This is a genomic window from Rhizobium sp. EC-SD404 (assembly GCF_902498825.1).
GTDB lineage: Bacteria > Pseudomonadota > Alphaproteobacteria > Rhizobiales > Rhizobiaceae > Georhizobium.
Map to the genome: position 1 here is coordinate 1,833,755 of NZ_LR701459.1, position 111,813 is coordinate 1,945,567.

The window sequence follows — 111,813 nt, forward strand, 5'->3', positions numbered from 1 at the left end:
GCATTTCCGGAGCGACTGGCCCGCCGAGCAGCAGGCGTTCGAGAGGCGCAGCGCGCTGAAACTCGCTGACGCCGAAACCATGATCGCGGATATTATCTGAAGGACCGAAGCATGACCGACCGACCCTACAGGCCCGAATTGCCTGATCTCTTGATCGAGGATGCGGTTCGCGCCGCCCTACAGGAGGATCTCGGCCGCGCCGGCGACCTGACCACAGCGGCGACTATTGCGCCTGACATGGAGGCCACCGCCACCTTCAATGCCCGGGATGGCGGTGTGATCTGCGGCCTGCCCATGGCGAAAGCCGCATTTCGACTGATGGACCCGGACGTCTCGTTTGAACAGCTTGCCCATGATGGTGATCGTGTCGCGCCGGGCACCGCGGTCGCCCGCGTCTCGGGAAGGGCGCGCGCCATCCTTTCGGCCGAACGCACGGCTCTCAACTATCTCATGCACCTCTCGGGCATCGCGACGGCAACATCGGTCTATGTCGATGCGGTCGAGGGCTCTGCTGCGCGGGTCTGCTGCACGCGCAAGACCGTCCCGGGCCTTCGTGCCTTTCAGAAATATGCCGTGCGCTGCGGCGGCGGGGCCAACCACCGCTTCGGGCTGGATGACGCCGTCCTCATAAAGGACAACCACATCGCCGTCGCCGGCGGTCTGACGGCCGCGATCGAGCGCGCCCGCGCCTATGTGGGGCATCTGGTCTGCATCGAGATCGAAGTGGACACGCTCGACCAGCTTGCCGAAGCACTGAACGCCGGTGCGGATGTGATTCTGCTCGACAACATGGGCCCGCAAACCCTTGAAAAGGCTGTGCGGATGAGGAACGAGATACGCTCTTCGACCCGCCTCGAAGCATCCGGCGGGATCAGCATCGAGACGATCGCCGCGATCGCCGCCACTGGCGTTGACCTCATCTCCACGTCGAAGATCACCATGGCCGCGGCACCGCTCGATATCGGCCTCGATATCCAGATCGGCGTCTGACTTTTCAGAAGACCGGTGATGAAGCCGTCAACACATCCATAAAAAAGCCGCCGGCGATGAGCCGGCGGCAAGTTGACCCGTCCACTGGGAGGCTTTGGGTATTACATGGCTTCCGGCAGGACCGTCAGGTCGCGCAGATCGCCATCGACGCCGGTAATTTCGCCGGCTTCCGTTGCCGCGCCCGTTTCCAGATCGACCGTGTAGAGCATGCCGCCGGTGGCAAGCCACGCGGTGTTAGTGCCGTCTTCTGTGGTCTGGACGTCGAAGGCAAACATGTCTCCGGCGTTCTCGATGCCGAGCTTGCCGATGGCTGCAAGCGTTCCGTCGTTCGGCGACGTCTGCTGGATCAGGCCGCCGATCGTGGCGTCGATGTCGTACATAGCGGTCTCTTCGGCCGTGCCGAACGAGTTGATGTAGGCAGCGGCTACGATATTCGGCGCTTCGCCGGCATGCATGTCGCTGTCTTCGAAGGCCAGTTCGCCGTCGACCGTCACTTCACCCGTGTCGATGTTGACGCGGTAATTGGTGGTGCCAGTCATGTAACGCAGACGGTCGGCCATCGGGTTGAAGTCGACGACGACCGGTGCATCACCGATTTCGAGTGGCGTGTTCATCGTGGAAAGCTCGGTTGCTTCGCCGGTTTCCAGATCGATGGTCACGACAACGCTCTCAGGCGTGACGCCGACGATCGTGCTGTTGGCGGGGCGGTAGTCGATGCCGACCAGCGAATCGACGCCGGTGACGTCCATCGTCTCGGAGACTTCCAGCGTTTCGCTATCGAAGAGGACCAGAGTCTTGTCGCCGGTCAGGCCGAGCACAGGGGCTGCGAAGCCGGTTGCGCCGGTGAGAAGAAGGACTGTCGAAGCTGCAAGTGCTGTCTTGAAACCCTGCATGATCGTAAACTCCCGTTGTTGGTTGCGAAGAGGCGGGGACGCCCCGTTCATGGTCAAGACACGGGGTCGGACCGTTTGGATGCACCCTGAGACGAATTATTTTTTGCATCCGTTTGTCGCACCCACGGGTATCGGGAGGGCACACTGCTTTACGAGAGGCATTTCGATGTGGCACTTGATGGTTGCGCCGGACAGCGCGAATGGGGTCGGATTGGGAAGAGACCGTGCAGGTAGCATCGTGACATTGAACCATGCCGACGCCTTGGCAGGCTGTGCGCGCGGAGATCGCCAGGCTCTGAAGAGCCTGTTCGACACCGAAGCAGGGCGGCTTGTGGCCGTTGCGCAGCGCATCGTCCGCCGGCGTGATCTCGCCGAAGAGATCGTGCAGGAGGCTTTTATTCAAATTTGGCGCAAGGCCCACCAGTACTCGCCCGATCGCGGATCAGCCCGGGGGTGGATCTATGCGGTCGTGCGCAACCGCGCGCTCAATGTATTGCGCGATGGCGGCCGCGAGGATTTGGCGGAAGAAACCGATCTCGACGCGCTGCGCGAAACCGCGACCTTCCATGCGGCCGACGACGTGCTTTCCCGGCTTGACCAGGAAAGCCGCCTGCGCCAATGCCTCGAGGCACTGGATGAGCCAAAGCGGCGCAGCATCCTCATGGCTTACATTTCTGGATACACGCACGGCGAGATCGCAGGCCGGCTCGGAGTTCCGCTCGGAACGGCCAAGGCATGGGTACGCCGCGGCCTCACGACCCTGCGGGGGTGCATGGAATGACCACAACCCCCGTGAGCCATAGCGAGGTAGACAGGGCCGAAGACTATGTGCTCGGTCTGCTCGATGCGCGCGAAGAAGCCGCACTTGAGGACGAAATCGAGCGCGATCCGGCTTTGCGTGCCGCCGTTGCGCGCGCACGTGATCGTTTCCACGAACTCGACCTCACGGTTCAGCCCGTCGCCATGACGCCTGGGCTGTGGCAGCGCATCGAGGCTGCGCTTCCGTCGGCGGACACGACCAAGACGGCCAGTGTTATCACGCCACCGCGCGCGGCAAACGACAACCCTGTGCGGCGCTGGCGGATCGCGGCCCTCTCGGGCATGGCTGCTGCCGGCATTCTCGCTGCCGCCCTTCTCGTGACACCGCCGCAGCAGCCACAGGCACAGGTCGTTGCTGTTCTTGTCGATAATGCGGGCGAGCCGCTTGCCATCGTCGAGGACTATGGCGATCGCTCCAGCCGGGTAACGCCTTTGGCGAATATCGACGTTCCCGCAGACAGTACGATGCAGGTCTGGACATTGCCGAACGAAGATCTCGGCCCTGTGTCGCTGGGCCTTCTCGACCAGTCGGAAACGACTTTGCTGGATAACGGTCCGTCATTGCCGCTGCCGCAGCCCGAACAGCTCTACGAGATCACGATCGAGCAGGAGGGTGGCTCGCCGACGGGACGGCCAACCGGACCGATCGTCGGCAAAGGCTTCGCCAAGCGGCCCCTTTAGAGCGTTTCCAAATGCATGATCAACCGCGGCCGCCGAGCTTGAGGCCGGGCGCTGGCCGTTCGTCCAGGATCTTGCGCCGGAAACGGTAGAGCGCGGCGGGACGGCCCCCGGTGCGTGCGCTCGTTTCACCCGTTGGTTCGACGAGCTCAGCACCTTCGACCAGTCTACGAAAATTCTGCTTGTGAAGATGCCGCCCTGCGATGGATTCCACCGTCGCCTGCAACTCCGTCAGCGTGAAGCGCTCCGGCATCAGCTCAAAGACGACTGGCCGATACTTGATCTTGCTGCGCAGCCGCGATCCCGCCGTTGCAAGCACACGGCGGTGGTCGAAACGCATCGGTACACCGAGCGGTTGATCGAGACCCGTCGTTGCGACGCGGCCGTCGGTCACCGCCTCTTCCAGGAGCCCAGCCTCGTACAGCAGCTCGTAGCGCTCGAGCACGCGCTCCTCGTCCCAAGGGAAATCATCGAGGCCGAAGGCTAGGCGCAGGCGGGAATGCTTTCCCGGCAGGCGAGCGGATCGGCTTTCGGCCTGCGGCGCACCGGCCCAATCGATGAGCCGCGGCAGGATGAGCGCGTCCAGAACCTTCGGCCGGCCATGACGCCAGTCTTCCCAGGGCAGGAAGCGATAGATGCCCTGCCAGCCTTCGCCGGCATCGCCTGTATCGTCATCGGCGGAACGGGTCAGGGCGAGATATCCGACGGACACGATGTGCGGACCGGTATCCGCCTCCTGCTTGTGCCGGCCGCGATCGCCGAACGTGTAGAGCTGCTCGACATAGCCGAGCGACAGGCCGGTCTGCGCGCTGACATAGGCGCGAAGGCCCATTTCCAGCGTCCGGTGCTGGCGCGGATCGAAGGGGCCAAGCGGCAGGGAGGCGAGGGCCGCCTGGTCGGAGACGCTGAGAACGCGCGGTTCGGATCCGGCGACGGTGATGATGGCCGCCGTCAATCCGATCTCGATCGCCGTCAGCCCGGCATCGTCACCGTTCATGCCGGCGATCTGCGTTCAGGTTGCAGCGGAAAGACGAAGGGAATGCCCTGCGATGTGTCGGCGCCGCGCCCGATCGATTTGACCGCCCGCACAAGGGCGCCGTTTCGGTGGAGAAGCGCGTCGCCGATCTCGATCAGCCTCGGGTTTGGCGTCGCAAACGGTGCCGCCCGCCGCAGCGCTTGCGCCAGTTCATCATCATCGAGACAAGGGTCGAGCGACAGCGCCGCGATCAACGCAGCGGCTGGTGAGCGCGACACACCCATCCAGCAATGGATCAGGAGAGGCTGCGTTCGATCCCATGCGCGCACGAAGTCGACGAGTTGTCGAACATGACTTTCCTGCGCAAGCACCAGTCCGTCAACGGCAACGGCAATGTCATTCAGACCGAGCTGCAGATGGTGTTCAGCTGCGATCAGCCCTGGGCGGTGCAACATCTGGTGCTCCGCCAGAAGGCTGACCAGCGCGCCGGCTCGGTGCCTAACCGCAGTTTCGGCAACCCTATTCAGCGGACAAACGACCAGAAACGGCATCTCAGTCGGCCTCTGCTCGACGGGCGGCTTCGACCGCCGCAAACCGTTCGAGAAAGAGCGTCTGCGCATCTTCCGTCGCCAGCGGCTCTATCGACAGCGCGTCGGGCGAAACCCCGCGCGGCGTGCCGAAATAAAGGCGGGCTTCGCTTTCGCTGAAGCCGGCTAGGCGTGTCGCCTCGAAATAGGCAGCGATGGTGTCGGCGCGCTTGATCATGGCCTTGATTGCCGATGGCGCCACCGGTGGAAGCGAGAAGCGCAGGTGAATCGCGCTCTGAAGGCGCGCCTCTATCTCCTTGTAATGACCGCCAAGAACGGCTTTGAACGGGGAAATCATATCGCCGATCACGTATTCCGGCGCGTCGTGGAGAAGCACCATCATCTGCGTGGCCGGATCGAGCGTGAGATTGACGCGCGTGGCGATCTCCTCGACCAGCACCGCGTGCTGCGCCACCGAAAAGGCGTGCCGCCCGATCGTCTGACCGTTCCACCGCGCCACCCGCGCAAGACCATGGGCGATGTCGGAAATTTCGATATCGAGCGGGGACGGATCGATCAGATCCAGCCGTCGGCCGGAGAGCATGCGTTGCCAGGCCCGGCCATCGCGGCGCGCGTTCACGGGCGTCAGGCCTCGCTGGCCTGCAGATCGGTCGGGAAGCTGAGGCCGGTCCAGTCTGCCAGACGAACTTTTACCGACTGGTCGCCTGCGCGAATGGTCTTGCCTGCGGCGATCGCGGCCCCGGCCTTGTCGATGCGCACGATCGCAAGCCCCTCGGCGCCGGAACGGCTGCCAAGCGTGCCGATCGAACGGTCATCGACGGTGATTTCGGTGTCGCCGGTCGGCAGTTCCTGTGACCCGCACACCCGCACCAGCCGTCGACGCGCCGTGGCACGATGCTGCATGCGCGACACGACCTCCTGGCCGACGAAGCAGCCCTTCTTGAAGGAAACCCCGCCATTGCGGTCCATCAGAACGTCGTGGGGGAAGGCATCGGAAGGCGGGTAGTCGGCGCCGAGTTCCGCGACGGAATTCGCGATTCGAAGCTTTGTATAGTCCTCCGCCGACCCGGTCGCCCGCTCGTGCAGCGGTCCGTAAAGGCGATAAACAGTCTCGGTGCCCCGAAACCGCGTGTCGCGCAGCGCGCCTTGCGGTGGCTCTTCCTGCCAGATCGCCGCGACATGCAGATCGTCAGCGCGCGCCATCTCCAGTTTGGCACGCAGCCGGTAGAGCGTCATGCGACGCACGAAATCATCGGCATGGGCAGCATCGATGTCGATCAGGAAGCCCGTATCCGCATCACGCGCGATGACGAAGTCGAACATGATCTTGCCCTGGGGCGTCAAAAGCGCGCCTCCAACGGCATCGCTTGCGGCGAGACCATCGAGATCAGGGGTCAGGACATCCTGAAGAAGCCGCTCGGCATCGGATCCGGCAAAGCGAAGAACGGCGCGATCTTTCAACGTGACGATCGGCATGAGGGCAGAGCTCCCGTAAAATCTCCTGGCGCTCGGCACAGGTAGCGTTGGGCGAGGAGCCCCGCAAGGGCGACAAACTTTTGGTCGGAGAGGCCTTGGTTCTACTGCAGGGCGCGATCGGGCGAAAACTCGCCGGCCAGCAGTCGCTCCTTGAGGTCCGCGAGCAGTTCGTCCGCACCTTCTTCGCCGTAGAGGCGAACGGTTTCGCGCATCGCTGTCGCCAAAGCCGCATCGACGAGGATTTCAGGTTCGATCCCATCGGCCACACCATCGGCCCAGGCATCGTTCTGGTGCTCGAGCGCGACCTGCATCTTTTCATGCACGATCATCTCGTCAATCTCGTTGAGGCGATGTTCGGTGGCGATGGCCATGGGCGAGAATCCATATTTCCGTTTCGTTAAGCTCTAGCACGCCACTTCCCAAAACGGGACGCCTGAGCGCCAAAAGAGGTTAACAAGGCCCTAATTCCCGAACCTTGCGATAATTTCAGATGCCAGTGTTGCGCCTTCGCTACGATATCTGGCGCGTGCCGCTTCAGCCAATGGTGTGCAGCGGGTGTAGACCGAAGCAAAACTGCGGTAGCCGCGATTGAACGCTGCCGTCAGCCGCGCGCTTCTGGCTGCTTCCGGAGCCTCCGCGGCGATCAGCTGTTCCATGAGGGCGCGCCAGTCGGACTCGTCGCTCGACGAGACAGCCTCCTGGCCCTCCTCGGCGTCGCTCGCAGGCTCCGGCCGGCACAGCGCCTGCAGGTAGTGCACCGACCCGACGATTTCCGAAAGCCGGATCAGGCGGTCGTCATAAGGCACTTCCGGAGGAGGTGGGGCCGTCGGTGCTGGTACGGTCGTCTCGTCGCCGGGACTTTCCGTCGCCTCTGGAGCCGCGGGCTCTTGCGCTGCGCCGGGCAGAACGATCGGCAACGAAAGCAAAGCTCCGAGCAGGAGGGCAGCAAAAGCGGCGGCGATCGGAGAGTGCGGCAAGCGAATCGTCTTTCCTGTCCCTGTCAGCGGCATTTGTTTGAGCGTTATCAGCTTTCCGTGTCGAGGCTAAGGCGGATCAGTCCGAGTTCCACCAGACATTCGCGCACGCTCGGCGGCATCGGCAATGCTCTGGCGTCCTCGGCCTCGAACCAGTCTGCTTCCAAGGCATCGTCGCTGGCGATCGGCTGTGACGGACCCATCGGATCGAGTGTGGCCTTGAAGACCGTGAGACTGAACCAGCTGGTGACACGCCCGTCCTCATCGACCTCCTTCAGGTCGTAGCTCTTGAACGGCAGAGGCGCCGTGCCGATCAGGCCTGTCTCTTCGCGCAGTTCACGCAGGGCCGCATCTTCCAGGGCCTCCCCGTCGTCGACGCGGCCGCCTGGAAACGCGTAGAGGTCCTGCGCCGGCGGATTGGCGCGCTTCACCAGAAGCACGCGCGAGCCATCGACAAGGATCGTCGAGACAGCATCGCGTGGTTCGGCGATCGATGCATGTTTGGAATCGCGTGTCATTGGGCCTTTTTAAATTTCAGAGTTTGAGGCGCGAAGCATAGGACAAGAACTCGCCGAGGCCACCAGCCATTCGCGGGCGAAAGCCAGGTTCAAACGTCGCTTGACCGGCGGCAGCGCCGGTGTCATCGCTCGATGATGTGTGGTCGTTTTGCGCTCTCTGCGATGCCGGAAGAGGTGCGGGAATTCTTCAGCCTCATGGAGCTGGAGGACTTTCCGCCCCGCTACAACATCGCGCCGACCCAGCCGATCGTGATCGTGCAGGCGACGGAGCCGGCCAATGAAGGCTCCAACCGCCCGGACAGGAAAGCGCTTTTGGTTCGATGGGGGCTTCTGCCGCGCTGGGTGAAGGACACCAAGGCATTTCCGCTGCTGATCAATGCGCGTTCCGAGACGGCTTCCGAGAAGGCGGCGTTCAAGGCTGCCATGCGCCATCGCCGCGTTCTGGTGCCCGCTTCGGGCTTTTACGAATGGCGCCGTGGCGAGGGCCGCAAGGCGCGCTCCCAGCCTTTCTGGATACGGCCCCGAGGCGGCGGCGTGATCGCCTTTGCCGGCCTGATGGAAACCTATGCGGATGCAGCGGGCGGCGAGATCGACACGGCCGCCATCCTCACGACCGCTGCGAATTCCGCGTTGTCGTCCATCCACGACCGGATGCCCGTCGTGATCGAGCCGGGAGACTTTGCACGCTGGCTCGATTGCCGAACCCAGGAGCCACGCGACGTGGCGGAGCTGTTACGGCCGGTGTCGGACGATTTCTTCGAGGCGATCCCCGTCTCCGAAGCGGTCAACGCGGTGGCCAATGACAACTCGGCGCTGCAGGTGAAGATCGAGCCCATCACCGAACCGCCGGGATCCGCAGCGGACGAGGCGGCCTCGGAAAAGCCGGGCGGCGCGCAACTCAGCCTCTTCTGACTGGTCTTCCCATGAACCCCATTCTTCTACCGGCGCTTTCCGGCTTCCTGTTGGGCGGCAGCCTGATCGTCGCGATCGGCGCGCAGAACGCCTTCATCCTGCGTCAGGGTCTGCTGCGCCAGCACGTCTTCATCCTCTGCCTCGTCTGCGCGCTGTCGGATGCGCTGCTGATCGCTGCAGGCGTTGCCGGTCTTGGCACGCTCATCAGCAATGCACCGAGCCTGATCCTCGCCGTCACCATCGGCGGCGCTCTGTTTCTGATCACCTACGGGTTTCTGGCGTTTCGGCGCGCCATGCGGCCGGAGGCGATGCGCCTGAACGGCGAAGGGGGAACGAGCTTGAAACAGGCGCTCGGCACATGTCTCGCCTTCACCTTCCTCAATCCCCACGTCTACCTGGACACGGTGCTCCTCATCGGTTCGCTTTCGGCGCGCTATGAGGATGGGGCACGGATCGCCTTCGGCGCCGGGGCCATGACGGCGTCCTTCGTTTGGTTCTTTGCTCTCGGCTATGGCGCGCGGTTGCTGGCGCCGCTCTTTGCCAGACCCGCAGCCTGGCGGGTGCTCGATGTCATCATCGGTTGCGTCATGTGGCTGATCGCAGCCGGACTGATCGCGCGCCTCTGACGCGCTATCGCCGGATCAATCGTGGTCGCGGACAGCCTTCGGCCGGAACCGATCCTGTGCATTTGTCGGCTTCTTGCTTGAAACCATTGTCGCGGCCTTCACCGCGGCACAGCCGATCGAGCCGTAGCGCTTTTCGAGCGAGACGCGTTCGGGCTCTTGTTGCGCATTTCCATTGTCCGCTTGGCGCGGGTTATTGCCGTTCATTGTTTTTCCTCCGTAGGCCGATGCTTACATGCAAGTGATTCTTACTAATCACGACATTTTGCGGGAAATGCGGACAGCTCGGAAAGAAAGACCCGGTGCGGTTTTTGCGACACACACCGGGTCAGTGACCGGCCCAGTGATTGGGGCACTTTGACGGGCCGGGACGATGAACTGGCAAGCTTCGACAAAGCGCTGGCACCGGCGCGCTGTCCATCCCCTGAACGGGTGACCCTCGCCACTTTTTGACGAGATCTACGAAGGCTTGACCGTACCGCGGCAAGGCGCGATAAGCTTGGCCCCATGCAACAGCGTCATGGCGCCTTCGCCACCTGCATTTGCCGGATCATTATTTGCTAGCGACATCGCTGGCCCGGCTCGTTTCGTCCTAAGCACTATCGAAAGACGACAAACGCCCCGGCCAGCAGGCACGGGAGATTGTCACCGATGGGCGAGAGGCCTGAACTCAAGCTCTACAACACCCTGACGCGGACGAAGGAGGCTTTCGCCCCCATCGATCCCGACAATGTGCGCATGTATGTCTGCGGGCCGACGGTCTACGACTATGCCCATATCGGCAATGCCCGCCCCGTCATCGTCTTCGACGTGCTCTTCCGGCTTCTGCGCCATGTCTATGGCGAGGATCACGTCACCTATGTCCGCAACATCACCGATGTGGACGACAAGATCAACGCGAGGGCCCTGCGCGACTATCCGAACCTGCCGCTGAACGAGGCGATCCGCGCCGTCACCGAAAAGACCGAGGCGCAGTTCCAGGCCGACGCGAAGGCGCTCGGTTGCCTGGCGCCGACGGTCCAGCCCCGCGCGACCGATTTCGTATTGCCACGACCGGACGGCAAGACGGACATGGTGAGCCTGATTCAATCTCTCATCAGCCGCGGCCATGCCTATGACGCGGCAGGCGAAATCCTGTTCGACGTCTCTTCGATGGGCGACTACGGCAAGCTCTCCAACCGTAGGCTCGAAGACCAGCAGGCTGGCGCCCGTGTTGCGGTCGAGCGCCACAAGAAGAACCCCGGCGACTTCGTGCTGTGGAAGGAATCCTCCGCCGACGAGCCCGGCTGGGACGCGCATTTCCATATGTCCGATTCCCGCAGCCTCGCCATCCGCGGCCGTCCCGGCTGGCACATCGAATGCTCCGCCATGTCGGCCGCCTATCTGGGCCAGACCTTCGATATCCATGGCGGCGGCCTGGACCTCATCTTCCCTCACCACGAAAACGAGATCGCCCAGTCGCGTTGCGCCCACGGCACGGACGTCATGGCCAACATCTGGATGCACAACGGCTTCCTCCAGGTGGAAGGCCGCAAGATGTCGAAGAGCGAGGGCAATTTCGTCACCATCAACGAATTGTTGGAAACCGAAAAGTTCGGCGGCCGAAAGTGGCCGGGCGAGGTGCTGCGCCTCGCCATGCTGATGACGCATTACCGCGAGCCGATAGATTTCAGCGTGAGGCGGCTGGAGGAGGCCGAGGCGCTGCTTCGAGGATGGGCCGAGGATGTCGACGAAGCACAGGCAGATTTGGATGCTCAGCCCGACGAACTATTTATGTCCTATCTGCGTGATGACCTGAATCTCTATCCAGCAGTCAATCGCGTATCAGAGCTTGTGAGTGGATCGGGCCGAGGTACGCCTGCGGGCCTCATCGCATTGGCAATTCTAGGTTTATCTCCCATCCGCTACCACGAGCAGATGGAGGCTCTGACATTCTCTGCCGAGTTTGGCGCAGCGGATGTTGAAGCGATAATTTCGCAGCGCCTTGTCTTCATCGCGAACAAGAACTGGTCCGAAGCCGACCGCATTCGCGACGAGCTTCTGGCGCAAGGCGTTCAGCTGAAGGACGGAAAGGATCCCGCCACCGGCGAGCGCGTGACCACATGGGAGGTCAAGCGATGACCCTTTCCTCCACGCCCGAATTTTCCGGCGGGTGCCAATGTGGGGCGGTGCGGTTTCACGTGCGCGGCGCGCTCGGCAAGGCGTCGATCTGCCATTGCCGCATGTGCCAGAAGGCGTATGGCAATTTCTTTGCGCCGCTGGTTTCGGTGGAGGCGGAAAGCCTCGTCTGGAGCCGTGGCGAGCCGGCGCGGTATCGTTCTTCGAACCATGTGGAGCGGGGCTTCTGCGCCGCGTGCGGCACGCCACTGACCTATGAGGCGCCGGACGGCCCGGCATTGTCCATCGGGGCCTTCGACGATCCGAGCGCGATTGCGCCTGAGATCGTCTTCGGGGTGGAAGGCAAGCTGCCTTATGTGGACGGGCTGAACGCGCTTCCGGTACGCACGACCGCCGACGACGAGGCCGAGAACCCCTTCCTCCAATCGATCCGGTCCTACCAGCATCCGGATCACGACACCGATCGCTGGCGTTTGGAAGGCGATGACCGATGAGTGCACTGCGCGGGTTCTATCCCGAAATCGAGCCCTATGAGACCGGCACGCTCGATGTGGGCGACGGCCATGTGATCTATTACGAGCGCGTCGGGACGAAAGGCGCGAAACCCGCCGTCTTCCTTCATGGCGGGCCAGGTGGCGGCATCTCGCCGAAGCAGCGCAGGGTGTTTGATCCCGCGCGCTACGACGTGCTGCTGTTCGATCAGCGTGGCTGCGGCCGGTCCACGCCGCACGCGGAACTGGAAGCCAACACCACCTGGCATCTGGTCGGCGACATCGAGCGTCTGCGCGCCATGGTCGGCGTCGACAAATGGCTCGTCTTCGGCGGATCCTGGGGATCGACTCTCGCTCTTGCCTACGCCGAGACCCATCCAGAGCACGTCTCGGAACTGGTGCTCCGGGGCATTTACACGCTGACGAAGGCGGAGATGGACTGGTATTATCGCTTCGGCGTCTCGGAGATGTTTCCCGACAAGTGGGAGCGCTTCGTCGAGCCCATTCCCGAAGCCGAACGTGGCGACATGCTAAACGCCTATCGCAAGCGCCTGACGAGCGATGATGCCGCAACGCGCCTTGCCGCCGCCAAGGCCTGGAGCGTCTGGGAAGGAGAGACGATCACGCTGTTGCCGGAGCCGGAAACCAGCACCGTGTTCGGCCAGAACGAATTCGCGCTCGCCTTCGCGCGCATCGAGAATCATTTCTTCGTCCATGCCGGTTGGCTGGAGGATGGCCAACTCATTCGCGACGCGCACAAGATCCGGCGGATTCCGGGTGTCATCGTTCATGGCCGCTATGATATGCCGTGCCCTCTGCGTTTCGCGTGGGCGCTGCACAAGGCCTGGCCGGAAGCCGAATTCCACATCGTCGAGGGTGCGGGCCACGCCTTCACCGAGCCGGGAATCCTCGATCAGCTGATCCGCGCGACGGACAGATTTGCAGGGTGCGCATCATGACACGCGAACGCCTCTACCTTTTCGATACGACGTTGCGGGATGGGCAACAGACGCCCGCACGCCCGCAGAAGCGCAGCGCACGAGGACGTGCAAACGAGGATCGGGCGTCGGCCCGCCTGCTGGAGCGCCGGCAATGACCCGCGAACGCCTCTACCTTTTCGATACGACGTTGCGGGATGGGCAGCAGACGCCCGGTATCGATTTCTCGGTCAAAGACAAGACGTTGATCGCGTCGATGCTCGACACGTTCGGGCTGGATTACGTCGAAGGCGGATATCCCGGCGCCAACCCGACCGACACGGCGTTTTTTGAAAAGAAGCGGACGAAAAAGGCCGCCTTCGTCGCCTTCGGCATGACGAAGCGGGCAGGGGTCTCGGCGTCCAATGATCCGGGGCTTGCGGCGCTCATTCAGGCGGCGGGCGACGCGGTGTGTTTCGTGGCGAAGAGCTGGGACTACCATGTCGACGTCGCGCTCGGCATCTCCAACGACGAAAATCTTGAATGCATCAAGGCTTCGGTCGAGGCGACCGTTGCTGCCGGCAAGGAAGCGCTGGTCGATTGCGAGCACTTCTTCGATGGCTACAAGGCCAACCCGGCCTACGCGACGGCATGCGCGAAGACCGCCTATGAGGCAGGCGCCCGCTGGGTGGTTCTCTGCGATACCAATGGCGGCACGCTGCCCGGCGAAGTGGCGCGGATCGTGAGGGATTTGATCGAGACGGGTATCCCAGGCGGCAATCTCGGTATCCATGCGCACAACGATACGGGCCAGGCAGTCGCCAACTCGCTGGCGGCGGTGGAGGCGGGCGTGCGCCAGATCCAGGGCACGCTGAACGGCATCGGCGAGCGCTGCGGCAACGCCAATCTCGTGACGCTGATCCCGACGCTGATGCTCAAGCCGCTTTATGCCGAGCGTTTCGAACTCGGCATCGACAGCGACAAGCTGACCGATCTGACGCGGCTTTCGCGCACCTTCGATGAGCTGTTGAACCGCAACCCGGAACATCAGGCGCCCTATGTCGGGCAGTCTGCCTTTGCGACGAAAGCAGGCATCCACGCCTCCGCACTGCTGAAGGATCCGAAGACCTACGAGCATGTCGACCCGGAAAGCGTCGGCAATCAGCGCCGCGTCATGGTGTCCGACCAGGGCGGCAAGTCGAACTTCCTCAACGCGCTGAAGCGGCGCGGCATCGAGGTCGCCAAGGACGATCCGAAGCTCGACAGGTTGATCTCGCTGGTCAAGGAACGCGAGGCGTCTGGCTATGCCTATGAGGCGGCCGATGCGAGCTTCGAGCTTCTGGCCCGCCGCACACTCGGCCGCGTGCCTGATTTCTTCGAGGTGCAGAGCTTCCGGGTCATGGTGGAGCGCCGGTTCGATGCGCTCGGCAATCTGAAGACCGTGTCGGAAGCCGTCGTGCGCGTCATCGTCGATGGCGAGGAGATCCTGTCGGTGGCTGAGGGGCAGGGCCCGGTCAACGCGCTCGACATCGCGCTGCGCAAGGATCTTGGCAAATTCCAGGCCGATATCGCCGATCTGGAGCTGGTGGACTATAAGGTCCGTATCCTCAATGGCGGCACCGAAGCGATTACCCGTGTCCTCATCGAATCGAGCGACGCGACGACGGATCGTTGGTGGACCGTGGGTGTTTCCGACAACATCATCGATGCCTCCTTCCAGGCGCTGATGGACAGTGTCATCTACAAGCTTCTCAAGAATCGCGAACAGGCCGGCCGCGTCGCCGCCGAGTAGGCAGTACTTCGAATGAAACGCTCAGAAGATTGCGGTGCGCCGGGCCCGGCTGCAGCCGGCGCAAACACGCCGATAGCAACCGGAGATACGGCGCAGGGTTTCGTCACGGCCGGTGCCGCCTACCTGCTGTGGGGTCTCGTCCTGCCGTTCTTCATGAAAGCGCTCGCCCACATCAACCCGGTCGAGATCGTCGCCCACCGCATTCTCTGGGCGGTACCGGCGGGCGCCGTGATCCTCATTTGGCTCGGCCGCACCGCAGACCTGATGACCGCGTTCAGATCGCCAAAGGTCGTCGCCATGGCGGCGGTGACTGCCATCATCATCTCGATCAACTGGGGCGTCTATGTCTATGCGATCGCCTCGAACCAGGCGCTTGAAGCCTCGCTCGGCTATTACATCAATCCGCTGATCAGCGTGCTGATGGGCGTCTTCCTGCTCGGCGAAAAACCGAGCCGGCTGCAGTGGGTGGCGATCGCGCTTGCGGGTCTCGCCGTCATCATTCTCACGGTCTTTGCCGGAAAGCTGCCCTGGATATCGCTGGTCCTGGCGTTTTCCTTCGCGACCTACGGCTATCTGCGCAAGACGCTGCCGATCGGCCCGAGCCAGGGATTCCTGCTGGAAGTCATTATCCTGACGCCGATCGCACTCGTCCTGATCGGCTGGTTCATCGCGCAGGGCGAAAGCCATTTCCTCGCAGGCAGCACCTTCGACACATGGATGCTGATTGCGGCAGGGCCCGTCACGGCGATCCCGCTCGTGCTGTTCGCTTTCGGCGCTAAGGGTCTCCGCCTCGCGACCATCGGCCTGATGCAGTACAGCGTGCCGACGCTCGTGCTGCTGATCGCGGTGTTCTTCTTCGGTGAGCCGTTCGCCGGGCCGCAGATTGCGGCTTTCGCCCTGATCTGGATCGCGCTGGCAATCTATACATCGACGCTTTTGAGGCGCCCGAAAACGGCTTGAGAACCGGAAAGGTGCTCAGTCGAGCCCCATGCAGTTGGCGTAGAAGGTCGTCGTCGCCGGCCAGTCGGAAAAGACGCCCATGACGCCGACGTCGGTGGCGAGCACGTCGAGGACTTCCAGCACGTCACCATCGCGGTTGATGGCATCTGCGACGGACTGGAAGTAATAGCCGCCACCTCCGGCAAGCGGGCCGGAGCGTTCCAGCGACCAGGCGATGATCTCGAGGCCGGCGTCCTTGGCTGCGGTCGCATAAGCCGACGGCACGATCGTGCCATTCTCGTCGGTCGTCACCAGCATCCAGATTGGCGGCGCGATGATCTTCAGGCCGCGCTCGGCCAGTTCCGCCATGGACGGATCGAGCGTGGCGAGATCCATGGGGTCGAAGCTGTCGTCGCTGTCGCGACCATCGAGATAGACCACGCGATCGGCGAAATCGGGATGATTTTCGATCCAGTACCAGACGTCGTTCAGATCGAACGACTGAGGATAGACATTCGCCGGTGCGACGCCCGCGTCGCGGTAGTCCTGCAGCATCTGGGCCGCGTAATCTTCCTGCGTGTAGCTGCCCTCATGGGGCATGGCGACCTCAGGGGATTTCAATTCCGGCGTCATCTTCACGCCGAACTCGGCAAAGAGCGCGATGGATTCGGCATGCGTCATCAGTGTGCCGTTCTGCGCGTAGAGATCCGTCCGCCAGGCCGCCGTGCCGCCGAGATAGGCTTCGGCAGTCTCGGCGCCGGCATCGAAGCTGTCCATCTTGCCCCGCAACGTCTGAAACTCCGCTAGCGTCAGATCGGACGTGCAGCATTGCGCTGAGGCTTCGCGGCCGGTCTGCGGATCCGCCGGTGTGAAGGGTACGCTGCATTTGCCGGCAAGACCGGTGGCCAGAATGTTCGTCGTGGTGTGAAGATCGCACTGGCTGTGCCGGCACACGAGTTCGCGATCCTTGGTGAAAGCCACGTCGCATTCAAGGATGCCGGCGCCCATGCGGGCAGCAGCCACGTAGGATTCTCGCGTGTGCTCGGGAAACTGCAGCGGCGCGCCGCGGTGCCCGATCGAAAATTCGCTGCGGTAGAACGGGCCCGCCTCGCAGGCCTGAAGCGCGGATTTCAGGTCGCCATCTTCCAGATCGCCGACGAGATAGAAGGGACGCGGACCGAGATCGGCCGGAATTGGCTCCTGGGCAAAGCCGACCGTGGCAGCAAGAGCGAGCGGCACCTGCCAAAGAATTGTGAGAAGAATCGTTCGGATCGACATCGGCAAGTTCCCACGCTGCTATGAGCATAGGAACAAATCAGGTTCCGCTGACAGTCATGTGACGGTCTCGATCAGCCGCCGTCGCTCCAGCGCACGCGATAGAGATCGAAGCGGCGATCGCGCAGGTTGCGCACCGCTCCTTGGGCGCGCGCCCACTGGATGGTGCCGATGTTCAGGTCGGCGACCGTGACCATCTCCACATTGACGCTTGCTTCCGCCGCGATGCCGTCACGCGCGAACGGCATGTCGCAAGGCGTGAGGATCGCGGACTGGGCGTAGTTGATGTCGAGATTGTCGACATTGGAGAGATTGCCCGTGATGCCCGAGGTGACGACGTAGCACTGGTTTTCGATCGCGCGCGCGGCCGCGCAATAGCGCACGCGCAAATGGCCATGCCGCGTGTCGGTGCAGTAGGGCACGAACAGGATGCGTGCGCCCTGGTCGGCGAGGCGCCGCGCCACTTCCGGGAATTCCGAATCGTAGCAGATCATCACGCCGATCGGCCCGCAGTCGGTATCGATGACATCCGTCACGTCGCCACCGACGATGCCCCAATATTCCCGCTCGTCGGGCGTGGGATGAAGCTTCTCCTGCGCATGGATCGTGCCGTCGCGCAGGAACACATAGGACACGTTCTGTATATCGCCGTCCTCGGCGATCGTCGGATGCGATCCGCCGATGATGTTGATGTTGCAGCCGAGCGCCATCGCCTGCATGCGCTCGACGAATTCCGGCGTATAGGCGCTGAGCCGCTTGATCGCCTCCGATGGCGGCCGTTCCGGCTCGCTGGAGAGAAGGATCAGCGTGAAGAGCTCCGGAAAGACGACGAAGTCCGAGCCGTAATCGGCCGCGACTTCGACGAAATAGCGCACATGGTCGAAGAACTCGTCATGGGTCGCGACCTTGCGCGCGGCAATCTGCACCGTCGTGACGCGAACGGTATCGCGTCCGCGATGCGAAAGCGGCTGCGTTGCGGCGTTCGGATCGAAATAGGGGTTGTTCCAGACCATCAGCGCCGCGTGGCCGCCCGCCGGCTTGTCTTCCGGATGGTAGCGTCGCAGGACACGGGCCGGCTCGAAACCGAGCCGCATCTGGAACGAAATCACCGGATCTTCGACGTCGCGTGCCTTCACCGCTTCGAGATAATCGTCTGGTTTCGGATAGGCCTTCTTCGACCGCTTGTAGCCGGCGAGCCGACCGCCAAAGGCTATGCCCTTGAGTTCCAGCTGTTCGCACAGCCGCTGACGGACTTCGTAGAGCCGCTTGCCGATCTTGGCGCGGCGCCGGCCGGGGTCGACGCAGATTTCCACGCCGTAGAGCCAGTCGCCCTTACCATTGTGCCGGCTGGCATAGCCGCCGCCGGTGATGTCGTCCCAGGTGTGCTGGCGGAAGATCTGGCGCTCCGCCAGTTGCAGCGTGGCGGCATATCCGACGATCTCGCCATCGAAAACGGCGACGAACTGGCCTTCCGGAAACGCATTGATCTGTCCCCGGATGATGCCCGGCTGATAGGGCGTTTCTTCCGGATAGACGCGCGAGGTCAGTGCGATGATCGCCTTGACGTCTCCCGCAACGGCGTTGCGAACTTCAAGACGAGGCTTCTCGGACAATGTGGCCATGGGTCGGGGGATACTCTCAGCGGGAGGACGATGGTGCGGCAACCCACAACATAGTCACTCGCGCCAAGACGAAAAGCTTTTGATGTCGAACCGGCTCTACATCCGGTCGATGATGTCGGCTTCGCCGGATTTGCCGTTGAGTTGGGTGCCGGCCGCGATGATGGCCGGGACGATGTCGTCGATCTTGTCGATGACGAGGGGCTGTACGAGATGCGCCGTATGCAGGAAACCCTCGGCGGCCATGTGGTCCATCAGGGCGATCAGCGGGTCCCAGAACCCGTCGATATTGGCGAGCACCATCGGCTTCTTGTGCCGACCAAGCTGCGCCCAGGTCATGATTTCGATGATTTCCTCAAGCGTGCCGATCCCGCCGGGCAGGGTGACGAATGCGTCGGCCCGTTCGAACATGGTGTGCTTGCGCTTGTGCATGTCCTCGGTGACGATCAGTTCGTCCAGCTGGCCGAGCGCCTGCTTGGTGGCTTCTTTCTCCATGAGAAATTCGGGGATGATCCCCGTCACCGCGCCGCCGCCGCTTAGAACGCCATCGGCGACTGCGCCCATGACGCCGCGCGTTCCGCCGCCATAGACGAGGCGAAGCCCGTGCGAGGCAATGGAGCGGCCAAGCGCCCGTCCGGCTTCGGTGTAGACGCCGTTACGACCGGGCTGGGAGCCGCAGTAAACGCAGACGGCGCGAATCTCTTTCATCGATTGTGTCATGCCGGGGAGGAAGCCTTTCAAAGGCGCGTGCGTCAAGCGTTGCCGAGCCGCGTTATTCGTTGAATTCGATGCGCATTTGAAGCAATTGGCACGATACTTGTTACGTGTCTCCAAAATCGCTAGCGTGTATTAAAATTGAACGGGTTCGGGCCCCGTTTGGAGAAAATCGATGAATAAGGGGAATGGCGGGCTTCTGGCGCTGTGTGGACTGCTGGGGGTTATCGCTTTCGGCGTGCTCTTCGTGGCACCGCGCTTTTTGGAACCGGCAGCAGAACAGGCGGCATTGGAGGAGACGGCAGCGGCGCCAGAAACGGCACCGGCTGCCACGACATCCGAGCCGAGCGGCGATCAGACAGCCGAGGGTCGGCAGGATCGCACCGTGGCCGATGAGGAAGCTGCGTCGGAAGCGCCAGCCGGCGTTGATCAGCAAACCGCTCCTGTCGATGAGGCTGCCACTGCCCAAGCACCGACCGATGAAATGACTGAGGCAGCAACCGCTGACGAGACTGCCGGTGCGGCGGATGCTGTGGCTCCGGATGCAGCACTGGAAACCGCAGCCGATCCGAGCTCTGACCCTTCGGAGCCCGGCTTCGACCTGCTGCGCGTCGAGCCTGACGGCTCCACCGTCATCGCCGGCCGCGCCGAGCCCGGTACGCGCGTGGACGTGATGAACGGTGAAGACGTGGTCGCTTCGGCGGATGTGGGCCCGAGCGGCGACTTCGCAGCCGTGTTCGACGAGCCTCTAGAACCGGGTGACTATCAGCTTACGCTGCGCGTGACTGACGACGACGAACCGCAGGTGTTTTCCGAAGAGATCGCGACGATCAGCATTCCGCGCGATGGCGGCAGCGAATTGCTCGCCATGGTCACGCGCCCCGGAGAGGCCAGTCGCATCGTCAACGCGCCGAGCGCGACCGGCGAAGCTATGCCGCAGCCATCGGGCGACGTCGCCGCTTCGACGACGACCATTGCACCCGACGTTTCGAATACGCCAGAACCATCCACGCCGACGGCTGATGCCGTAAGCGACATGGCGCAGCAGGAAGAGGGCGCAGCCCGCACCGCGGAGACACCTGTCGATACGGCTGACGCCGCTCCCACTGCGGCCGAAGATCAAGCGGATGTGGCGGCACTCGCCCCTGAGCCGCAACAGGACGCGGCGCAAACGCCCGAGGCTACGACGGCACAGGTCCGCATCGATGCCGTCGAAGTCGAAGACGAGCGGCTCTTCGTCGCCGGTTCGTCGCCGCGCGGCACGGAAGTCCGTGTCTATGCCGACGATCAACTCGTCGGCGACGACCGCGCCAACAGCGAAGGGCGCTTCCTCGTCGAGGGCCAGATGGCCCTGAGCGTCGGAGAGCACACCATCCGCGCCGACCTCATCGATCCGTCCGGAACGGTCGTCGCGCGCGCTCTGGTCCCGTTCGATCGGCCCGAAGGCGGCATGGCCGCAGCAATTGCCGCAGCGGAATCCCCGTCGCTGGAAGACGACATCGCGGTCGTCACCGATCCTTCGCCAACCGCCATCGAAGCTGCCGAAGATCGTCTCGAAGCATCCGCGCCCGATGCCCTTGCCAGTGGAGGCGAAACGACGGCGCCAGGCCGGACCGATCGTCTCGCCGCAACCGAGCCCGATACTTCTGCGCCCGACACATCCGCGCCCCAGCCACAGGACGATGCGCCGTCGGGCGAAGCCTCGACCGCATCCGGCGGCTCGTCACCAGCCTTCAGCCCGGCGGGTGAAGCCGATACCGCATCGAGCGACGCGCAAGCACCCGCGGAAACCGAGACGGCCGCTGCCCAACCGGCAGGCGAGCCCGTGACGGTGACACAGGAGGCTCTGACGCCGTCTCCCGCTTCGGTCATCATCCGACGCGGCGATACGCTGTGGCAGATTTCCCGCCGGGTCTATGGCCAGGGCGTACGGTACACGACGATCTATCTTGCGAACCAGCAGCAGATCGCCAATCCCGACCGCATCCTGCCAGGGCAGATCTTCAACGTTCCCGACGAAGCGCTGGAGAATTCCGAGCAACTCCATCGCGATCGTCTCCGGGCAGACTGAAGCCGGCCAGCGTGCCTCGCTCTAGGCGTCCGGCGAATGTCGGCCGGGCGTCGATAAGCTTGCATACGATCTGGACACCGTCGCGTTCATCGTATATCGCCGATCAACGATGAAGAGCTACTGTAGACCATTGTCGGAAGCGGGGGCAGGTGACGCGGCGATGGCCGAGCGCCTGCAAGCGCTTGCCCATCCGGTGCGCCTGAAGATCCTGCGCATGCTGGCCCATCGCGATGCGTGCTGCTGCAAGGACGTCGTCTTGGAAATCGGTCTTGCCCAGTCGACCGTGTCGCAGCATCTGCGCACGCTCGTGCAGGCCGGTCTCGTCGTCTACCAGCCGGATCGCCAGGCCTCTCGGTACAGTCTCGACGAGCAGGCGGTGTCGCATCTGGCGGCCGACCTTGGCGGATTGCTTGAAAGTTGCTGCGTCGCGCCGAAGAAGGCGCGGTGTGATGAGCCGGTCGGTGCCGGCGGAAGGTAAATACCCATGGCCTCGAAAACTGTGTCGGCGGATTCCGGCAATCCGCTCCAGACGTTGCGCAACCTCTGGCCCTATATGTGGCCGTCCGCTCGGCCGGATCTGAAGCGCCGCGTCGTCTGGGCGACGCTGTTCCTCGTCCTGTCGAAGATGGTTCTGATCGTCGTACCCTATTTCTTCAAATGGGCGACGGATTCACTGAACGGCGAGCTGCAGATGCCGGATTTCGTGCCGCAGCTCATGCTCGGCGGCGTCATGCTGGTCATCGCCTACAACGCTGCCCGCATCGTGCAGTGGGGCCTGAACCAGCTGCGAGACGCGCTCTTTGCCAGCGTCGGGCAATATGCCGTGCGTCGCCTGGCCTACCAGACCTTCGTGCACATGCACCAATTGTCGCTGCGCTTTCACCTCGAGCGCCGCACCGGCGGCCTGTCGCGCATCATCGAGCGCGGCACCAAAGGCATCGAAACAATTGTCCGCTTCACGATCCTGAACACCGTGCCTACGCTCCTGGAATTCGCGATGGTCGCGGCGATCTTCGCCTTCGCGTTCGGCTTTTCCTATTTCGCCATCACGGCTTTAACCGTGTTTTTCTATAGCTGGTTCACGATCCGCGCATCCGATTGGCGCATCGGCATCCGCCGCGCCATGAACAACTCCGACACGGAAGCGAACACCAAGGCGATCGACTCGCTCCTCAATTTCGAGACGGTCAAATATTTCGGCAACGAGACGATGGAAGCGAACCGCTTCGATCAGTCCATGGAGCGATACGAGAAGTCGGCGACCCAGGTTTGGACCTCGCTCGGCTGGCTCAATATGGGGCAGGGCGTCATCTTCGGTATCGGAATGACACTGATGATGGTGCTCTCGGCCATGGCCGTCCAGCGCGGCGAGCAGACGATCGGCGATTTCGTCTTCGTCAACGCGATGCTGATGCAGCTGTCCGTGCCGCTGAACTTCATCGGCTTCGTCTACCGCGAGATCCGCCAGGGCCTGACCGACATCGAGCAGATGTTCGATCTCCTGGAGGTCGATCCGGAAATCACCGATAAAGCCGGAGCTGCCGCGCTCGTCGTCGGCACCGGCGCGATCCGCTTCGACAATGTGCATTTCGCCTACGATGCCGCACGGCCCATCCTGAAAGGCATTTCTTTCGAAGTGCCGGCTGGTCATACGGTGGCGATCGTCGGACCTTCGGGTGCAGGCAAGTCGACCATCTCGCGGCTGCTCTATCGCTTCTATGACGTGCAGCAGGGCAGCGTGACGATCGACGGGCAGGATGTGCGCGATGTGACCCAGAAATCCTTGCGCGCCGTCATCGGCATGGTTCCGCAGGATACGGTGCTCTTCAACGACACGCTGGAATACAACATCCGTTACGGCCGTGTCGATGCGACCGAGGCGGAGGTTCGGCAAGCCGCCGATCTCGCGCAGGTCGGGCGATTCATCTCGTCGCTGCCGGATGGGTACCGCACGATGGTCGGCGAGCGTGGCCTCAAGCTTTCCGGCGGAGAAAAGCAGCGTGTCGCCATCGCGCGAACGATCCTGAAGGCCCCGCCGATCCTCATCCTGGACGAGGCCACGTCGGCGCTGGATACCGCCACCGAGCAGGAAATCCAGACATCGCTCGATTTCGTCTCCAGGGGCCGCACCACGCTCGTGATCGCCCACCGCCTGTCGACCGTCATCGGCGCCGATGAGATCATCGTGCTGCAGGATGGGAAGATCGCCGAGCGCGGTCCCCACGCCCGCCTGATTGCACAGGGTGGTCTCTACACGGCCATGTGGGACAGGCAGCGCGAAGCGATCGAAGCGGAAGAGAAGCTCAAGAAGGTGCAGGAAGAAGACGAGTTGGGCGTGGTCGTTCGTCGCAGAACGCCCGAGCGCGACCCTGCCTGATCCCTTCGACCCGCATTCGAGGAACCCATCCACAGTCCGACCGTTGCCGCTGAGGTGCTAACGAGTTAGAGCCCTCGCATCGCAATCGGGGCGAAGGCCCGCATGCATCGTTAGCGGAGAGTGAGAAGACATGGACGTCTGGCACAGTATCAGAAACGTGCTCGTCCCCGTGCGGCGGGAGGGCTACCCCTTTATCGCCGTATTTCTGGTGGCGGCGATCCTTCTCGGCTTCGTCGCAGATTGGCTGTTCTGGATCGGACTGATCCTCACGGCCTGGTGCGTCTATTTCTTCCGCGACCCGGAACGGGTAACGCCGATCGACGAGGATCTGGTGATCAGCCCGGCGGATGGCAGGGTGTCGGCCGTCACCCGCGTCGTCCCGCCCGCCGAGCTTGAGCTGGGCGCCGCGCCGATGCTTCGGATCTCGGTCTTCATGAATGTGTTCGATTGCCATGTGAACCGCGCGCCGCTTGCCGGCTCGATCGATCGGATCGTCTATTCCAAGGGCTCGTTCCTCAACGCCGAACTGGACAAGGCGAGCACCGAAAACGAGCGTAACGGCATGGTAATCACGACCACCCGCGGTGAAATCGGCGTTGTCCAAATCGCCGGCCTCGTCGCCCGCCGCATTCTCTGCTTTGCCGAGGAGGGCGATCGCCTGGAAACGGGTGGACGGTTCGGCCTGATCCGCTTCGGTTCGCGGCTCGATGTCTTCCTGCCGGAAGGCGCTCGTCCGCGCGTTGCCATTGGCCAGACGGCGATCGCCGGCGAGACGGTCATCGCGGAATTCAACTCGCCCAAAGGCCCGGTGGTCACCCGCCGCGACTGATCTGCTCGGCAAAGGAAGGCCGAAAAACATCGAGGACCACGGATGACAGAGCGACCACGCGACGACGCCGAGACCGACGATTTTCTAGATCAGCCCTTCAGCTCGTTCGATCCCGACCACGATGAGAGCGATCCCGACAGCGGCATGGGTCCGCGCCTGCGCGAAATCTCCTTCCGCATGATGATCCCGACGATCATCACGGTTCTCGCCATCTGCGCCGGCCTGACGGGCATCCGCCTCGCTTTCGAAGGTCGCGTGGAAATGGCGGTGATCATGGTCCTCGTCGCGGCGTTTCTGGACGGCGTCGATGGCCGCGTCGCGCGCCTGATGAAATCCTCATCCCGATTCGGCGCTCAGATGGATTCGCTCGCCGACATCGTGAATTTCGGCGTCGCTCCCGCACTGGTTCTCTATGCCTATCTCCTGAACCAGGCAGAGTCGTTCGGCTGGATCGCAGCGCTGATCTACGTGCTTGCAGCGGCTCTGCGTCTCGCACGCTTCAACGTGATGGACGAACGGCCGAAGGCAAAATGGCAGTCGAACTATTTCGTCGGTGTGCCGGCACCCTTCGGCGCCATGCTGGTGCTGCTGCCGGTCTATCTCGGCCATCTCGGCTTCGAACCAGGACCCGTCTTTGCCGGTGCCGCGATTATCTATACGGCGCTCATCGCGTTCCTGCTGGTCTCGCGACTGCCGGTCTACTCCGGCAAGGCCGTGGGTCGCATCCGCCGCGATCTGGTTTTGCCGGTGCTGATCGCCATTGCGATCTACGTCGCGCTTCTGATGAGCTATATCTGGGCCACGCTCGCGGTCACCGCTTTGATCTATCTGGCGACGCTGCCAATGGGCTACCGCGCCTGGCGCCGCACCTATGGCCGGCCGAAGGAAGCAGCAGCGGTCTCGACGGAAGAGCAGGACCGTTTGTGACCCGGATTATTCCGGATCGCGATAGGCGAGGAAGCGGTCCTGCCGCACGTCGAAGAGCATGCCGTTCTCGGCCAATGCCGGATCCGCAAGCTTGACGATTTTCGCGGCGACGTCGCGCGGGTCGGGCAGGGTCGACGGGTTCTCGCCCGGGACCGCCTGAGCGCGCATTGCAGTGCGCGTCGCACCCGGGTTCACATTGTTGATCCGTACGCCGAAATTGACCAACTCGTTCGCCCAGACCCGCGCCATGGTTTCGATCGCAGCCTTGGAGGCCGCATAAGCGCCCCAGAACGGCCGGCATGAATGGGCAACGCCTGACGACAGGAAAATGCCGCGGCCAGCGTCGGACGCCTTGATCAGCGGTTCGACCGTGCGCATCAACCGCCATGTGGCGTTGACGTTGATAGTCATCACCTTCTCGAAATCCTTCGCCTTCGTGTGCCCGATCGGCGCGATTGTGCCGAGAAGCCCAGCATTGGCAACGAGAACGTCAAGCTTGCCCCAGCGTTCGTGGATCGAGCCGCCGAGCGCATCGATCGCCTTCATGTCGGCGAGGTCGAGCGGCACGAGCGTGGCGGTTCCGCCAACCGCTTTGATCTCGTCGTCGAGCTCTTCCAATCCACCGACGGTCCGGGCAACGGCGATCACATGCGCGCCGGATTTCGCCAGCTCGAGCGCGGTGAAATAGCCGATACCGCGCGACGCGCCGGTGACGAGCGCGATGCGCCCCTTGAGGTCGAGCATGGGGGTCACTTATCCGTTGTTGGCAAGAAGCGAGAGCGTGCGCACATTGTCGACGCCATCATGGTCGGTGAGCGCAGTCGGGTAATCGCCGGTAAAGCAGGCATCGCAGAACTGCGGCTGCTCGTTGTTGCGCGACGGTTCGTTGACGGCTCTGTAGAGCCCGTCGATCGAAAGGAAAGCGAGGCTGTCGACTCGGATGAAGTCCGCCATTTCCTCGATCGACATGCGCGAGGCGAGGAGCTTCGCCTTCTCCGGCGTATCGACGCCGTAGAAGCAGGACGACATGGTCGGCGGCGAGGCGATGCGCATGTGCACTTCGCGTGCGCCCGCTTCGCGCACCATCTGGACGATCTTCTGCGAGGTCGTACCGCGCACGATCGAATCGTCGACAAGCACCACGCGCTTGCCTTCCAGCATGCGCTTGTTGGCGTTGTGCTTGAGCTTCACACCCATGTGCCGGATGGCGGCTGTGGGCTGGATGAAGGTGCGCCCGACATAATGATTGCGGATGATGCCGAGCTCGAAGGGGATGCCCGAACCTTGCGCAAAGCCGATGGCTGCGGGTACGCCCGAATCCGGTACTGGCACGACGAGATCGGCCTCGACCGGGCTTTCGATGGCGAGCTCGGTACCGATCTTCTTGCGGGCTTCGTAGACGTTGCGGCCTTCGATGATGGAATCGGGCCGCGCGAAGTACACGTATTCGAAGATGCAGAAGCGCGGCTTCGTCTTTTCGAACGGAAAGCGGCTTTCGACGCCCTTGTCCGTGACGATGACCATTTCACCCGGCTTGATGTCGCGCACGTAGCGCGCGCCGATGATGTCGAGCGCACAGGTCTCGGAAGCAAGGATGTAGGCGCCGTCGAGGTCGCCCAGCACCAGCGGGCGGATGCCGAGCGGGTCGCGCGCGCCGATCATCTTCTTTTCCGAAAGCCCAACCAGCGAGAAAGCGCCTTCGAGCTGGGTAATCGCGTCGATGAATTTGTCGACCAGTTGCGTGCCGCTCGAGACGGCGATCAGATGCAGGATCGTCTCGGTGTCGGAGGTCGACGAGAAGATCGCGCCCCGCTTCTGAAGCTGCTTTTGCAGCGTCATCGCATTGGTGATGTTGCCGTTATGGGCAACGGCGAACCCGCCGCCGGCGAATTCCGCGAAGAAGGGCTGCACGTTGCGCAGGCCCTCGCCACCGGTCGTCGAATAGCGGGTATGGCCGATCGCTCGGCTTCCCTGCAGCCGGTCGATGACCGATTGCTTGGTGAACGTGTCGCCGATCAGGCCGATGTGCCGCTCCACGAAGAACTGCTTGCCATCGTAGGACACGATGCCGGCCGCTTCCTGGCCGCGATGCTGCAGGGCATGAAGCCCGAGCGTGACGACGGCTGCAGCATCCTGCCTGCCATAAATCCCGAAAACCCCGCACTCGTCGCGGAAGGCATCGCCTTCGTCTTCGAGTGTGTCTGTGGTCTGACTCGTTTGAAGCGTCATGGTTCGGACCTTTGCTCCTGGCCGATCGGCCAACGATCGGCGGGGATGCCAAAATCAGCCGTCATGCAGGCATCGCTGCCTGCTTCAGATAAGCACTTTGTCAGTTTGCGCCAGTGTCGGGTGCTGGAGGTGCCGCACCCGTGGCGTCGACTTCCACCTCGCCACCGCGCAGACGATCGAGGATCGTCGCATCGGCATCTTCCGGCAGGATGTTGACGAGGCGCTCGCCCAGCTGATCGAGAAGAGGCTTGGATTTCGCCTGGGTCACCCATGGCGGCTGGCGCGGCTCGTCGATCAGCCAGTTGAGGAACAGCATGCCCACAACGACAAGCAGCACACCGCGCGCGGCCCCGAAGACGAAGCCGAGCGTGCGATCGAGCGCGCCGATGCGGCTGTCGATGATGAAATCGGCGATCCGCATGGTGATGAAGGACACGATGATCAGCGCGATCAGAAAGATGATCGCGGCCGATCCGATCGTGGCAACCGTATTGCTCGTCGTGTAGTCGGCCGCATAGGGCAAAAGCAGCGGGTAGAAATAGAAGGCTGCGAATGCGGCTGCGATCCAGGATGCGACGGACAGCACTTCGCGTGAGAAGCCGCGTACCATGGCAAGCACCGCCGAGAAGAGCGTGATCCCGATCAGGATACCGTCCAGGATTGTGATGGGCATTGTCGGTCTTAAACTCCAGGAAGCGCGCCACGGGCCTCGTGACGATCGCCGCTATTTGGTCCCTTGAGAGATACGCTCAGAGCGTTGCGTCTCCGCTATCGTCGTTTGGCCGCTTCTTCGAGCCGGCAATTTTGACCACCAGATCCGCAAGCGCCTCGATCTCGGTCAATCCGGCCTGGCGAGAGGCGGGTATTTCGGCCGATGCGCTGGGCAGTACCGCCCGTTGGAATCCCAGTTTCTCGGCCTCCTTGAGGCGTTGCGCCGTATGCGCCACAGGCCTCACGGCTCCCGACAGGCTGATCTCGCCGAAATAGACGCAATCGGCCGGGAGAGCAAGGCCGGCAAGCGAGGAAACGAGCGCCGCGGCGACCGCCATATCGGCCGCCGGCTCGCTGACCCGGTAGCCGCCGGCGACGTTCAGATAGACGTCATGCTGGGCCAGCCGAACGCCGCAATGGGCTTCCAGAACCGCGAGGATCATGGACAATCGCGCCGAATCCCAGCCGACGACGGCGCGCCGGGGCGTGCCGAGCGGCGAGGGCGCGACGAGCGCCTGGATCTCGACGAGGATCGGCCGCGTGCCCTCCATGCCGGCGAAGACTGCAGCGCCCGGCGCCTTGGCGTTCCGCTCCCCAAGGAAGAGCTCGGACGGATTGGAAACCTCGCGCAGACCCTTGTCGGACATTTCGAACACGCCGATTTCGTCGGTCGGCCCGAAGCGGTTCTTGACGGTGCGCAGGATACGATAGTGATGGCCGCGATCGCCTTCGAAATAAAGCACGGCATCGACCATGTGCTCGACCACGCGCGGACCGGCGATCTGGCCGTCCTTGGTCACGTGGCCGACGAGCACCACGGTCGCGCCGGTCTGCTTGGCAAAGCGGATCATGGCTTGGACACCGACTCGCACCTGCGTCACCGTACCAGGTGCGCTTTCGGCGAGATCGCTCCACAGCGTCTGAATGGAATCGATGATGACGAGATCGGGCCGCTTGCCTTCAGACAGCGTCGCGAGAATGTCCTCGACATTCGTTTCCGCGGCCAGCAGCACGTTCGTGTCGGCCGCATGCAGGCGCTGTGCGCGCAGGCGAACCTGCGCAACCGCTTCTTCGCCGGACACGTAGATGACACGGCTGCCCAGCCGCGACAGGGCGGCCGCCGCCTGCATGAGCAGGGTGGATTTGCCGATGCCGGGATCACCGCCGATCAAAAGGGCCGATCCGCGTACGAACCCGCCGCCCGTGGCGCGGTCGAGCTCGGCAATGCCGGTTGGAATGCGCGGTGCTTCCTCGATTTCGCCGGAGAGCGCCGTCAACGCAACTGGTCGGCCTTTCTTGGGCGTGCGGCCCGGCCCGCCACCGATGCCCGCGGTCGGATCGTCCTCGACGATCGTGTTCCACTCGCCGCAGCCTTCGCATTTGCCGACCCAGCGCGTGTGAATGGTGCCGCAGTTCTGACAGACGAATTGCGTGCGGGCTTTGGCCATGCGGACTGGGACACTTTCGGCTGGTGCGTGGATCGGCCCGATGCACTAGCATGGACGGTGTGAGGCGCGAACCCCGCGCGACCCCATGAAGCGTAGGAGGCCTGCCTTGGTCACAGCATTTTCACGCCGCGCATTTCTGAATGCCTGGGTCGCCGCACCGATGTCCTTGGCGTTGGCCGGCGGCGCTTCGGCACAGGGCGCACCCTTGCCGTCGACGCCGGCCTGCGGCCCTGACGACGATGTGACGCCCGCCCAGACCGAAGGGCCGTTCTACACACCAGAGACACCGGAAAGGCGGGACTTTCGAAGCGACGGAGCAGGGACGCCGGTGACCGTCTTTGGCTTCGTCGTCGATCCAGCCTGCCGGCCACGGGCGAACATGATCGTCGACGTGTGGCACGCCGACGACGCCGGCACCTACGACAATTCGGGCTATGCCTTTCGCGGCTATCAGGTGACCGACGGCAATGGCCGCTTTATCTTCGAAACGATCGTGCCTGGCCGCTATCCAGGCCGCACACGGCATTATCACGTGAGGATCGCATCGAGCGCCGGCGTTCACCTGACGACGCAGCTCTATTTTCCTGGCGAACCGGACAACGACCGCGACGGCATCTACGATCCGAGGCTCCTGATGGACTTGAGCGAAGCGAGTGATGGCCTGCTCGGCCGGTTCGATTTCGTTCTGGCTTAGCTGTCGGTCGATGCAAAATCTTCTGGACCGATGTCGCGAGCGCCGTGGAGAATGCGTACGATCAGCACTTCTGTCGGCTCGACCAGAAAATAGATAGCATATCGGCCGTGGATGGATGCACGCAGAGCCGGTGCCAACCAGTCGCGCGGCACACCGCTCGATCGCGACGAGGCGATAGCATCCAACTTAGCACCAAGTTGATCGATGAATCGGTCAGCAGCAGCAGGGCTGTCTTCGGCAATGTAGCGATGGATTGAGACGAGATCAGCCCGAGCCGTCGGCGATACGACAAGTTTGCGGCTGGACCTCAAGCCTTGCGTCTCGACTGCGCTTTGATGTCATCAGCCAGATCTTGCCCCGAGGGATAAGAAAGTCCGTGTCCGTCCTTCAGCTCAGCGATCCCAAAAGCGATCGCCGCCCTCAGCTCGGCAAGCTTGGCCTCCTCCGTCTCGAGAAGGCGCAGACCTGCACGGACGACTTCGCTGGCATTGTTGAACCGCCCGGATGCGATCTGGGACTCGATGAACCCGTCGAAATATTCGCCGATGACTATCGAGCGCTTATGCGTGGACATCGGTGCTCACTCCTGTGCTTTGCTCAAAACGTACCACAGAGTAGCAACAGTTCCTACCATCAGCGTTCCATGCGTTTATTAGGACGCTTTGACTTTCGCTGCACCAGCCGTCTTGCCGTTCTCGTAATAATAATTGGCGCGTTTGCCGAGCACGAGGGCGCGGATGGATTTGCGCAGCCGCTCGGACTTGCGCAGCGGCTCGACGGCTAGCGCTCCCATCTGAACGGCGAGGATCTTCGCCTCGTCCCAGACGCGATGAACACCAGGGGCAGGCTGGGCGAAGCCGCGGCGGCGCAGAAGGGAGTTGGCGAGATAGAGGCTGTTGCGGCGCTTCACGGCGCGGCTTTTCCAGGTGATCGCCAGCGAGATCGAATAGCTCTCCTTGGTCTGCACGTAGTGCGGCCAGAGATAGGGCACGAACAGGCCTTCGCCCGGCTTGAGCGCATTGTGCATGCCGCGATTTTCGAAGGCGGGATCGAAGGTCATGTTGCGATGACGCGTCAGCGAATGTTCGATCAGATCTTCCGAGAGGATGGCGCGGTCTTCGTTATCATAGACGTTGAACTGCTTGTCGCCATGGATCTGCACGAAGAAATTGTCTTCGCCGTCCAAGTGAAACGGCGTCGTTGAATTGGGCGAGGAAACGAAGAGAAAGCCCTGGATGTCGGAGAAGCCGGCATCGGAAACGCTTTTGTGGCCGCGGGCCTTGGCGACCGACGTCAACGCGTCTTCGAGCAGGTCCCGGTAGGCAGGCTCGACTTCGATCCGCTTCAGCACCATCCAGGCCCCGGCCGTCTCGATGCGGGCGATGACTTCGTCGGGTGTCAGGTCGACCAGCGGGGTGGTCGACGGATCCTGGGAGATGCCCACCTTGCCCGAATTATACTCGATACGATCGCCCGGCAGCTTGCCGACGAGATCTAGAATGGCAGGAAGCGTCAGGCGCGGATCGCCGGCGAGATCGTGCGAAATGCGGAAGGGCCGCAGCGGGAAATGGCTCTGGAATTCCTGATTCTGAACATGAAGAAGGGAAGACATCAACTTGGTTTCCTTCTGGTCCGCATGGAGGTGATGAGCGATTTGGCAAGCGATCTTGCGCGGTAGCGCGCATCGAAGGCGGCGATGCAGAGATTGACGGCCGGTCCCTTGCGGGTCGGGATGAGGAAATCGCAGACGGCGATCCGTTCGCGCCAGACATGGTCGATCATGGGGTGATCGGCCACGGCCACGGAATCGGCGCGATCGATTGTCGGGTCGTCGAAGAGGTGTCGCGTCAGATCGACGGTCAGCTGAACTCCTGGCGAATAGCGATCGAACGCTTCGTCATAGGCGGTCTTGAAGAAGAATGCGGAGCGACCGCTGCGCAGCACGAGGCCCGATGCGATGACGGCTTGATCGACCAGCAATTCGCAGATTTCGATCTGTCCGCGACCTGCAAGCGCGCGGCATGCGCCGCTGATATAGGCGGCATCGTTGGCGTCGCTTGCAAAGGCAGTGCCGCGACGCCCTTTCCATCCACCGGCCTCCAACGCCAGGAACCGCGAGAGCGCAGCCTGGACCGCATCGGACGACCGGGCGACGCGGAATTCCACCGGCCCCATATCTTCGAGGCGGTGGCGTTGACGGCGCAGTTCCTTGAGCTTCTTGGCGCCCATACCGCCGCGCAGATAGGTTTCTGCGTCACCTTCGGCGGATAATCCGGCACGCTCATGGGCATTCCGGATGAACGGCTTCAATCCGCGTTCGGCGAGCGCGGCGGTGAAAGCCTGCGCGACAGGGCCATCCTGCGTCATGGCGCCGAGACCGATCAGAGCCGCACCCGTTCCGTTGGCGGCATCGATGAGATTTCCGGCTGCGCGCACGGGATCACTTGTTCCGAGCAGCGGCGTGCCGAGCGGAAGATAGGGTTGTGCAAGCACCAGCGCCGGGACGGGCAGGCGGAGCACATGCCAGGCATGGGTGAGGGGCAGCAGTCCGTTGATGCCGAGAGGCCCGCGCGAGACCAGCATCCGGCTCAGGCGTGCCTGTCGTGTGTTTAGCGTCAACGACAGATAGTGGCCGGGCGAGAGGAAGCCGTTGGCTTCCAGAGCCGTCTCGGCCAGCGCCTGCCAGCTTTCAGGATCGACCTCTGCCGGCCGCATGGTCGTCCCGCGCGCGCGGCTTTTGCCATCGCGCTTCAGATCGGCGATCGGTTCGAAGTCGACCACGGAATGCATGAATGCCAACTTCCCATTCCAAGCATCCGCTCATCGAATGCATGCAATGGAAATAGACCGACAGGATCAATCCAACAAACGGAAAGACAATAAATGGTAAATGCGACAAACTGTCTAAAAATCTACATAAATTATAGTGACGGATGTCGATAGTTTCTGGTGTAGCGCGAGCCGAGCGACGTCAGGATTTCGTATCCGATGGTCCCGGCGGAACGTGCCAGATCGTCGAGCGCATGGGACTTTCCGAACAGTTCCACGAAGTCGCCGCAGCGTACGTCCTGTCCGACGACGTCCGTGACGTCGAACATCGTAAGGTCCATGGTCACCCGTCCCAGAACGGGAATTGCCTGGCCGTGCAGTGAGGCGGAAGGGGCCGGGGCATCGGTGTCGCGCAGCGGAACGCCGGAACCGGAGATGCTGCGCAAATAGCCGTCCGCATAGCCGACGGCGCAGACCGCGATCGTGGTGTCGCGGGGCAGCCGAACGGTCGCGCCGTAGCTGACCGTGCTTCCGGCCGGAGCGCGTCGAATCTGCAGAATGCGCGCCTTGGCCGTCGCGACAATCTGCATCGGGTTTTCAGCCCGGTTCACGGCCTCGCCGCCATAAAGGGCGATCCCCGGGCGGGTGAGGTCGCAGAGATAGGCGCCGCCCAGGAAAATTCCGGCGGAATTGCTGAGACTTGATTCAATGCCTCGGAAAGCGCGTCTAACCGCCTGAAAGGATTCCAGTTGTCGCGCGTTTTCCGGACGATCCGGATCGTCCGCACAGGCGAGGTGGCTCATGATCAACGCCGGCCGGTCGGTGTCTTCCCGTTCGGCAAGAGCCAGGGCCTCCGGCATCGTCACGCCGAGCCGGTTCATGCCCGTGTCCACATGCAGCGCATAGCCAAGCCGGCCATCGCGCGCGCACGCTTCGTCCCAAAGCCGAACTTGGTCCATCGAGCACAGGATTGGCGTGAGACGATGCTTGCGGAAACAGTGCTCGGTGCCGGGATAAATTCCGTTCAGCACAAGGATACGGGCATCGGGAGCAAGGCGTCGGGCCGTGATGGCCTCGTCGATCGTCGCCGTGAAGAAATCGCGGCACCCGGCCTCGCTCAAAGTCCGGACAACCGGTTCGATGCCAAGGCCATAGCCATTCGCCTTGACGACCGCACTTGCACGCGCGGGCCCCGAACGCGCCGCCATGGCGCGCCAATTGGCCGCCAGCGCAGCCAGATCGATGTCGAGCGTGAGCGCCGGTGGCAGCGTGTCGTCTTGAACCGTCACTCGTGGCTATCGTGCGAATACTGCAGATAGGACGTGTCGGCGAGATCGGAGAAGCGCGTGAATTCTGCCTGGAACGCCAGTGTCACGGTGCCTGTGGGGCCGTGGCGCTGCTTGGCGATGATGACGTCGGCCATGCCGCGGGCCCGGTTCATCTTTTCTTCCCAGGCGAGATACGCTTCGTCCTTGAAATCGCTCGCGATCTGGTCGGGCGAACGGCGCGGCTCGGAGTTCTGCACATAATACTCGTCGCGATAGACGAAGATCACCACGTCGGCGTCCTGCTCGATCGAGCCCGATTCACGAAGATCGGAGAGCTGCGGGCGCTTGTCCTCGCGGTTTTCGACCTGACGCGAGAGCTGCGAAAGCGCAATGATAGGAACCTGCAATTCCTTGGCGAGTGCCTTCAGGCCCGTCGTGATCTCGGTGATTTCCTGAACGCGGTTCTCGCCGGCCTTCTTGGAACCGGTCATCAGCTGAACGTAGTCGACGACAAGCACGTCGAGACCGCGTTGGCGCTTGAGCCTCCGTGCGCGTGCCGACATCTGGGCGATGGAGATGCCGCCGGTCTGGTCGATATAGAGCGGGATCTTCTGCATCATCTGCGAGCAGGCGACGAGCTTCTCGAAATCGGTCTCCGTGATCGAGCCGCGGCGGATCTTTGAGGACGAGATTTCCGTCTGCTCCGAAATGATACGGGTGGCGAGCTGCTCGCCCGACATTTCCAGCGAGTAGAAGCCGACGACCCCGCCATTGGCGGTCTTCTGCGATCCGTCCGGCATCACTTCGCCCGGCTGATAGGCCTGGGCGATGTTGAAGGCGATGTTGGTGGCAAGCGACGTCTTGCCCATGCCGGGACGTCCGGCAAGGATGATCAAGTCCGAATGCTGCAGGCCGCCCATCTTCTGGTCGAGCGTCTGGATGCCGGTGGAAATGCCCGAAAGTCCGCCATCGCGCTGGTAGGCAGCGCCCGCCATGTCGATCGCGGCCGCGACCGCATCGTTGAAGGACTGGAAACCACCGTCATAGCGGCCGGTCTCGGCCAATTCGAACAGGCGGCGCTCGGCGTCCTCGATTTGTCCCTGCGGAGGCATGTCCACAGGCGCATCATAGGCGATGTTGACCATGTCCTCGCCGATGGTGATCAGCGCGCGGCGCAGCGCGAGATCGTAGATTGCGCGGCCGTAATCCTCGGCATTGATGATGGTGACAGCTTCTGCGGCCAGGCGCGCCAGATACTGCGCCATGGTCATGTCGCCGATCTTCTCGTCCGACGGCAGGAACGTCTTGATGGTGACGGGGTTTGCCGTCTTGCCCATGCGAATGATGTCGCCCGCGACCTCGTAGATCTTGCGGTGAAGGGGTTCGTGCAGATGGACGGGCTTCAGGAAGTCCGAAACGCGGTAGAAGGCGTCGTTGTTGACGAGGATCGCGCCCAGCAATGCCTGCTCGGCCTCGATGTTGCTCGGCGCCTCGCGATAGTGCTGGTTGGCTGCTCCGACCTCTGCGAGCTTGCGCACGGCTTCATTCATGATTTTTCCCGACGATCCCTGTCCTGTTCCCCGCACGAGTGCCTAGACCTCCGGGTCCGGCGGGGCGAGGGGCGCACTTCAGCAATCGACACCCGGCCGCGAACTGTGAGTCATATCCACACTCGTCCACAGCCCACCCAAGCCAATCTACCAGTCGAGAGCGGGAAACGATTGACCTGCCGGAAGCTAGCACGATTCGGCTGTTTTCATCCCGTCCGTCTTGGCTGGATGCGCGCGGTGACATGGCGTTCCGCGTCGGTGATATAATCGCGCGTCAACGGCACCGCCTCGATGTCGTGGGCGAGCTGAATCTGAAAAACGATGAGATTCTGCCAGCGAAAGGCCGACTCGGATGCCGCGAGGTAGAACTCCCACATCCGGCAGAACGCCTCGTCGTAGAGCGCCTTCGCTTCGTCGCGGCGTGCCATGAAGCGGCCCCGCCAATCCCGCAGCGTATCCGCATAGTGAAGGCGCAGGATTTCCATGTCGGTGATCTTCAGGCCCGAGCGTTCGATCGGGGGAACGACTTCTGAGAGCGACGGAATGTAGCCGCCGGGAAAAATGTATTTGGCGATGAACGGATTGGTCCAGGAAGGCACATCCAGGCGACCGATCGCGTGGAGCACCATCACGCCGTCTTTCTTCAGCAATTTGGCGCACTGGGTGAAATAAGTGTCGAAGGCGGCCTTGCCCACATGCTCGAACATGCCGACCGAGACGATCCGGTCGAACCGATCGTCCAGCTTGCGGAAGTCCTTGAGGAGAAACCGGACCCGGTGCTTCTCGCGCGGCAGGATCCTCTGATTGGCGTGGGCAAGCTGCTCGTTCGAGAGCGTGATGCCGGTCACGTCGGCATCGAAGTTGCGCAAGAGATAGAGGCCGAGCCCGCCCCAGCCCGATCCGATGTCAAGAACCGACAGGCCCGGCCGATCGAGAAGCAGCTTGGCGGCGATATGCTGCTTCTTGGCCTCTTGCGCCGCATCGAGGTTCATTCCGGGCTCGCGATAATAGGCGCAGGAGTACTGGCGGTCCTCGTCGAGGAACAGGTCGTAGAGCCTGCCGGACAGATCGTAATGGTGCTGCACGTTGCGCCGTGCGCGGCTGATGCCAATGCGCAGGCTGTGCCGGCTCAATGCCAATCGAACGCGGTTCAGAACCCGCAACCAGGGCGCCGTGGCGGTGGCGTAGGGCCCGGAATTGGTGAAGAGCAGTTCGAGGAGGGCGTAGATATCGCCCTCGACCATGTCGATCTCGCCCTGCATGTAATATTCGCCGAGCTTCAGCGCCGGATCGAGTGCGACGGCTCTTTCCGCGCGGGCGGTGTTGAAGCGCAAATGGACGAGGTTTCCTGAACCGTCGCCATAGTGGCGGACCTGGCCGGTATGGTCGGTCACGGTCAGATGTCCCCTGGAGACGATCTGGCCGGCAAGAGAGTTGATCAAAGGGTTCATTCGTCCCTCCTCAACACGCAGTTCTGTTGAGAATGATCCTAGATTATCGCCATTTGATCAATAAAAAACGGCGCCACGTCAAACGTGGCGCCGTCTGTAGCTTATCTAGGATCCCGATCGAGGATCTGAAATTAGTCCTTGGCTTCTTCTTCGTCGTCTTCGGCGTCTGCCGGTGCGCGACGATCGTCGTCTTCATCGTTGAATTCTGCGTCCGGATCAAAGAAGCCATCGGCCGGCAGCGAGTCGTCGACGCCGTAGATGGCGTCTGCCGAGGTGAGGGTTTCGCCGGCTGCCTGGCGCTCTGCTTCTTCGGCCGAACGGGCGACGTTCAGCTCGATGTCGGCGTTGACTTCGCCGTGCAGGACGAGCGTCACCTTGTGCATGCCGATGGTCTTGATCGGAAGGTTGAGGTCGACCTGGTTGCGGCCGACCGAGAAGCCTTCGTCGGACAGAAGCGCGGAAATGTCGCGAGCGGCGACTGAACCGTAGAGCTGGCCGGTTTCACCAGCCGAACGAACGACGGTGAAAGTCTTGCCGTCGAGCTGGTCGGCGATCTTCTGGGCTTCCGACTTGCGCTCTTCGTTGCGGGCTTCGAGCGTGGAACGCTCGGCTTCGAAGCGCTTCTTGTTGGCTTCGTTGGCGCGCAGAGCCTTGCCTTCCGGCAGTAGGAAGTTGCGGGCATAACCGTCCTTGACCTTGACGGTGTCGCCCATCTGGCCGAGGCGGCCGATGCGTTCGAGCAGAATGACGTCCATTATAAAAGTTCCTTCTATCTGAATGGGTGTTCAGTCGTTGTCATTGGCATTGTCTGGACCATTGGGTGGTCCCGTCCGGCTGACCGGAACCGCACGCGCGGTTTCGATCATGCCGGTAAGCAGGAAGAAGACGAGCGGCAGCGTGAAGAGCACGACTGCGAGGTAGGCGCCCCAGAGCACGAAGGGCCGCCAGGACTTGCCGCGCGTGCGATGGTGCATCACGGCGAAGCCGGCAAGCGTGAAGCCGGCGGCGAACGCTCCTGCGATGACCGCGCCGACCAGCGCGATGCCGCCGCCGAAGAAGCTCAGGATGAGCCCTAGCGCGAAGAGGTAGAGGCTCATGCGGGACATGCGCAGGCTCGCCGGCACGTCGTCCTTCGGGCGGCGCTGGCGGCCTGACATGCGCACGATCGCATGGGCGAGATAGAACGATCCGAACAGGATCATCACCCACAGCGCGCCCTGAACGATCGGCAGCGCCGTCAAAAAGAACGAAGCATAGGCCTGGCGCTCGGCATCATCCGGCTGAAAGTCCGGGCTCTGCTCGACCATGATGTCGAGGAACTGGTCGACGATGCCGCCGACCATGGCTGGCCCGTAGCCCATCGAATAGCCGACGACGACGAGACCCGCGACGACGAGCAGGCAGAGCTGCAGCAGGATGTCGGAAAGCGGATACCAGGCAAGGGCGTTCTTCGGTCCGCCGATCTCTTCGGCCGGGCGAGACAGATTGGCCAGATGCCCGATCCAGGCGGCGGGCGCGAGCGTCGTCGCTGTGAAGACAAGGCCGGCGGAAGGCGACAGCATCACCGACACGATGCCGCCTGCAACGGCTGCGGCGACGAAGCCGGCCGTATTCGTCCAGCCGAGGCTGGCGATCAGGATGGGGAGTGTGGCGGCTGCGAAAAGTACGATGGACAGTGCCGTAGGCTCGCCCGCGCTGATCGACAGCAGGGCGGCGGCGGCACCGGCGAGGACGCCGATCATCAGGGATGATGATGTGAAGTTCATCAGGTCTCGCTGTCCTGCTTCATGGAGCAGTTAGGGAAGATCGCCGCACTTGCAGGCGCTGGTTCCCAACTCGGGTTTTCTAGAGCGTTTCCAGGTGAAGTGGACACCGGTTCACCGTCCGGAAACGCGATAAGGCAAATTCTCACTTCCCCGCGCCCATCGCGGCGAAGCAACCGGACGGCGACAGGCGCCGTCCGGTCAGATGTCAGGTCCTACTTGAGGACGTAGGGCAGAAGGCCCAGGAAGCGTGCGCGCTTGATGGCCTTGGCGAGTTCACGCTGCTTCTTCTGCGAAACGGCGGTGATGCGCGAAGGAACGATCTTGCCGCGCTCCGAAATGTAGCGCTGCAGCAGGCGAACGTCCTTGTAGTCGATCTTCGGCGCATTGGCGCCCGAGAACGGGCAGGTCTTGCGGCGGCGATGGAACGGGCGGCGCGTCGGGATCTGGTTGATATCGACCATTGTTATGTCTCCTTATCGGTCGTCGCGACGCGGGCGGTCGTCGCGGTCATCGCGGCGCGGGCGGTCGTCATCGCGGCGCGGGCCACGGTCACGGTCACCATCGCGGCGCGGGCCACGGTCGCGGTCGCCATCGCGGCGCGGACGATCGTCGCGGTCGCGCTTCTGCATCATGGCCGACGGACCGTCTTCGTGCGCTTCGACGCGAACGGTCATGTAACGAAGAATGTCTTCGTTGATGCGCATCTGGCGTTCCATCTCGTTGATGGCTGCTGCCGGTGCTTCGATGTCCATCAGCGCGTAATGCGCCTTGCGGTTCTTGGCGATGCGGTAGGTGAGGGACTTCAGGCCCCAGTTTTCAACACGGCCGACTTTGCCGCCGTGTTCCTCGATGATCCCTTTGTACTGTTCAACGAGACCTTCGACCTGCTGGGCCGACACATCCTGTCGGGCTAGAAATACATGTTCGTAGAGCGCCATGATTGGCTTGCCTTTCTTCATTGTCATGGCCCGGTATCGGCGGCTAAGCCTCAACGACTTTGTCTGGATCGGCAGGCGATCCGGGAAAGGCGTCCGAACGGTCGAGAGCGGAGACACGGGAGGCGGGAAGGGTTTGTCCTTCCAGACAGTCCTCGCTTTTCAGGGCGCGGCCTGTCCCTCCGTTCAGCCACCAGCCAGATGACCGGGCATGTGGAACGTCGCGCTTATACGGATTTCCAGCGCCAAAGCAAGCGCGAGGCCGTGCAAAATCGCCCTTTCGCAGGATCGCGCGCTTGACACTGGGGCGCCTGGGGGATGACTAAGACCCCGAAAAGCCTGAGCGGCGACAAGAAAATATAAGGATGGAAGCGCCATGAGCACAGCCTTCACATTTCCCGGCCAGGGCAGCCAGGTCGTCGGCATGGGCAAGGAACTGGACGATGCCTATCCCGAGGCACGCGCGGTCTTCGAGGAAGTCGACCAGGCGCTCGGACAGAAGCTTTCAGCGCTGATGTTCAATGGTCCGGAAGACGAACTGACGCTGACCTCCAATGCCCAGCCGGCCCTGATGGCCGTGTCCATGGCCGTCATTCGCGTACTCGACAAGGGTGGCTTCTCGATCCACGACCGCATTGCCTATGTGGCGGGCCATTCGCTCGGCGAATATTCTGCACTCTGCGCGGCCGGCACGTTCTCGCTGACCGACACGGCGCGGCTTCTGCGCATCCGGGGCGACGCCATGCAGGCAGCCGTGCCTGTGGGCGAAGGCGCCATGGCGGCGATCATCGGCCTTGAGCACGACGACGTCGAAAACGCCTGCCGTGATGCCGCGGTGGATGGCGTCTGCCAGATCGCCAACGACAATGGCGGCGGTCAGATCGTTATTTCGGGCGCGGCCGCAGCCGTGCGGACAGCCATGAAGTTCGCGACCGATCGCGGTGCCAAGCGCGCGTTGCCACTGCCCGTATCGGCACCATTCCATTCGGCGCTGATGGAGCCTGCCGCCGATCGTATGCGCGAGGCGCTTGCCAATGTCGACATGAAGGAGCCCGTCGTGCCGCTGATCGCCAATGTGCGCGCGGCACCCGTGAGCGACCCGATGATCATCGCCGATCTTCTGGTCGAGCAGGTCACCGGCCAGGTGCGCTGGCGCGAGACGGTCGAATGGTTTGCCAAGAACAATGTCACGACGCTTTACGAAGTCGGAGCCGGCAAGGTGTTGTCGGGTCTGGCGCGCCGCATAGACAAGAGCGTGGAAACGCGCACCATCGGTTCGCCCGCCGAGATCGACGCGTTCCTGGCCGATCCGCCACCCTTGCCGACGGCGCTGAGCTCGGCGCCGCCGCTTGAGCCGCTCGAATAACGCGGCCTCCCCACATTGATCGTTTGAGAATCGAAGGACTTGAAGATGTTCGACCTTACGGGAAGAAAAGCCCTTGTGACCGGCGCGTCCGGCGGGATCGGGGAGGCGATCGCCCGCATTCTCCATGCACAGGGCGCGACCGTCGGCCTGCACGGCACCCGCCAGGAGAAGTTGGAGACGCTGGCCGGCGAGCTCGGCGAACGCACGATGATCTTTCCGGCCAATCTGTCCGACCGTGACGCCGTAAAAGCGCTTGGTGAAAAGGCGGAAAAGGATCTCGAAGGCGTCGACATCCTCGTCAACAATGCCGGCATCACCAAGGACGGCTTGTTCGTGCGTATGGCGGACGCCGATTGGGACAGCGTGCTCGAGGTGAACCTCACGTCCGTCTTCCGCCTGACGCGCGAACTGACGCACCCGATGATGCGTCGCCGCTACGGCCGCATCATCAACATCACTTCGGTAGTCGGCGTCACCGGCAATCCGGGGCAGGCGAACTACTGCGCCTCCAAGGCCGGCATGATCGGCTTTTCCAAGTCGTTGGCCCAGGAAATCGCGACGCGCAACGTCACGGTCAACTGCGTGGCACCCGGCTTCATCGAATCGGCGATGACCGACAAGCTCAACGACAAGCAGAAGGACGCCATCCTGTCGGCGATTCCGTCCCGCCGCATGGGCACGGGCGCCGAAGTGGCTTCCGCCGTGGCCTATCTCGCATCGAACGAGGCCGCTTACGTCACCGGGCAGACGATCCACGTCAATGGCGGCATGGCCATGATCTGAAAAAGCCTTGCATCCACCGGAACCAACGCCTTCCACAGGCGCTATGGGACTTCCGAGTGGATGGAAAGCGTGTTAAGGGCCGCTTCCAACTGGGGACGTGAAAGGCAACATGGCCAGCGCGGCCCGAATTGACCGGCGGTAGCCGTTAATGCCGATCGAATGTGGTTCACCAGGCGCATCCGTGGCAATTCATTGCCAAGTACAACTTGATTAGCACTGTTGCTGGCTTTAACGAGGCAGCACCGAACATAAAGAAGGTCGAGGAAACCGACATGAGTGATATCGCAGATCGCGTGAAGAAGATTGTTGTCGAGCATCTTGGTGTTGAAGCCGATAAGGTCACCGAAGGTGCCAGCTTCATCGACGATCTTGGCGCAGACAGCCTCGACACCGTCGAACTCGTCATGGCGTTCGAAGAAGAATTCAGCGTTGAAATCCCTGACGATGCCGCCGACACGATCCTGACGGTTGGCGACGCCATCAAGTACATCGAGAAGCAGCAGGCCTGATCCTGGCTCTCGCGGATTCCGCCGCGCGCTTGTCGCGGCGGATCCGGACATCACGGCGGCGCGTTCTTGCCGTCGTGCCCAACGATAAACGCTGGACATGACGGATCGACAGGCGATGAGACGCGTGGTTGTCACTGGAACCGGTATGGTGTCGCCCCACGGCGCGGATACCGAGACCACCTGGAAGCGCATTCTGGACGGCAAGAGTGCCGCTCGTCGCATCGAAGAATTCGAGGTCGATGACCTCGCAGCAAAGATTGCGTGCCGCATTCCGCTCGGCGACGGTTCGAACGGGACGTTCAATCCGGACGATTGGATGGACCCCAAGGAACAGCGCAAGGTCGACCCCTTCATCATCTACGCCGTCGCAGCAGCCGAACAGGCTCTGAAGAATGCCAATTGGCATCCCGAATCCGACGAAGACCAGATTGCCACCGGCGTTCTGATCGGTTCGGGAATCGGCGGCATCGAGGGCATCGTGGAAGCCGGCTACACGCTGCGCGATCGCGGTCCTCGCCGTATTTCCCCATTCTTCATCCCCGGCCGCCTGATCAACCTGGCCTCGGGGCAGGTTTCGATTCGCCACAAGCTGCGTGGTCCGAATCACTCCGTCGTCACGGCTTGCTCGACCGGTGCTCACGCCATCGGCGACGCTGCGCGCCTGATCGCGCTCGGCGATGCGGACGTCATGGTGGCAGGCGGCGCAGAATCGCCCGTCAGCCGCATTTCGATTGCGGGCTTTGCCGCCTGCAAGGCGCTGTCCACCCAGTACAACGATGAGCCCGAGCGCGCTTCGCGCCCTTACGACAAGGACCGCGACGGCTTTGTCATGGGCGAAGGCGCGGGAATCGTGGTTCTGGAAGAGCTGGAGCACGCCAAGGCCCGTGGCGCCAACATTCTCGCCGAAGTGGTCGGATACGGCCTCTCAGGCGATGCCTACCATATCACTGCTCCCGCCGAGAACGGCGATGGCGCGTATCGCTGCATGATGTCTGCACTGAAGCGAGCCGGTCTCGATCCATCCGACATCGACTACATCAATGCGCACGGCACCTCCACGATGGCCGACACGATCGAACTCGGCGCCGTCGAGCGCCTCCTGGGCGATTCTGCCGGCAAGGTCGCCATGTCGTCCACCAAGTCGGCGATCGGCCATCTGCTGGGTGCTGCCGGTGCGGTAGAAGCGATCTTCTGTGTGCTCGCCATCCGCGACAACATGGTGCCGCCGACGCTCAATCTCGACAATCCGACCCGCGAAAGCGCGATCGATCTCGTTCCGCACAAGGCCAAGGCCAAGCAGGTGGATGTCGCGCTCTCCAATTCGTTCGGTTTCGGTGGAACGAATGCGTCTTTGGTGATGCGTCGCTATCAGGCCTGATCCGGAACCTCGGTTCCCTGTCGATATCCCGCTTTTGACACAATGCTCTCGTTTAGAGCAGGCGTGGAATCGGCTAGAAGTGGCACCTCCGAAGCGATGGTGAGCCATCGCCATTCTTTGAGATTGAATCAGTTGCTGGTGTCGCTGGCCCTTTCCCCAGGCGGGAAATCAGCGACCGGGCATGAACACAAGCGACCAGGACCACGACGTCATGACAAGCCAAGACACGACGCCGGGCGAGAAGGGGCCGATCATCCCCAAATCTGCCAATGAGGCACTGAAGCCTGAAAAGGCTGCGCCGCCGCCGAAGCGATCCCGCCGCGCCCGCAGCCAGCCTGTCATCTTCATGAACTTCGTGCTCTCGCTCATCGTCGTCATGGTGCTCGGTGCCGGCGCCGTCCTCTATTTCGGCAAAGTCGAGTTCGAATCGCCCGGTCCGCTGGCGCAGGCAACCACCTTCGAAGTGCGCGAAGGCGCGGGCGTCATCGAGATCGCCAATGGACTTGAGCGCCGCAACATCATTTCCGATGCGCGCGTCTTTCGCTATGGGACCGAAGCGACGATCGGAAACGATACGCTGAAGCACGGCGAATACGAGATAGAGGCCAATGCCTCCATGCGCGAGATCATGGATCTTCTGCGCTCTGGCGAAGGCATTCAGTATGCCGTCGCCGTGCCGGAAGGCCTGACCGTCTACCAGGTGTTCCAACGGCTTGCGGAGCATGAAATGCTCGAGGGCGACCTGCCGGAAACCCTGCCGCCGGAAGGCTCGCTGATGCCGGACACCTACAATTTCGGTCGTGGCACCACTCGCCAGAGCATCGTCGATCAGATGGTCGCATCCCAAGCGGCCCTCGTCGACCAGATTTGGGAGCGCCGCGATCCCGATCTTCCGATCGAAACCAAGGAAGAATTCGTGACGCTGGCGTCGATCGTGGAAAAGGAAACCGGTCGTGCCGATGAGCGCTCGCGCGTTGCCGGCGTCTTCATCAACCGCCTGCGCGAAGGCATGCGCCTTCAGTCGGATCCGACGATCCTCTACGGGATCTTCGGTGGCGAAGGCCGTCCGGCCGACCGTCCGATCTACAGGTCCGACATCGATACACCGACCGAGTACAACACCTATACGATCAACGGCCTGCCGCCTGGGCCGATCGCCAATCCGGGCCGCGCTTCGCTGGAGGCCGTGGCCAATCCGTCGACCACCGAAGATCTTTACTTCGTCGCCGATGGCACCGGTGGTCACGCATTTGCCCGCACGCTCGACGAGCACAACGAAAACGTCGCGCGTTGGCGCCGTATCCGGGCCGAACAGGAAGCGTCCGCCACTGCCAACCCGGAAGATCCGGCCGACGAGATCGCGCCGATGGATGACGGTGAAGGCGACTATGAAGGCGAAATCGCCGAGTGACGGACAAGACCGGGCCGTCGGACACACTTCCAGAAGCGACGAACGGGGCGCCAAGGTGATGCCACTTCAATCGATGACCGGTTTCGCGCGAAGCGAGGCCGTTTCGGGTCGTCTGCGCTTCGTGTGGGAGATGCGGTCGGTCAACGGCAAGGGTCTCGATCTGCGGCTGCGTCTGCCGCCTGGCTTCGATCGTTTGGAAACCGAAATCCGCGCCCGGCTCGCCGAGCGTTTCAATCGCGGCAATGTCCAGTTGAGCCTGAGTGTCAGCGGCGAACGGGCCGCAGCGGTGCCGGTGGTCAACGCCGAAGCGCTGGCGATCGTCCTGAGCTTCGCCGAAGTCCTGAAAACCAAGATCGACGCGACGCCGCCATCGATCGACGGGCTTCTGGCCATCAAGGGCGTGGTGGATCTCAAGGAGCCGGAAGACAGCGAAGAAGATCAGGCTGCCTTTGCAAGCGCCGCGATGGCCGCGCTCGATCGCGGCATTGCCGATCTCGTCGAGGCCCGGGCATCCGAGGGCGCCGCTCTGCGCAGCATTCTCGAGGGGCATCTTTCCACCATCGAGACGCTTGCAAACACCATCGATGCCGATCCGTCGCGTAGCCCCGCAAACATCCGTCAAAGGCTGGAAGCGCAAGTCGCGCAATTGACGTCGGCCGGCAATCTCGACCCGGAACGCCTGCACATGGAAGCGGTGCTTCTCGCCGCCAAGGCCGATCTGCGCGAAGAGCTCGACCGCCTTCAAGCGCATGTGGCTGCCGGGCGTGAGCTGCTGTCGAAGGGCGGGCCGATCGGTCGTCGCCTCGATTTTCTTGCGCAAGAATTTAACCGCGAAGCGAATACGATCTGCTCCAAGTCCAACGCCGCCTCCGTGACGGCAAACGGCATGGAATTGAAAGTGGTGATCGACCAGCTGCGCGAGCAGGTTCAGAATATCGAATAGAGTGGGGCAGGGCATGGCGGAGTATCAGCTACCATCGGCGGCGATCGCGAGGAGAGGGCTTATGCTTGTCCTGTCGTCGCCCTCCGGCGCCGGCAAATCGACCATCGCGCGTAACCTGCTCGAAACCGATCCCGGGCTCTCCATCTCCGTCAGCGTGACGACGCGGAAGCGTCGCGGCAATGAGATCGAGGGTGTGCACTACCACTTCATCTCCCAGCGCGAATTCGAGCGCCTGCGTGATTCCGGCGCTTTGCTCGAATGGGCCCAGGTCCATGGAAATTTCTACGGCACGCCCCGCGAGCCGGTCGAAGAAGCGATGGCCGAAGGCCGCGACATGCTGTTCGACATCGACTGGCAGGGCGCGCAGCAATTGCAGGAGAACATGCGCGCCGACGTCGTCTCGGTCTTCATCTTGCCGCCGACAATGGCGGAACTTCGCTCCAGGCTGCACCGTCGGGCGGAAGACGCCGAGGATGTGATCGCGACGCGCCTGACCAATGCGCGCGACGAGATCGGCCATTGGCGCGAATACGATTATGTCGTGATCAACGACGACCTCGACCGCGCGTTCCCGGCCGTGCAGGCCATCGTGAAGGCGGAACGCCTGCGCCGCGACCGGCGCCCGGGACTTTTCGATTTCGTGCAGGAACTGCTGGGCCAGGACGGTCAGTAGACGCGCGTTCGCACGTTACAGCAATCGAGCCAACCGGCAGAATTCCTCGACGCTCAGCGTCTCGGCGCGACGCGTTGGCTCGATGTCGGCCCTGGCGAGTAGTGCTTCACCGCCAAGCGGCTTCAGGCTCTGGCGGAGCATCTTGCGGCGCTGGCCGAAGGCTGCGTGGGTAACGCGTGCCAGCGCGTCGCCGTCGCATGGGATCGGCTGCGGGCGCGGAACGAGATGCACCACGGAGGACGTGACCTTCGGAGGCGGCGTGAAAGCCTGCGGCGGGATGTCGAAGGCGATGCGCGCATCGGTGCGCCAGCCGGCCAGGACGCCGAGGCGTCCATAGGCATCGCCATCTGGTTCCGCCACTATCCTGAGCGCCACTTCGCGCTGAAACATCAGCGTCAGCGATTCGTAGAAGGGCGGCCAGTTGGGGCCTGTCAGCCAGTTGACCAGCAATTGCGTGCCGACATTGTATGGCAGGTTCGCCACGATGCGGAGTGGGCCGGCACCAGACGCCTCAACCGCATGATAATCGAAGGCGAGCGCGTCACCCTCGATGACCTCGAGTTTACCCGGATAGTGATCGGCGATTTCGGCAAGCGCCGGCAGGCAGCGCGGATCGCGCTCGATCGCGATGACCTTCGAAGCGCCAAGCGCCAGAAGCGCGCGCGTCAGGCCGCCGGGGCCAGGGCCGATCTCGATCACCGTCACCCCTTCGAGCGGACCGGAGGCTCGGGCGACCTTCTGGGTCAGGTTGAGGTCGAGAAGGAAGTTTTGCCCGAGCGCCTTTTTCGCCGCAAGTGAATGGCGAACGATGACATCGCGAAGCGGCGGCAGGCCATCGAGGGCGCTCACGCGCGCCTCGACGACATTTCATCTGCCATTCGGATCGCCGCGATAAGGCTGTCGGCGCGTGCGATGCCCTTGCCGGCAATATCGAACGCCGTGCCGTGGTCCGGCGAGGTGCGCACGAAGGGAAGGCCGAGCGTGACGTTGACGGTTTCGTCGAAGCCGAGCGCCTTGGCCGGGACCAGAGCCTGATCGTGATACATGCAGACAGCGACGTCGTAGCGGGCCCGCGCTGCGTCGTGGAACATGGTGTCGGCCGGCAACGGACCGTTGACGTCGAGGCCAAGTGCACGCAGATCGAAGATCGCCGGACCGATGATCTCGATCTCTTCGCGACCCATCGTCCCGCTCTCGCCAGCATGCGGGTTCAAGCCCGAGATCGCGATGCGCGGTCGCTCGAGCCCGAAGCGGGTATTCATGTCGTCGGCCGTGATCTTCACCGTCTCGACGATCAGTGCCGACGTCAGCGCCTTCGGAACATCGCTGAGCGCGATGTGGATGGTGACCGGAACTGCCTTGAGCTTCGGGCCGGCGAGCATCATCACCGGCGTGATCAGGCGGCCGCTCATGTCCGATGCGCGCGCCGCCAGAAATTCCGTATGCCCCGGAAAGGCGAAGCCTTCGCCGTAGAGCACCGACTTGGCGATAGGGTTGGTCACCATGGCGCGCGCGACACCACAAAACGTCATACAGGCCGCGCGGTCGATCGCTTCCACGATCGCAGCTGCAGCCAGTGCGCTCGGCTGGCCGGGCGAAGCAGGCGCCGCGTTGCGCAAAGGGATGACCGGCAGCGCATCGTCGAAGACGCCGGCGATCTCCTCGTTGCCTATCTCCTTGATCGGAACATCGAGACCGAGCAAGGCAGCGCGATCTCTCAAGACCTGGGGATCGGCGAGGATCGCGAAGTTCGGCAGCGCGAGTTCGCGCCGCTTCAGATAGGCATCAAGCGTGATGTCCGGTCCGATGCCCGAAGGGTCGCCCATCGTCAGCACGATGGGATGCGCGGAATTGCTCACACTGATCGTCTTCTAGCGATAGCTGACGGCTGCTTTGGCCTTCAGCTCTTCAAGAAAACGTTCCGAATTCGCCTGACTCGTCTCGTTTTCCTGATCTTCCGCGCGAAACACCATTTCGGCTGCACGGTCGTCCGACACTTGGCGAGCCTGGCAGACGGCGATGAACTCGACGCCGCGCTCGGTGGCACGAATGGCCGTCGTGCCGCCCTCAGACGTGCTTTCGATTTGAGTTTTCCAATCCGGCGGCAGCTCCGGCTGCATGAAGCGGCCGAGTTCGCGAATGGAAACGTCGCGCAGCGACGCGGCGAATTCCGTGCTTGAAGCGCATCCCGGGAAACGGGCACGCGCCTGCTCGGCTTCCCGCTGGCGCTGGCTGAGAATGGCGTTACGCTGCGCAGCCGGCACGACGAAGATCACCTGCTGGAGGATATATTCGGTGGTGGTCGGCTTGTTGTCGCCGCGCTCGAGCATCCTCGCCACGAGATCCTGTTGGCTCATGCCGCCGCCACTGCCGCCCTGTCCGGCGTAACGTGCGTTGACGACGCGCGGCCAGGTCATCTGGGCGCGCACGAAGCCGCGGAAATGCTCCATGCCCACGCCGGCCTGGTTCAGAACCTGCGTCAATTGCTCGATGCTCAGATTGTTGCCGCTGGCAAAGTTGTTGACCGACTGCGTCACCTGGTCGTCGCCCACGACGCCGCCGATCCGTGCTGCTTCCTGCATCTGGATCGCTTCGTTGACGAGCTGCTCGCGGGCCTTCTCGTTCAGATTGCCGCTGTCGCGCTGTAGCCTGAGCAATGCCACCCGGCGCTCGACGTCGCCAGTCGTGATTGCTTGGTTGTTCACGACCACCGCGATCGAGCTGGCTGCCGCTGCAGGGGCGCTCGGAAGAACCGTCGCAGTTGCAGCCAGAAGCGCGAAGGCAGCCGCCGCCAAGGACGTGCGCGCAAACCGCTTGTGCCTGTCAATCATGGGTCGTGCTCCGGAAATCATGGAATCTCGCTGCATTCGATCTTCGTATTATGGCGTCGCGCGGACCAAGATGGAAGCCGCAGGCGGTGTCTTGGTCGACCCATGGGGCGATTTCAAGGCTTTCAGTGGCCTAGAACGCGCCGAACCGGTCCAGAGCGCCGCCTGAACTGATGTCGCCGAGCGTTCGGAACGTCAACTGAGCGCCGACGCTCCAGTCCGACCCGGAGAGTTCACGCTCGTCGCGTTCCTCGATATAGGCGATGCGGAACGTGAAGCATTCGTCGTCGTAGCCGAAGCCGATCGCCGAAGTGGTGAGGACGCCTTCGCGCGCATCGTACGAGGCGGCGCCGAACACGCTCCAATTTTCCGCAAAGCGCAGCGCACCGCTGCCGCGCACTTCGTAACGGTCGATATCGTAATTGTATTCCGGTTGTTCGCGCTGGTAGGTCACACCGCCTTCCAGCGATACGGTCTCGTTGGCGTAGCTCGCGCCCGCATCGAACCGGTCGATGTCCATCGTGTCCTTGTCGAGCCGCGAGCCGGCCCTGAAGCCGAGATCGGCGGGCGTCATCAGCGCGACCTCGCCGACGAAATCCGACACGTCCGTTTCAAGCCCCGAATTGGCGCCAGCGTTGACGAAGTCGTCGCTCGCGAAGGAATTGACGCCGCCCAGATGGTAGGACTGACCGACGACGGCATTCAGCGAATAGCCGTTGGCGAAGCTGCCCGTGTAGCGGAAGCCGAGATTGGCGCGGGTGCCGCCTTCTATCCGGTCGTAGCCGGAGAACTTGTCGCGCTCGAACAGGGTGGTCGCGTCGAAGACGAAGCTCTGCGCGTCTTCGTTGGGAAGCTCGCCCGCCATCTGTTCGTTTGGCCGTACGAAAAGCTGGCCGATCGGCTCGATGATGTGCGACGAGCCACTACCCGCAGACGTCATCAGAAGCGGATAGCGCGCCTCCACGCCGGCTGTCGCCATCGTGCGCGCGTCGAAGTCGTTGACCGCTGGAGTAACGGCGGCAAACGCGCTCGTCTCGTCCAGCTCGGTCGAATGAATATCCCCGCGAAGTGCGAGAATCGGCGTGATGACCAGACCCGATCCCGTAACGACGCTGCGCTTCCATTCGGTCTCGCCTGTCAGGCGCGATGTCGTTCCGTCGATGCCGCGAAGACGATCGCGGTCGATTCCCGGGAAATTCTCGAAATCCGCGCGGGTGCGCGTCAGGCTCGTCAGGTTTACGTCGGCGGTCAGTTCCCCGCCGAGCACTGGATCGCCTGCGGTGTAGTTGTAGTCGAGTGACGGGTGAACGAGTGGCTGCATCTCGTCCTCAAGATCGGTGAGGCGCGGCGACTGAACGTCGAAATAGATGCCGCGCAGATCGAAGTAGTTTCGATCACGCAAGCCGGTCAGATAGATCTCCGACATCTCGCGTTCGTTGCTGAAATACTCGATCCCGTAGGCCTGGCCGAAATTGCTGTCGGACTGGACCGTCAGATCCCAGCCGTAGGACCAGCTCTCGTTGATATTGAAATAGCCGGTCGTGTTGAAAAGACCGCGGGCGTCTTCGAGGCTGTCGACGGTGCGTGCGTCGAACTCCTCCGGGCTCAGCTGGTAGATGCCGGCAGCGCGAACCGTGACGTCGCCCGTGGCGAACCGGCGGCGAAACTCAGCCTCGGTCAGGAAACCCTGGGCGCTGTAGCCGGTCACCGCAACGGTCGCATCCATGTTCGGCGTCAGGGCGAAGTAGTAGGGCACCGTTACGCCGAGATCGAGATCGCTGGAAAACGAAACCGAAGGCGACAGGAAGCCGGATACACGCCGGTTCTGGTAATCCGGAACGACCAGATAGGGCAGGTAGGCGATCGGACGTCCGAACAGCTCGAAGCTGGCCTGCTCCAGGCGGATCGTCTGGTTCTCGCCGTTCTGGATGACGCGTCGCGCCTTGATCTGCCAGAGCGGCGGCTTGGAGGGATCTGTCTCGCAGATGTTGCAGGCCGTGTAGGTACCGTTGTTCAGCGTCGTCTGGGTGCCGCCCGTCCGTTCGGCGCTTTCGGCGACCAGTCGGGTGTTGTCCGGCGTTTCGATACGCAGCGCGTTGACGAAACCGTCGGCGAAATCGTCCGTCAGATCGAGCTGTTCGGCATAGATGCGGTTGCCACCCGGTTCGACCAGTTCGATGCCGCCGACTGCCATCAGGCGGCCCGTGCGCTGGTCGTATTCCACGCGGTCGGCCACCATCTGGTAGCCGTCATAATCGATCTGCACCGCGCCCTGCGCGATCACCCGTTCGGAATCGAGGTTATAGAGCAGTTCGTCGGAGCTCAGCAGAAACCGGGCATCGGGGTCGGCATTGGATACAATCGACTGTTCCTGCGCATGAAGCACATGGGTCAGTGCCAGCGTGGACACGCCAAGCAGCAACGCAGCCGCACCGGCCTTCAAACCGGAACGCACTGACGAATCAATTCTGCCGAACGCTACGCGAACCACTAACCGTCCTCCTTGTGCAGGAGCACGGTCACTCCGAGGGCAAGCGCCACGAAGACCGGCAGCCATGCTGCAACAAACGCTGGAATTGCCCCTGACTCCCCGAAGGTCCTGACCAAAACAGAGACGACATAAAGCACGAAGCCTGCAACGATGCCACCCAAAATGACGCTCCGTGCCTGGCCGAACCGCGCGAAAGTCAGCGACACTGTCGCGGCGATCACAGCCATTGCGGCAATCAGGAAGGGCCGGGCCAGAAGGATTTGAAATTGCGTGGAAAACTGCGCAGCAGAGAAGCCGAGCGATCGTGCAACTTCGATCTTCTGGGGCAGGGCCCAGATCGACACCGATTCAGGGTCGGTCAGGCGTTCCTGGACATAGGCTGGACGAAGGCTTGTGGGGACATCGATCATGCCGATGTCTTCCGGTTCCGCGCCCGCCCGGAACCGCCGTGCGCCGTCCACGGCCCAATAACCGTCTTCGAGCGCGGCGCTTTCCGCTTCGATGCGCGAGTCAACTGCGCCCTCCGTGTCGAAGAACACCATCGTGACCCCGAACATCACCAGCCCGCCATCGAGTGCGCCGCGGGCGCCGATGATCATCTCCTGGTCGCCGCTCTTCTGGCGCAGCCAGGGAACGATATTGTCGGAGGAGGGCGCCTGGTTGCGGTTGAAGATCACGCTTTCGAGGAACTGCGCCTGCGTGAAGCCGGCCGAAGCAAGCGGATTGAATACGGCGACCGCGAAGACGCCGGCGGTCAGGGCCGCGGCGCAGATCGGCAGCATGAATTGCCAGACCGATACGCCGACAGAACGCGCGATCACCAGCTCGTAGCGCCGGTTCAGCTGAACCAGCACCGTGATCGCCGCGAAAAGGGCCGCAAAGGGCAGTGCCTGCTCGGCGAAGCCTGGGGCACGGTAGATCGACAGAAGCGCGACATCGAAGACCGATATGCCTTCGACATCGGGCACGCGCTCGAGCAGCACCGTCAGGTCGATGATCAGGATCAGCGAGAAGATGCCGAACATGATTGCCGTCAGCGTGACGAGGTAGCGAACATAGAAATAGAGATTGAGCGTGCGGCCCATGTCAGTTCTGACCTCCGCTCTTCACGGAGGCGGCCGTGGCGCGCCGGCTGATGGAAACGACACGGTCACCGACCTGCTCGACGAGGCGCGCGACCGGTCGCGGCAGTGCCGGCTTGATGTCCTTGGCGAGCAGGAACAGCAGCAGTCCGCCGACCGTCAGCGGCAGGATATAGAGCAGCGCGATGCCGAATGCGGATTGGGCCGCGACATCTTCGAGCAGATAGGACGCGAGGAAATAGGTGACGCCGAGGGTGAGCGCCGTGGCGGTCATCGTTCCGTTCACTTCGCGGGAGGTGCGCGCTTCTCCGGCAACAAGCACCCCGATCAGACCCATGATCACGGGAAGCGTCCAGTTCGTCATGCGCTTATGGAGCTCGGCCGAGAACTCCCGCGGATTTTCCTGGAAGCGCGGATTTTCCGGGTCGGGATTGAGGAGGTACGGCGTCGTCTGGTCTTTCGGAAAGACGATGTACGCGCCGGCCGCCGGGGCGAACGCCGAAAGGTCGAACGCATAGGAGGCGAATTGAACGATGGAGACGGCGTCGCTGTCCGAATCGCGCTGGTGCAGTTCGCCGTCGCGCATTAGCAGGAGCTGGCGACCTTCGTTGTCTTCCGCAATCGCCGCCTCGCGCGCGAAATAAGTGAGTTCCTGGTCAGGATCGCGCCGATCCGCGATAAACAGGCCGCCGAACCCGCCGTTGGGCACGCGCTCGGCGATGTGCACCGTCAGGCCGTTGTCGATCGTCTGGAACGTGCCTTCCTGCAAAAGCGACGTCAGAAGGTTCGCGCGCACTTCCTCGATGAAGTTGCGGAACTCTTGGCGCGAATAGGGCGTGACGCCGTTTTCGAGAATGAACGATGTCGCTCCGGCCAGAAGGCCGAGAACGAGAACCGGCATGACGATCAGGCGCTTCGGCCCGCCGGAGGCCTTTATCACCGCCATCTCCGAATCGGCGTTCATCGCCTTGAAGATCTGGACGGTTGCGAGCAGCAGCGCGAAAGGCATGATGAGCGGAATGACCGACGGGATCAGCAGCGTCGCGACATAGAGGAAGCTGATGATCGTGGAGCCGCTATCGGTCGCGACGTTCAGCCGGTTCAGACCCTGAACGATCCATACGATGGCGGTGATCGCAGCCAGGGTTCCGAGGAACGTGGTGGCGATCCGCCGGAAAATGTACCACTCGATCAGCTTCATCGGGCCTGTTTTTCATCACTCTGGTCGTGATGCAAGCCGGCCGGTCGGGAGGCATGAGCATCCGTCAGGCTATAACTCTGCATCGTGCCCCGCCAAGCCCTGCCGATAGTCGCGCTGAATGGCTAAAACTTGGCGAAGAAACAGGGTAAACGAAGTGTGTGCGTTGAGCCGTGGCACGCTTGCGACAGTCGCCAGGATGCTTTTCACGTTTCGTTGAACGGCACGCTGCCCACGCCATATGGGTTTGCGGCGAGAGCTCTTGCAGGTGCCACGCCCTTGCCTTCACGCACGAAAAATCCGACACCTCCGTTCACTGTCTCATTCAAGGGAACACCGTCGCGCCATGACCAGGAAACTCAGCATCGCCTTCGCCAAGTCCGCCAAGTCCAACGAGGGCGTCGCGGTCTTTCTCGCTCCAGCGAAGGATCGGCTTCCGGCTTCGCTCGCTGCGGTGGACCCGGGCGGCGTCGTGGCAAAGGCTGCTGAAATCGCGGAATTCAGCGGCAAATCGCTGAGTGCCGTGGACGTGCTCGCGCCCGTCGGTGCCACGATGAACCGCATCATGGTGCTTGGAACCGGTGAGACGCCGACGCACAACGATTGGACCGATCTCGGGGGCGCGCTGGTCGGTCGCCTGAAGTCGATTCGCAACGTTACCGTCTATCTCGATGTGGATGGCGTGGAGGCCGGCGCGTCTGCCGCGGCCAACCTCGCGCTCGGCATGACACTGCGCAACTACAGCTTCGATGGTTACAAGACCAAGAAGAAGGACGACGAGAACGGCAAGTCGGAAGAAGGCGACGTGTCGGTGACGATCGTCACGGCGGATGCGGCCGCAGCCAAGAAGGCTTACGCCGAATTTTCCGGCACGGGCGAGGGCGTTCTTCTCGCACGCGATCTCGTCAACGAGCCGGCGAACGTGCTGGGACCCGTCGAATTCGCAAAGCGCGCTTCGGAGCTTGAAGCGCTCGGCGTCGACATCGAAATCCTCACCGAAAAAGACATGAAGAAGCTCGGCATGGGCGCCTTCCTCGGCGTCAGCCAGGGTTCGTCGCGCCCGCCGCGCATCGTCATCATGCGCTGGAATGGCGGTGAGAAGAACGCCGCACCGATCGCCTTTATCGGCAAGGGCGTCGTCTTCGATTCGGGCGGCATTTCCATCAAGCCGTCGGCCGGTATGGAGGACATGAAGGGTGACATGGGCGGTGCTGCTGCCGTCACCGGCCTGATGCATGCGCTGGCATCGCGCAAGGCCAAGGCGAACGTCGTCGGCATGATCGGGCTTGTCGAAAACATGCCGGATGCCAACGCCCAGCGCCCCGGCGATATCGTCACGTCCATGTCCGGCCAAACGATCGAAGTCATCAACACCGATGCCGAAGGCCGCCTGATCCTGTGCGACATGCTCTGGTACTGCAACGATCGCTTCAAGCCGGGCTTCATGATCAATCTCGCCACGCTGACCGGCGCAATCCTGGTGGCGCTCGGCAATCTTCACGCCGGCCTGTTCTCCAACGACGACGTTCTGGCAGAGCGCCTTGCAGAAGCCGGTGAGACGACGCGCGAGAAGGTCTGGCGCATGCCGCTCGGCAAGGATTACGACAAGATGATCGATTCGCGCTTTGCCGACATGAAGAACACCGGCGGCCGCTACGCCGGCTCGATCACGGCCGCACAGTTCCTGCAGCGTTTCGTCGGCAAGACACCCTGGGCACACCTCGACATCGCGGGTACGGCCATGAGTTCGCCGCAGACGGAGATCAACCGTTCGTGGGGCTCGGGCTACGGCGTCCGCCTGCTCAATGAACTGGTTCGCGCCCACTACGAAAACTGACCGGGCGATGACTGAGATCCTGTTCTACCACCTGACGGAGTCGCGCCTCGAGCAGGCTTTGCCGCCGCTGCTCGAAAAGAGCCTCGAGCGCGGTTGGCGGGTGGTGGTGCAGGCCTTGGACGACGCCCGTCGCGATGCGCTGGACACCGTTTTGTGGACCTACAGCGACGACAGCTTTCTGCCGCACGGGCTCGATACCGAAGCCCATGCCGATAGGCAGCCGATCGTGCTGACGGCGGGGCAGGCGGAGACCGTGAACGACGCCACCGTGCGCTTCATGGTAGATGGCGCGCCGCCGCCGGATATTTCCGCCTATGAACGTGTGGTCTTCATGTTCGACGGGCACGATGATCGCCAGCTGGAGACGGCGCGCGATCAGTGGCGGCGCCTGAAGGCCGAGGGTCACGCCCTGACATATTGGCAGCAGGGCCCTGGCGGACGTTGGCAGAAGAAAGCCTAAGCCCAGGCGCCAGGATGGTTGGAAGACGACATGATCACGACTTACCGGCTTGTCGAGGGCAAGCTCGAAGCCACGCCGCATGAAAGCGGCGCAGACATCTCCCGGGAGGCATTCGAGGCCGCCGTCTGGATCGACTGCCAGTCTCCGACGCTGGCCGAAGATGTGATCCTGCGCGATGCGACCGGCATCGACATCCCGACGCGTGACGAGATGGACGAAATCGAGACGTCGAGCCGGCTCTACAGCGACGGAACCGCTGCGTACATGACGGCTATGCTGCCTGCCGGCACGGATACCGAAAATCCGGTGACCGTCCCCGTGACCTTCATTCTCGCGCCCCGGCTTCTGGTGACGGTGCGCCACCACGAACCGCGCGCGTTCACGAATTTTGCGCTCCGGGCCCAGAAACTTCCAATGGACGGGCGGGATGCCATCGCCGTTCTGGCCGGCCTTCTCGATGCGGTGATCGACAGGATCGCCGACGTTCTCGAAGTCGTCGGCAAGGACATCGATGCGATTTCGAAGGATATCTTCGCCAATGCGTCCACCGGACCGACCAAGGGGAGGGACTTCCAGTCCATTCTCAAGGCCATCGGCCGCAAGGGCGATCTGCTGTCGATGCTGCGCGACAGCCTTGCGACGCACGACCGCCTGTTCTCGTTTTTTGCCAATATCGCCAACCAGCGCAACTGCAATCGCGATACCAAGGCTGCGATCAAAACCCTCTCTCGCGATGCGACGTCGCTGTCGGACCACGCATCCTATCTTTCGCAGAAGATCATCTTCCTGCTCGATGCGACACTCGGCCTGATCTCGATAGAGCAGAACGCCATCATCAAGATATTTTCCGTTGCGGCGGTGATATTCTTGCCCCCGACTCTGGTTGCTTCAGTATACGGCATGAACTTTGAATTCATGCCTGAGCTGAGCTGGGCCTATGGCTATCCCTATGCATTGGGGTTTATGGTCTTCTCGGCCGTTGTGCCCTATCTATTCTTCAAACGTCGCGGTTGGCTCTGAGCCGTTTACGCTCTGTTGTGTATGTCTTTTCACATATGCAGAACGTGATTTGCGCTGGCCGAGCCATTGCATGCAGTATGCGCCTTTCCCCGAGGAGGTGCGTCATGATTGCTGTAAAGCTTGAGCCGGATCCTGTGACGGAACTTATCGCGGATTACTGTGCAGGAAATCATGCCGGCGGTTGGCCCGTGTCCTTGTCGGAGGGCGTGGCGACCGTTCGCCGGTGGCAGCCCAATCTTGCCTTGACCGATCAGGAGATCAGGACGCGCGTGGCGAATTTCGCCGTCGGTCGCGGCCTGAACGTTCACTTCGATCAGCCGGTCTGAATTCGGAAGTTTTATAAGAATGCGAGCGGGCCGGAAGCGGTCGCTGTCAGTCGACGGCGACCGCTTCTTCATATTGTCCTGACAGGGTCAGCCACTGCTCTTCCGCATCGGCCAGACGCCGTTCGCAATCGGTGCGTTCCTTGCCGAGCGCGGCGATTTTCGCCTTGTTGTCGTAGATCGCAGGGTCCGCAAGTTCAGTGTCGATCGCGAGAATCCGCTTCTGCAGCTTGGCGGTCGTTGCTTCCAACTCGCCGATCTTCTTTTTCAGCGGCGCCATTTCCTTGCGGCGATCGGCTGCAGCCTTACGCTGGTCGGATTTCGAGCGCTGGGCTTCCGCTGCCGCCTCTTCGGCAAGACGCCGTTTGTCGGAGTTCTTCGGAGCGCCGCCGACGATCAGGTTGCGGTAGTCTTCCAGATCGGCGTCATAGGCTTTCACCGAGCCGCCGCCGACGATCCACAGCCGTTCGACTGTCGCTTCGATCAAGTGGCGATCGTGCGCGATCAGAAGCACGGCGCCGTCGAAATCGTTCAGTGCTTCCACGAGTGCCTGGCGGCTGTCGATATCCAGGTGGTTCGTCGGTTCGTCGAGAATGAGCAGGTTCGGCCCGTCGAAGGTCGCAAGCCCCATCAAAAGCCGTGCCTTTTCGCCGCCCGAGAGATCCTTGGCCGGCGTATCCATCTTCTCGGTCACGAGCCCCATCTGGGCGACCCGTGCGCGCACCTTGGCTTCGCCCGCGTTCGGCATGAGGCGCCGGATATGCGCGACGGCGGACTCATCCGGGATCAGGTCATCCAACTGGTGCTGGGCGAAGAAACCGATCTTCAGGCCCGGGGCGACGATCATCTGGCCGTCGTCGAGGCCGAGACGGCTGGAGATCAGCTTGGCGAAGGTCGACTTGCCGTTGCCGTTCGCGCCGAGCAGCGCGATGCGGTCATCGGCATCGATGCGCAGATTGAGATGCCGCAGGATCGGTTGCCCGGGCGTATAGCCGACTGAACCACTCTCGATCGCGATGATCGGCGATGCGACCACCTTTTCCGGCGCGGGGAAGGTGAAACCGTGGACATGTTCCTGGGAAACGGCCGCGATTTCGCCCATGCGCTCCAGCGCCTTGAGGCGCGACTGTGCCTGGCGCGCCTTGGACGCCTTGGCTCGGAAGCGCTCGACGAAGGACTCCATGTGCTTGCGCTTGGCCATCTGCTTCGTGCGCGCTTTTGTCTGCAGCTCTTCCGCCTCGGCCTTCTGGCGCGCGAACTGGTCGTAGCCGCCGCGGTAGAAGGTGAGCTTCTTGTGCTCCAGATGCACGATCGAATTGACGGCCTTGTTCAGGAGGTCGCGATCGTGGCTGATGATGATGACCGTGTGCGGATAGCGCCGCACATACTCCTCGAGCCACAAAGTGCCTTCGAGATCGAGATAGTTGGTTGGCTCGTCGAGGAGCAGGAGGTCCGGCTCGGCGAAGAGCACGGACGCGAGCGCGACACGCATCCGCCAGCCGCCGGAAAAGCTCGATGCCGGACGCTTCTGCGCCTCTTCGTCGAAGCCGAGGCCGGACAGGATGCTGGCCGCGCGAGCTTCGGCCGAATGCGCGTCGATATCGACAAGGCGCGTCTGGATGTCTGCGATGCGATGCGGATCGGTGGCCGTCTCGGCTTCGGCCATCAGGGCGGCGCGTTCCTTGTCGGCCGAAAGCACGATGTCGAGCAGCGCGTCCTCGGTCGCCGGTGCCTCCTGCGCGACGCCGCCGATGCGCGCGCCTTTGGGCACATGCACGAAACCGCTTTCCGACGACATGTCGCCGGTGATCGCCCGGAACAGAGTGGACTTGCCGGTACCGTTGCGCCCGACGAGGCCCGCCTTCGTCCCTGACGGCAAGGTGACGGAGGCATGGTCGATGAGAAGGCGTCCGGCGATACGGAGCGAAAGGTCGCTGATCTGAAGCATGGCGGCTTCTTGGCTGATGGAGGCGTTCTTGGCAAGGAGCGTTCCAGGCGAACGCCGGGGCTTTGGCGGGAAAGAGGGGCATGCGGTGCATCGCATGTTATGGAAGCGATGACGCCGCTGTGCGATAGGCAACCGATTGGCTCGGCTTGGGGCTGGCGCGGACGGAAGGGTGCTGCATGACCATTCAACTTTACGAACTCGTTGGCAGTGACACGGCGCGCCCATTCAGCCCGCATTGCTGGAAGGTGGTCATGGCGCTCGCCCACAAGGGGCTCGAGCGGGAAAGCCAATACGTGCCGTTTACGGAAATCCCGCAGATCGAAGATGGCAGCGGCATCGTTCCGCTCATCCGCGATGGGAATGCGACCGTGTCCGATTCCTTCGCAATCGCCCTGCACCTCGAAAGCGCCTGGCCGGACAGGCCTTCGCTGTTTGGTGGAAAGGGCGGCGAGGCGATGGCCCGTTTCGTCGAAGCCTGGTCGCAGACGCAGGTGCATGCGATCGTCGGCAAGGCGGCCATCATGGACGTGCATGACGCCCTGGCGCCGGATGACCAGGCGTTCTTCCGAAAAAGCCGCGAGGCGCGCTTCGGCATGCCGCTGGAGGAAACGCGGGAGCGCGGCCTGTCGGAACTCGGGCAATTGAACGCAAGGCTGGAGCCGATGCGCGCGATGCTGCGCCACCAGCCGTTCATCGGAGGCGCAAGCCCGCTTTTTTCCGACTACATTCTTTTCGGCGCCTTTCAGTGGGCCCGCATCATCATGCGCGAGCCGCTTTTGAGCCACGACGACCCGGTGTTGGACTGGTTCGAGACCTGTCTCGATCTGCACGATGGGATCGGTCGCTCGGTGCCGGCCGCGGCCTGAGGCTGTAAGCGGCTGCCTCGTCATGTCTTGTGTTCGCAACACTTGGCGGCTATGGAGGCCGCCAAATTCTCCCGACATTCCGTCAAGCAAAAGAACAGGGAAGACCCCATGGCGATCGAACGCACCTTTTCGATGATCAAGCCCGACGCGACCAAGCGCAACCTCACCGGCGCAATCACCAAGATGCTGGAAGACGCTGGCCTGCGCGTCATCGCTTCCAAGCGCGTCTGGATGAGCCTGCGCGAAGCGGAAGGCTTCTATGCCGTCCACAAGGAGCGCCCCTTCTTCGGCGAATTGACCGAATTCATGTCGTCGGGCCCGACGATCGTTCAGGTGCTGGAAGGCGAGAACGCCATCGCGAAGAACCGCGAAGTCATGGGCGCAACCAACCCGAAAGACGCCGCAGAAGGCACCATCCGCAAGGTTCATGCCCTGTCCATCGGCGAGAACTCGGTGCACGGCTCCGACGCGCCTGAGACCGCAGCGGAAGAAATCGCTTACTGGTTCTCCGGCACCGAAATCGTCGGCTGAATCGATTTCTCGGCAGCAGGCGTCAAGCCGCTGTTGTAGCTACGAAAAACCCCGGAACTCAGGTTCCGGGGTTTTTCGATTCCTAGGAGCGGAGTGGTTGCAATCAGGCGGCTGGCAAAGCCGAAGCAGCGCCGGCGACATGCAGGCCACATTCGCGCTGCTCGTCGCGCTCCCACCACCAGCGACCGGCGCGCTCGTCCTCTCCAGGCTTGATCGCGCGCGTGCAGGGCGCGCAGCCGATCGAGGGATAGCCGCGCATGTGGAGTGGATTGATCGGCACCTCGCGTTCCGCAACGCGCAGGCGGATGTCTTCGAGCGACATGTCTGCGAGCGGATTGATCTTCAAGAGCCCGCGCTCGGCATCCCATTCAGCGAAGGGCACGCTGCCGCGAGCAGCCGACTGGCCACGCCGAAGCCCGGTGATCCAGATATCGGCGCCTTCCAAAGCCCGACCCAGCGGCTCCACCTTTCGGATGCCGCAACAGGCGTGGCGTGCTTCGACGCTTTCGTAGAACCCGTTCAGCCCGTAGGTCGCCACGAACTGGTCGACCGCGTTCGGTTCCGGAAGGAAACGCTCGATCGAAATGCCGTAACGCGTTTCGGTCTCGTCGATCAGATCCAGCGTCTCGTCGAAAAGCCGCAGGGTGTCGAGCGTGACGATGCGCGCTGCGGGCAGGGCGCTCACGAGCGCATCCGTCACGACTTGATCCTCGATGCCGAGGCTGGTCGTGAAAACGATCGAGTGGCCGGCTCCTTGCAACCAGGCAAGCCGGTCTTCCAGCGACAGGGTACCGAACAGGCAGGAGATGTCCCCGATCAGGACATTGGCTTCGTCGCGTCGCATGTTAACTCCAGTGCTTCTTCGCGCCGATTTTCTTCACTTATCGACGATCGAAAACGCAAAGACGAGGCAACCCATCCTTCGAGGAACGCTCTTTGAGAAAAAGCCTACGCTTCAAGAGCGGCTGACGGGTCAGCTTTCGCCGCCGGCCTTCTGCCATCGAAGCCGCGCCTCATCGTCGGCGTCGCGCGCGGCCACCCAGTCACCCGACTGGCCGATCGCCGCGTGTTCCTTTTTCCAGAAGGGCGCCGAGGTCTTCAGGTAATCCATCAGGAAATTTGCGCCGTCGAATGCCGCCTGCCGATGGGACGAAGCGGCGACGACAAGCACGATATTGCGGCCGGGAGCGATCTTTCCGCATCGGTGGATTGCGGTGAGTGCGCTTAGTCCGAACCGCGTGATGGCATCCTTGGCGATGCGGCCGATTTCCGCTTCCGCCATGCCGGGGTAATGCTCGAGCTCCAGCGCCGAGAGCCGACCGTTTTCATCGCGGCAGAGGCCCGTGAACGTGACCACCGCTCCGATGTCGGTTCGACCCGATGCCACTGCGTCGATCTCGGCGGCGACGTCGAAATCGTCAGTCTGAACGCGGATGTTCGGCTCGACGGTCATCGCGGGTCATCCGCCTGTCATCGGTGGAAAAAGCGCGATCTCGCGCGCATTGCCGATCGGCTCGCGGTGGTCCGCATGCTCTTGATCGAGCGCGACGCGGATCACATGTGCGTGCTGCAGCGCGGATTCGTACTCTTCGCCCTGCGTCTGCAGATAGGCGAGAAGGTCGCCGACGGTGACGACGCTTTCGGGCAACACGCGCTCTTCCTCGGACTTGCCGATGCGTTCGCGAACCCAGGCAAAATAGATGAGCTTGCGTTTCATGTCTCGGCCACCACGTGCTTCAGGCCAGCTCGGAAATAGTCATAGCCCGTGTAGATCGTGATCAGCGCCGCTGCCCATAGCAGCGCGATTCCCAGCTCCGTCGTATAGGGCAGAACCTTGTCGCCGGCAGGGCCAGCCAGGAGGAAAGCGAGCGCCACCATCTGGATCGTCGTCTTCCACTTGGCGATGCGCGTGACGGGCACGGAAACCTTGAGCGCTGCGAGATATTCGCGCAGTCCCGAGACGAGGATTTCACGGCACAGGATTGTGATCGCCGCCCAGATCGTCCAGCCCGCGATCGTTCCGTCCGCCGCCATCAGCAGCAGCACCGAGGCGACCAGCAGCTTGTCGGCAATCGGATCGAGCATCCGACCGATATTGGAGGATTGGTCCCACAGGCGCGCAAGATAGCCATCGAGCCAGTCGGTGAGGGACGCGATCACGAAGATCACAAGCGCCGACCACCTGGCGAAATCCGAGCCGTGCAGCCGTCCCTCGACAAAAAAGCATAAGACGATCAGCGGCACCGCCAGGATGCGACCGTAAGTCAGGAGATTTGGGATGTTGTAGACCGGCGAGGCCATGGTCACCTTCAGTTTCAAAGTGGTGCCAGATGAACGGTCGATAGCCATGGCGTCAACCTTCAATTTGCCCGAACCGGCCCGCGTCTTCCTCAGCCATCGCAAAGCTGCGCAACGGACTGATGAATCATCCGTGACCGAGTAGGCTGCATTTCAAGCAATTGTTTCGCCGATTTCTAAAGAAGAACCCGCTAAATGCCTGGGCGATCGATCAGACATGGAGAATTGTAATGATCGGAGCTCTTCTCGGCTACAGGCAGCCAACGGCTTCATCGTCGCAGCAATCATCCCCACCTTCGCAATCCGCCAACGCCCCGACGCAAACATCGGGCTCCTGCGCGCCCCCGACGGCAAGCGGCGGTGGTTCGGCACATGCGTCATCATCGACAACCGCAAGCGCATCCACGACGCCGGGTCCCACGGCATCGACCGGCACCGCAGCCGCTGTTTCGTCGACGTCGTCTAGCCGGCAGCTGGAAAGCACGTCCTCCGCGTCGCCAAGGGCTCCAGGGCAGGCGGCTGCCCGCGCTTCCGGTGCGGTCGTCGAGCGCAGCTTTACGAAGCTTGAGCCGCTTTCGACCGAGCAGAACGTGCGAGATCCACGCGCGGCGGCGCTTGCCGTGCTCGAAGCGATGCGGCTCGACAGCATGATCGGAGGCCTCGGCCAGGCAGGCAACTCCGAGTCCGAAGCAAAGAACGACGGTTTCGAGGCGCTCGTCGCCAAGCAGAGCGAGATCGCGCGGCGCTACGCCGAGTTCTGATCTTTGCAATGCTTCCGGCGCTAATGGGCGCCGGAAGCATCTGGATGAAAGTGATTGTAGATCAGGATCGCCATCGCTTCCGAAATTCCGTCCACTGCGCGCAGATCGGTGAGCGCAGCGCGCGAAACGGCCTTGGCCGTGCCGAAATGATGAAGCAGCGCACGCTTGCGCGCAGGACCGATGCCGCCGATCTCGTCGAGCGGGTTTCTCACCATCTCCTTCTTGCGCCGCTGGCGATGCGAGCCGATGGCGAACCGGTGCGCCTCGTCGCGCAATCGCTGCAGGAAATAAAGGACGGGATCTCGCGGCGGCAGGGTGAAGGGCTGCTTGCCCTGCATGAAGAAGCGCTCGCGCCCGGCCTCCCTGTCCATGCCCTTGGCAACGCCGATCGCCGTCACCTTGTCCCTGATGCCGAGTGATTCCAGGATTTCCCGCACTGCCGTCATCTGTCCCTGACCGCCATCGATCAGGATCAGGTCGGGCCAGGCGGGCAGCGGTGCATCGCCATCGTCCTCACCCTGCGGCTGGTCCGCGGCTGCGTCCAGAGGATGTTCCTTGATCAACCGCGAGAAACGTCGCTCCATCACTTCCCGCATCATGCCGAAGTCGTCGCCCGGAGTGATGTCGGTCGAGCGGATGTTGAACTTGCGGTAGTGGTTCTTCGCAAAGCCCTCGGGACCGGCGACGATCATCGCTCCGACGGCATTGGTGCCCATGATGTGGGAGTTGTCGTAGACCTCCACCCGACGCGGCTTGCGATCGAGGCCGAACGTCTCCTGAAGCCCTTGCAGCAACCGGGCCTGCGAGGCTGTTTCCGCAATCTGCCGGCCATGGGCCTCGCGCGCATTGCTCAGCGCATGGTCGACGAGTTCCTTCTTCTCACCGCGCTGCGGCACCGAAATCGTGATCTTGCGCTCGCCCTTGAGAGACAGCGCCTCGGCGATCAGGGATTGTTCCTCGACCTCTTCGGACAACAGGATCTGTTTCGGAATCGGCTTGTCGTCGTAGAACTGCGATAAAAACGCCCCGAGGATCTCGCCGGCGGAAAGCTGCGGGTCGGCCTTCGGAAAATAGGCCCGGTTTCCCCAGTTCTGGCCGGTGCGGAAGAAAAACACCTGGATACAGGCGAGCCCGCCCGCCAGATGAATGGCAAAGACATCCGCTTCGTCGACGGAGCGGGGGTTGATGCCCTGGTGGCTTTGCACGTGGCTGAGCGCCGACAATCGGTCGCGGAACACCGCAGCGCGCTCGAAATCGAGATCTTCCGACGCCTGCTGCATGGCCTGCGAAATGTGCGACTTCACCTTCTGGCTTTTGCCGGACAGGAAATCCTCCGCTTCCTGCACGAGCTCGGCGTAGTCCGGCAGGCTGATTTCCCCCGTGCACGGGCCCGAGCATCGCTTGATCTGGTAGAGCAGGCATGGCCGCGTGCGGCCCTCATAGACGGAGTCCGTGCAGGTTCGCAGCAGGAATGCCCGCTGTAACGCATTGATGGTACGGCCGACAGCGCCCGCCGATGCGAACGGTCCGAAATAAGCGCCTTTGCGCGCACGCGCGCCGCGATGCTTGAAAATGGCCGGCGCCTGATGATCGCCGGTGACCAGAATATAGGGAAACGATTTGTCGTCCCGCAGCAACACATTGAAACGCGGCCGCAAGCGCTTGATCAGATTCGCTTCCAGCAGAAGCGCTTCCGTCTCCGTGCGGGTGGTGACGAATTCCATATGCGCGGTTTCGCGCACCATGCGAGCAATGCGATTGGAATGAACGCGGCCCTGTGCATAGTTCGCGACGCGCTTCTTCAGGCTCCGCGCCTTGCCTACATAGAGCACGTCGCCCTTGGCGTTGAACATCCGGTAAACGCCGGGCCCGTTCGGCAGCCGCTTGACGAATGCCTGGATGACATCCGGCCCCTGCAGGCCGGGCTCAGGCTTCGTCAGTGCCTCCCAATCGATCGCCGGGCCACTTTCCTGCGCGATCGGTTCGACATCGTCGGTCTCCGCATCATTGTCCTCGTCGGGCAGCGCGTCCGGCGAGATATCCGCGTCCGCGATGGTCGAGAAATCGAGCGCGTCCACGTCGATACCGATGTCTTCCGCGGGCATGCGTGGTGACAATCCTCGCGCAGCCTTGCGTTTGAACAGGTTGCGGGGCGCAGGCTTCTTGGATGTCTCCTCGGTCACGATGGCACTCTGTCTGTTATTCCTTGGCGTTCACGACGTCCGGTGTTTCCCATGCGAGATGCTGGCCGCCATCGAGCGCGATCATCTGGCCGGTAATGGCCGGTGTGTCGAACAGATAGCGGATTGTGCGACCGAAATCAGGCAGATCCGGGCCGTATCCCAAGGGAACGCTGCTTGCCTGGGCAGCAAAATCCGCTGCGTTCTGCCTTTCGTTGGCAAGCGTCGGGCCAGGACCAATGGCGTTGACGCGAATTCGCTTGTCGGCAAAAGCCTGCGCCATGGTCTGCGTCGCCGTCCAAAGCGCCGACTTGGACAGCGTGTATGAAAAGAACCGTGGTGTCAGTGCCCACACGCGCTGGTCGATGATATTGACGATGAGACCGCCGCGGCCTTGCGCTCCGTTGGCGAAAGCCGCCGAGATCGCCAGCGGCGCTTTGACGTGCACGGTAAAGTGGCGATCGAAAACGGCTTCGTCGAACCTGTCCGCCCCGTCGGCGATGAAGACAGAGGCATTGTTGACGATGACGCCGATCGGTCCGATGGCGGCTTCCGCATTGGCGAGAAGTTCTGCCGCTGCGAGAGCGGTTTCGAGATCTGCCGTGACGGCGGCAGCCACTGCCCCATTCTGCCTCAATGTGGCGGCGAGCGTTTCAGCTTCGTCGGCGTTTCGGTTGGCGTGAATCGCCACGGCAAAGCCCGCTTCGGCCAAATCGGTTGCGATCGCACGTCCGATCCGTCGTGCGGCGCCCGTCACCAGCGCGGCTTTGGGAGGAATGACTGTCATGAAGCTCTCGAAGACCCCGCGCGGAGCCCTGCATTACAAGGAGTTCCCGCAAATTATGTGATTATGTTGCAACAGTGCGGATATAGAAATCTGCGGTCAGGAACAAAGGGGTCTCGAACGCTTTTTACCGGCAGTCGCATGAGTGTGGAAAGTCCAGACGACCGTTTCTGTTGCATAATTGCAGCACCGCAAGGTGATCGGAGGCCGGCCACTGAATCTCCACATTCCGGCTCAGACGCCGCCGCAATCTAGGGTCACTTAGGCCCTGCTAGGGCGGGGCAAGAACGATAAACGTCCACCCGTTCGCCATGCGACCGGAAATTGTATTAGGAGAAGTAAAATGCGTGCACTCAAATTGGCTGGTCTGGCCACGGCAATGGTTCTTCCGCTTACGGCTGGCGCTTTCGCAGCCGACGCCATCATGGCTCCGCCGGCCCCGCCGGCTGCAGCTCCGATCGAAGCTGCACCTGTGCAGCTCTGGACCGGTCCTTACGCCGGTGTGTTCCTCGGCTACAACTGGGGTGACCACGAAGACATCGTCGGCGACGATTCCGACGGCATCTCCGGCGGCGCTTACGCTGGTTACAACTACCAGTTCGACAACTTCGTTGTCGGTGCTGAAGCCGATATCGGCTATTCCGACGTTAACGGCGAAGGCGTAGCCACCGTTGCTGGCGTCCCGGCTGTTCGCGAAGGCGAAGTCGGCCTGTTCGGTTCGGTTCGTGCACGTGCCGGTGTGGCTTTCAACCCGTTCCTCATCTACGCAACGGGCGGTGTCGCGATGGCTGACGTCGAGTACAACCAGTTCGACGGCAGCGACTCGCAGGCAGCAATCGGCTACACCGTTGGTGGTGGCGTCGAAGGCATGGTCACCGACAACATCACGGCTCGTCTCGAGTACCGTTACACGGACTACGGCAGCGACGACTACTCCATCAACGGCAACTCGTTCTCGTCGGCTTACGACGAGCACAGCGTCCGCGCTGGTGTAGGCTTCAAGTTCTAAGCCTGCAGATCCAAAATCGCCTTAGGGTGGTTAGAGAGCCGGGGTGCCTTGCGCGCCCCGGCTTTTTCTTTGTCCGGCGAGGGGAGTGACCGCGCTTATTGCGGCTTCAGCCGCGCGTAATCCGCGAAGAACGTCTCGAACTTCTTCGGAAAGTTCTTAAGCTTCGGGCGGCCGCGCTCCCATTTTCCTTCGAAACGCAGCGACAGATAGCCAAGCAGCGCCGCCAGCGCGAAATGTCCGCCGTGCAACGTCTTTGTCGTGCGGGGCATGTTCGCTTCCAGATGGTCGAGAGCACGCTCCACCTTCTTCCATTGCTTATCGATCCACTCCTGGTGAACCTTCTCTTCGGGACGGAAGCGCCGCTCATAGACCATGGCGAGCAGGCAATCGCAGGTGCCGTCGCACAGCGCCTCGAGCACATCCACATCGGTGCGCTTTGCCGGATTGCGCGGGTAAAGCTTGCGGCCGGTCTCGCGGTCGATGAACTGCATGATTGCCCTGCTGTCGAACACCGCACCGCCAATGTCGGTCAAAAGCAGGGGGATCTTGCCGAGCGGATTGTTGCCGACGAGTTCGGCCGGTTCCGCGTTGGTATCGGTCAGCACGCTTTCGAAGGGCAGACCGGCATAAGTAGCCGCCATGCGCACTTTGGCCGAATAGGGCGAGGCGGGAGAAACGAGGATACGCAAAGGCAAACGTCCTTCTTCTGGATGATGGAAGGCTACCTGGCCGGAACCTCGATGAGGCGCTGGCGGCAGCCGCGGGCATCGACCTCGCGGCACGCACGAAAATCGAGATCTTTGGTGAGGCAGATGCGGACTTCGTCCAGCGCGCCGGCGGAACACGTTGCCGCAAGTCCATCCTCGGACAGTCCGGAATTGGCGTCCAGGAACGTGGTTTCGACATCCGCTGGCGACAGGCTGATCGCGCCGCGCCCATCGAGCTCATCCGGGATCTGGAGGCGCTCGAATGCTTCGCGGGTCAACTCCAGATAGTCGTCAGGAGAGAGCCCTGTGCACGATCCATGCTTGCGCCATTGATGGCCGATCAGGCCCATGCTCGGCATGATGTCGAAATAGTCCTGCCCGAGTTCGCGTGGAACGCGGTCGTCGTGGCGGGTTTCGCAGAATTCGGGAAAGCCCTGCTCATATTGCGGCCAAAGCCCGTGCACGATGAAGCCGAAATCCGCGTCCGAGCCGCATTGCTGACGGTTGTCGCCGCCCTCGAGCGCGCAGAATGTCGGGGACCAGGAGAGAGACAGGACGTAGAAATCGAACTCGCCCGCACGATCCTGCGCCGATGCCGGGACTATCGGCAGGATGGCGGCAAGGAATGCGGCGTAAACAGCGTGTCGGAGCGCGAAAGCGGACCTCACTGCAGCGATGCGCAGGTCGCTCCGTAGACATAGAGCGGGTCGAGACCGGCAACGCAGAATTCGACGTTGTCGCCGATGACACCTGCAAAGCCCATGTCGGTCTCCACGAGATACCAAGTTGTCCGGCTCGTGTTGTCGTTGAGATTGACACTCGCGCGGCAATAATGACGCTCGATCAAATTGCGCTCGGTACGCGGCTCATAGCGCGTGTAGGTGATGCTCGAGAAATCGTTGATAGAGAGACCGCGCTTCAGCAGGTTCTCGTCGGCATAGTCGAACCGTTCGACGATGCGTGTCAGCACCTTGTGCTCATTGCAGATCGTGACCGGTGCGGCGATGGCGGCGGGACCCATCAGATAGTCGGCAGCGCTGGCCGGGATGGACGCCGCCGCGACGGTTAGAAGCGCGATGGCGCATGTGGCGACAGACTTCATCGAGGCAAACTCCTGAACGATTTGCAATTTTGGCGAAGAATGGTTGCGGCCATGTCACGCGTCAAGGCGAAAGCGTGGTTGAAAGACCGTTTTCGCGTCACTGTTGCGGGCTTGCCGTCACCGGCTGAAGCCGCTTCAAGCGGAAACCGGCCCCGGTTCCCTCGGCGAGAACCTTCGTCAACCACGGCAGCAGCGCCTCAAGTTCATCTTCAAGGGTGAAGGGCGGGTTGACGATGACGAGGCCGGAGCCGTTGAGTCCCTTTTCGGTTCTCGGATCGCGCACCCAGAGTTCCGCGCAAAGCACGTCCTCCATGCCGAGCGCTTCGATGCGACGATGAAAGGCCTCGACGGACGCATCTTTTTTCAATGGATACCACAGGCAGTAGGTGCCGCCGCGCCACCGGCGGATGGCGCGTGCAAGCCCGTCCGTCATGCGCTCGAACTCTCCGTCCTGCTCGAAGGGCGGATCGATCAGCACGAGGCCACGCTTTTCCTTGGGCGGAACATGCGCTCCGAGCGCCAGCCAGCCATCGAGCGCGATGACGCGCGTCTGGAAATCGCCGGCAAACGCAGATCGAAGGGTCTCGGCATCCGCCGGGTGCAACTCGATCGCCGACAGCCTGTCCTGCGGGCGAAACAGCATGCGTACGATCTTCGGCGAGCCGGGATAGTGCGTCACGCCGCCATCCGGGTTCAAACCACGCACCTGATCGAGATAGGGCGCGATCAATGGGGCGATTCCAGAAGGCGCATCCGCGTCGAGAAGGCGGCCGATACCGCCGATCCATTCGCCGGTCCGCTGCGCTTCGTCCGAGGTAAGATCGTAGAGCCCGATTCCCGCATGGGTATCGATGACGCGAAACGCCTTGTCCTTGGTCTTCAGGTACTCGACCAGCCGCGCAAGCACGATGTGCTTCAGGACATCAGCGAAATTGCCGGCGTGATAGATGTGACGGTAATTCATGGGCGCGTTCTAAAGCGATCGAGATGCATGCGTCACGGGAATTGTTTGGTCCCACCCGGTTCATCGCATTATAGAGAAGGTATGAACGAAGCGAGCCCCATCACTGCCGGCCGGGTCAAGTCCGCGATCCGCATCGGCCATTCCGCCTGTCCGCACGACTGCCCGTCCACCTGTGCGCTCGAAGTCGAGCTTCTCGACGACCGCACCATTGGGCGCGTGCGCGGCGATCCGGCCAATTCCTATACGGCCGGCGTCATCTGCGCCAAGGTCGCGCGCTACGCCGAGCGCATCCATCACCCGGATCGCCTGTTGAAGCCGCTCCGTCGGATCGGCGCGAAAGGCGAGGGCCGCTGGCAGGAGATCGGCTTCGACGACGCGCTCGACATCGTTGCCGAGAAATTCCTGGAAGCGGAAGCCCGTCACGGTGCCGAATCCGTCTGGCCGTATTTCTACGCGGGCACGATGGGCCTCGTTCAGCGCGATTCCATCAATCGGTTGCGCCACGCGCGCAATTATTCCGGCCAGTTCGACTCGATCTGCACCAACATGGCCTGGACCGGCTGGGTCATGGGAACCGGCCGGCTCGTCGGTCCCGACCCGCGCGAGATGGCCGTGTCCGACTGTGTCGTGATCTGGGGAACGAACGCGGTCTCCACGCAGGTCAACGTGATGACGCACGCAGTGCGCGCCCGCAAGGAGCGCGGCGCCAAGATCGTCGTCATCGACGTCTACGACAACCCGACGATGAAGCAGGCGGACGTCAAGCTGATCCTGAAGCCTGGCACGGATGGAGCACTCGCCTGTGCGGTCATGCATGTGCTCTTCCGCGAAGGCCTCGCCGATCGTGCCTATCTGGAGCGCCACACCGACGACCCGGCCGGCCTCGAACGGCACCTCGCCACCCGCACGCCCGAATGGGCGGCAGCGATCACGGGGCTCTCCGTCGCCGAGATCGAGGCGTTCGCGCGGCTCGTCGGCACGACCAAGCGCACCTTCTTCCGGTTGGGCTACGGTTTCACCCGTTCGCGCAACGGCGCGGTGAACATGCACGCGGCCCTCTCGATCCCCTCTGTCACCGGCGCCTGGCAATATGAGGGGGGCGGTGCCTTCCACTCCAACAGCGACATCTTCGGCCTCGACAAGGCGGAGATCATGGGCCTGGATTTCAAGGATCATGGAATAAGGGCGCTCGACCAATCGCAGATCGGCCGCGTTCTGACGGGCGACGCCGAGGCGCTGCGCAACGGTCCGCCGGTGACGGCGATGATCGTGCAGAACACCAATCCGGTGAACGTCGCGCCCGAGCAGCGCCTCGTCAAAGCCGGATTCGCGCGTGACGATCTCTTCGTCGCCGTCCACGAGCAGTTCATGACCGAGACCGCGGAGATGGCCGACATCGTCCTGCCGGCGACCATGTTCCTCGAGCATGACGACATCTACCGCGGTGGTGGCCAGCAGCACATCCTGCTCGGACCGAAGCTTGTCGATGCCCCGGAAGGACCGCGCACCAATCTCGAAGTGATCTACGGTCTTGCTGAGCGGTTGGGCGTTGCCGACCAGGTGCAGACTGGACTCGATGCTCGAACGCTCATCGACAACATGCTGAAAAAAGGCGGAAAGATCGGCTTCGACGCGCTCAAGGACGAGAAGTGGATCGACTGCCAGCCGGGCTTCGCGACCTCGCATTATCTCGATGGCTTCCACTGGCCGGACCGCAAGTTCCGGTTCAAGCCGGACTGGACCGGCACTGCCGCGCCGAACCGGCCGCCCGCGACCGTCGGCTCGCTCGGGCCGCATGAACGTCTGCCGGAATTTCCAGACCATGTCGACCTGATCGAGGTGGCCGATGCCGCGCATCCATTCCGCCTCGCCACGTCACCGGCGCGCTCGTTCCTGAATTCGACATTTGCCGAAACGAAGGGATCGACAACGCGCGAAGGCCGGCCCTCGGTTCTCGTCCATCCGGACGACGCGGCGGATTTAGGCGTCGGGGACGACGACGTCGTGCGTCTCGGCAATGAGCGCGGTGCGATCCGCCTGCACGCCCGCATCGATGCCGGCCTGAAGCGCGGCGTGCTCGTGGCGGAAGGAATCTGGCCGAACAAGGCGCATCTCGACGGCGAGGGCATCAACGTGTTGACGGGTGCAGATCCGGTCGCTCCTTACGGCGGCGCCGCCTTCCACGACAATCACGTCTGGATGGAAAAGGCCTGAGGTCGGACCCGCCTAGCTTGTGCCGGGTTCCAGCGCCGGCGAGATCAGCATTGCCGCATCGTCGCTGCGCTGCGCACCGACCGTCAGAACCCGGCCGGCATCGTCAAGCCTGACGGCACCTGTCGCCACCAGCTGGAGGGCATGTGCATAAAGGCGGTGTTCGGCCGTGAGCACGCGCCCGGCCAGCGTATCGGCATCGTCGTGTGATAGAACCGGCACCACGGCTTGCGCGATGATCGCGCCTTCATCCATGCCTTCATTGACGAAATGGACGGTGCAGCCATGCACGCGCACACCCGCATCAATCGCCCGCCGGTGGGTATGGAGGCCGGGAAAGAGCGGCAGCAGGGAAGGGTGGATGTTGAGGATCCGTCCCTCATAGACCCGGATGAAATCTTCCGAAAGCAGCCGCATATAGCCCGCGAGACAGATCAGGTCCGGCGCGATCTCCGCAAGCGCTGCAAGGATCGCCGCCTCATGATCGGCCTTCGAACCATAGGTCCTGCGTTCGAACACATGCGTCGGGATGCCCAGCGCAGCAGCCCGTGCCAGACCGCCGGCATCGGGCTTGTCCGACATCACGGCGACGATCTCGGCCGGGAAATCCGGTGCTTCGCAGGCCTTCGCGAGAGCCAGCATGTTGGAGCCGCCGCCTGAAATGAAGGCGACGACGCGCTTGCGCGGCTCGCTCATAGGCCGAGTGTGCCCTTGTAGACGACGCCCGCGCCATCCCCACTGCGCGCGCGAAGGCGGCCGAGCGGCACGACGATCTCGTTTTCCTCCGTCAGCGTCTGGATGACGCGCGCGGCCTTGTCTTCGGCGACGATCACGATCATGCCGATGCCGCAGTTGAAGGTGCGCAACATCTCTTCGGGCGCGACGCCGCCTTCCTTGGCGAGCCAGGCGAAGAGCTCGGTGACCGGCACCTGATCGAGATCGATTTCGGCGGCGAGCGTCTTCGGCAGCACCCGCGGAATATTCTCGGGAAAACCACCGCCGGTGATGTGGGCAAGGCCCTTGATCGCGCCGGTCTCGCGGATCGTCTTCAGAAGCGATTTCACATAGATGCGCGTCGGCGTCATCACCGCGTCGGCGAGCGTGATGCCTTCGCCGAAGGGAACCGGCGCCGAATAGGAGATGCCGGAGCGTTCGACGATCCGGCGCACCAGTGAATAGCCGTTGGAGTGCAGGCCGGAGGAGGCGAGACCGAGCACGATGTCGCCCTCTGCCATGTCGCCATGCGGCAGGAGCGTGCCGCGTTCGGCTGCACCCACCGCGAAGCCCGCCAGGTCATAGTCGCCCTTGGCATACATGCCCGGCATCTCGGCCGTTTCGCCGCCGATGAGCGCGCATCCAGCCTGCCGGCAACCTTCGGCGATACCGCTGACGATCGCCGCACCCTGATCGGGGTCGAGCTTGCCGGTCGCGAAATAGTCGAGGAAGAAGAGCGGTTCCGCGCCCTGGACGACGAGGTCGTTGACGCACATCGCCACGAGGTCGATCCCGACCGTTTCATGCTTGCCGGTCTCGATCGCGACCTTCAGCTTGGTGCCGACGCCGTCGTTTGCGGCAACCAGCACAGGGTCGGTAAAGCCCGCCGCCTTCAGGTCGAACAGCCCGCCAAACCCGCCGATTTCGCCGTCGGCACCCGGCCGGCGCGTGGATCGGACCATCGGCTTGATCTTCTCGACCATCGCGTTTCCGGCATCGATGTCGACGCCCGCATCCGCATAGGTGAGCCCGTCCTGTTTTCCGGCCTCGGCCATGAGCGTCTCCTGATCAAGAAAGCTGTCCGCGATGGCGCGAGGCAATGCCATGCAGTCCCCGCAAAGGCAAGTTTAAGCGGCATCGAGCGCACGGTAATCCGCAGCGGAGATCGAGCGATGCGCTTGAAACAGCCCTGGAAGCCGTGAACTGTGCTACCGAGCCGATCGAGAGCCATCCTTTTTTGGACCGATGCCCGCATGACCATCCCCAATCTCATCACCGTCGCCCGGCTGCTCTGCGTGCCGGCCCTGGTCTACGCGATGATCCTCGGAGAGTTGCAGCTGGCGTTCGGCCTGTTCCTGGTCGCGGGAATTTCGGACGCGGTGGATGGCTTCATCGCGCGCCATTTCAACCAGCGCTCGGAACTTGGAACCTATCTCGACCCGATCGCCGACAAACTGCTCCTCGTCTCGGTCTTCGTGATGCTGACCTGGCTCGACGTACTACCGCTCTGGTTTCTCATACTGGTGGCATCGCGCGACATTTTGATCGTGGCGGCAGTTCTTCTCTCGTCGCTGCTCGAGCAGCCCGTCACCGTGAAGCCGATCCTCGTCTCGAAAGCCACGACCGCTTTCCAGATCGGCCTGGCGCTCGTCCTGCTTGGCGAATTGGCTTTCCACCTGAACCTCAGCGGCGTGGGGCAGACGCTGCTCATCCTGACATCCGTCTTGACCGTCTTGTCCGCCGCGGCCTATCTCATTGACTGGCTGCGCCACATGTCCGACGACTGATGCGCGCCGCTGGACGAGGCCCCTGGACGCCTCGAAGAAGCGCCCAATAAAAGTCGAAGATCCAGCGTCCCGCATCTGAAGGGACAGTTCGGTTGCCGTGGAGCCTGCCATGACGTTCGTTTTCAATCAGTCTTCTCTGCGCCGCCAAATCGTCTTCTGGCTCGTTGCGCTCGCAGTCTTCATCGGCTTCGTCTTTCTCTTCCGCAATGTCCTGCTGCCTTTCGTCGCTGGCATGGCATTGGCCTATTTCCTCGATCCGGTAGCGGATCGGCTTCAGAGGCTCGGCATGAGCCGTCTCATGGCCACGGTCGTGATTCTTCTGTCGTTCCTGCTGGTCTTCGTCCTCGTGCTCATCATCGTCATCCCTGTTCTCGTCGGCCAGGCGATGGAGTTCGGCCAGCGGCTGCCGGAATACATTACGCAGTTGCAGACGCTGATCACCACGGCGGACCAGGATCTGCTTCCGCCATGGGTTGAGGATCAGATCGCAAATCTGAGAGAAAGCTTCGCGGGTCTGCTCTCCCAGGGAGCCGGATTGGTCGGCACGCTGGTCGCGCAGATCTGGACGTCGTCCATGGCGTTGATCAACGTGCTGGCGCTTCTGGTCGTCACGCCGGTCGTCGCCTTCTACATGCTTCTCGACTGGGATCGCATGGTGAACAAGGTCGACAGCTGGGTGCCGCGCGACCATGTCGAGGACGTGCGCGAGATCGCGCGGGACATGGACCTCGCGATCGCGGGCTTCGTGCGCGGCCAGGGCACCGTCTGCATCATACTCGGTCTCTTCTATGCCATCGGGCTGAGCATGGTGGGGCTGAATTTCGGCCTCTTGATTGGCATGTTTGCCGGTCTCATCAGCTTCATCCCCTATGTCGGATCGCTGATCGGCCTCGTGCTGTCGGTCGGCGTCGCGATCGTCCAGTTCTGGCCGGAATATATCTGGGTGCTGGCGGTGGCTGGCATCTTCTTTGCCGGACAGTTTCTCGAAGGCAACATTCTCCAGCCGAAGCTCGTCGGCTCGTCCGTCGGCCTTCACCCCGTCTGGTTGATGTTCGCGCTGTTCGCGTTCGCCTCGCTCTTCGGCTTTCTCGGCATGATGATTGCCGTGCCGGCGGCGGCGGCTGTCGGCGTTCTGGTGCGCTTCGCCCTGAAGCGGTATCTTCAAAGCGACATGTTCGCGCCGACGGTGACCGTCGAAACGCCGACGCGGATCGAACCCGTCCCGAGGCATAAGCCGGAGTAGGCCATGGCGAGATGGAACAGTCTCCATAGCGGGCGCGCCGAGCAGTTGCCGCTTGAACTCGGCCACGCCGCAGCGCGTGGGCGCGAGGACCTGATTGTTTCCGATCCGCTCAGCGCCGCCATAGCGCTCATCGATCGCTGGCCGGACTGGCCGTCGCCCGTCGTCATTGTCTGTGGCCCTGCGGGGGCCGGAAAGACGCATCTGGCGGAAATCTGGCGCGAGCGAGCCGGTGCGTCCGTACTCGATCTGGCCGATGGCGCATCGCGAGCCCTCGAAACCGCACGAACGCACCCAGTCATCCTCGAAGACGTGGACCGGAAAGCGATCGACGAGACGGCACTCTTCCACCTGATCAACGAGGTGCGATCCGCGGGAGGCTTCCTGATGATGACCAGCCGGCTCTGGCCGGCGGCATGGCCGATTGCGCTGCCCGATCTGATATCGCGGCTGAAGGCCGCAACGGTCGTTGAGATCGGCGGGCCCGACGATGGGCTGCTCGCCCAGGTGATCGTCAAACTGTTCGCCGACCGGCAGATCGCGATCGACCACAAGGTCGTCGATTACCTCGTTGCGCGCATGGAGCGCTCCTTCGATGCTGCCTCGTGGCTCGTCGCGGAGATGGACAGGGTCGCGCTGTCGCGCCGGGTGCGCCTGACGACGGGCCTCGCCAGTGAGGCCCTGGCACGATACCAGGACGACCGCGCCACGTGAGCCATTGGCCGAATGGCACTGTCATGCTTTCTTCGCTAAATTTGCTTTAGGTGCTCCGGAGAGGCCGGAACCGAAGAAAGTTGATTTGCATGACCGACAAACAGGACACCGCCGCATTGGCAGAGCCACTCGCCGTGCAGGCTCCGAAGCGCGAACGCGAGACCGGTTCGGCGAACAGCCTGGATGCCGCGCTGCTCGAAAGCCCCAGCCGGTTCGTCAACCGCGAGTTCTCCTGGCTCCAGTTCAACCGCCGCGTCCTGCTGGAGACCAGAAATCTCGCCCATCCGCTTCTGGAGCGCGTTCGTTTCCTGTCGATTTCAGCCGCCAATCTGGACGAGTTCTTCATGGTGCGCGTGGCCGGCCTCGAAGGTCAGGTCCGAGAAGGTATTTCGACCCGTTCGCCGGATGGCCTGACGCCCGCCGAACAACTCGACATGATCCTCACGGAGGTCGGCAAACTGCAGATGGAGCAGCAGGCCTCGCTGGCTGATCTGCAGAGCTATCTGGCGAAGGAAGACATCCATATCGTTCGCCCGGATCGGCTTGAGCCGGATGACAAGCCCTGGCTTGAAGACGAGTTCCTGCGTTCGATCTTCCCGGTTCTGACACCGCTCTCGATCGACCCGGCGCACCCCTTTCCGTTCATTCCCAATCTCGGCTTCTCGATCGGTTTGCAACTGGTCAGCAAGACCGGCCGAGATCCCATGACGGCGCTCTTGCGCATTCCGACGGCGCTCGACCGATTCATTCGGCTGCCGGATCAGGGCACGCGCATTCGCTACATCACCATGGAGGATGTCATCGGCCTCTTCATCGGGCGGCTGTTTCCTGGTTACGAGGTGCGGGGATCCGGCACGTTCCGCATCATCCGCGACAGCGATATCGAAGTGGAGGAAGAGGCCGAAGATCTCGTCCGCCTCTTCGAAAGCGCGCTGAAGCGCCGTCGTCGCGGCTCGGTCATCCGCATCGAGTTCGACAGCGACATGCCGCGGTCCCTGCGCCAGTTCGTCATCGATGAGCTGAACGTACCGGACAACCGGGTCGCCCTCCTGCCGGGCTTCCTCGCGCTCAACACGATCTCGGAGATCGTCAAGGCGCCGCGCGACGACCTGCGCTTCGAGCCTTACAATGCGCGCTTCCCGGAGCGCGTGCGCGATCATGCCGGGGATTGCCTCGCGGCGATCCGCGAAAAGGATCTGGTCATCCATCATCCTTACGAATCGTTCGACGTTGTCGCCCAGTTCCTGTTCCAGGCGGCCCGCGACCCGAACGTTCTCGCCATCAAGCAGACGCTCTACCGCACCTCGAACGACAGCCCGATCGTGCGTGCCCTGATCGATGCGGCCGATGCCGGCAAGTCGGTGACCGCGCTTGTCGAACTGAAGGCGCGTTTTGATGAAGAGGCGAACATTCGCTGGGCCCGCGACCTTGAACGCGCCGGCGTTCAAGTGGTCTTTGGCTTTATCGAGCTGAAGACGCACGCCAAGATGTCGCTGGTCGTGCGCCGTGAGGAAAAGGGGCTGGTCAGCTACTGCCATCTCGGCACGGGCAACTACCACCCGGTCACTGCGAAGATTTATACGGACCTGTCCTTCTTCACCTGCAACCCGGCGATCGCCAAGGATGTCGCGAACGTCTTCAATTTCATCACCGGTTATGGCGAACCGGAAGGCGATATGAAGCTTGCGGTCTCGCCGCTGACGCTGCGCCAGCGCATCCTGGATCACATCGAGGGCGAGATCGCCCACGCAAGTGCCGGAAGGCCGGCTGCGATCTGGATGAAGATGAATGCGCTCGTGGATCCGGATATCATCGATGCGCTTTATCGCGCGAGCCAGACGGGCGTCGAAGTCGATCTCGTCATCCGCGGCATCTGCTGCCTTCGCCCGGGCGTCCCGGGACTGTCGGAACGCATCCGCGTGAAATCCATCATCGGGCGCTTCCTGGAACACAGCCGCATCTTCTGCTTCGGCAATGGCGACGGCCTCCCGTCGGAACGCGCGCTCGTCTACATCGGATCGGCCGACATGATGCCGCGCAATCTCGATCGGCGCGTCGAGACGCTGGTGCCTTTGACAAACAAGACCGTGCATGAACAGGTCCTGTCACAAATTATGCTCGGCAACCTTATTGATAACCAGCAGAGCTACCAGATATTGGAGGATGGGACGTCCAGACGTCAGGAGGCGCGTCCCGGCGAAGAGCCTTTCAATGCGCAGGTCTATTTCATGACGAATCCCAGCCTTTCCGGCCGAGGAGAAGCCCTGAACTCCAGCGCCCCGAAGCTGATAGCCGGTTGGATTTCCGGCAAGAAAAGCAGAAGCTAGCGTCATTCATGGTCGAATCCGAAGCGCGTGGCCGTTTGCCCGGCATCCATCCGATATCCGTCATCGATATCGGATCGAACTCAGTGCGTCTGGTGGTTTATGAGGGATTGAGCCGTTCGCCGGCCGTCCTGTTCAACGAAAAGGTGCTTTGCGGCCTCGGGCGAGGCCTGGCCGAAACCGGACGCATGGACGAAGCCGGCGTGGAGCGGGCGATTCACGCCTTGCGCCGCTTTCGCGCATTGTCCGATCAGGCCCGCGCCACGCGCATGCATGTTCTGGCGACTGCGGCCGCGCGTGAAGCCGAAAATGGCCCGGAATTCGTCAAGCGTGCCGAGGCGACGCTGGGCACCGCCATTCGCATCCTGACAGGCGAAGAAGAAGCACTCTTTTCCGCTTACGGGATCATTTCCGGCTTTCATGCACCAGACGGCATCGCCGGCGATCTGGGTGGCGGGTCGCTGGAACTCGTCGATATCCTCGGCGGCAAAATAAGCCGCGGCCTGACCTTGCCACTCGGTGGCTTGCGGCTTGCCGACACCGCCCATAGCGATCTGACGGAAGCAGCCGCGATTGCAAAGCAGCAGATAGCCAAGGCGGAAATGCTGACAGCCGGCCGCGACCGCACCTTCTATTGCGTGGGTGGCACGTGGCGAAACATCGCCCGTCTCCACATGGAGGCAACCGGATATCCTCTGCATATGATGCAGAATTACGAGATCCCCTACGACGCGGCGATGGCGTTTTTGGACTCGATCATTTCCGGTAAGCTCGCCAAGGACGATGCGATGCGCGTGGTCTCGAAAAGCCGCCGGGCGCTTCTGCCCTACGGCGCCGTGACGCTGAAAGAGACCATCGCGCGCATGAAGCCGAAGACGGTCTGCTTCTCGGCACTGGGCGTACGGGAAGGTTATCTCTTCTCGCTGCTGAGCGAGGAAGAGCGGGCGCGAGACCCGTTGTTGACCGCTGCCCACGAACTGGCCGTCCTGCGCGCGCGCTCACCCGAACATGCCCGCGAGCTCGCCGACTGGACCGGCGAAATCTTCTCGGTGTTCGGTGTAGAAGAAACGCCGGAGGAAAGCCGTTACCGGCAGGCGGCGTGCCTCATGGCCGACATATCCTGGCGTGCCCATCCCGATTACCGCGGCCTGCAGGCACTGAATATCATCGCCCATGGCTCCTTCACCGGCATCACCCATGCCGGACGCGCCTACATAGCGCTCGCCAATTATTACCGCTTCGAGGGATTGAACGACGACGGAGCGACGAGTCCTCTGGCAGCGATCGCGACGCCCAGGTTGCTCGAATACGCCAAACTGCTGGGCGGCCTGCTGCGAGTCCTCTATCTTTTTTCCGCATCGATGCCCGGCGCGGTTCGACGGCTGTCAGTGGAGAAGGGGGACGGGGAGAACGCGCTCGTCTTCGTGGTGCCGGCAGACATGGCGCGTTTCGAAGGGGAACGGCTGGAAGGGCGCCTGCAACAGCTCGCCAAGCTCACCGGACGCGATCTAAGCTTCCGGTTCTGTCACTGAAGGCAGAAAAACGCAGGGTGAATCAGTTCGTCTTGCGGTCGCTGAGGGCCGTCAAGAAAAAGACGATGATGCCACCGGCAAGAAACATCGCCGGAACGCCGAATGCGATATACAGTTCAAGACCGGTCACGATCTCAGCCTTCCCAATACCTTACGTTCCATGAAATGTAGGACGGTGCTAAAGAGAAAACAAGCTGCGCCGGTGGCCGTCAGCCATCCGGGTGATGGCGTCGACACTGTTGCTGCGAAGTAGGAAATCGTCGGGGCGAAGCCGCCGACTGCCATCAGCGCGATTGCAACACCATTCAACCACGTCGCGGTCAGCTTCGTGCGCTCGTTATGGATGGTGGTCGCGAGATCGCTCACGCCAATGCGCCTCTAGCCGATGTCGAGCGTATCCACGCGCTTCTCATTGAAACGCAGCGCCAGGCGCCCATCGATCAGAGCCAATGCCTTATCGCCGAACATTTCGCGCCGCCAGCCGTGCAGCGCCGGCACGTCCGCACCCTCGCCATTGGTCGCGATTTGCTCCAGATCGTCGGCATTCGCGATAATCTTGGGCGCGACGCCCTCGCGCTCCGTGATGAGCTTCAGGAGCACCTTGAGCAACTCGGTCGCTGCCCCTGCTCCTTCCGGAGAAGAGCGAGAGCGCTCCAGGCGTGGCATATCTTCCTTGGGGATCGCCAGCGCTTCGTTGACCGCTGCTATCACCGCCTGGCCCGCCTGCGATCGCTCCCAGCCGCGCTGGATGGTGCGCAGCCGCGACAATGCTTCGTTGTCCTTCGGCGCCTGCTGCGCGATCTCATAGATGGCGTCGTCCTTCAGGACCCGACCACGGGGCACGTCGCGGGCGCGCGCCTCGCGCTCGCGCCAAGCGGCGACGGTCTGAAGAATCGCGAGCTCGCGAGGCTTCTTTACCCGCATGCGCAGTCTCTTCCAGGCGTCGTCGGGATGGAGATCGTAGGTCTCGCGCGATTCGAGAACGTCCATCTCTTCCTTGAGCCAATGGGTGCGGCCTTCGCGCTCCAGTTCGGTCTTGAGGTGTAGATAGACGTCGCGCAGATGGGTGACATCGGCCAGCGCATATTCAAGTTGCGTTTCCGAAAGCGGCCGGCGGCTCCAGTCTGTGAAGCGCGACGTCTTGTCGATGTGTCCGCCGGTGATGCGCGCCACCAACTGGTCGTAGGAAATCGAATCGCCGAACCCGCACACCATCGCCGCGATCTGTGTGTCGAAGATCGGATGGGGAATGAGATCGCCCAGATGGAAGATGATCTCGATATCCTGACGCGCCGCGTGAAAGACCTTGGTGATCTTGGTATCGGCCATCAGCTTGAAGAACGGGCTGAGGTCTATGCCGGCCGCCAGCGGGTCGACGATCACGGCCAAGTCCGGCGATGCCATCTGGACCAGGCAGAGCTGCGGCCAGAATGTCGTCTCGCGAAGAAACTCCGTGTCGATCGTCACGAACTCGGAAGTGGAGAGCCTGTCGCAGGCAGCCGCAAGGGCGTCGGTCGATGTAATGATATCCATGAATGCTCTATATAAGAGGGGTGCGCTATTGCAAACGGCTCGCCGCAACCCAAGTGCTTACCCGCGCCAATCCTTGACAAAGCGGCCTCGCCATGCGCTTGTCCGGCGCGAATTTCAGGGGCGGCGGCCGCCATTCGGACGTGGCCGCACCAGCGCTCCCGAACCATGTTCAAGCAAGAATTCCGGGATCAATTGATGCACCGTTATCGCAGCCATACCTGCGCCGCCCTCCGCAAGGCCAATGTGGACGAAACCGTCCGCCTCTCGGGCTGGGTCCACCGTGTGCGCGACCATGGCGGCGTGCTCTTTATCGATTTGCGCGACCATTATGGCATCACGCAAGTCGTCGCCGATCCTGATTCCCCTGCGTTCAAGGATGCCGAGAAGGTCCGCGGCGAATGGGTCATCCGCATCGACGGCAGGGTCAAGGCGCGCACGCAGGAAACCGTGAACGCCAAGATGCCGACAGGCGAGATCGAAATCTACGCGACCGAGATCGAAGTGCTGTCCGCGTCCAAGGAACTGCCGCTGCCGGTCTTCGGCGAACCCGAATATCCGGAAGACGTTCGCCTGAAGTACCGGTTCATCGATCTGCGCCGCGAAACGCTGCACAAGAACATCATGACCCGCACGAGGGTCATCGCTGCGATGCGCCGCCGCATGAACGAAATCGGCTTCACCGAATTCCAGACGCCGATCCTGACTGCGTCCTCGCCGGAAGGCGCGCGTGACTTCCTCGTGCCGTCTCGTCTGCACCAGGGCGAGTTCTATGCGCTGCCGCAGGCGCCCCAGATCTACAAGCAACTCCTGATGGTGTCGGGCTTCGACCGCTATTTCCAGATCGCGCCGTGCTTCCGCGACGAGGATCCGCGCGCCGATCGCTTCTATGGCGAATTCTACCAGCTCGACCTCGAAATGAGCTTCGTCGAGCAGGACGAGATCCTCGGCACGATGGAGCCGGTCCTGCGCGGCATCTTCGAGGAATTCGCGGAGGGCAAGCCGGTTACGCCGAGCTTCCGGCGTATTCCTTACGACGAGTCCATTCGGACCTATGGTTCGGACAAGCCGGACCTGCGCAACCCGATCGAGATGCAGGACGTGTCCGAGCATTTCCGCGGATCGGGCTTCAAGGTGTTCGCCAACATCCTCGCCGGAAGCGACAAGGCCGAAGTCTGGGCGATCCCCGCCAAGACCGGCGGCTCGCGCGCTTTCTGCGACCGCATGAATTCCTGGGCGCAGGGCGAAGGCCAGCCGGGCCTCGGCTACATCTTCTGGCGTGAGGAAGGCGGCAAGATCGAAGGCGCCGGCCCGATCGCCAAGAACATCGGCGAAGAGCGCACCGAAGCCATTCGCCAGCAGCTCGGCCTCGAGCCCGGCGATGCCTGCTTCTTCGCTGCCGGTGATCCGAAGAAGTTCTACAAGTTTGCGGGCGCTGCCCGCGATCGCGCCGGTGAGGAACTCAACCTCATCGATCGTGAGCGCTTCGAGCTTTGCTGGATCGTCGACTTCCCCTTCTACGAGTGGAACGAGGACGAGAAGAAGATCGACTTCGCCCACAATCCGTTCTCCATGCCGCAAGGCGGCATGGAAGCGCTGGAAGGCTCCGACCCGCTCGGCATCAAGGCCTATCAGTACGATTTGGTCTGCAACGGGTTCGAGATCGTCTCGGGCGGCCTGCGCAACCATAAGCCTGACCTGATGGTCAAGGCGTTCGAAATGGTCGGTCTGTCGCAGAGCGATGTCGAGGAGCGGTTTGGCGGGCTTTACCGGGCGTTCCAGTACGGCGCTCCGCCGCATGGCGGCATGGCAGCCGGCGTCGACCGTATCGTCATGCTCGTCTGCGGTGCGCGCAACCTGCGCGAAATCGCGCTGTTCCCGATGAACCAGCAGGCGCAGGACCTTCTGATGGGCGCTCCGGCGCCCGCCGAGAACAAGCAACTCGTCGATCTCGGACTGCGCGTGATCCCGAAGAAGGACGACTGATCCCGATGGCGGGCGAGGGCGCAACACCGTTGCCCCGCGTGCTCGTCACGGGCTTTTCCGTCTTTCCCGGCGCCCCGGTCAATCCGACCGAGGCGCTGGTCAACCTCTTGGCCGGAGATCCGCCCGCCGAGGGCATTGAAGCCTTCAGAGCGGAAATCCTGTCGGTGGAATATGCGGGTCTCGGCGACAGACTGTCCGCGATCGGCCGGGCGTTTCGGCCCGACATCGTCGTTCAGTTCGGCCTTGCCCGGCGCGCGATCGGCTTTCGGCTGGAGAGAGTCGCCCGCAACAGCCTGAAACACGCGCGACCGGACAATCAAGGCCGCCTGCCGGCAGGCGAGCGCATTTGCGATGGGCCGGAAAGCTGGCCTTCGACCCTGCCCCTGGACGCCATTGGCGACGATCTTCACGCCACAGGCCTGCCGGTCGAATGGTCCGACGATGCCGGAGGCTATCTCTGCAACATGGCTTTCGCGCTCGCCCGGTCGGGAACCTGCGACGGGTTGCAGGCAGACATGATCGGCTTCATCCACGTGCCGCCGCTGCCGGAAGACGCGCTCGACGGCGAAACGCCGCTGAGCGCCGCCGATCTCGAACGGGGCGCACGCGTGATCATCTCGCGCTGCGTGACTATCTGGTCGGAACGGGTGCGTTCAGATCGAAATTCGATACGCTGAGATTGAGCAGATCGGGAAGGGCCTGCGGGAACATCATCGCGGCGGCTGCGATCTGCATGACGGGCACGGGCTGGTCTGGAGCTGCCTTGATCTCGAACGTGTCCGGCTCGATCAGGAAGGCGTTCGCGACCTCGAGAATTTCGGCTTGCAGACGTGGATGGCCGAGCCGTGCCACAGCAAGGGGCAGCATCATGCGCGAGACGCTGGTCATTTCCGCTGCGTTCAAGCCCTGTGTGCTTCCGGTGTAGGCGAGAATGCGGCCTGTGAGGCCCGTATCGAGAAAGCGGATCGATCCGTTGGAGAGCACCGCGGACCCCATCGCTTCCGCAAGCGCTGCACGCGCCTGCGCCTCGCTCTTGACGGTCTCTCCGCCTCGCATCATTGCCCAGGGGGCGGTGTCGAGTGCCTCCATCTCGAAGCTGAAGGTCAGGATGCCCATCTCGTCCAGCATCAGGCTGAGATCGGGAACGGCGAGCGCGCCGGTCGTCTCGTTCCAGTTGCTCGTGAGGTGCATGGAGCCCGTGAGCATATCGTAGCCCATGGCCTTGATGGCGGAGACGGCCGACGGGTGGCCCGCCATCTCCGCGGGGATCTCGATCCCGCTCGCCTCTACCGAGGTCTCGATCGCGCCGCCGCCCGATGGGGTAACCTCAAGTGACGTCGACACGGCTGAAAAGACGGTCACGCCATCCATGACGAGGTTCACCGGTCCGGTCATCGCCTGGTCGTAGGAAGTTTGCCGGCCGGCATCTGCGAACAGGTCGACACCGCTCACCATGATGTCCTCGATGGTGACCCGACCGCCGGTCTGGCTGACTTCGAGCGTCGGTATGAGGATCTGAGCCACATTGAAATCGCCCGCGGCGCTGCGCGAGACGCCGTCGAAGATCACCGTGTCGATGGGTACCGGCTGGCCACCCTCGGGCGTCACCAGCACTTCGGAAAAGGTCAGTCTCTTGCCGTCGAGATCCACGCGTTCGTAGCTGAACGTGCCATCCTCGATCGCCACGGAATCGAGCATGCGGTCGAGCAGGGCGTCGGCCACGCCATCTTGGGCGAGAGCACCGTCGGAAAGAACCACGCAGCCGCAGGCGACCATGATTGCAAGCGAAGTCACGGGCATTTTCGAGGCCATGCGTATGTTTCTCTTGCTGCCGCCATGCGGGAGATTCGTGTTCTGTCCATCATGGTCGGATTATTGTCCTGATGAAGGCAGGGGTCCAGAAGACATGCGTGTGGACAAGTCCAGCGGCGCAAGCCTCGGGAAGGCTCCGCCTCTTTACGCTCGACACCCCAGGGGATAAGCCCGACGCATGGGTAAGGACCTTGGACCGCCGCGATCCCCGGACGAGATCGAACCGATCGATCTGAAGAAGGCGCTCGAAGAGCGCTACCTCGCCTATGCGCTCTCCACGATCATGCATCGGGCATTGCCGGACGTTCGCGACGGGCTGAAGCCCGTTCACCGCCGCATCATCTATGCCATGAGCGAGATGGGTCTGCGCTCGGCTGGCTCCTTCCGCAAATGCGCGAAGATCGTCGGCGAGGTGATGGGTAACTTCCATCCCCATGGCGACCAGTCGATCTACGATGCGCTGGTGCGCCTCGCGCAGGATTTCGCCGTCCGCTACCCGCTCGTCAACGGCCAGGGCAATTTCGGCAATATCGACGGCGATAACGCCGCAGCCATGCGCTACACCGAATCGAAGATGACGGCCGCCGCCGAGCTCATCCTCGAAGGCATCGACGAGGATGCCGTCGATTTTCGCACCACCTATGACGAGGAAAACAGCGAGCCGACCGTTCTGCCCGGCGCGTTCCCGAACCTGCTCGCCAATGGCTCAACCGGCATTGCCGTGGGCATGGCGACCTCGATCCCGCCGCACAACGCCGCCGAGCTTTGCGACGCCGCACTCCATCTGATCGATCATCCCGATGCGTCGGTCGAGGACTTGATGGAGTTCATTCCGGGACCCGACTTGCCGACCGGAGGCGTCATGGTGGAAAGCCGGGGCTCGATCCTCGAATCCTACCGCACCGGCCGCGGCGGCTTCCGCGTGCGGGCGCGCTGGGAGACCGAGGATACCGGCCGTGGCGGCTATCAGATCGTCGTCACGGAAATCCCGTACATGGTGCAGAAGGCACGGCTGATCGAAAAGATCGCCGAGCTTTTGAACGCCCGCAAATTGCCGCTGCTCGACGACGTGCGCGACGAATCCGCCGAAGATGTCCGCCTGGTCCTGATCCCCAAGAGCCGCACGGTCGATCCGCAGCTTCTGATGGAATCGCTCTTCCGCGTCACCGACCTGGAAAGCCGCATCCCGCTCAACATGAACGTTCTGAGCATGGGGCGCGTGCCCAAGGTCATGGCGCTAAACGAAGTGCTGTGGGAGTGGCTGGAGCACCGCAAGGATGTGCTGCAGCGGCGCTCGCGCCATCGCCTTGCTGCGATCGAGCGCCGGCTGGAGATCCTCGGCGGCTTGCTGATCGCCTATCTCAATCTCGACGAGGTGATCCGCATCATCCGCGAGGAGGACGAGCCGAAAGAGGTGCTGATCGCGACCTTCACGCTCACCGATCTTCAGGCCGAATCCATCCTCAACATGCGCCTCCGGCATTTGCGGCGCCTGGAAGAGATGGAAATCAGGCGCGAGTTCGATGAGCTCACCGAAGAGAAGACCAAGATCGAAGGCCTGCTCTCGTCCGACGTCAAGCAGTGGCAGGCGGTGTCCTGGCAGGTGAAGGAGGTCAAGAAGACCTTCGGCAAGGACACCAAGCTCGGCCGCCGCCGCACGCAGTTCGCCGATGCGCCCGAGACCGATCTGGAAGCCATTCAGCAGGCGATGATCGAGAAGGAGCCGATCACGGTCGTCATCTCCGAGAAGGGATGGATTCGCGCGCTCAAGGGCCACATGTCCGATCTCTCGAGCCTCACGTTCAAGGATGGCGACAAGCTGAAGACGGCTTTTCCGGCCCAGACGACCGACAAGATCATCCTCGTCACCACCGGCGGCAAGGCATTCACGCTGGGCGCCGACAAATTGCCGGGCGGACGCGGGCACGGCGAACCGCTGCGCATCATGGTCGAGATGGAGAACGACCAGGATATCGTCACGGCCTTCGTCTACGATCCCGCCTGCAAGATGATCATCGTCTCGGGCGAAGGAAACGGCTTCATCGTCGCCGAAAGCGAGCTGGTTGCGAATACCCGCAAGGGCAAGCAGGTGATGATCGTCAAGCTGCCGGACGAGACGCGGATGGTCGTTCCGGTTTCGGGCGACAGCGTTGCGGTGATCGGCGAAAACCGGAAGCTGCTCGTCTTCCCACTGACCCAGATTCCTGAGATGAGCCGCGGCAAGGGCGTGCGGCTCCAGCGCTACAAGGATGGCGGCATCGCCGATCTCAAGTGCTTTGACATGGCCAAGGGACTGACTTGGGCTGATTCAGCGGGCCGATCCTTCGCCCGCAACCGCGACGAACTGACGGAATGGCTCGGTGATCGCGCCCAAGCCGGCCGCATCGCGCCGAAGGGCTTTCCGCGCAGCGGCAAATTCACGGGCTGATCCCAATCAGACTGGATACGTCGATCTCGCAGACCAGCGCGGAACCTTTATATCGTCACATCATTTATTAGCGGCCTGTAGAGAAAGCAGAGATCCGGAGGTACCCGGATTCTCTACTTGACCCCACCGGGCTTACGTCGCCTTCACAAATAGCCCCTGAGCGCTTTCAGAAGCGCTCGATCTCGCAAAACCGAGGATGTCTCGATGGCAGTGGTGTCGCCGGCTGTAGCTGCGCGCGGTCTACCGGACCGTACATTGTTTGCGCTGGCCATCCTCAATTTCTTTCTGGCAGACGCGCGCGACGGCCTTGGGCCGTTTCTCGACGCCTTCCTGGCGACCAACGGCTGGTCGCCATTGGCTCTCGGTTTCATTGCAACGGTCGGCGGAATCATCGGCTTGCTGGTGACGCCTCTCTTTGGTGCCGTGGTCGACGGTTCGAAGTACAAGCGGGCGCTGATCGTCGGTCCCGTACTGCTCGTCACCGCAGCCGCTCTGGTGACGCTGATCTTCCCGCAGCCAGCGGTCGTCTGGGTCGGCCAGGTCGGCACGGCGGTGGTGGGCGCGATCATCGGGCCGGCCCTGATGGGTCTTACGCTGGGACTGGTGGGTGAGCGGCTCTTCCCGCGCCAGGTATCGCGCAACGAATTCTGGAACCACCTCGGCAATTTCGCTTCCCTTTTTGCGGTCTTCGTCATCGTTTCGGCGTTCGGCGAAAACGGCGTCATCTGGCTGATGATCGCCACCGCGATTGGAGCGATTCTGGCGATCGCCTTCATCGACCCGAACCGGATCGATCACGACGTGGCACGCGGATTGACCAAGAAGGACGAGGGAAAAGAAGGGCCGTCTGGCTATAAAGTGCTGATCAGCACGCCCGGATTGATCCTGATCGCGCTCATTCTCCTCATATTCCATTTCGGCAACGCGCCGATGAGCAGACTGATCGCTCAGGAATTCGCAATCGAACTTGGCACGCCATTCAGAACCACGGCCCTCATCACAGGCGTCGCACAATTGACAATGGTCGCTGTCGCAGCGGCAACGCCGTTTCTCATTCGTCGTTTCGGATTGACGCCGATCTTCATCGTCGCGCTCTGCGCCTTGCCGCTGCGGGGGTTCATCGCCGGGACATTCTCCGACTTTTCCGCGATCTATCCGATCCAGATGCTGGACGGCATCGGCGCCGGATTGCTTGGAATCCTGACGCCCGTAGCGGTGGAACGCCTGATGAGCGGCACCGGCCGTTTCAATGTCGGCTTGGCGGCGGTGATGACGGTGCAGGGGGTTGGTGCATCGCTGAGCAACGTTGTCGCCGGCACGCTCGTCACCTGGGGCGGCTACAGCCTTTCGCATTACGTCGGCGGTGGCGTTGCGGTTATCGCTGCTGTTCTGTTCCTCGTCTTCCGCAAACAGATCGTGCAGGAAGAGGTGGGATCGGCGCCTTAAGCTCGAAACGGTTCCCAGCCGCGCGCGCCCAGATGTTCCTGCGGCAGGAACTTCGTCTTGTAATCCATCTTCCGCGACCCGGCGACCCAGTAGCCGAGATAGACATGCGGCTGGCCGCGCTGACGCGTCCGCGCGATGTGGTCGAGGATCATGAAACTGCCGAGCGAGCGATCGTGATGCTCGGGATCGTAAAAGGAATAGACCATCGACATGCCGTCGCCCATGACGTCCGAGAGCGCCACGGCGACGAGTGGGCCGGTTGACTTGCCGGTGATGCGGCTGTCGGCGTCGGCAATGCGGTATTCGATGATCTTCGTCTCGACATGGCTGTCTTCAACCATCATGGCGTAGTCGAGCACGGTCATGTCCGACATGCCGCCCTTCCGATGCCGGGCGTCGAGATAATCCCGAAACAGCGAATACTGTTCGCTCGACGGTTCTGCCGGATATTCGATCGCGATGAGGTCGGAGTTGCGCTGGAGAACGCGACGCATGGAGCGCGACGGCTGGAACTGATCGACCAAGATGCGGACCGAGATGCAGGCGCGGCACGTCTCGCAAGCGGGGCGATAGGCAATGTTCTGCGAACGCCTGAAGCCGCCTTGCGTCAGCAGGTCGTTGAGATCGCTTGCCTTTTCGCCGACGAGGTGCGTGAACACCTTCCGCTCGAACTGGCCTTCAAGATAAGGGCAAGGCGAGGGGGCCGTGAGAAAGAATTGCGGAGACTGGACGGGATGGCTTGTCATCGCACTCGAACGAAGAATCTTCCCCTCATGATCCCTCTTACCATGGCGCAAGCTGCGAAAACGTCAACTGGATCGTTGAAGACCGATTGCGTCGGCTGCCTGCTGGAAGGAAAGGGGCGCGGTGCGCTCAGTATCGACGAGCCCGAGTGCGGGCTCGTCTTTTCATGTGGGTCGTAGGTCAGCGAAGCGCGCTGGTGCGGAGCACGACGGTGCCGAGCAGCATGTCGTGAACCAGCCGCTTGCGGTCGAGAAAGAGGCTCGCCAGCAGGATCAGCGGCGTCAGAATGACGTTGCCGGCCCAGAAGACCACGGCATGCACCATGGCCAGCATCGTATCGACCGGACGCCCGTCGGTGCGGGCGACCATGATGCCCATCAACCGCATGCCGGGCGTTGCCTGGTTCGGTCCGCCCATGGTGAAGCCCACGTAGGGCAGGGCGACGAGAGCGAAGAGCACGCCATAAAGTGCCCAGCCAAGACCAAGCGTCAGGAGGCCAATGAAAAACACGATGACCGCGACGGGAATGCTGAGCAAAAGAATGATCGTGTAATCGATGCAGAAAGCCAGCATGCGCCGGGTGCGCACGCCTTCGTAGGAACGCCAGTCGTCCAGTGCGCCGGTCTGCAGCGGTACGGCTTCGTCAATATGGGCCTGCGTCGTCATCGTCCAATCCGTCCTCGTTCACACCCTAACCGGGCACACCCCTTATCGGGCAGCACTGATGTGGGGAGGGCGGTGGCCTTATTCAACGAGTTGCGAAATCACGTCATCGCCGCGCCAAGAGCGTCGCGACTTCCGGTGCAAAATAGGTGAGGATTCCGTCGCAACCGGCGCGTTTGAAGGCGAGCAGGCTTTCCAGCATCACCTTTTCGCCGTCGATCCAGCCATTGGCAGCCGCAGCCCGGATCATCGAATATTCGCCCGATACCTGGTAGGCGAAGGTCGGCATGGCGAACGCATCCTTCAGCCGCGCGATGATGTCGAGATAGGGCTGGCCCGGTTTCACCATCAGCATGTCGGCGCCTTCCTCGACGTCGAGCGCTGCCTCGCGCACCGCCTCGTCGCTGTTCGCTGGATCGATATAGTAGGTGCGCTTGTCGCCCTTCAGCAATCCGCCTGTACCGATCGCCTCGCGGTAGGGTCCGTAATAAGCGGAGGCGAATTTCGTCGCATAGGACATGATCCCCACATTCTGGTGCCCGGCTTCGTCAAGCGCGCGGCGGATGGCGCCGATGCGCCCATCCATCATGTCGGATGGTGCAATGATGTCGGAACCGGCATCGGCCTGGATCACGGCCGCTTGCGCGATCTGCGACACGGTATCGTCGTTGAGGATCTGACCGTCCTTGAGGATGCCGTCATGGCCGTGGCTGGTGAAGGGATCGAGCGCCACGTCGGTGATGATCCCGATATGCGGCACCGCCTTCTTGATGGCCCGCGTCGCCTCGTTGATCAGATTGTCGCTCGCCAGGCTGTGCGAACCCGTCTCGTCGCGACGATCCATGGAGATGTTCGGAAAAGTGGCGAGCGCCGGAATGCCGAGATCGGCGGCGCGCTTGGCTTCTTCCACGGCCATGTCGACCGTCAGGCGTTCCACGCCCGGCATGGCGTCGATGCTTTCGCGACGGTTTTCGCCGGAGATCAGGAAGATCGGCCAGATCAGATCGTCCACCGTCAGCCGGTTCTCCTGCACAAGGCGGCGGGTCCAGTCTGCCTTGCGGTTGCGGCGCATGCGCCGATGGCCGGTGATGTCGTCGACCACGTTCGTGCCGGCCTGGTGACCTGTACCGGGGGAGGTGACGTGCCTGTTCATGGCCGGCTCCTGGGTGCGATTGTGAGCTTCTGGCAGCGGATGCTGCGGCTGGCCGGGCATAGCACAGCCGCAATCGCGCCACTACCCGCATGGCATTGCGCCTTGAGCGTCTCGATGTCGCGTGGCACACACGGGCGACGATGAATGACGGAAATCAGACGATGCTGCTTGAGAGCGATGCGCGACCGAGGGAAACGCTGACCTTCCGGCTGTTCAACATCTTCCAGCGGCTGGTTGCGATCGGCGCGCTGGTGTCGGCATTGCATTACTGGGCGTTGTTGTCCGGCCTTTATGGCGGCGAACTTTGGCGTTTCGATCTGATGCCCATCCATTGGCGGGTCGCTGCCACCGCGCTTGCGGTTCTCTTTCCGGTGGCAGCCGTCGGCCTCTGGATGCCGGTCTCATGGGGGCCGGTCATTTGGTTCTGCGCCGCGGCTACCGAGATCGCCATGCATCTCGGCTTCCCATCGCTTTTCGGCCAGAACCTCGTGGTCGTCGCGCTGCACCTCGCGGTCATAGCGATCTATGCCGCTTTCCGGGGCGTGCTCTACGTCGAAAAGCTACGCTCACGTCGACCGGTAAGAGTTGATTCACTCTGACACACGGAGACGCTTCGGTAAGGCGCTGTTAATGCTAGCCTTTAAGTCCAATTTTATGGGTATTCGATAGGGTCTCTCCAAGGCGGAAGAAAACAACAGCCGCCAACAGGGATCACGGAGAGGCTCGAAAACAATGGCACAGGCAAAGCTGCAGTCGAACGAAACGCAGGCCCGCGAAGGTGCTCTTCGCAATCTTTATCTGGAATCGCTCCAGCTCGTGGAGCGTCTTCACCGCCGTCTGCTCGACGTCATCAAGGATGAGTTCGACCGCAAGGGCCAAAGCGACATCAACGCCGTCCAGGCGCTGCTCCTCTTCAACATCGGCAATTCGGAGCTGACCGCAGGCGAGCTTCGCTCACGCGGCTACTATCTCGGTTCCAACGTTTCCTACAATCTCAAGAAGCTGGTCGATCTCGGCTTCATCAACCACCAGCGCTCGCGCATCGACCGCCGCTCGGTCCGCGTCAGCCTGACCGACAAGGGCAACGAGATCGCCAAGGTCGTCGGCGCGCTCTACGACCGTCACATCGGCTCGATCGAACAGGTCGGCGGCATCGGCACCGACGATTTCGAGAAGATGAACAAGCTGATGCAGCGCCTCGACCGGTTCTGGAACGACCAGATCCTCTACCGCCTCTAAGGCGACCTGACCTTCGACCACCTCCGGTCCCGACCTCCGATCGTTGCAGCTTCCCTGCTGTCGCGATCGGGGGTCGCAGGTCGTTTGAGTTGCAGTCTTGCAACGGCCTTGGTCGCATCGTGCCAGGCCTCGTCCACACCCATTCCCGGCCATTCCTGAAACATGAATTGGCCATATTGCGATGACAACTCTCGCGTCCAAGAGGGCAAACGGGGCGATCAAGTCTGCCACGCAGCTCGCCGAAATCCTCAAGTGTCCGTGCTCGCGAATTTGTGATTGCAACCGCAAGCCGGCAGCTTTTCAGGGTTTCGTTTCATTAACTATACGGGTGCTAGCCTCTGGGCTGTGCGTCAAGAACGTCCCGAATGTGATGGTGTGGTCAATGTCGATGAAAAACGGATCTGAGCGGCTTTCACGCCGTGCTTTTCTTTCCAGCGCAGCCATGGTGGGAGCGACGGCCTTCGCCGGTGCCGCCAGCGCCCAGACGGTGCTCGACAATATCCTGAACGCGCCCCGGCGCGGCAACTGGGACGACCAGTTCGATGCGCGCGGAACGCGCGGCGTGGAGCAGGTGAGCTCGACGGTTCCGGTGCTGAGCCCGGACACGGTCAATAACACGAATTTTGCTCTGATCGACTATCAGAACATCGTGCGCAACGGCGGCTGGCCTTACGTGCCCGAAACCCGCCTGCAGCTCGGCGCGACCGATCCGGCTGTCCAGGCACTGCGTCAGCGCCTCATGGTCTCCGGCGATCTGCCGATGGACGCCGGCATGTCGATGGCCTTCGATTCCTACGTCGATGGCGCGGTCAAGCGCTTTCAGGCTCGCCACGGCCTTCCGCCGGATGGTGTCATGGGCGAATTGACTTTCAAAGCGCTGAACGTGCCGGCCGACATCCGTCTTGGCCAGCTCGAAACCAACGTCGTGCGCCTGCAGACGATGGCCGGTGATCTCGGTCCCCGTCACGTCGCGGTCAATATTCCCGCCGCAGCAATCGAGGCAGTTGAGGGCAACCAGGTCACTTCGCGCCACACGGCCGTGGTCGGAAAGATCGATCGGCAGACGCCGATCCTCACGTCGCAGATCCACGAGGTCATTCTCAACCCGACCTGGACTGCGCCACGTTCGATCATTGAAAAAGACATCATGCCGCTGATGCGGCAGAACCCGAACTACCTGACGGAAAACAGCATCCGCCTGTTCGACGGGCAGGGCAACGAAGTTCCGCCGTCCTCGGTCGACTGGAACGCCGCCAAGGCGCCCAATCTGATGTTCCGGCAGGACCCGGGCGCGATCAACGCCATGGCCTCGACGAAGATCAACTTCCACAACGAGCATGCGGTCTACATGCACGACACGCCGCAGCAGAACCTGTTCTTCAACGAGGTTCGCTTCGATTCGTCGGGCTGCGTGCGTGTGCAGAACGTGCGCGACCTGTCGCTCTGGATCCTGCGCGACACGCCGGGCTGGAACCGTCAGCGTATGGAGCAGGTCATCGCAACGCGCGAGATCAATCCGATTGCCGTCAACAATCCGGTGCCTGTCTATTTCACCTACATCACGGCTTGGGCGACGTCCGACCGCGTGGTGCAGTTCCGCGACGATATTTACAAGCGAGATGGCGCGCCGGAACTGGCGATGCAGGAAGGCTGATCTTTCCGATCAAGCTTCAATTTCTGATGGCCGCCGAAAGGCGGCCATTTGCTTTTCAGGATGGGACTCAGTGCGGCGACGCCGGAACATTCCGTGTGCGTGCCGCACAAGGTTCGGTCGCGACAAAGCGGCCGCTCTCCAAGGTCAGAGTGCACGTCACCAGCGATTCGTAGCGAATCAGTGCACGTGCTGACGGGGTAAAAAATTCCACGACGAGCCCGATTATCGTGGCAATGATCAACGCTAATGCGCCGAGAAGTGTGGATTTGAGGTAGCATTTCCTACGTATGCGAAAGTACGAGTCATTCAAAGTCTCCGTCCGATCTGCTGTCCGGCAGACAACACGCATCATCGGGAGACCGTTCCAAGGCGCAACCTGCCTTCGATTCAATCCAACGCGATCAAGCCGCTCATGCTCAACAAAACCTTAATTCGGCGGCAGGCGGATTGAACGAAAAAGGGCGCCTGCGTTTGCGGCGCCCTTCTTTCATCGGGGATTTAGTTTCGGCCTACCAGCGATCGAGACCGAGCAGCTTGCGGCCGAGCGGGTTGAGTTCGGCGATAGCGTTCTGCTTCTCCAGTTCGCGCGGATCGCCGGGGAAGGGGTTGCCCTTCGGCGCTTCGCGCTCCTGCCAAAGACGGATCCGCTCTTCGCGCACCGCATCGTTGTCGAAATTGCCGGGGAACATGGAGATGTATTGTGCCATGCGCACGCGGTTTTCCGAGCGATTCGGTCGCACGCCGTGGGCAAGCAGCGAGTTGAAGATGAGCAGGTCGCCCGGCTCCATGTCGATATTGATGATGTCGTAGCCGGTGGTATCGGGCTTGAAGGGGTTGCGGTCTTCCGGCTGGCGGTCGCACCATTCTTCGAGCTCCGCAAAGAGATCCGGCACGCACTGGAAGCCGCCCGTTTCCTTGTCCTGCTTGGCGAGCGAAAGCACGCCCTGCACGCTGATGGGGAAGGGCCGCACCGACGTGTCGACGTCGAAATGGATGAAGCCGTTTTCCTGCTGGGCGGCACGCGCTGCCTTGTTCGGCGGATTGAGGTTGGCGCGGTCGATCGCGACCCACAGGTTCTCACGGTCCCAGATGTCGACGAAGGCATCGTAGACGCGCTGGGTCTGGCGATTATTCCAGAGCGTCTGGTGGTTGTAGACTTCCACCATGCCGGCGTTGTTCAGTTCCTTCATCTTGTATTCGCGCAGCTGCGGCTTGTACCAGGTTGACGGGTCGTGACGATCCATCTCCTGAAACTCCCACAACATATCGATGACCGCGTCGCACTGTTCCTTGGGAACGGCACCGCGCACGATGACGTAGCCGCGGGTCGTCCAGTGCTTCCAGTCGTCATCTGAAAGGACGCGAAGCGGCAGGGTTTTTTCGATGTCCTTGAGCTGAGTCGTGACGCCCATGGCCTGGGGGTGATCGCCGTGGCCATCGTCTTCTTCGACGGCCGGCTGCTTCAGGGCTGCTTGGTTCATGGTCTCCCTCCCATCGAGTCAACATGATGACGATGGCGAGAGATTACGCGGTCCACCAAACGCATGTTGTCGTGTTCTGGCCGATTCTGGTAGGATACTGGCGTCGCTTGAGAGGAGGGCGCGTTTATGAGGCCGTTTCTGGAGAAGATCCGCCAATCCGATGGCGCGTCCTGGGCGTTCCTCGATCGCGTCCTACCGGACGGCATCCCCTTCGAATGGCACCATCACCCCGAATACGAGCTGACCCTGACGCTGAACAGCCGCGGTCACCGTTATGTCGGCGATCATATCGGCGCCTATGACGATGGTGACCTTGTGTTGCTGGGACCGGGGCTGGCCCATAGCTGGGCGTCCAGCGACAAAATCGATGCCGCCGGACCGCATCGCGCTCTGGTCATCCAGTTCACCGAAGCCTGGGCGGGATCCCTGACAGCCCTCTTCACCGAGATGGCGGCCCTGCGCCATCTGCTTGCTGAAGCAGACCGTGCGGTCTGTTTTTCTCCCGAAATCGCTGCTGCGGTGCGGCCGGACCTCGAGGCGTTGGTGGGACTGCGAGCGGACGAGCGGCTTGTGCGTTTGCTTTCGGTCTTCGCACGGCTGACCCGCGACGATCACCGCAGCCTGCTGGCGAGCCCCGGCCGCGCACTCGTCGCCGCCTCCGACGCCGATCGACCGCGCATCGACAAGGTGCTGGAGCATCTTCACGCCAACCACCGCGCGCCGATCGCCATTGCGGAACTTGCCGAGATCGCCTGCCTCAGCGAGTCGGCGCTCCACCGCATGTTCCGTCGCCAGACGCGCCTGACGCCGCTGGAATATCTGACGCAACTGCGCATCGGCCATGCGTGTTCGCTGCTGATCGATACGGATCGCCCGATCCATGTGATTGCCGACGAGGTCGGCTACCGCAATCTCGCGCTTTTCAACCGCATCTTCAAATCGCGTCGCGAAATGACGCCCAGGGAGTTTCGTGCCGCGTACCGGCGGGGGCATCATCCGCACCTGGCTGCCTGAAGGGCGAATGAGCGCTGCGAAAGTGCCGCAGTCCGGGCTGCTCATATTGCTCTCGATGCCCGCCGGGTTTAAGAGGGCGCCACGTCAAGAGCGAAAGGACTTCAGGGCCCATGTCCACTGCATCCCAGGCTTCCGCCAAGCGTTTCGCCGACGCTTTCTTCAATCGCTCGCTTGCCGAAGCCGATGCCGAGATCTTCGGCGCGATCGGCAAGGAACTCGAGCGCCAGCGTCACGAGATCGAACTCATCGCCTCCGAGAACATCGTCTCGCGCGCCGTCCTGGAAGCCCAGGGCTCGGTGATGACGAACAAATATGCCGAAGGCTATCCTGGCAAGCGCTATTACGGCGGCTGCCAGTTCGTCGATATCGCCGAAGAACTCGCCATCGAGCGCGTCACGAAGCTGTTCGATTGCGGCTATGCCAATGTGCAGCCGAATTCCGGCAGCCAGGCCAACCAGGCCGTGCTGCTTGCCCTGTCGAAGCCAGGCGACACCATTCTCGGCATGAGCCTCGACGCCGGCGGTCACCTGACCCATGGCGCCAAGCCCAACCTTTCCGGCAAGTGGTTCAATGCCGTTCAATACGGCGTGGTCTCGTCGACCGGTCTGCTCGACTATGACCAGGTCGAGGAACTGGCCCGCGAACATAAGCCCGCGATCATCGTGGCCGGTGGTTCCGCCTATTCGCGCCAGATCGATTTTGCCCGTTTCCGCAAGATCGCCGATGAAGTTGGTGCCTATCTCTGGGTCGACATGGCGCATTTCGCCGGTCTCGTCGCCGGTGGACAGCACCCAAGCCCGTTCCCGCACGCGCATGTGGCGACGTCCACGACCCACAAGACCCTGCGCGGTCCGCGCGGCGGCATCATCCTCACCAATGACGAGGCGATCGCCAAGAAGATCAACTCGGCCGTTTTCCCGGGTCTCCAGGGCGGCCCGCTGATGCATGTCATCGCCGGCAAGGCAGTGGCATTCGGAGAGGCGTTGACGCCTGAGTTCCGCAACTACACCGCACAGGTCGTCGAAAACGCCAACGTTCTCGCCGAGACGCTGGTCGAGGGCGGACTGCAGATCGTTTCGGGCGGCACCGACACGCACCTGATGCTCGTCGACCTGCGTCCGAAGAACCTGACGGGCAAGGCCTCAGAAGTCGCCCTCAGCCGTGCCTACATCACCTGCAACAAGAACGGCGTGCCGGACGATCCGGAAAAGCCGATGGTCACCTCCGGCGTTCGCCTCGGCACGCCGGCCGGCACGACCCGCGGTTTCGGCAAGGACGAGTTCCGTGAAATCGGCCGCCTGATCGTCGAAGTGCTCGACGGCCTGAAGGCAGCCAATTCGGAAGAAGGCAATGCCAAGGTCGAGGAAGCCGTAAAGGCCAAGGTGATCGCGCTGACCGATCGCTTCCCGATCTACCCACATTTGGGCTGATTGGCCTGATGCGCTGCCCCTATTGCTCGTCGGAAGACAGCCAGGTCAAGGATTCGCGTCCGGCGGAGGATGGTGCAGCCATCCGCCGCCGTCGCGTGTGCCCGGATTGCGGGGGCCGCTTCACGACCTTCGAGCGGGTGCAGCTCCGCGAGCTGACGGTCGTCAAGAAGACCGGTCGGCGCGTGCCGTTCGACCGCGACAAACTCATGCGGTCTTTCGAAATCGCGCTGCGCAAGCGCCCGGTCGAACGCGACCGAATCGAGCGTGCCGTCTCGGCCATCGTCAGGCGCCTCGAAAGCTCCGGCGAGCAGGATATCCAGTCCGAGCAGATCGGGCTTCTGGTTATCGAGGCGCTGAAAGCGCTCGATGATGTCGGTTTCGTGCGCTACGCCTCGGTCTACCGCGATTTTTCCGGTCCCGAAGACTTCGAGAACGTCATCAACGAACTGACCGCCCGCATCAATGCGGACACCAGCGTTGCGAATGACTGATCGTTTGGCCGGCGCCGAGGTGACGGCCGACGATCGTCGCTTCATGGCAGCCGCAGTTCGGCTGTCGCTGCGCCATTCCGGCCTGACCGGATCCAATCCTTCAGTCGCGACGCTGATCGTTGCCGAAACGGATCATGGCCCCGTCATCGTCGGCCGCGGGGTGACTGCGCTTGGCGGCAGGCCCCATGCAGAAGCCGCGGCGCTGGCCGAAGCCGGCGAACGGGCCCGCGGCGCGACAGCCTATGTCACGCTCGAACCCTGCGCACATCACGGCCGAACGCCGCCTTGCGCCGAAGCGCTGGCCCGATCTGGGATTAAACGCCTGGTCGCCGCGACGATGGATCCCGACCACCGCGTTTCCGGCAAGGGCTTCGAGATCCTGCGTGCCGCCGGTATCGAAACCGTGCCGGGCGTGCTGGCGGAGGCATCCGAGCATGCGCTTGCAGGCTATCTCATGCAGCGCACAAGCAACCGGCCGCATGTGATTCTGAAGATGGCAGTATCGGCCGACGGCAAAATCGGCCGGAACGGAGCAGGGCAGGTCGCGATCTCGGGCGAGGTGTCGCGCGCGCAATCGCATTTGATGCGTTCCGAAAGCGATGCCATCCTCGTCGGCATCAATACAGTGCTCGAGGATGACCCGGCGCTGACATGTCGCTTGCCCGGGTTGGAGCGCCGGTCGCCAACCCGCATCGTCCTTGACGATCACTTGCGCCTGCCGCTCGACAGCCAACTTGTAAAGACCGCCCGCGATGTACCGCTCTGGGTCGCAACGACCAGCGATGACGACCGGGCCCGCCGCGCTCTGGAAAAGGCCGGCGTCGAGATCGTTGCCTGCGCCCGCCACAACGGCCGCATCGCGTTGCCGGAGCTTCTGGACGATCTCGGCGCACGCGGCGTCTACACCTTGCTCGTCGAGGGCGGTGCGTCGGTTGCAGCTTCTTTCATGCGCGACGATCTTGCCGATCGGATCGCGCTTTTCTCTGGCACCGTGACTGTCGGTGATGACGGCATTGACGCTCCGTTCACGTCAGCCACCATGCCGGCGGGCTTTTCACGAGGGCAGGCGATGCTTTATGGCAGCGACCGGTTCGAAGAATGGAAGAGAGAGCGCTGATGTTCACCGGGATCGTCACGGATATCGGCCGCCTGCTGGCAACTGAAAAGCTCGACCACGGGCTGAAGCTGCGCATCGCCACGTCCTACGACCCTGCCGGCATCGACATCGGCGCTTCGATCGCCTGTTCGGGCCCGTGCCTGACGGTCACAGCCCTTTCGGCTCCGGGCGAAGAGCGCTGGTTCGAGGTGGAGGCCTGGGAAGAGGCGCTGCGGCTGACGACGATCGGCAATTGGGCCATCGGCGCGCGCATCAATCTTGAGCGGTCGCTCAAGATTGGCGACGAACTGGGCGGGCACCTCGTCTCCGGCCATATCGATGGCGCCGCGACGATCGTCTCCGTCGAGAGCGAGGGGGAGGCGACCCGCTTCACGCTGGAAGCCCCCGCCGAACTGGCCCGATTCATCGCACGCAAGGGCTCCGTTGCGCTCGACGGCACGTCGCTCACGGTCAACGGCGTTGATGGTGCACGGTTCGACGTGCTGCTCATCCGCCACTCGCTCGAAGTCACCACCTGGGGCGAGCGCAAGGCCGGCGACCGCGTCAATCTCGAAATCGACCAGATGGCGCGCTACGCTGCACGGTTGGCGGAGTTCGCCGCCTGAGAGGTCGCTTGGCGGGCGATTAGGCTTGCCAAAGCAGACGGCACATGGTTTGACGCGCTCCACCCCCATATGACCCTCGCAACGCCGGTTTCCGGCGCAAGGATACCCGTTTCATGGCGCAATCCGAGAAGCCTCATCTGTTGATCGTCGAGGCACGCTTCTATGACGATCTCGCCGATGCTCTGCTGGAGGGCGCGAAGGCGGCTCTGGACGAAGCAGGGGCAACCTACGACCTGATCACCGTGCCAGGCGCTCTGGAAGTGCCGGCCGTCATCTCCATGGCGCTTGACGCAGCAGACGAGGGCGGGACCGAGTATGATGGCTTCGTTGCGCTCGGCACCGTCATTCGGGGCGAGACCTATCATTTCGAAATCGTGGCCAATGAATCCAGCCGTGCACTGACCGATCTCGCCGTCGACGAGGCGATTGCAATCGGCAACGGCATCCTGACCGTCGAAGACGACGATCAGGCCTGGGTGCGGGCACGTAAGGACGACAAGGACAAGGGCGGTTTTGCAGCGCGCGCTGCGCTGACCATGATCGCCGTCAAGAACAGGCTGAACGCAGAGTGAGCGATAAAGACCGTCCAGAACAGGGTTCAGGCCGCTCATCCGGCGAAGTACGGCCGGCCAATCAGCGCGGCGCCGCACGCCTTGCTGCCGTGCAGGCGCTCTACCAGATGGATATTGCCGGCACCGGCGTGCTGGAAGTCATCGCGGAATACGAAAACCATCGCCTCGGCCGCGAAATCGATGGCGAAACCTACCGGCAGGCGGATGCCGCATGGTTCCGCTCGATCGTGTCGGGCGTGGTGTCCGATCAACGGAACCTCGATCCGCTGATCGCATCGGCGCTCACGATGGACTGGCCGCTGTCGCGCCTCGATTCGACGCTGCGCGCGATCCTTCGCGCAGGAACGCTCGAGCTTTCGACCCGCAAGGACGTTCCGGTTGCCGTGATCGTCACCGAATATGTCGATATCGCCCAGGCGTTCTATGTCGGCGAAGAGCCGAAGATCGTGAATGCGGTGCTCGACAGGCTCGCCCGTCAATTGCGCGGCGATCGGTCTCCCACGCAGGGTGGTCCTTCCAGATCCGACAAGGCTCCGTCGGAGGAATGAGCGAACCTGCCCGTGACGTCATGAGCGGGCAGGGTTCATCGATAGCATCGCACGCGCGCCGCAACGCCGTGGTTCTGGCAGCCGCGCAGGCGGTGGTCGGTGCAGCCGCCCCGATGGCGATCTCCATGGGCGGGCTTGCCGGCTTCTATCTTCTCGGCAGCGACAAATCATTGGCGACGGCACCGGTTACCGGCTTCACGGTCGGGCTGGCGCTCGGTGCTCTGGGTGCGGCGGCCGTCATGCGCGTGGTCGGCAGGCGCCTCGGATTCATCATCGGCGCCGCGTTTACCGCGGCCGGCGGAGGGCTGGCGGTGCTAGCCCTTTGGGCAGGCTCCTTCTGGTTCTTCGCATTCGCCCTGGCGGTCATCGGCTGCGGCGGTGCTTTCGTTCAGCAATACCGCTTCGCCGCTGCCGACAACGCACCGCCGCAACTGAAGGCGCAGGCGATTTCCTGGGTGCTTGCCGGCGGTGTCTTTGCAGCCGTGATCGGCCCACAGACGGTCATCTTCAGCCGCGAAATGTTCCCGACGGTGCCCTTCGCCGGCGTCTTCGTCGCAATGATCGCGCTGGGCTTGCTCGGAGCGATCATCTTGTCAATGCTGCGCGAGCGCGAGGACGCCGTCGTCGATCCCGCGTCGCAGACGGCTGACGACCGTCCCCGGCCGCTTCGAGACATCGTCACCCAGCGCAGCTTCGTCACCGCCATGGTGTGCGGGGTCGGCACCTACGCGCTGATGACCTTCATGATGACCGGGGCGCCGCTTGCCATGGTCGCCTGCGGCTTCTCGCCCGACATCGCGACGCTCGGCATCCAGTGGCACGTGATGGCGATGTTTGCGCCGAGCTTCTTCACCGGCCATCTCATCCGCCGGTTCGGTGAAGCGACCATCGTCGGCATCGGCCTTGCGCTCTTGCTCGTCTGCGCTTGCATCGCCTTCATCGGCATCGAACTCTGGAACTTCTGGCTGGCGCTCGTTCTGCTCGGCATCGGCTGGAACTTCGGGTTCATCGGCTCGACCGCCATGGTCACCGCCACCTATCGCCAATCGGAAAAGAACAAGGTGCAAGGCTTTCACGACGGCGTGCTGTTCTCGCTGGTCGCCGTGGCATCGCTGGCTTCCGGCGGCGCGCTGAATCATTGGGGCTGGGAAGGTATATCGCTCGTCCTGGTTCCAGTCGCGAGCCTCTGCCTCCTCGTGCTTGGCCTGCAGGTCGTGAGCGACAGGCGCAAACTCGCCTCCGCCTGAGGCGGCGTCTCCGGCGGCAACCGCGGGAACGGTCCGCGACTGTAATTTTCTCCTTATGTCCAATGCACTTGACCGGGCTTGACCGCACGGCAATCATCCCGCCCACTGCGACCGAGCGTCGCGGAGCCCGAGTGGCTTGGCGATTCGCGAGGAAGCCGGCGTCGGGGGACATGACGCGCCGGAAAGACCACCAGGAGGATTAAGAGGAATGAGCATTTTGATCGCCGTCATTGCTTGCGGCCTGCTTGCGATTGCCTACGCCATTTGGGCGACGCAATCGGTGCTCGCAGCCGACCAGGGCAATGCGCGCATGCAGGAAATCGCCGGTGCCATCCGCGAGGGAGCACAGGCCTATCTCTCCAGACAATATACGACCATCGCCATCGTCGGCGTCGTCGTTTTCGCTTTGACCTGGTGGCTGCTCGGGGCAACCGCAGCCGTGGGCTTCCTCATCGGCGCCGTGCTTTCCGGCGCTGCAGGCTTCATCGGCATGCATGTGTCGGTGCGTGCCAACGTTCGCACGGCCCAGGCCGCTGCACACAGCCTTTCGGCTGGTCTCGACATCGCGTTCAAGTCGGGCGCGATCACGGGCATGCTCGTAGCCGGTCTGGCGCTGCTCGGTGTCTCCGTTTATTTCGCCATTCTGACAGGGATGATGGGCTTTGCCCCAGGCGACCGTGTCGTGATCGACGCGCTCGTCGCGCTCGGCTTCGGTGCTTCGCTGATTTCGATCTTTGCCCGTCTGGGCGGCGGCATCTTCACCAAAGGCGCCGATGTCGGCGGTGATCTCGTCGGCAAGGTGGAAGCTGGTATCCCGGAAGACGACCCGCGCAATCCCGCAACGATCGCCGACAACGTCGGTGACAATGTCGGCGACTGCGCGGGCATGGCTGCCGACCTGTTCGAGACCTACGCCGTCACCATCGTCGCGACGATGGTCCTCGGCGCGATCTTCTTCGCCGGCACGGACATCCTGGCCAGCGTGATGCTCTATCCGCTGGCGATCTGCGCGGCCTGCATCGTCACGTCGATCATCGGCACGTTCTTCGTGCGTCTGGGCTCCAACGGCTCGATCATGGGCGCGCTCTACAAGGGCCTTCTCGTGACCGGTCTCCTCTCGATCATCGGCCTTGGAGCAGCCACGTCTCTGACCATCGGATGGGGCTCGATCGGCCAGGTCGACGGCATGGACATCACCGGGACCAACCTGTTCCTGTGTGGCATCCTAGGTCTCGTCGTCACGGGGCTGATCGTCTGGATCACCGAATACTATACCGGCACCAACAAGCGCCCGGTCAACTCGATCGCTCAGGCATCGGTCACCGGCCACGGCACCAACGTCATCCAGGGGCTTGCCGTATCGCTGGAGTCGACGGCTCTGCCCGCGATCGTCATCGTGGCGGGCATCATCTCCACCTTCCAGCTCGCCGGTCTGCTCGGCACCGGTATCGCCGTCACGGCCATGCTCGGTATTGCCGGCATGATCGTCGCGCTCGATGCGTTCGGTCCAGTCACCGACAATGCCGGCGGGATCGCTGAAATGGCGGGACTTCCGCCGGAAGTACGCCGCTCCACCGATGCGCTCGACGCGGTGGGCAACACGACGAAGGCCGTCACCAAAGGTTACGCGATCGGATCGGCCGGCCTGGGCGCGCTCGTTCTTTTCGCCGCCTATTCCAACGACTTGGAGTTCTTCGCTGCCAATTCGGACCAATATCCGTACTTTGCCGACATGGGCGATATCTCGTTCTCCCTGTCGAACCCGTACGTGGTCGCAGGCCTGATCTTCGGCGGTCTCATTCCCTACCTTTTTGGCGGCATCGCCATGACCGCCGTCGGTCGAGCAGCGGGCTCCATCGTGGAAGAGGTGCGGCGCCAGTTCCGCGAGGATCCGGGCATCATGGCCGGCACATCCAAGCCGAACTACGCGCGTGCGGTCGACCTTCTGACCAAGGCTGCGATCCGCGAAATGATCATTCCGTCCCTGCTGCCGGTCCTTGCCCCGCTCGTCGTCTATTTCGGCGTGCTTCTGATCTCCGGATCGAAGGCCTCGGCATTCGCGGCACTCGGCGCATCGCTGCTCGGCGTCATCGTCAACGGCCTGTTCGTTGCAATTTCCATGACGTCCGGTGGTGGCGCCTGGGACAATGCGAAGAAGTCCTTCGAGGATGGTTTCATCGACAAGGACGGGGTCAAGCACGTCAAGGGATCGGAGGCCCACAAGGCATCGGTGACCGGCGACACGGTCGGCGACCCCTACAAGGATACGGCCGGACCGGCCGTCAACCCGGCGATCAAGATCACCAACATCGTGGCGTTGCTGCTTCTGGCAGTTCTCGCCCACTGATCGCGATGACAGGCAAAGAAAAAGGCTCCGGGGTCGCCCTCGGAGCCTTTTTCGTTTGAGAACTGAAGCGCGGCGTCAGTAAGGGTTGCCGTCGCTCGTCTGGCCGAACGGGTTCGGGATCGCGCTGCCACCTTCGCCAGGGCCGGCAAGCAACTGGCCAAGGAAGGTGAGATCGCGGCCGCCTGTCGGCGTCGTGCGCGAGATCAGGTCGAACACGCGACCATCCTGCAATGTGTAGTTGGCGATCTGGCGAACTGTGCCCTCAGCCGTGAAATAGACGGCCAGCACGCGCTGATCGACGAGGCGCGGCTTCATGAAGGCGACAGCCCGGCTTCGCGTCTGGGAGATATAGTAGAAGACCTCGTCATTATCGAACGTCGCGGTCGTGGACGGCGTGCCGAGCGAGAGGAGAACTTGTTCGCGGCTGGAGCCCACCGGCACCAGTGCCAGCGTGTCCTCGTCGAGCACGTAGCCCTGCTTCAGAACTTCCGATGTCGAGCAACCCGAGACGACCATGGCGCCTGACAGTGCGACAACCGCCACACCGGCACGCAGGATCGTACCGCCATACTTGAAATACCGTCGCGTCAACGACATCTCCCTTCATGATCCTGTCACTGCAAGAATTGCCGGCGACAGTGTACGGCGCAGTGTCGGCCACCGCAGCCCATTTGCTTTTCAGGCTCGCTTCGGTAAACCAGCCGCCGTTGAGTTGCAACATGCCCGAGGCGGGCACGGCTCCTTGAGAAACCGAGACCTGGGCGATTTGATGATTTTTTCTCTGTTCGGCCGCAGAAAGACCAACCAGCGCGTCGTCGACGATACTTATGTGCACCTGACGGAGGCGGCACGCCAGCCGGTTTTCTACGAAAGCTTTGGCGTCCCTGACACGGTCATGGGCCGGTTCGAGATGGTGGCGGCGCATATGGTGCTGTTTCTGCGTCGCGCCGGACGCTCAGACGGGCCGCTCAGGGCCTTCACCCAGGAAATGGTCGATACCTTCTTCCAGGACATCGATCATTCCATCCGCGAGATCGGCATCGGCGATACCGGCGTGCCGAAGCGCATGAAAAAATTCGCCAAGATGTTCTACGGCCGCGTGGAATCCTACAGCGTCGCGCTCAATGCCGGCGACCGGATTGCGCTGTCCGAAGCACTGTCGCGCAATGTGCATCCAACCCTGGAATTTACCCGCGACAGCGCCGAGGGACGAGGCATGCACGCGCTGGCCGATTATTTGTTTGCGCTGGAGGCGTATCTCGCCGGCCAGTCCGATGCCTCGATCATGGACGGGCGGCTGTCGTTCGTCGCACCGGAAGTGAAGGAGGCCGTATGAGAGATCCCGTGCAGCCATTTTCGTTTGCCGTGAAGGTCGGCCACGTCTCGGCAAACCCGATCACGGTCCGCATGGAGGCGGATGAGCGCGAGCGTACGGCCTTGGCCAAGACGTGGGGCGTTCTTTCCGTCAGCGAATTCTCTGCCGACTTCTCCGTGGTACGCTGGAAGCGTGACGGCATTCGCCTGTTCGGAACGGTGCACGCTGTGCTGGAGCAGGCTTGCGTGGTGACTCTGGAGCCGATCGAGCAGACCATCGACGAAGACATCGAGGTGCTCTTCGTACCGGAAGGCTCCAAGCTCGCCCGCAATGAAGCCGTCAACGGCGAGCTGATCATCGATGCCGATGCCCCCGATCTGCCGGAGGTGTTCGCCGGCGATACGATCGATGCCGGCGCAGTCGCCGCGGAATATGCCGCGATGTCGATCGACCAATATCCCCGAAAGCCAGGGGTCGGGTTCGTCGAACATATCGAAAGCGATGGCACAGAGGCTGACGCCAGACCGTCGCCATTCGCCGTGTTGAAGGGCTGGAAGGGCGACAGCCAGTGAGAATGGAAAGCGCCGCGGCAAAGCAAGCCACGGCCGCTCATTCTGGTGACACCGCTTCTTTTTCGCCCCTGTCGAGTTGTGTGACGGCGCAAAAACAGTATTTTCGGCCCCGCTCAGGAGCCATTCGGCCCCCGAAAGCAGATTGGACGAGATAGCGTGATTACAGTTTCCCTCGATGCGATGGGTGGCGACGAAGGCCCTGCGGTGGTCATTCCAGGCGCTGCGAAGGCTCTCGAGCGCTATCCCGATGTGCGGTTCATCATCTACGGGATCGAATCGCAGTGCCTGCCGATTCTGGAACGCTTTCCGAAATTGCAGGCCGCAAGCCGGTTCGAAGCATGTGAAATCGCCGTTCGAATGGACGACAAGCCGAGCCAGGCGCTCCGCAAAGGTCGCTGGCGATCCTCCATGTGGAAGTCGATCGAGGCAGTAAAGACCGGCGAGGCCGATGTCTGCGTCTCCGCCGGCAACACCGGCGCGCTGATGGCGATGTCCAAATTCTGCCTGCGCACCATGGCGAACATCGAACGCCCTGCGATCGCGGCGATCTGGCCGACGCTGAAGGGCGAAAGCATCGTGCTCGACGTCGGCGCGACCGTCGGTGCGGATGCCCAGCAACTGATCGATTTCTCCGTAATGGGCGCTGCCATGGCCCGTGCGCTGTTCGGTGTGAAGCGGCCGACCGTCGGCCTCCTCAATATCGGCGTCGAAGAGATCAAGGGCCAGGAAGAAGTGAAGGAAGCGGGCCGGCTTCTGCGCGAGGCCAAATTCCTCGATCTCGACTATCACGGCTTCGTCGAAGGCGATGATCTCGGCAAGGGCATCGTCGATGTCGTCGTGACCGAAGGCTTCGCCGGCAACATCGCCCTCAAGACCGCTGAAGGCACGGCGCGCCAGATCGCGTCCTACTTGAAATCCGCGATGTCACGGACCTGGCGGGCCAAGATCGGCTATATTTTCGCGCGCGACGCCTTCCAGAGGCTGAAGGAAAAGATGGATCCGCGCCGCGGCAATGGCGGTGTGTTCCTCGGCCTCAACGGCATTGTGATCAAGAGCCATGGCGGCACCGACGTGGAAGGCTTCGCGGCTGCCGTCGAAGTCGGGCTCGACATGGCGCGCAACGATCTGCGCAAGAAGATCGAAGCGGATTTGAACCTCTATCATGCTCGCCGGGCACCGGCGTTGGCACGGGCAGGCGCCGCGCTCTGATGCGGCATCGTGCTCGGCCGGAACGGGAAAATTGATGATCAGAACAGTCGTCCGGGGCGTGGGTTGTGCATTGCCGAAGCGCATCATGCAGAACCGCGATTTCGAGAATGTGGTCGAGACGAGCGACGAGTGGATCGTCCAGCGCACCGGCATTCGCCAGCGTCACATTGCGGGCGAGGGTGAGACGACGGCGTCGCTCGGCGAGGCGGCCGCGCGGGCGGCACTCGACAATGCAGGGCTGACGCCGGACGACATCGACCTGATCATCCTGGCCACGTCGACGCCGGACAACACCTTCCCGGCGACTGCCGTCAACATCCAGGCGCGCCTCGGCATGAAGCATGGCGCAGCCTTTGATATTCAGGCCGTGTGCACGGGCTTCGTCTATGCGCTGACGACGGCCGATCTCTACATCAAAGGCGGAATGGCACGCCGCGCTTTGGTCATTGGTGCGGAAACCTTCTCGCGCCTGCTCGACTGGAACGATCGCACCACCTGCGTGCTCTTCGGCGACGGCGCGGGCGCGCTCGTGGTCGAGGCTGAAGAAGGCGAGGGCACGGTTGCCGATCGCGGCATTCTTACGACTCACCTGCGCTCAGACGGCTCCCACCGGGAAAAGCTCTATGTCGACGGCGGGCCATCGACCACCGGCACGGTCGGCCATCTGCGCATGGAGGGCCGCGAAGTCTTCAAGCATGCGGTGGGCATGATCACAGACGTGATCGAGGCCTCCTACGAAGCGACGGGGCTGACCTCCGACGATCTCGATTGGTTCGTCCCGCATCAGGCCAATGTGCGCATCATCGACGCCTCGGCCAAGAAGCTCGGCATCGCGCCGGAAAAGGTCGTCATCACCGTCGACCGTCACGGCAACACGTCCGCCGCCTCCATTCCGTTGGCACTCGCAACGGCGGCGGCCGATGGCCGCATCAAGAAGGG

At 62.5% G+C, this 111,813-nt stretch carries 114 protein-coding genes (2 of these 114 only partly in view); 60 read left to right on the forward strand and 54 right to left on the reverse strand.

Going from position 1 to position 111,813, the window contains the following annotated elements; all coding sequences use genetic code 11:
- Positions 1-100, forward strand: partial view of an L-aspartate oxidase gene (locus tag GC125_RS09525; RefSeq protein ID WP_151985459.1) — the 3' end only. It extends 1,451 nt beyond the left edge of the window; the window shows 100 of its 1,551 coding nt (coding positions 1,452-1,551); its start codon lies beyond the left edge, outside the window; its stop codon occupies positions 98-100.
- Positions 101-111: 11 nt separating this feature from the next.
- Positions 112-990, forward strand: coding sequence for a carboxylating nicotinate-nucleotide diphosphorylase (gene nadC / locus GC125_RS09530; RefSeq protein WP_151985460.1), 879 nt, complete (start codon positions 112-114; stop codon positions 988-990).
- A 101-nt stretch (positions 991-1,091) separates the two neighbouring features.
- Here nadC and GC125_RS09535 read toward each other — a convergent pair whose 3' ends face one another.
- The gene (locus tag GC125_RS09535; RefSeq protein WP_151985461.1) at positions 1,092-1,883 is read right to left on the reverse strand and encodes a DUF4394 domain-containing protein; all 792 of its coding nucleotides are present in this window, start codon (positions 1,881-1,883) and stop codon (positions 1,092-1,094) included.
- 79 nt (positions 1,884-1,962) lie between these two features.
- Between GC125_RS09535 and GC125_RS09540 the strand changes: the two genes are divergently transcribed.
- Together GC125_RS09540 and GC125_RS09545 are read left to right on the forward strand one after the other, a co-directional pair.
- Positions 1,963-2,664 carry a sigma-70 family RNA polymerase sigma factor gene (locus GC125_RS09540; RefSeq protein WP_502706047.1) on the forward strand — a complete coding sequence of 234 codons (702 nt, stop codon included), beginning with the start codon at positions 1,963-1,965 and terminating at the stop codon, positions 2,662-2,664.
- The gene (locus GC125_RS09545) at positions 2,661-3,383 is read left to right on the forward strand and encodes an anti-sigma factor (protein ID WP_151985462.1); all 723 of its coding nucleotides are present in this window, start codon (positions 2,661-2,663) and stop codon (positions 3,381-3,383) included. The genes GC125_RS09540 and GC125_RS09545 overlap by 4 nt, the downstream gene beginning before the upstream one ends.
- A gap of 19 nt (positions 3,384-3,402) precedes the next feature.
- On the opposite strand, the gene GC125_RS09550 is transcribed toward GC125_RS09545, so the two are convergent.
- The 7 genes from GC125_RS09550 to GC125_RS09580 form a co-directional block, all read right to left on the reverse strand.
- Positions 3,403-4,377, reverse strand: a complete 975-nt coding sequence (locus tag GC125_RS09550) for an NUDIX hydrolase (RefSeq protein ID WP_151985463.1) — start codon at positions 4,375-4,377, stop codon at positions 3,403-3,405.
- The gene (locus GC125_RS09555; RefSeq protein WP_151985464.1) at positions 4,374-4,907 is read right to left on the reverse strand and encodes a tyrosine phosphatase family protein; all 534 of its coding nucleotides are present in this window, start codon (positions 4,905-4,907) and stop codon (positions 4,374-4,376) included. Before GC125_RS09555 ends, GC125_RS09550 begins: the two co-directional genes overlap by 4 nt.
- Before the next feature lies 1 nt (position 4,908).
- Complete coding sequence (locus GC125_RS09560; RefSeq protein ID WP_151987751.1) at positions 4,909-5,487, reverse strand: YfbR-like 5'-deoxynucleotidase; 579 nt, start codon at positions 5,485-5,487, stop codon at positions 4,909-4,911.
- A 41-nt stretch (positions 5,488-5,528) separates the two neighbouring features.
- Positions 5,529-6,380: a CAF17-like 4Fe-4S cluster assembly/insertion protein YgfZ gene (ygfZ, locus tag GC125_RS09565; RefSeq protein WP_151985465.1), complete on the reverse strand. Its 852-nt coding sequence runs from the start codon at positions 6,378-6,380 to the stop codon at positions 5,529-5,531.
- Positions 6,381-6,481: 101 nt separating this feature from the next.
- Positions 6,482-6,751, reverse strand: a complete 270-nt coding sequence (locus GC125_RS09570) for a hypothetical protein (RefSeq protein WP_126010810.1) — start codon at positions 6,749-6,751, stop codon at positions 6,482-6,484.
- A gap of 90 nt (positions 6,752-6,841) precedes the next feature.
- Positions 6,842-7,318, reverse strand: coding sequence for a TIGR02301 family protein (locus GC125_RS09575; RefSeq protein ID WP_502706090.1), 477 nt, complete (start codon positions 7,316-7,318; stop codon positions 6,842-6,844).
- Between the two features lie 86 nt (positions 7,319-7,404).
- Entirely contained in the window at positions 7,405-7,872 is a 468-nt protein-coding gene (locus GC125_RS09580) for an NUDIX hydrolase (protein ID WP_151985467.1), read from the reverse strand.
- A gap of 135 nt (positions 7,873-8,007) precedes the next feature.
- Here GC125_RS09580 and GC125_RS09585 point away from each other — a divergent pair, with 135 nt between their 5' ends.
- Positions 8,008-8,784: an SOS response-associated peptidase gene (locus tag GC125_RS09585; RefSeq protein ID WP_151987753.1), complete on the forward strand. Its 777-nt coding sequence runs from the start codon at positions 8,008-8,010 to the stop codon at positions 8,782-8,784.
- Positions 8,785-8,795: 11 nt separating this feature from the next.
- Positions 8,796-9,410 (forward strand): LysE/ArgO family amino acid transporter, encoded by a 615-nt coding sequence (locus tag GC125_RS09590; protein ID WP_151985468.1) that lies wholly within the window; start codon positions 8,796-8,798, stop codon positions 9,408-9,410.
- Positions 9,411-9,425: 15 nt separating this feature from the next.
- Here GC125_RS09590 and GC125_RS09595 read toward each other — a convergent pair whose 3' ends face one another.
- Complete coding sequence (locus GC125_RS09595; protein ID WP_151985469.1) at positions 9,426-9,614, reverse strand: hypothetical protein; 189 nt, start codon at positions 9,612-9,614, stop codon at positions 9,426-9,428.
- Positions 9,615-10,058: 444 nt separating this feature from the next.
- Here GC125_RS09595 and cysS point away from each other — a divergent pair, with 444 nt between their 5' ends.
- Genes cysS through rarD form a run of 6 tightly spaced genes read left to right on the forward strand, consistent with a single transcriptional unit; the run spans position 10,059 to position 15,685 of the window.
- Positions 10,059-11,528 carry a cysteine--tRNA ligase gene (gene cysS / locus GC125_RS09600; RefSeq protein WP_151985470.1) on the forward strand — a complete coding sequence of 490 codons (1,470 nt, stop codon included), beginning with the start codon at positions 10,059-10,061 and terminating at the stop codon, positions 11,526-11,528.
- Positions 11,525-12,019, forward strand: coding sequence for a GFA family protein (locus GC125_RS09605; protein WP_151985471.1), 495 nt, complete (start codon positions 11,525-11,527; stop codon positions 12,017-12,019). The genes cysS and GC125_RS09605 overlap by 4 nt, the downstream gene beginning before the upstream one ends.
- On the forward strand, positions 12,016-12,975 hold the full coding sequence (gene pip, locus GC125_RS09610; protein WP_151985472.1) for a prolyl aminopeptidase: 960 nt from the start codon (positions 12,016-12,018) through the stop codon (positions 12,973-12,975). Before GC125_RS09605 ends, pip begins: the two co-directional genes overlap by 4 nt.
- Positions 12,972-13,112, forward strand: coding sequence for a 2-isopropylmalate synthase (locus GC125_RS09615; protein ID WP_151985473.1), 141 nt, complete (start codon positions 12,972-12,974; stop codon positions 13,110-13,112). The genes pip and GC125_RS09615 overlap by 4 nt, the downstream gene beginning before the upstream one ends.
- The gene (gene cimA, locus GC125_RS09620) at positions 13,109-14,725 is read left to right on the forward strand and encodes a citramalate synthase (protein ID WP_151985474.1); all 1,617 of its coding nucleotides are present in this window, start codon (positions 13,109-13,111) and stop codon (positions 14,723-14,725) included. The genes GC125_RS09615 and cimA overlap by 4 nt, the downstream gene beginning before the upstream one ends.
- 12 nt (positions 14,726-14,737) lie before the next feature.
- Positions 14,738-15,685 (forward strand): EamA family transporter RarD, encoded by a 948-nt coding sequence (gene rarD / locus GC125_RS09625; RefSeq protein WP_151985475.1) that lies wholly within the window; start codon positions 14,738-14,740, stop codon positions 15,683-15,685.
- A gap of 15 nt (positions 15,686-15,700) precedes the next feature.
- On the opposite strand, the gene GC125_RS09630 is transcribed toward rarD, so the two are convergent.
- From GC125_RS09630 to GC125_RS09640, 3 genes are all read right to left on the reverse strand, one after another.
- Positions 15,701-16,942 carry a glycerophosphodiester phosphodiesterase family protein gene (locus GC125_RS09630; protein ID WP_151985476.1) on the reverse strand — a complete coding sequence of 414 codons (1,242 nt, stop codon included), beginning with the start codon at positions 16,940-16,942 and terminating at the stop codon, positions 15,701-15,703.
- Between the two features lie 71 nt (positions 16,943-17,013).
- Positions 17,014-18,561 carry a carbon-nitrogen hydrolase family protein gene (locus GC125_RS09635; RefSeq protein ID WP_151985477.1) on the reverse strand — a complete coding sequence of 516 codons (1,548 nt, stop codon included), beginning with the start codon at positions 18,559-18,561 and terminating at the stop codon, positions 17,014-17,016.
- A 96-nt stretch (positions 18,562-18,657) separates the two neighbouring features.
- Positions 18,658-19,278, reverse strand: coding sequence for an LOG family protein (locus GC125_RS09640; RefSeq protein WP_151985478.1), 621 nt, complete (start codon positions 19,276-19,278; stop codon positions 18,658-18,660).
- Between the two features lie 169 nt (positions 19,279-19,447).
- On the opposite strand from GC125_RS09640, the gene GC125_RS09645 reads away from it, so the two are divergent.
- From GC125_RS09645 to pssA, 5 genes are all read left to right on the forward strand, one after another.
- Complete coding sequence (locus tag GC125_RS09645; RefSeq protein ID WP_151985479.1) at positions 19,448-21,343, forward strand: LysM peptidoglycan-binding domain-containing protein; 1,896 nt, start codon at positions 19,448-19,450, stop codon at positions 21,341-21,343.
- A gap of 160 nt (positions 21,344-21,503) precedes the next feature.
- On the forward strand, positions 21,504-21,821 hold the full coding sequence (locus GC125_RS09650; protein WP_151987755.1) for an ArsR/SmtB family transcription factor: 318 nt from the start codon (positions 21,504-21,506) through the stop codon (positions 21,819-21,821).
- Positions 21,822-21,827: 6 nt separating this feature from the next.
- Positions 21,828-23,720 carry an ABCB family ABC transporter ATP-binding protein/permease gene (locus tag GC125_RS09655; protein ID WP_151985480.1) on the forward strand — a complete coding sequence of 631 codons (1,893 nt, stop codon included), beginning with the start codon at positions 21,828-21,830 and terminating at the stop codon, positions 23,718-23,720.
- 130 nt (positions 23,721-23,850) lie between these two features.
- Positions 23,851-24,549 carry a phosphatidylserine decarboxylase gene (locus GC125_RS09660; protein WP_151985481.1) on the forward strand — a complete coding sequence of 233 codons (699 nt, stop codon included), beginning with the start codon at positions 23,851-23,853 and terminating at the stop codon, positions 24,547-24,549.
- A 42-nt stretch (positions 24,550-24,591) separates the two neighbouring features.
- Complete coding sequence (pssA, locus tag GC125_RS09665; RefSeq protein ID WP_151985482.1) at positions 24,592-25,476, forward strand: CDP-diacylglycerol--serine O-phosphatidyltransferase; 885 nt, start codon at positions 24,592-24,594, stop codon at positions 25,474-25,476.
- Between the two features lie 6 nt (positions 25,477-25,482).
- Here the strand turns inward: pssA and GC125_RS09670 are convergent, their stop codons facing one another.
- The 4 genes from GC125_RS09670 to radA all read right to left on the reverse strand — a co-directional run bounded on the left by GC125_RS09670 (position 25,483) and on the right by radA (position 29,864).
- Positions 25,483-26,220, reverse strand: coding sequence for an SDR family NAD(P)-dependent oxidoreductase (locus GC125_RS09670; RefSeq protein ID WP_151985483.1), 738 nt, complete (start codon positions 26,218-26,220; stop codon positions 25,483-25,485).
- Between the two features lie 9 nt (positions 26,221-26,229).
- Positions 26,230-27,705, reverse strand: a complete 1,476-nt coding sequence (gene purF / locus GC125_RS09675) for an amidophosphoribosyltransferase (protein WP_151985484.1) — start codon at positions 27,703-27,705, stop codon at positions 26,230-26,232.
- Between the two features lie 100 nt (positions 27,706-27,805).
- Positions 27,806-28,378 (reverse strand): CvpA family protein, encoded by a 573-nt coding sequence (locus GC125_RS09680; protein WP_151985485.1) that lies wholly within the window; start codon positions 28,376-28,378, stop codon positions 27,806-27,808.
- A 76-nt stretch (positions 28,379-28,454) separates the two neighbouring features.
- Positions 28,455-29,864 carry a DNA repair protein RadA gene (gene radA / locus GC125_RS09685; RefSeq protein ID WP_151985486.1) on the reverse strand — a complete coding sequence of 470 codons (1,410 nt, stop codon included), beginning with the start codon at positions 29,862-29,864 and terminating at the stop codon, positions 28,455-28,457.
- A gap of 106 nt (positions 29,865-29,970) precedes the next feature.
- Here radA and GC125_RS09690 point away from each other — a divergent pair, with 106 nt between their 5' ends.
- The gene (locus GC125_RS09690; RefSeq protein ID WP_286165454.1) at positions 29,971-30,558 is read left to right on the forward strand and encodes a dioxygenase family protein; all 588 of its coding nucleotides are present in this window, start codon (positions 29,971-29,973) and stop codon (positions 30,556-30,558) included.
- On the opposite strand, the gene GC125_RS09695 is transcribed toward GC125_RS09690, so the two are convergent.
- The 11 genes from GC125_RS09695 to rpsF all read right to left on the reverse strand — a co-directional run bounded on the left by GC125_RS09695 (position 30,555) and on the right by rpsF (position 40,300).
- Entirely contained in the window at positions 30,555-30,869 is a 315-nt protein-coding gene (locus GC125_RS09695; RefSeq protein ID WP_151985488.1) for a type II toxin-antitoxin system RelE/ParE family toxin, read from the reverse strand. The genes GC125_RS09690 and GC125_RS09695 overlap by 4 nt on opposite strands.
- Positions 30,866-31,132: a type II toxin-antitoxin system ParD family antitoxin gene (locus GC125_RS09700; RefSeq protein WP_151985489.1), complete on the reverse strand. Its 267-nt coding sequence runs from the start codon at positions 31,130-31,132 to the stop codon at positions 30,866-30,868. Before GC125_RS09700 ends, GC125_RS09695 begins: the two co-directional genes overlap by 4 nt.
- Before the next feature lie 78 nt (positions 31,133-31,210).
- The gene (locus GC125_RS09705) at positions 31,211-32,170 is read right to left on the reverse strand and encodes a cupin-like domain-containing protein (RefSeq protein WP_151985490.1); all 960 of its coding nucleotides are present in this window, start codon (positions 32,168-32,170) and stop codon (positions 31,211-31,213) included.
- Entirely contained in the window at positions 32,170-33,348 is a 1,179-nt protein-coding gene (locus tag GC125_RS09710; RefSeq protein ID WP_151985491.1) for a GNAT family N-acetyltransferase, read from the reverse strand. The genes GC125_RS09705 and GC125_RS09710 overlap by 1 nt, the downstream gene beginning before the upstream one ends.
- A gap of 131 nt (positions 33,349-33,479) precedes the next feature.
- Positions 33,480-34,616 (reverse strand): alanine racemase, encoded by a 1,137-nt coding sequence (gene alr, locus GC125_RS09715; protein ID WP_286165455.1) that lies wholly within the window; start codon positions 34,614-34,616, stop codon positions 33,480-33,482.
- Positions 34,613-36,145 (reverse strand): replicative DNA helicase, encoded by a 1,533-nt coding sequence (locus tag GC125_RS09720; RefSeq protein ID WP_151985492.1) that lies wholly within the window; start codon positions 36,143-36,145, stop codon positions 34,613-34,615. Before GC125_RS09720 ends, alr begins: the two co-directional genes overlap by 4 nt.
- A 206-nt stretch (positions 36,146-36,351) precedes the next feature.
- Positions 36,352-37,596 carry a cyclopropane fatty acid synthase gene (locus GC125_RS09725; protein ID WP_151985493.1) on the reverse strand — a complete coding sequence of 415 codons (1,245 nt, stop codon included), beginning with the start codon at positions 37,594-37,596 and terminating at the stop codon, positions 36,352-36,354.
- Between the two features lie 131 nt (positions 37,597-37,727).
- On the reverse strand, positions 37,728-38,351 hold the full coding sequence (rplI, locus tag GC125_RS09730) for a 50S ribosomal protein L9 (RefSeq protein WP_151985494.1): 624 nt from the start codon (positions 38,349-38,351) through the stop codon (positions 37,728-37,730).
- 30 nt (positions 38,352-38,381) lie between these two features.
- A complete protein-coding gene (locus GC125_RS09735; RefSeq protein WP_151985495.1) occupies positions 38,382-39,365 on the reverse strand; it encodes a DUF2232 domain-containing protein in 984 nt (327 codons plus the stop codon).
- A gap of 209 nt (positions 39,366-39,574) precedes the next feature.
- Positions 39,575-39,823 carry a 30S ribosomal protein S18 gene (rpsR, locus tag GC125_RS09740; RefSeq protein WP_007196805.1) on the reverse strand — a complete coding sequence of 83 codons (249 nt, stop codon included), beginning with the start codon at positions 39,821-39,823 and terminating at the stop codon, positions 39,575-39,577.
- Positions 39,824-39,835: 12 nt separating this feature from the next.
- The gene (rpsF, locus tag GC125_RS09745; RefSeq protein WP_151987759.1) at positions 39,836-40,300 is read right to left on the reverse strand and encodes a 30S ribosomal protein S6; all 465 of its coding nucleotides are present in this window, start codon (positions 40,298-40,300) and stop codon (positions 39,836-39,838) included.
- A 373-nt stretch (positions 40,301-40,673) separates the two neighbouring features.
- Here rpsF and fabD point away from each other — a divergent pair, with 373 nt between their 5' ends.
- From fabD to gmk, 7 genes are all read left to right on the forward strand, one after another.
- Complete coding sequence (fabD, locus tag GC125_RS09750) at positions 40,674-41,663, forward strand: ACP S-malonyltransferase (protein ID WP_151985496.1); 990 nt, start codon at positions 40,674-40,676, stop codon at positions 41,661-41,663.
- A gap of 45 nt (positions 41,664-41,708) precedes the next feature.
- On the forward strand, positions 41,709-42,446 hold the full coding sequence (gene fabG / locus GC125_RS09755) for a 3-oxoacyl-[acyl-carrier-protein] reductase (RefSeq protein ID WP_151985497.1): 738 nt from the start codon (positions 41,709-41,711) through the stop codon (positions 42,444-42,446).
- 272 nt (positions 42,447-42,718) lie between these two features.
- Positions 42,719-42,955: an acyl carrier protein gene (locus GC125_RS09760; RefSeq protein WP_126010775.1), complete on the forward strand. Its 237-nt coding sequence runs from the start codon at positions 42,719-42,721 to the stop codon at positions 42,953-42,955.
- Positions 42,956-43,070: 115 nt separating this feature from the next.
- Positions 43,071-44,333 (forward strand): beta-ketoacyl-ACP synthase II, encoded by a 1,263-nt coding sequence (gene fabF / locus GC125_RS09765; RefSeq protein WP_151985498.1) that lies wholly within the window; start codon positions 43,071-43,073, stop codon positions 44,331-44,333.
- 181 nt (positions 44,334-44,514) lie between these two features.
- Positions 44,515-45,744 carry an endolytic transglycosylase MltG gene (mltG, locus tag GC125_RS09770; protein ID WP_151985499.1) on the forward strand — a complete coding sequence of 410 codons (1,230 nt, stop codon included), beginning with the start codon at positions 44,515-44,517 and terminating at the stop codon, positions 45,742-45,744.
- A 58-nt stretch (positions 45,745-45,802) separates the two neighbouring features.
- Positions 45,803-46,687, forward strand: a complete 885-nt coding sequence (locus GC125_RS09775; protein ID WP_151985500.1) for a YicC/YloC family endoribonuclease — start codon at positions 45,803-45,805, stop codon at positions 46,685-46,687.
- Between the two features lie 13 nt (positions 46,688-46,700).
- The gene (gene gmk, locus GC125_RS09780) at positions 46,701-47,360 is read left to right on the forward strand and encodes a guanylate kinase (RefSeq protein WP_151985501.1); all 660 of its coding nucleotides are present in this window, start codon (positions 46,701-46,703) and stop codon (positions 47,358-47,360) included.
- 15 nt (positions 47,361-47,375) lie between these two features.
- Here gmk and rsmA read toward each other — a convergent pair whose 3' ends face one another.
- From rsmA to lptF, 6 genes are all read right to left on the reverse strand, one after another.
- Complete coding sequence (gene rsmA / locus GC125_RS09785) at positions 47,376-48,209, reverse strand: 16S rRNA (adenine(1518)-N(6)/adenine(1519)-N(6))-dimethyltransferase RsmA (protein ID WP_151985502.1); 834 nt, start codon at positions 48,207-48,209, stop codon at positions 47,376-47,378.
- Entirely contained in the window at positions 48,206-49,186 is a 981-nt protein-coding gene (gene pdxA / locus GC125_RS09790; RefSeq protein ID WP_502706091.1) for a 4-hydroxythreonine-4-phosphate dehydrogenase PdxA, read from the reverse strand. Before pdxA ends, rsmA begins: the two co-directional genes overlap by 4 nt.
- 45 nt (positions 49,187-49,231) lie before the next feature.
- The gene (locus tag GC125_RS09795) at positions 49,232-50,191 is read right to left on the reverse strand and encodes a SurA N-terminal domain-containing protein (protein ID WP_151985504.1); all 960 of its coding nucleotides are present in this window, start codon (positions 50,189-50,191) and stop codon (positions 49,232-49,234) included.
- Positions 50,192-50,321: 130 nt separating this feature from the next.
- Positions 50,322-52,655, reverse strand: coding sequence for an LPS-assembly protein LptD (locus GC125_RS09800; protein ID WP_502706092.1), 2,334 nt, complete (start codon positions 52,653-52,655; stop codon positions 50,322-50,324).
- A gap of 23 nt (positions 52,656-52,678) precedes the next feature.
- The gene (gene lptG, locus GC125_RS09805; RefSeq protein ID WP_151985506.1) at positions 52,679-53,764 is read right to left on the reverse strand and encodes an LPS export ABC transporter permease LptG; all 1,086 of its coding nucleotides are present in this window, start codon (positions 53,762-53,764) and stop codon (positions 52,679-52,681) included.
- A 1-nt stretch (position 53,765) separates the two neighbouring features.
- Complete coding sequence (gene lptF / locus GC125_RS09810; RefSeq protein ID WP_151985507.1) at positions 53,766-54,962, reverse strand: LPS export ABC transporter permease LptF; 1,197 nt, start codon at positions 54,960-54,962, stop codon at positions 53,766-53,768.
- Between the two features lie 343 nt (positions 54,963-55,305).
- Here lptF and GC125_RS09815 point away from each other — a divergent pair, with 343 nt between their 5' ends.
- The 4 genes from GC125_RS09815 to GC125_RS09830 all read left to right on the forward strand — a co-directional run bounded on the left by GC125_RS09815 (position 55,306) and on the right by GC125_RS09830 (position 58,602).
- Positions 55,306-56,796, forward strand: a complete 1,491-nt coding sequence (locus GC125_RS09815; RefSeq protein WP_151985508.1) for a leucyl aminopeptidase — start codon at positions 55,306-55,308, stop codon at positions 56,794-56,796.
- Between the two features lie 7 nt (positions 56,797-56,803).
- Complete coding sequence (locus GC125_RS09820; RefSeq protein ID WP_151985509.1) at positions 56,804-57,256, forward strand: DNA polymerase III subunit chi; 453 nt, start codon at positions 56,804-56,806, stop codon at positions 57,254-57,256.
- A gap of 30 nt (positions 57,257-57,286) precedes the next feature.
- Positions 57,287-58,276: a magnesium transporter CorA family protein gene (locus tag GC125_RS09825; RefSeq protein WP_151985510.1), complete on the forward strand. Its 990-nt coding sequence runs from the start codon at positions 57,287-57,289 to the stop codon at positions 58,274-58,276.
- A 104-nt stretch (positions 58,277-58,380) separates the two neighbouring features.
- Positions 58,381-58,602, forward strand: coding sequence for a hypothetical protein (locus tag GC125_RS09830; RefSeq protein WP_151985511.1), 222 nt, complete (start codon positions 58,381-58,383; stop codon positions 58,600-58,602).
- Between the two features lie 46 nt (positions 58,603-58,648).
- On the opposite strand, the gene GC125_RS09835 is transcribed toward GC125_RS09830, so the two are convergent.
- Positions 58,649-60,547, reverse strand: a complete 1,899-nt coding sequence (locus tag GC125_RS09835; protein ID WP_151985512.1) for an ABC-F family ATP-binding cassette domain-containing protein — start codon at positions 60,545-60,547, stop codon at positions 58,649-58,651.
- Between the two features lie 176 nt (positions 60,548-60,723).
- Between GC125_RS09835 and GC125_RS09840 the strand changes: the two genes are divergently transcribed.
- Together GC125_RS09840 and ndk are read left to right on the forward strand one after the other, a co-directional pair.
- Entirely contained in the window at positions 60,724-61,413 is a 690-nt protein-coding gene (locus GC125_RS09840; protein WP_151985513.1) for a glutathione S-transferase family protein, read from the forward strand.
- A 108-nt stretch (positions 61,414-61,521) separates the two neighbouring features.
- A complete protein-coding gene (ndk, locus tag GC125_RS09845; protein ID WP_151985514.1) occupies positions 61,522-61,944 on the forward strand; it encodes a nucleoside-diphosphate kinase in 423 nt (140 codons plus the stop codon).
- A 103-nt stretch (positions 61,945-62,047) separates the two neighbouring features.
- On the opposite strand, the gene GC125_RS09850 is transcribed toward ndk, so the two are convergent.
- The 4 genes from GC125_RS09850 to pgsA form a co-directional block, all read right to left on the reverse strand.
- Positions 62,048-62,788, reverse strand: coding sequence for a phosphoadenylyl-sulfate reductase (locus tag GC125_RS09850; RefSeq protein WP_151985515.1), 741 nt, complete (start codon positions 62,786-62,788; stop codon positions 62,048-62,050).
- Between the two features lie 129 nt (positions 62,789-62,917).
- A complete protein-coding gene (locus GC125_RS09855) occupies positions 62,918-63,397 on the reverse strand; it encodes a molybdenum cofactor biosynthesis protein MoaE (RefSeq protein ID WP_151985516.1) in 480 nt (159 codons plus the stop codon).
- Between the two features lie 6 nt (positions 63,398-63,403).
- Positions 63,404-63,661: a molybdopterin converting factor subunit 1 gene (moaD, locus tag GC125_RS09860; RefSeq protein ID WP_151985517.1), complete on the reverse strand. Its 258-nt coding sequence runs from the start codon at positions 63,659-63,661 to the stop codon at positions 63,404-63,406.
- On the reverse strand, positions 63,658-64,245 hold the full coding sequence (pgsA, locus tag GC125_RS09865) for a CDP-diacylglycerol--glycerol-3-phosphate 3-phosphatidyltransferase (RefSeq protein WP_151987761.1): 588 nt from the start codon (positions 64,243-64,245) through the stop codon (positions 63,658-63,660). The genes moaD and pgsA overlap by 4 nt, the downstream gene beginning before the upstream one ends.
- A gap of 214 nt (positions 64,246-64,459) precedes the next feature.
- Here pgsA and GC125_RS09870 point away from each other — a divergent pair, with 214 nt between their 5' ends.
- Positions 64,460-64,708: a hypothetical protein gene (locus GC125_RS09870; protein WP_151985518.1), complete on the forward strand. Its 249-nt coding sequence runs from the start codon at positions 64,460-64,462 to the stop codon at positions 64,706-64,708.
- Positions 64,709-64,832: 124 nt separating this feature from the next.
- Positions 64,833-65,003 (forward strand): hypothetical protein, encoded by a 171-nt coding sequence (locus tag GC125_RS20000; RefSeq protein ID WP_199864537.1) that lies wholly within the window; start codon positions 64,833-64,835, stop codon positions 65,001-65,003.
- A 20-nt stretch (positions 65,004-65,023) separates the two neighbouring features.
- On the opposite strand, the gene uvrC is transcribed toward GC125_RS20000, so the two are convergent.
- Positions 65,024-67,057 (reverse strand): excinuclease ABC subunit UvrC, encoded by a 2,034-nt coding sequence (uvrC, locus tag GC125_RS09875; RefSeq protein WP_502706093.1) that lies wholly within the window; start codon positions 67,055-67,057, stop codon positions 65,024-65,026.
- Positions 67,058-67,202: 145 nt separating this feature from the next.
- Positions 67,203-67,970 (reverse strand): SDR family oxidoreductase, encoded by a 768-nt coding sequence (locus GC125_RS09880; protein WP_151985519.1) that lies wholly within the window; start codon positions 67,968-67,970, stop codon positions 67,203-67,205.
- A 340-nt stretch (positions 67,971-68,310) separates the two neighbouring features.
- On the opposite strand from GC125_RS09880, the gene GC125_RS09885 reads away from it, so the two are divergent.
- On the forward strand, positions 68,311-68,976 hold the full coding sequence (locus GC125_RS09885) for an outer membrane protein (RefSeq protein WP_151985520.1): 666 nt from the start codon (positions 68,311-68,313) through the stop codon (positions 68,974-68,976).
- 95 nt (positions 68,977-69,071) lie between these two features.
- Here the strand turns inward: GC125_RS09885 and GC125_RS09890 are convergent, their stop codons facing one another.
- From GC125_RS09890 to GC125_RS09905, 4 genes are all read right to left on the reverse strand, one after another.
- Positions 69,072-69,617 (reverse strand): glutathione S-transferase family protein, encoded by a 546-nt coding sequence (locus GC125_RS09890; protein ID WP_502706094.1) that lies wholly within the window; start codon positions 69,615-69,617, stop codon positions 69,072-69,074.
- An 80-nt stretch (positions 69,618-69,697) separates the two neighbouring features.
- Positions 69,698-70,351, reverse strand: a complete 654-nt coding sequence (locus tag GC125_RS09895; RefSeq protein ID WP_199864538.1) for a ribonuclease T2 family protein — start codon at positions 70,349-70,351, stop codon at positions 69,698-69,700.
- Positions 70,348-70,785: a hypothetical protein gene (locus tag GC125_RS09900; RefSeq protein WP_151985522.1), complete on the reverse strand. Its 438-nt coding sequence runs from the start codon at positions 70,783-70,785 to the stop codon at positions 70,348-70,350. Before GC125_RS09900 ends, GC125_RS09895 begins: the two co-directional genes overlap by 4 nt.
- Positions 70,786-70,882: 97 nt before the next feature.
- Positions 70,883-71,749 (reverse strand): 23S rRNA (adenine(2030)-N(6))-methyltransferase RlmJ, encoded by an 867-nt coding sequence (locus tag GC125_RS09905; protein ID WP_151985523.1) that lies wholly within the window; start codon positions 71,747-71,749, stop codon positions 70,883-70,885.
- 81 nt (positions 71,750-71,830) lie between these two features.
- On the opposite strand from GC125_RS09905, the gene GC125_RS09910 reads away from it, so the two are divergent.
- A complete protein-coding gene (locus GC125_RS09910) occupies positions 71,831-73,963 on the forward strand; it encodes a molybdopterin-containing oxidoreductase family protein (protein ID WP_151985524.1) in 2,133 nt (710 codons plus the stop codon).
- A gap of 12 nt (positions 73,964-73,975) precedes the next feature.
- Here the strand turns inward: GC125_RS09910 and purN are convergent, their stop codons facing one another.
- Together purN and purM are read right to left on the reverse strand one after the other, a co-directional pair.
- The gene (gene purN / locus GC125_RS09915) at positions 73,976-74,656 is read right to left on the reverse strand and encodes a phosphoribosylglycinamide formyltransferase (protein WP_151985525.1); all 681 of its coding nucleotides are present in this window, start codon (positions 74,654-74,656) and stop codon (positions 73,976-73,978) included.
- Complete coding sequence (gene purM / locus GC125_RS09920) at positions 74,653-75,729, reverse strand: phosphoribosylformylglycinamidine cyclo-ligase (protein WP_151987767.1); 1,077 nt, start codon at positions 75,727-75,729, stop codon at positions 74,653-74,655. Before purM ends, purN begins: the two co-directional genes overlap by 4 nt.
- 198 nt (positions 75,730-75,927) lie before the next feature.
- Between purM and GC125_RS09925 the strand changes: the two genes are divergently transcribed.
- The 5 genes from GC125_RS09925 to ppx all read left to right on the forward strand — a co-directional run bounded on the left by GC125_RS09925 (position 75,928) and on the right by ppx (position 82,271).
- Positions 75,928-76,461, forward strand: coding sequence for a CDP-alcohol phosphatidyltransferase family protein (locus GC125_RS09925; RefSeq protein WP_151985526.1), 534 nt, complete (start codon positions 75,928-75,930; stop codon positions 76,459-76,461).
- A gap of 109 nt (positions 76,462-76,570) precedes the next feature.
- Positions 76,571-77,704 carry an AI-2E family transporter gene (locus GC125_RS09930; protein WP_151985527.1) on the forward strand — a complete coding sequence of 378 codons (1,134 nt, stop codon included), beginning with the start codon at positions 76,571-76,573 and terminating at the stop codon, positions 77,702-77,704.
- Positions 77,705-77,707: 3 nt separating this feature from the next.
- Positions 77,708-78,415 carry a DnaA regulatory inactivator HdaA gene (gene hdaA, locus GC125_RS09935; protein ID WP_151985528.1) on the forward strand — a complete coding sequence of 236 codons (708 nt, stop codon included), beginning with the start codon at positions 77,708-77,710 and terminating at the stop codon, positions 78,413-78,415.
- Between the two features lie 89 nt (positions 78,416-78,504).
- Complete coding sequence (locus GC125_RS09940; protein WP_151985529.1) at positions 78,505-80,742, forward strand: RNA degradosome polyphosphate kinase; 2,238 nt, start codon at positions 78,505-78,507, stop codon at positions 80,740-80,742.
- Positions 80,743-80,750: 8 nt separating this feature from the next.
- The gene (ppx, locus tag GC125_RS09945; protein WP_151985530.1) at positions 80,751-82,271 is read left to right on the forward strand and encodes an exopolyphosphatase; all 1,521 of its coding nucleotides are present in this window, start codon (positions 80,751-80,753) and stop codon (positions 82,269-82,271) included.
- A 126-nt stretch (positions 82,272-82,397) separates the two neighbouring features.
- On the opposite strand, the gene GC125_RS09950 is transcribed toward ppx, so the two are convergent.
- Together GC125_RS09950 and rnd are read right to left on the reverse strand one after the other, a co-directional pair.
- Positions 82,398-82,637 (reverse strand): amino acid transporter, encoded by a 240-nt coding sequence (locus tag GC125_RS09950; protein ID WP_151985531.1) that lies wholly within the window; start codon positions 82,635-82,637, stop codon positions 82,398-82,400.
- A gap of 12 nt (positions 82,638-82,649) precedes the next feature.
- Positions 82,650-83,804 (reverse strand): ribonuclease D, encoded by a 1,155-nt coding sequence (gene rnd, locus GC125_RS09955; RefSeq protein WP_502706048.1) that lies wholly within the window; start codon positions 83,802-83,804, stop codon positions 82,650-82,652.
- Positions 83,805-83,999: 195 nt separating this feature from the next.
- Here rnd and aspS point away from each other — a divergent pair, with 195 nt between their 5' ends.
- A complete protein-coding gene (aspS, locus tag GC125_RS09960; protein WP_151985532.1) occupies positions 84,000-85,787 on the forward strand; it encodes an aspartate--tRNA ligase in 1,788 nt (595 codons plus the stop codon).
- Between the two features lie 5 nt (positions 85,788-85,792).
- Positions 85,793-86,464: a pyroglutamyl-peptidase I gene (locus GC125_RS09965; protein ID WP_151985533.1), complete on the forward strand. Its 672-nt coding sequence runs from the start codon at positions 85,793-85,795 to the stop codon at positions 86,462-86,464.
- Here the strand turns inward: GC125_RS09965 and GC125_RS09970 are convergent.
- Positions 86,418-87,599: an aq_1923 C-terminal domain gene (locus GC125_RS09970; protein WP_151985534.1), complete on the reverse strand. Its 1,182-nt coding sequence runs from the start codon at positions 87,597-87,599 to the stop codon at positions 86,418-86,420. The genes GC125_RS09965 and GC125_RS09970 overlap by 47 nt on opposite strands.
- Before the next feature lie 178 nt (positions 87,600-87,777).
- On the opposite strand from GC125_RS09970, the gene parC reads away from it, so the two are divergent.
- Complete coding sequence (gene parC / locus GC125_RS09975) at positions 87,778-90,027, forward strand: DNA topoisomerase IV subunit A (protein ID WP_151985535.1); 2,250 nt, start codon at positions 87,778-87,780, stop codon at positions 90,025-90,027.
- Positions 90,028-90,231: 204 nt separating this feature from the next.
- A complete protein-coding gene (locus GC125_RS09980) occupies positions 90,232-91,473 on the forward strand; it encodes an MFS transporter (RefSeq protein ID WP_151985536.1) in 1,242 nt (413 codons plus the stop codon).
- On the opposite strand, the gene GC125_RS09985 is transcribed toward GC125_RS09980, so the two are convergent.
- The 3 genes from GC125_RS09985 to hemB all read right to left on the reverse strand — a co-directional run bounded on the left by GC125_RS09985 (position 91,470) and on the right by hemB (position 94,033).
- Positions 91,470-92,219, reverse strand: coding sequence for an arginyltransferase (locus tag GC125_RS09985; protein ID WP_151985537.1), 750 nt, complete (start codon positions 92,217-92,219; stop codon positions 91,470-91,472). The two genes, GC125_RS09980 and GC125_RS09985, sit on opposite strands and share 4 nt — an antisense overlap.
- 178 nt (positions 92,220-92,397) lie before the next feature.
- The gene (locus GC125_RS09990) at positions 92,398-92,883 is read right to left on the reverse strand and encodes an RDD family protein (protein ID WP_151985538.1); all 486 of its coding nucleotides are present in this window, start codon (positions 92,881-92,883) and stop codon (positions 92,398-92,400) included.
- Positions 92,884-92,986: 103 nt separating this feature from the next.
- On the reverse strand, positions 92,987-94,033 hold the full coding sequence (gene hemB / locus GC125_RS09995) for a porphobilinogen synthase (RefSeq protein WP_151985539.1): 1,047 nt from the start codon (positions 94,031-94,033) through the stop codon (positions 92,987-92,989).
- Positions 94,034-94,122: 89 nt separating this feature from the next.
- Between hemB and GC125_RS10000 the strand changes: the two genes are divergently transcribed.
- From GC125_RS10000 to GC125_RS10010, 3 genes are all read left to right on the forward strand, one after another.
- Entirely contained in the window at positions 94,123-94,632 is a 510-nt protein-coding gene (locus GC125_RS10000) for a DUF6163 family protein (protein WP_353617073.1), read from the forward strand.
- Positions 94,633-94,765: 133 nt separating this feature from the next.
- Entirely contained in the window at positions 94,766-95,272 is a 507-nt protein-coding gene (gene ldtR / locus GC125_RS10005; RefSeq protein WP_151985540.1) for a transcriptional regulator LdtR, read from the forward strand.
- A 382-nt stretch (positions 95,273-95,654) separates the two neighbouring features.
- On the forward strand, positions 95,655-96,926 hold the full coding sequence (locus GC125_RS10010) for a L,D-transpeptidase family protein (protein ID WP_151985541.1): 1,272 nt from the start codon (positions 95,655-95,657) through the stop codon (positions 96,924-96,926).
- A 509-nt stretch (positions 96,927-97,435) separates the two neighbouring features.
- Here the strand turns inward: GC125_RS10010 and GC125_RS10015 are convergent.
- Positions 97,436-98,407 (reverse strand): phytanoyl-CoA dioxygenase family protein, encoded by a 972-nt coding sequence (locus tag GC125_RS10015; protein WP_151985542.1) that lies wholly within the window; start codon positions 98,405-98,407, stop codon positions 97,436-97,438.
- A 126-nt stretch (positions 98,408-98,533) separates the two neighbouring features.
- Here GC125_RS10015 and GC125_RS10020 point away from each other — a divergent pair, with 126 nt between their 5' ends.
- From GC125_RS10020 to GC125_RS10060, 9 genes are all read left to right on the forward strand, one after another.
- Positions 98,534-99,421 carry an AraC family transcriptional regulator gene (locus GC125_RS10020; protein WP_151985543.1) on the forward strand — a complete coding sequence of 296 codons (888 nt, stop codon included), beginning with the start codon at positions 98,534-98,536 and terminating at the stop codon, positions 99,419-99,421.
- A 110-nt stretch (positions 99,422-99,531) separates the two neighbouring features.
- Positions 99,532-100,851: a serine hydroxymethyltransferase gene (gene glyA / locus GC125_RS10025; protein ID WP_151985544.1), complete on the forward strand. Its 1,320-nt coding sequence runs from the start codon at positions 99,532-99,534 to the stop codon at positions 100,849-100,851.
- A gap of 8 nt (positions 100,852-100,859) precedes the next feature.
- Positions 100,860-101,342: a transcriptional regulator NrdR gene (nrdR, locus tag GC125_RS10030; RefSeq protein ID WP_151985545.1), complete on the forward strand. Its 483-nt coding sequence runs from the start codon at positions 100,860-100,862 to the stop codon at positions 101,340-101,342.
- Positions 101,335-102,459: a bifunctional diaminohydroxyphosphoribosylaminopyrimidine deaminase/5-amino-6-(5-phosphoribosylamino)uracil reductase RibD gene (gene ribD, locus GC125_RS10035; RefSeq protein ID WP_151985546.1), complete on the forward strand. Its 1,125-nt coding sequence runs from the start codon at positions 101,335-101,337 to the stop codon at positions 102,457-102,459. Before nrdR ends, ribD begins: the two co-directional genes overlap by 8 nt.
- A complete protein-coding gene (locus GC125_RS10040) occupies positions 102,459-103,064 on the forward strand; it encodes a riboflavin synthase (RefSeq protein WP_151985547.1) in 606 nt (201 codons plus the stop codon). Before ribD ends, GC125_RS10040 begins: the two co-directional genes overlap by 1 nt.
- A 113-nt stretch (positions 103,065-103,177) precedes the next feature.
- The gene (gene ribH, locus GC125_RS10045; RefSeq protein ID WP_151985548.1) at positions 103,178-103,636 is read left to right on the forward strand and encodes a 6,7-dimethyl-8-ribityllumazine synthase; all 459 of its coding nucleotides are present in this window, start codon (positions 103,178-103,180) and stop codon (positions 103,634-103,636) included.
- Positions 103,633-104,184, forward strand: a complete 552-nt coding sequence (gene nusB, locus GC125_RS10050) for a transcription antitermination factor NusB (protein ID WP_151985549.1) — start codon at positions 103,633-103,635, stop codon at positions 104,182-104,184. Before ribH ends, nusB begins: the two co-directional genes overlap by 4 nt.
- Complete coding sequence (locus GC125_RS10055; protein WP_286165458.1) at positions 104,181-105,431, forward strand: MFS transporter; 1,251 nt, start codon at positions 104,181-104,183, stop codon at positions 105,429-105,431. Before nusB ends, GC125_RS10055 begins: the two co-directional genes overlap by 4 nt.
- Before the next feature lie 208 nt (positions 105,432-105,639).
- A complete protein-coding gene (locus GC125_RS10060) occupies positions 105,640-107,778 on the forward strand; it encodes a sodium-translocating pyrophosphatase (protein WP_151985550.1) in 2,139 nt (712 codons plus the stop codon).
- 75 nt (positions 107,779-107,853) lie between these two features.
- Here GC125_RS10060 and GC125_RS10065 read toward each other — a convergent pair whose 3' ends face one another.
- Entirely contained in the window at positions 107,854-108,369 is a 516-nt protein-coding gene (locus GC125_RS10065; protein WP_502706049.1) for an outer membrane protein assembly factor BamE, read from the reverse strand.
- Between GC125_RS10065 and GC125_RS10070 the strand changes: the two genes are divergently transcribed.
- The 4 genes from GC125_RS10070 to GC125_RS10085 form a co-directional block, all read left to right on the forward strand.
- Positions 108,350-109,114 (forward strand): ubiquinol-cytochrome C chaperone family protein, encoded by a 765-nt coding sequence (locus GC125_RS10070; RefSeq protein WP_353617074.1) that lies wholly within the window; start codon positions 108,350-108,352, stop codon positions 109,112-109,114. The genes GC125_RS10065 and GC125_RS10070 overlap by 20 nt on opposite strands.
- Complete coding sequence (locus tag GC125_RS10075; protein ID WP_151985552.1) at positions 109,111-109,665, forward strand: YceD family protein; 555 nt, start codon at positions 109,111-109,113, stop codon at positions 109,663-109,665. Before GC125_RS10070 ends, GC125_RS10075 begins: the two co-directional genes overlap by 4 nt.
- Before the next feature lie 156 nt (positions 109,666-109,821).
- Positions 109,822-110,874, forward strand: coding sequence for a phosphate acyltransferase PlsX (gene plsX, locus GC125_RS10080; RefSeq protein ID WP_151985553.1), 1,053 nt, complete (start codon positions 109,822-109,824; stop codon positions 110,872-110,874).
- Between the two features lie 34 nt (positions 110,875-110,908).
- Positions 110,909-111,813: the 5' portion of a beta-ketoacyl-ACP synthase III gene (locus GC125_RS10085; protein WP_151985554.1), read on the forward strand. Its footprint extends 67 nt past the window's final position; the window shows 905 of its 972 coding nt (coding positions 1-905); it begins with the start codon at positions 110,909-110,911; the stop codon falls past the right edge of the window.

Bases quoted from the DNA above. Each gene is read 5' to 3' on its own strand.
- nadC (WP_151985460.1), top strand. From the start codon at position 112: ATGACCGACCGACCCTACAGGCCCGAATTGCCTGATCTCTTGATCGAG.
- GC125_RS09535 (WP_151985461.1), bottom strand. From the start codon at position 1,883: ATGCAGGGTTTCAAGACAGCACTTGCAGCTTCGACAGTCCTTCTTCTC.
- GC125_RS09540 (WP_502706047.1), top strand. From the start codon at position 1,963: ATGCACCCTGAGACGAATTATTTTTTGCATCCGTTTGTCGCACCCACG.
- GC125_RS09545 (WP_151985462.1), top strand. From the start codon at position 2,661: ATGACCACAACCCCCGTGAGCCATAGCGAGGTAGACAGGGCCGAAGAC.
- GC125_RS09550 (WP_151985463.1), bottom strand. From the start codon at position 4,377: ATGAACGGTGACGATGCCGGGCTGACGGCGATCGAGATCGGATTGACG.
- GC125_RS09555 (WP_151985464.1), bottom strand. From the start codon at position 4,907: ATGCCGTTTCTGGTCGTTTGTCCGCTGAATAGGGTTGCCGAAACTGCG.
- GC125_RS09560 (WP_151987751.1), bottom strand. From the start codon at position 5,487: ATGCTCTCCGGCCGACGGCTGGATCTGATCGATCCGTCCCCGCTCGAT.
- ygfZ (WP_151985465.1), bottom strand. From the start codon at position 6,380: ATGCCGATCGTCACGTTGAAAGATCGCGCCGTTCTTCGCTTTGCCGGA.
- GC125_RS09570 (WP_126010810.1), bottom strand. From the start codon at position 6,751: ATGGCCATCGCCACCGAACATCGCCTCAACGAGATTGACGAGATGATC.
- GC125_RS09580 (WP_151985467.1), bottom strand. From the start codon at position 7,872: ATGACACGCGATTCCAAACATGCATCGATCGCCGAACCACGCGATGCT.
- GC125_RS09585 (WP_151987753.1), top strand. From the start codon at position 8,008: ATGTGTGGTCGTTTTGCGCTCTCTGCGATGCCGGAAGAGGTGCGGGAA.
- GC125_RS09590 (WP_151985468.1), top strand. From the start codon at position 8,796: ATGAACCCCATTCTTCTACCGGCGCTTTCCGGCTTCCTGTTGGGCGGC.
- GC125_RS09595 (WP_151985469.1), bottom strand. From the start codon at position 9,614: ATGAACGGCAATAACCCGCGCCAAGCGGACAATGGAAATGCGCAACAA.
- cysS (WP_151985470.1), top strand. From the start codon at position 10,059: ATGGGCGAGAGGCCTGAACTCAAGCTCTACAACACCCTGACGCGGACG.
- GC125_RS09605 (WP_151985471.1), top strand. From the start codon at position 11,525: ATGACCCTTTCCTCCACGCCCGAATTTTCCGGCGGGTGCCAATGTGGG.
- pip (WP_151985472.1), top strand. From the start codon at position 12,016: ATGAGTGCACTGCGCGGGTTCTATCCCGAAATCGAGCCCTATGAGACC.
- GC125_RS09615 (WP_151985473.1), top strand. From the start codon at position 12,972: ATGACACGCGAACGCCTCTACCTTTTCGATACGACGTTGCGGGATGGG.
- cimA (WP_151985474.1), top strand. From the start codon at position 13,109: ATGACCCGCGAACGCCTCTACCTTTTCGATACGACGTTGCGGGATGGG.
- rarD (WP_151985475.1), top strand. From the start codon at position 14,738: ATGAAACGCTCAGAAGATTGCGGTGCGCCGGGCCCGGCTGCAGCCGGC.
- GC125_RS09630 (WP_151985476.1), bottom strand. From the start codon at position 16,942: ATGTCGATCCGAACGATTCTTCTCACAATTCTTTGGCAGGTGCCGCTC.
- GC125_RS09635 (WP_151985477.1), bottom strand. From the start codon at position 18,561: ATGGCCACATTGTCCGAGAAGCCTCGTCTTGAAGTTCGCAACGCCGTT.
- GC125_RS09640 (WP_151985478.1), bottom strand. From the start codon at position 19,278: ATGACACAATCGATGAAAGAGATTCGCGCCGTCTGCGTTTACTGCGGC.
- GC125_RS09645 (WP_151985479.1), top strand. From the start codon at position 19,448: ATGAATAAGGGGAATGGCGGGCTTCTGGCGCTGTGTGGACTGCTGGGG.
- GC125_RS09650 (WP_151987755.1), top strand. From the start codon at position 21,504: ATGGCCGAGCGCCTGCAAGCGCTTGCCCATCCGGTGCGCCTGAAGATC.
- GC125_RS09655 (WP_151985480.1), top strand. From the start codon at position 21,828: ATGGCCTCGAAAACTGTGTCGGCGGATTCCGGCAATCCGCTCCAGACG.
- GC125_RS09660 (WP_151985481.1), top strand. From the start codon at position 23,851: ATGGACGTCTGGCACAGTATCAGAAACGTGCTCGTCCCCGTGCGGCGG.
- pssA (WP_151985482.1), top strand. From the start codon at position 24,592: ATGACAGAGCGACCACGCGACGACGCCGAGACCGACGATTTTCTAGAT.
- GC125_RS09670 (WP_151985483.1), bottom strand. From the start codon at position 26,220: ATGCTCGACCTCAAGGGGCGCATCGCGCTCGTCACCGGCGCGTCGCGC.
- purF (WP_151985484.1), bottom strand. From the start codon at position 27,705: ATGACGCTTCAAACGAGTCAGACCACAGACACACTCGAAGACGAAGGC.
- GC125_RS09680 (WP_151985485.1), bottom strand. From the start codon at position 28,378: ATGCCCATCACAATCCTGGACGGTATCCTGATCGGGATCACGCTCTTC.
- radA (WP_151985486.1), bottom strand. From the start codon at position 29,864: ATGGCCAAAGCCCGCACGCAATTCGTCTGTCAGAACTGCGGCACCATT.
- GC125_RS09700 (WP_151985489.1), bottom strand. From the start codon at position 31,132: ATGTCCACGCATAAGCGCTCGATAGTCATCGGCGAATATTTCGACGGG.
- GC125_RS09705 (WP_151985490.1), bottom strand. From the start codon at position 32,170: ATGTCTTCCCTTCTTCATGTTCAGAATCAGGAATTCCAGAGCCATTTC.
- GC125_RS09710 (WP_151985491.1), bottom strand. From the start codon at position 33,348: ATGCATTCCGTGGTCGACTTCGAACCGATCGCCGATCTGAAGCGCGAT.
- GC125_RS09720 (WP_151985492.1), bottom strand. From the start codon at position 36,145: ATGAATGAAGCCGTGCGCAAGCTCGCAGAGGTCGGAGCAGCCAACCAG.
- GC125_RS09725 (WP_151985493.1), bottom strand. From the start codon at position 37,596: ATGAACCCTTTGATCAACTCTCTTGCCGGCCAGATCGTCTCCAGGGGA.
- rplI (WP_151985494.1), bottom strand. From the start codon at position 38,351: ATGGACGTCATTCTGCTCGAACGCATCGGCCGCCTCGGCCAGATGGGC.
- rpsR (WP_007196805.1), bottom strand. From the start codon at position 39,823: ATGGTCGATATCAACCAGATCCCGACGCGCCGCCCGTTCCATCGCCGC.
- rpsF (WP_151987759.1), bottom strand. From the start codon at position 40,300: ATGGCGCTCTACGAACATGTATTTCTAGCCCGACAGGATGTGTCGGCC.
- fabD (WP_151985496.1), top strand. From the start codon at position 40,674: ATGAGCACAGCCTTCACATTTCCCGGCCAGGGCAGCCAGGTCGTCGGC.
- fabG (WP_151985497.1), top strand. From the start codon at position 41,709: ATGTTCGACCTTACGGGAAGAAAAGCCCTTGTGACCGGCGCGTCCGGC.
- GC125_RS09760 (WP_126010775.1), top strand. From the start codon at position 42,719: ATGAGTGATATCGCAGATCGCGTGAAGAAGATTGTTGTCGAGCATCTT.
- fabF (WP_151985498.1), top strand. From the start codon at position 43,071: ATGAGACGCGTGGTTGTCACTGGAACCGGTATGGTGTCGCCCCACGGC.
- mltG (WP_151985499.1), top strand. From the start codon at position 44,515: ATGAACACAAGCGACCAGGACCACGACGTCATGACAAGCCAAGACACG.
- GC125_RS09775 (WP_151985500.1), top strand. From the start codon at position 45,803: ATGCCACTTCAATCGATGACCGGTTTCGCGCGAAGCGAGGCCGTTTCG.
- gmk (WP_151985501.1), top strand. From the start codon at position 46,701: ATGGCGGAGTATCAGCTACCATCGGCGGCGATCGCGAGGAGAGGGCTT.
- pdxA (WP_502706091.1), bottom strand. From the start codon at position 49,186: ATGGGCGACCCTTCGGGCATCGGACCGGACATCACGCTTGATGCCTAT.
- GC125_RS09795 (WP_151985504.1), bottom strand. From the start codon at position 50,191: ATGATTGACAGGCACAAGCGGTTTGCGCGCACGTCCTTGGCGGCGGCT.
- lptG (WP_151985506.1), bottom strand. From the start codon at position 53,764: ATGGGCCGCACGCTCAATCTCTATTTCTATGTTCGCTACCTCGTCACG.
- lptF (WP_151985507.1), bottom strand. From the start codon at position 54,962: ATGAAGCTGATCGAGTGGTACATTTTCCGGCGGATCGCCACCACGTTC.
- GC125_RS09815 (WP_151985508.1), top strand. From the start codon at position 55,306: ATGACCAGGAAACTCAGCATCGCCTTCGCCAAGTCCGCCAAGTCCAAC.
- GC125_RS09820 (WP_151985509.1), top strand. From the start codon at position 56,804: ATGACTGAGATCCTGTTCTACCACCTGACGGAGTCGCGCCTCGAGCAG.
- GC125_RS09825 (WP_151985510.1), top strand. From the start codon at position 57,287: ATGATCACGACTTACCGGCTTGTCGAGGGCAAGCTCGAAGCCACGCCG.
- GC125_RS09830 (WP_151985511.1), top strand. From the start codon at position 58,381: ATGATTGCTGTAAAGCTTGAGCCGGATCCTGTGACGGAACTTATCGCG.
- GC125_RS09835 (WP_151985512.1), bottom strand. From the start codon at position 60,547: ATGCTTCAGATCAGCGACCTTTCGCTCCGTATCGCCGGACGCCTTCTC.
- GC125_RS09840 (WP_151985513.1), top strand. From the start codon at position 60,724: ATGACCATTCAACTTTACGAACTCGTTGGCAGTGACACGGCGCGCCCA.
- ndk (WP_151985514.1), top strand. From the start codon at position 61,522: ATGGCGATCGAACGCACCTTTTCGATGATCAAGCCCGACGCGACCAAG.
- GC125_RS09850 (WP_151985515.1), bottom strand. From the start codon at position 62,788: ATGCGACGCGACGAAGCCAATGTCCTGATCGGGGACATCTCCTGCCTG.
- GC125_RS09855 (WP_151985516.1), bottom strand. From the start codon at position 63,397: ATGACCGTCGAGCCGAACATCCGCGTTCAGACTGACGATTTCGACGTC.
- moaD (WP_151985517.1), bottom strand. From the start codon at position 63,661: ATGAAACGCAAGCTCATCTATTTTGCCTGGGTTCGCGAACGCATCGGC.
- pgsA (WP_151987761.1), bottom strand. From the start codon at position 64,245: ATGGCCTCGCCGGTCTACAACATCCCAAATCTCCTGACTTACGGTCGC.
- GC125_RS09870 (WP_151985518.1), top strand. From the start codon at position 64,460: ATGGAGAATTGTAATGATCGGAGCTCTTCTCGGCTACAGGCAGCCAAC.
- GC125_RS09880 (WP_151985519.1), bottom strand. From the start codon at position 67,970: ATGACAGTCATTCCTCCCAAAGCCGCGCTGGTGACGGGCGCCGCACGA.
- GC125_RS09885 (WP_151985520.1), top strand. From the start codon at position 68,311: ATGCGTGCACTCAAATTGGCTGGTCTGGCCACGGCAATGGTTCTTCCG.
- GC125_RS09890 (WP_502706094.1), bottom strand. From the start codon at position 69,617: ATGGCGGCTACTTATGCCGGTCTGCCCTTCGAAAGCGTGCTGACCGAT.
- GC125_RS09900 (WP_151985522.1), bottom strand. From the start codon at position 70,785: ATGAAGTCTGTCGCCACATGCGCCATCGCGCTTCTAACCGTCGCGGCG.
- GC125_RS09905 (WP_151985523.1), bottom strand. From the start codon at position 71,749: ATGAATTACCGTCACATCTATCACGCCGGCAATTTCGCTGATGTCCTG.
- GC125_RS09910 (WP_151985524.1), top strand. From the start codon at position 71,831: ATGAACGAAGCGAGCCCCATCACTGCCGGCCGGGTCAAGTCCGCGATC.
- purN (WP_151985525.1), bottom strand. From the start codon at position 74,656: ATGAGCGAGCCGCGCAAGCGCGTCGTCGCCTTCATTTCAGGCGGCGGC.
- purM (WP_151987767.1), bottom strand. From the start codon at position 75,729: ATGGCCGAGGCCGGAAAACAGGACGGGCTCACCTATGCGGATGCGGGC.
- GC125_RS09925 (WP_151985526.1), top strand. From the start codon at position 75,928: ATGACCATCCCCAATCTCATCACCGTCGCCCGGCTGCTCTGCGTGCCG.
- GC125_RS09930 (WP_151985527.1), top strand. From the start codon at position 76,571: ATGACGTTCGTTTTCAATCAGTCTTCTCTGCGCCGCCAAATCGTCTTC.
- hdaA (WP_151985528.1), top strand. From the start codon at position 77,708: ATGGCGAGATGGAACAGTCTCCATAGCGGGCGCGCCGAGCAGTTGCCG.
- GC125_RS09940 (WP_151985529.1), top strand. From the start codon at position 78,505: ATGACCGACAAACAGGACACCGCCGCATTGGCAGAGCCACTCGCCGTG.
- ppx (WP_151985530.1), top strand. From the start codon at position 80,751: ATGGTCGAATCCGAAGCGCGTGGCCGTTTGCCCGGCATCCATCCGATA.
- rnd (WP_502706048.1), bottom strand. From the start codon at position 83,804: ATGGATATCATTACATCGACCGACGCCCTTGCGGCTGCCTGCGACAGG.
- aspS (WP_151985532.1), top strand. From the start codon at position 84,000: ATGCACCGTTATCGCAGCCATACCTGCGCCGCCCTCCGCAAGGCCAAT.
- GC125_RS09965 (WP_151985533.1), top strand. From the start codon at position 85,793: ATGGCGGGCGAGGGCGCAACACCGTTGCCCCGCGTGCTCGTCACGGGC.
- GC125_RS09970 (WP_151985534.1), bottom strand. From the start codon at position 87,599: ATGGCCTCGAAAATGCCCGTGACTTCGCTTGCAATCATGGTCGCCTGC.
- parC (WP_151985535.1), top strand. From the start codon at position 87,778: ATGGGTAAGGACCTTGGACCGCCGCGATCCCCGGACGAGATCGAACCG.
- GC125_RS09980 (WP_151985536.1), top strand. From the start codon at position 90,232: ATGGCAGTGGTGTCGCCGGCTGTAGCTGCGCGCGGTCTACCGGACCGT.
- GC125_RS09985 (WP_151985537.1), bottom strand. From the start codon at position 92,219: ATGACAAGCCATCCCGTCCAGTCTCCGCAATTCTTTCTCACGGCCCCC.
- GC125_RS09990 (WP_151985538.1), bottom strand. From the start codon at position 92,883: ATGACGACGCAGGCCCATATTGACGAAGCCGTACCGCTGCAGACCGGC.
- hemB (WP_151985539.1), bottom strand. From the start codon at position 94,033: ATGAACAGGCACGTCACCTCCCCCGGTACAGGTCACCAGGCCGGCACG.
- GC125_RS10000 (WP_353617073.1), top strand. From the start codon at position 94,123: ATGGCATTGCGCCTTGAGCGTCTCGATGTCGCGTGGCACACACGGGCG.
- ldtR (WP_151985540.1), top strand. From the start codon at position 94,766: ATGGCACAGGCAAAGCTGCAGTCGAACGAAACGCAGGCCCGCGAAGGT.
- GC125_RS10010 (WP_151985541.1), top strand. From the start codon at position 95,655: ATGTCGATGAAAAACGGATCTGAGCGGCTTTCACGCCGTGCTTTTCTT.
- GC125_RS10015 (WP_151985542.1), bottom strand. From the start codon at position 98,407: ATGAACCAAGCAGCCCTGAAGCAGCCGGCCGTCGAAGAAGACGATGGC.
- GC125_RS10020 (WP_151985543.1), top strand. From the start codon at position 98,534: ATGAGGCCGTTTCTGGAGAAGATCCGCCAATCCGATGGCGCGTCCTGG.
- glyA (WP_151985544.1), top strand. From the start codon at position 99,532: ATGTCCACTGCATCCCAGGCTTCCGCCAAGCGTTTCGCCGACGCTTTC.
- nrdR (WP_151985545.1), top strand. From the start codon at position 100,860: ATGCGCTGCCCCTATTGCTCGTCGGAAGACAGCCAGGTCAAGGATTCG.
- ribD (WP_151985546.1), top strand. From the start codon at position 101,335: ATGACTGATCGTTTGGCCGGCGCCGAGGTGACGGCCGACGATCGTCGC.
- GC125_RS10040 (WP_151985547.1), top strand. From the start codon at position 102,459: ATGTTCACCGGGATCGTCACGGATATCGGCCGCCTGCTGGCAACTGAA.
- ribH (WP_151985548.1), top strand. From the start codon at position 103,178: ATGGCGCAATCCGAGAAGCCTCATCTGTTGATCGTCGAGGCACGCTTC.
- GC125_RS10055 (WP_286165458.1), top strand. From the start codon at position 104,181: ATGAGCGAACCTGCCCGTGACGTCATGAGCGGGCAGGGTTCATCGATA.
- GC125_RS10060 (WP_151985550.1), top strand. From the start codon at position 105,640: ATGAGCATTTTGATCGCCGTCATTGCTTGCGGCCTGCTTGCGATTGCC.
- GC125_RS10075 (WP_151985552.1), top strand. From the start codon at position 109,111: ATGAGAGATCCCGTGCAGCCATTTTCGTTTGCCGTGAAGGTCGGCCAC.